We start from the raw sequence: 115343 nt of genomic DNA on the forward strand, positions 1-115343 counted from the left end.
AAAGTATCACTTTTTACATATGAAGCATTTAATTTATCATTAATATCTTTAGCTGGTATTTGAAGGATAGATGCAATTTTATTTACCGCATCTTCTTTATTTGTAATTTTACCTGGTACAAGCCCAATATCTGCAGCTTTACCATCCATTGCAAGAGAAGCTCCATTTCTATCTAATATACTTCCTCTTTTTCCTTTACTTGTAGTTGGTATCACCTTATAATCATCTTGGAGCTCTGGGAAAATAGCTTTTGAATTCCAAACTATCTTAAAATCTTTTCCATTATCCTTTTTTAATTCTAAAGAATTTGAAAAATTAATTTCTCCAGCTATTGAGTTTAAGGTAGAATCATAATTAATTGTTGCTTCACTAATTGTTTTTTTAGTATCACTTATAGTGACATTTATATCACTAGCCCCAATTCCTTCATATATATTCTTGTTCCTTTTAACAAAATCTTCTTTAGATATATTGCTATCAGAAGAAATTAAGCTATACATCCCTTCATAATCTTTATCATTTAAAAGACTTACATACTTGTTCAAAACATCACTTGGCTTGCTAGAATTATTTAAAACATAATATATTCCCCCACCAATTAGTGACACAGTTAATAAACCACCACATATTATAGCTATTTTTAAACTTTTTTTCATTAATCCACCTACTTCTTAATCGTTATATAGTTAATTTGCATTACATTCCAATTATACTATTTCCTAAATAAAATTACATCATAATATTTTCAAAAAACCTTAATTTCTTCTTAAATTCAAAAAATATGAAAATCATTTTTGTTAAACCAAATTACAAATTAATGCAAAAATTTAATGGAAGTAAAAATTCACTTCCATTAACATTTATAAAGATTCAATAACTAATGTTGACCAATCAGAATCATCATTTTCAATCCATTTAAATTTCACTTCTATTTTATTTAACCAAGCATTTAATCCAGTACTTTCTTTAGATGCATTAGGAAGTTGTCTACCATAAATCTCTTTAATCTCTTCTAATAGCTTTTTTTGTTCTTCCTTCTCTAGATTTTTACCTATAAGTTCTGACACAAGATTTTTTACCTCAATATTACTTTTTGCATCTTCAAAATACAGTTCATCAGCAAGAGCTTGCCTTTCTCTATTTAAAAATTCCCTTACCTCTTCTATTTCAGCATGATTTGATAAATACTTCTTTGCAATTTTAAGGGCCTCTATTTCTCTATCTAGCTTTTTCACTGATTTTTCTAATTGTAAGTTTCTCATTTTATCTCCTACTTTACTTATCTTATTTGCCTTTATTCAAGGTACTGTTTATTATATCATAAGACACACATCTATACATAAGAGAAATTAAGAATCTATAGAAAATTAAAATAATTTATATCCAATTATTTGAATCTTTCAATACAATCTCTATAAATTTACTCATAGATTTTGATATACTTTTATTCTTATGGTATACAAGTTGAGTTTTAAATTTTCCAAATGGTTCTGATACTTCTATCATCTTAAGACTTCCTTCATCAATTTCATTTTTAACTATATAAAGAGGTAAAAATGAAATTCCCAGTCCATTTATCACATACTTTTTAATAGCTTCTATACTTGAAAACTCAATAGGATTTACATATTTTATTTTTTTCTCTCTTAAGTATTTTTCAAAAGCTATCCTAACACTACATCCTACTTCGCTGAATATGATACTTTCATTAGCTTGAACATTTTCAACTCCATCTATCAAAAATTCTAAGTTTGCATCTGGTGAGGAAACTATTCCTACAGTTTCTTCCTTTAAATTTTTGACAACTAAATCTGTATCACTTATTTCAGGCTCAATAGTAAATATAAGATCTACCTCTCCCTTATGTAACTTATTCCTTAAATCACTACAAATTGAATTTCTTAAAATTATATTTACTTTAGGAAACTTCTCTTTATATTCTTTTAGGATTTTTCCTAATCTATATATGGATAGTGATTCTCCTGCTCCAATAATTAAATCACCATATACCTCATCTTGCTGTGATGTTAAATTTTTAATTTCTTTATAGGATTTAAGGATTTGTTTAGCATGTGGAACTAATGATTTACCAACACTTGTCAAAACAACTTTTTTACCTAACCTATCAAATAATGCTTCTCCTAATTCATTCTCTAAAATTTGAATATGAGATGTTATTGTAGACTGTGCATATCCTAAGTTATTTGCTGCTTTTGTAAATCCTCCAAGTTCAACTATTGTTATAAAAGTTAGTAAGTGTCTAATTTCCATCCTCATCATCCCTTAATATCTATAATCTGTAACTCAATCATATCATATTCTTCGATTATTTACTTCATTTATTTCAATTTTACTGATAGTGTAAATGGAATTATAATTAAGAAAAGTAATTCTTAGAAATTTACTCATTATAAGGAGATGTTATATATGAAAAAAGTATTATTACTTCTTTCTAATGGCTTTGAAGCTGTAGAAGCAAGCGTGTTTACAGATGTTTTTGGTTGGAATGAAACTGATGGTGATGGAACTACAAGATTAATTACAGTAGGATTAAGAGAAAAATTAAAATGTACATTTAATTTCACTGTAATTCCTGAAATAATTTTAAAAGATGTTAATGTTCAAGATTTTCATGCCCTTGCTATACCAGGAGGATTTGAAGAATCAGGGTTTTATGAAGATGCATATAGTGAAGATTTCTTGAATATAATCAGAGAATTTCATAAAGCCGGAAAACTCATTGCTTCTATTTGTGTTGGTGCATTACCTATTGGAAAAAGTGGAATACTAGTTGGAAGAAATGCCACAACATATAATTTGGGAATAAGACAAAAGCAATTATCTCAATTTGGTGCTAATGTTATTTCAAAGCAACCTATTGTTGTTGATAAAAATATAATTACATCTTATAATCCTTCAACAGCATTTGATGTGGCATTTATCCTTTTGGAAAAACTAACTTCAAAAGAAAATTCAGATAAAATTAAAACTTTAATGGGGTTCAAATAAAAGGGCTATTATAATTGTTTTACTAAATCATGTATTCCTTTTGTAGCATCCAATAATGGAGATATAGATTTATCATAATTAAGATTATCTATTATCTTAGCAATAAACTCTGATAAATCTACTTCATGAAACCATTCTGCATTTTTGATTTTCTCAGGGATATAATTTAAATTAGTGGAATAAACTTTTTTAATTATTCCATCATCATAGAACTTTTGAAATTTATCTATACCTTCTGTAAAGAAAGCAAAGGTTGTTGCAACATATATACTTTTTGCTTTTCTTTTTTTAAGTTCTAAAGCTATATCAAACACTGATTCTCCAGATGCTATCATATCATCTACTATCAATACATTTTTCCCTTCAATATTTCTACCAATATATTCATGTTGAATTATAGGATTTTTCCCTTTTACAATTATGGAATGATCTCTTCTTTTATAAAACAAACCTACATCAAGGCCTAATACACTTGAATAATATATAGCTCTATCCATTGCTCCTGTATCAGGACTAATAACTAACATTTCAGATTTATTTATTAATAGATCTTTCTCTTGTTTAATAAGAGCTTTAACAATTGCATATGTAGGGTAAAGATTTTCAAAAGATATTAATGGAATTGCATTTTGAATAGTTGGATCATGAACATCAAAGGATAAAATTGCCTTTACCCCCAATCTTTCTAATTCTTGAAGTGCAATAGCACAATCTAAAGATTCTCTTCCTTTACGTTTATGTTGTCTCGCTTCATAAAGTAAAGGCATAATTACAGTAATTCGATTAGCTTTTCCACCAATAGCAGATAAGACTCTTTTTATATCTTGAAAATGTTCATCAGGCCCCTTATGAGTTGTAATTCCAAACATTTCATAAGTACAACTATAGTTACTAACATCACATAATATATATATATCTTTTCCCCTTACTGTCTCTTCAATTTTAACCTTACCTTCTCCATTATTAAAACGAACTTCATTTATAGGCACAATATAAGAATCTGGTATATCATGACTTTTTTCAACCGCTTCTTCTATTCTTTTATTTCTTTTAGTAACTATATGTTTATTAATCTTCTCCCCTATATCTTTACAACTTTCTAGAGTTATAATTCCAAGAGGGCAATATGGCTTTAAATCTGATGAATGAAAATTCATTTATCTTTCCTCCTCACTTATGGAACCTTTAATTATTTTTTAGTATATTTCAATTTTCTAATACTTATTCTAAGCAAAATAAATACTTTCATAAACATTATATCACCTTTTCCATTCTAAACCATTTATATTTTTTCTTATATCTTCATCTAAATAGAGATTATTTTTAATTTATATCAAATAAAAACCTCTAGTTAATATAAAGTCTTTTGACCATAACCTAAACTAGAAGTTTTATTGTAATCATAAGAATAAATCTTAGACTTGTCTCCTTAATATTTAACCTTTAAGGCCCTTTGCTTGACGTTCCATATTTTCTATAACAACATCATGAATATCTCCTAATGAAGCACAATATTCAAGTACTTTCCATGGAGTATTTGTATGAAAATGTATTTTTATTAATTCCTCATCTCCAACTGCAAGTAATGAATCACCTTCTATGTTTTCAGTAATATACTTATTGATTTCATCTTCTGAAAGCTTCTCTCCCTCAATCAATAACTGTGTATCAAATTTATATTCAAGCATAACTAGACCTCCTCCTCTGATATAAAAATGTCTTTGAGTTTATTATATCACAACTGATATTGTTTCTCATATAAGTTAATAAAATAGATTTATTATTTTGCAAGAACTATTAATTCATCAATTGTTTTAAATCCATTTTTTAGATAAAACTTTTCTGAAGGATATCCTTTTTCTGTATTTAATATAATTCCATTCAATCCTTGTTTTTTGATATCTTCTTCTATCTCTTTTAAAAAGTCACTTCCAATGCCCTGCCCTTGTAATTCATAGCAAACACAAAATTGATCAATGTAATATTCAATTCCTTTGATCCAAGGTTTTTTCATGCCAATACTTAAAGCAACAATTTTTTTATTTACAATAGCAACATATCCTAAAAAGTTATTATTCTTAAGAAAGTTATTTAAAAATTCCACTACTTGATCTCTTGATTCATAAACATCATTCCATGGTTCTTTAGTAAATGTCTCAATAAATAAATCAACACATTCAGCAATAATCTGTTCTTCAATTTCTAATAATTTCATATTTTCCATAATACACCTACTCACTTTAAAAATATTACGAGTTATACCCATAACTTACATTGTAATGAAAATACACTTTTCATTTCTATTATTTTTCAAGTACATACAAATATCCATTTTTCATTTTCTTAGGTACCTTTCCTTTAAAACCTAGAAGTTTAAGTTCATTAATAAAAGTATTTAAAAAAAATCCATGGGATATTATTAATATATTTTTTTCACTATTTAAATCTAGCTGGTTTAAAAATTCTTTTGCCCTTTTTCGTGTATTATAATATGTTTCTAACTGGGACTTATGATTTATCTTCCATGCGATTCTTGAAGAAATACTCCAAAAGAAATTAGGCATTTTTAATGATATTTTTTTCACTGGATACATTTTAACTTCTCTTAATAGCTCTGTTACCTCTAATTCTTTATCATAAACACTTTTAGCTGTTATTATAGCTCTTTCTAAATCACTGCAGTAACATTTTTCCCATTGATTATTTTTCAAATCAATTTCATTTTCTATAACTGATGCATTATCATAGTTATTTACATAATCCTCAAATTCATCTGAATTCATCATTTTCTTAGCTTCTAAATCAACTTTAAAATGTCTTACTATACCTACCCTCATTTTATTCTCCTAAATTTATAATTTCCATTTTTTATTTTACTCTATTAATATTCTCTTCACTATTTTCAATTCTAACTATTCTCATGTTTTCATCATATTTAATACCTAATTCTTTTGTTATTGATTCATTTAATTCTGTAATTCTTCCATGATATTTTCTATACTCCAAACTTAATATCTTCATATTAGGAATAAAAATATCATAATATCCACTACTACAAAAAAACTTATTAAGCTGCTTTTTAAATTTATAAAATGGATTCATTAACTTTATAAATGACTCATCATTTTGTTTATCTATATTCTCTAATAACTTTTTCTTATACATTTCCAATTCTGTCTTTTTAGCATTTAGCATTTTATTTATCTCATTACTTGTATTCTCAAAGATTTTTTTATGCATTTCATCACTTATATTTTTATATCCTACTTCAACGATTCTAGGTATTTTTATCTCTGGAATACTATCTAAAAAATGAACTATTTCAATCCATGCCTTATATTTTTCTTCTGTATCTAATGGTTCATTAAGATATGGTGCAAAATGATATGATAGATATTTTCCTAGACCACTTGGAAAAACTCTAATTAATTCTCTTCTAATAAAATCACCATTGTTTTTTTCTGTTTCAATAATTTCTTCATTCAATTTCTTTATAGCTTTGTCATCAAGATCAATATTTATCATTTTCTCTAAGTATGTTTCTTGCATCTTTATTTCTATTTCTTTCTTACGCTTCCCTTCCATAATTTTACTAAGCATTATTTTTTTATCTTTGCTATTAATTATTCTCTTAATATCTTTGATTGATATATCTAGCTTCCTATATAATGAAATCTCATTTAATGTTGCAATATCTTGCTCTAAATATTCTCTATATCCATTACTACCTTTTTGAGATTTTATCAGACCTTGTTTTTCATAATAAGAAATAGCTTTCTTTGTTAATCCTGTTAAACTGCAAGCTTCATTTATTAACATACCATCACCTCACCTATATATTAATCTAGTCCCTTGGGGGTTAGTCAATATACTACTTATAACTTTTTAAATTATTTATCTTAATGTGAATGTATAACTTATGCCCTTTTCCTAACTTCTCTAAAAATCCATATATATATTTTCCATTATATCTTTTAAAATGTAAAGCTAAAGAGCATCTAAAAAAAGTGATATAAAATTCAATATTAAAAATAATGAATTTCACACCACTTTAGCTCTTTGTATCCTTTTAGGTTGAGTATTGTTTGAACAATGATATATCTTATTGCTAACTATAATTAAAAAATTTTGCTATTATTCTATTTTGCATTTTTAAGTAATTCTCTCAATTTACTATAAACTATGTTCAATTTCTATGCTATTTGTTCTTTATTGTGTCCAAAATTCTCTTCATATTTTGGGCACCCATATCGTTTGGCAATCCATCGTACAATAAATGGACAAAAAATAGCTGATAAGATAGCTGCACATGATATCTGTATTGTTGCTATCTTTACATAAGGATAAAACTCTGGCACCATTTGTCCAATAATTGCAGGTACTGCAATTGTATTACCTGCAACAGAAACAGTTGCAATCCCTCCATAGCCTGGTCGTTTTAATAACAGCCTGTCTACAATCAATGCAATAGGACCTGTAACAACCATTACAATAACAAAAAGAAAAACACCACTAAATCCCCCTTCTAAAACTTTAGAAAGGTCAATGTTAGCACCTAAAACAAACCCCATTACTGGTAAAATTATAGCATTTCCTTTTTTGCTTGCTTCCCTTATTTCTTCATCAATTGTTGATAGTAAAATACCTATACATAATGGTAACAAAATAGTTATGTACTCTTGATATTGAATACTACTAGCTCCTGAAACACCTATAGTAACCAAAGATAACATAGGACCAGAATTCAAATTAAACATCGACCTTGCAACAAGGTCAGCATGGTCTCCATAACTCTCCATTAATCCCATGTATAAACTTCCATTGTTATTAGTCAATGCACATAGAATAGCTAAACTACATACACCAAGCATTCCATTATAACCAAAATAATGGAATATGCAAATATAAACAGCTGCTCCTGCTAAATATTTAAATAAGACATGGCTTCCACCACGTTTTAAAGCCTCTGGTATATCACTTACTCTCATCTGAGTTCCTGTAAATAATAAAGTTAAAAGCATCATTACTTTTAATCCATCATCAGAAATTAAAGCTTGGCTATAACTACCTATCCTTAAAATCCAAGGACAAAATGTATTTAAAATAGCAGCTACAAATAATGGCACTATCATTGTTCCTGCAGGAACTTTATTTATATGTCTTAGTAATTTCGTTTTACTCCCCTCCTACAGCATAAATCATTTATGGATTTAGTATAGCATATATGAAAATAATATTCTAATTTACATAAACATCTTTTTTAGAACATTTTAGCAATGTAGAAAAGAAAACTGCTATTCTTCATCAGATTTTTCAATCAAACAGTCTTTTTCACTTTTCTTTTTCTGGGTCATTAACAACGGTTATTTCATTATTTAAAATTAAAGTTGAACGATTTATACTATCATAAGTTGGCCATTTAATATCTTCTAGTTCTGGTTTTCCTGTTTTAACAAAAGAAATCCAAAGCTTTTGCATTTTACCAGCTAAAATTTTATTTTTTTCTGATTCTAAATTAAAACTTTTCAAATTATTAAATACAAATGGAATTTCTAAAGCATGTATTGATTTTGAAAACATTGGATGATTTGATATTGTATAGTCAAAACGATACATATAAACCGGCACAAATTTACTTTGACTTTCTGCTAAATGCACAGAACCTTTCCAAAAGATAGTGTCAGTAATAAATTCTGCTTTTTCTTTTTCTTTACTAAAAAGCCATCCTTCATCATGATTTGTACCTATCAAAATTGGAATTTCTCTAGCTACACCTTGTTTGGCTGCTTTTAATGGTTCAAGAAAAAGCTTCTCATCTAAAAATGGCTGAAAAATATGTTCTCCTACTCTTCCTGTAAATTCTTTTTCTAATTCATCTGCAGCTTTCATAATTTCTGCAATAGGCACTCTTTCTAAATTTTCAATATTACTTTCATCTATGTTTAACTTTTTGATAAAATTCAAACCTATATTTGTAGCTGTTCCTTCACTTAGTACTCCATTCAAATTTCCACTTTGAAGTATTGCTTTTGAAAACAATTTATTTACTTTAGGACTGGCAAGTAAGCAATTTACACTTTTTGCTCCAGCTGATTCACCCATTATAGTAATGTTATCTTGATCTCCACCAAAAGCTTCAATATTTTCTTTTACCCATTTTAGAGCTGCTATCTGATCCAATAAGCCTAAGTTATCTTCATATCCATTTCCGAACTGAGATAACTTTAAAAATCCAAATGGTCCAAGACGATAGTTAATTGTAACAACGACTATATCACCATTTTTTACAAAGTTAGTTCCATCATAAATTGGCATACTACCTGAACCATTTAAGAAAGCTCCACCATGTATCCAAAAGATTACTGGTTTTTTATCTTTTTTATCATCTGGGGACATAACATTTAAATAAAGACAATCTTCACTTTCAGGTAGGTCTTTAAATATAATTGGTGATGGGCCTCTTTGAAATGATATAGGTCCAAATTCTAATGCATCATGGATTTTTTCAAATTTGGGCACTTCTACAGGAGATTTATATCTTAATTTACCAATTGGAGGAAGAGCATATGGTATTCCTCTCCATATATTTATCCCACCTTTCTTAAAACCTCTTATTTTGCCTTTTTTTGTATTAGCTATAACATAGTCCATTTACTAGTCCTCCTTTTATCATTAATTTAGAATTAAACTGTTTCATTTATTTGCAAATTTTATTAATAATTTTTCAAAATACTTTTCTATACTCTTAAGAAATATAACAATTAAATATCCAATTATACCAGTAAAAATACATGATACAATTATTTGATATAAATTGAATTTTAATAATATTGTAGCTTTGAATAAGAGATATATAGTTAAAGGTAAAAATAAAATTGAAGTTACAACTCCTGGAACATAATGTTTAAATCTATAACACAAATTGAAATGAGCTACAATAAAGTGGGCTGTAAAAGTAAACAAAAATCCATACCATACATAGTAATTGTTAAAAATAACTGTAAATACTGTTATAATGAGAAAAATAACAAATATTATTTCAACTCCAATAGAAAATTCAGCTGTACTTTGAAAATCTTGATAAGGTTTTTTTCGCATTTTACAAGTATCTAAATAATTTTTATATCTTTTTCTCCATGCTTTAATCATGATAATTTCTTCAAAATCATGAAGTATAAACAAAATAGGTAATAACCAAACAATAACATTTATCTCATTCATCTTAATCTATCTCCTAACATTTATTTTAATATTCTGTGTATGGAAAAATCAAGAAATTTATATATTTCTATCTTTTAAGAAATTTTTTAATTTCATCAAAAGCTAAATCCATTCTTCCTCCTTGACAGTGTTGTTCTCCTCCTGTTTTTTTAGTAAAAATTTTCTTTGTTATAGATTTTGCATTCACTAAATTATTTTCTAATAAAGACATTGCTTCTATTGGAACATACTGATCCTCCTCTCCAGCTAAAAGTAATAAATCTTGATCTATCATTTGCTCTATACCTGCTAGTGTATGAAGCTGAATAGCTTTAAGAAAATCATATGGTGTTTCTGTGCCAGTATTGTCCATTCCTTTAGAGAATTTCCAATTAAAATCAATATCTTCTTCCATCTTTACAGAAATAAATTCATTTATTTTATCTTTTTCATTTTTATCAAGTAAACTTTCCAATTCAAATTTCATTGATTTATTAGACATGGCTATAGCATCCATACCACAATAAAAAATATCAAAACAAATCACTTCCTTTATTCTCTTTTCAAATGCTATAACATCATAACCTAGATCTTTAAAGTGAGTTAAATGTGGGATTAATTCTTCTAAATATGAATCATATCCACCATGAATTAATAAAGTTTTATATGAATTTTCAAACTTCACACGTACTGCTGGTAAAAATGAATTTTCATATGGAATTTTGAAATGCTCTAGAGATAAATCATTATAAGATTTATAGAAATTTTCTTTGAATTTATTATACATATATATTTGGTTTTCATTATCTTCCCTAAGATAAAAGCCACCAGCTTGAAAGCAAGCTGTTGCCAGTTCAAATTCTCCTTCTGACTCACTTTTCTCAGCTAACTTTCTCAATGATTCATACCAAATATCTGTATCTATTAACTTAGGCAAAATAGAATCAATCTCTCTCTTAATCTTAGGATCAGTATAGAATTTTCCTAAAAAACGATTGATTTGAAAATTGAATTGTTTATTTTCTACAAATTGATAAAACATTATTAATCACTCCTTCTTACCATGAATGTACTTTATGATATTAGTATAGATGATAAGAGTTATCATTTGAACAGTTAATCTATTTATCCTTTGCAAGATATCCTACACAATTTATTAAAAATGTAAGTTATCTTACGTTTTTTTACTAGATTGGGTCCTGTTGGGTTTTGCGTGGTAAATAAATATAGTAAAATAGTACTATAACTTTCAATAGGACTCTGGAGGATTTTTTTATGAAAAACAAAACAGACTTAAGAATATTAAAGACATGTGAAAATATAAAAAGAACTTTTTCCCAATTATTACTTGAAAAAAGTTTTAAAGAAATTACAGTTCAAAATATTTGTGATAAAGCTCTAATTGGTCGTTCAACTTTTTATGATCATTATTATGATAAATATGATCTTCTTACTAAAATGGTTGAAGAAATTTTAATGGAATTGAAGCCATACATCCAAAATAGATTTAATTTTGAAAATTCTCAAGAATTTGTTTCTATAGGCTCTAGTATGCTTAACTACTTCAAAAATAAGAAGATAACTATACAAGCATTGCTAAGTGTACATACTGAGACTACTGATTTCTCTGCAAATATAAAGAATATTTTAGTTGAAGAGTGTTCTTCTTATTTGGAACATACTGGATTTAAAAGTAAATTTAATATTTCAAATGATTATATATGTTATCATTATGCATCCTATGTATTAACATCATTTCAATTATGGTTTCAGTTTGGAGAAAACTTGAGTAGTTTAGATTTAGCCTATGAAATACAGGATGTTTTATTTGCTTCAAAATAATTAATATTACATTGAGTCACTATTATATTTATAATAGCCAGTATTTAATAAAGATTTTATCATATTAACCCATTCTTCAGGATGTCTGAATAATAATTCTTCATGGTTAAGTCCAGATAATCCAATAATTTTTGCTGTTGGGAGATATGTTTTATATCTATTAATTAATTTATTAGAATCTTCTTCCGTTCCGAATACACAATATATTTTAGTTTTTTCTAATAAGATATTCTCCCTAATTGGCATTATTAAATCAGTATAGTACTCTTTGTATAATGTTTCATATGTTATATCTTTATAAATTACTTTATCTAAAATCTTTAAGTATTTTTTCTTTTCTTCAGATGTGACAAATAACTTAAACACTCCTTTAATTTCTCCGCTTATAAAGTTATTATAAAGAATACGAGTTATTGCCTTGGATAAAATAATTGCTTTTAATCCTGTACTAAAATCAAAGTCTGTGCTTCCAGTAATAGCATTATATATATCTATATTCCCTCTTTCAAGTAATTTAGCAACTATTGACCCACCTAAAGATGAACCATAAATAGCATATATAGAACTAGCATATATTTTTTGTATATGACTTTCTATTTTTTCTACCTCATTCATAATAGATATCATTTCAGTATTATCTCTTTCATCATGTCCATCTAATGCTACACAAACAACATGATATTCATCAGATAATCCATTAATAACTTGACCAAAACTCAATTTCCAATGACTAGCTGTTCCATGAATTAGAAATATTGTTGGATTATTTTTATCTCCAAACCCATAAAAATTCATCCTAAACGCCTTCTTTCCATTTAGTACTTCCTGCATCTAAGTAGTATAAATCAAAAGCTTCAGCCTTAAATTTATCCCCCACATATATACTAAAAGACTGATTACAATTATTCTTTAATTAAAACTTATCAAAATATAATCTATAAAATGTATTACAATGCTTTGATGAAATCATTCATAATTTTTTTATTATACCATATTATTCCATGAAGTTTTTTGGGATTTTTACAAATAAAAAAACATCATAATTAGAAAATGATGTTTTTTGTATGAAACTATATTTATATTATTCCTTTTATAATAAAGAAAATAATAGGAATTAATAATGCTGGCAATAAATTTAACACTTTTATTTTCTTTATTTCTAATATATTTATTCCTGAACTTAATATCAACATACCTCCTACTATTGAAATTTCATTCAATAAGTCAGTTGTTATATATCCTGATACAACATGGGCAGATACATAGATTAATCCCTGCCACAAAAATAATATAACAGATGAAATAATTATTCCAAAACCAAAATTAGAAGCTAAAACAATTGAAGTAATTCCATCCAATATAGCATTCGTATATAGCAATGTATTATCTCCTTTTAAAGCACTTTCAAGAGGTCCTAAAATTGATAAAGTTCCTGCACAAAATAACAGTATAGCTGTTGATAACCCTTCAACTAAATTATTTTTAGAAAACTTTGATGCAATATTATTAACTTTCTTCTCTAAATTAATTTTTTGTCCAATAAGTCCCCCAACTGCAACACTTATAATAAATAAAACATGATAATTACTTTTAGAAATGCTATTAACAGCTGAACTAATTCCAATAACACATGCTGACAGCCCCATTGCTTGAAGCATTATTTCTTTATATTCTTCTTTTATTCCCTTTTTAAAAGCTGCTCCTAAAATACTACCACTAATAATAGAAATACAATTCACCATTGTTCCTATCATTTTATCACCTCCAGTTATCTATGTTAGAAATTATAAAGTGTCTAGTAACTGGAGTGTCAACATTAATTTACAAGCAATTGAATTTCTGTTATAAACTCTGACTTTTCAGTAGTTAGACCAAAATCAATAAGCGTTATTTCTATTGAATCATCCTTAATTTTATAGCCTTTTTCTTCAATATATTTTAAAATCTTATGATAATATATTTGTGAATTTTCATGAGTTCCATTAAAACGAATAGTTATATAAATACCTCTTGGTAATACCTTTATTATTTTTTTATTATACTTTTCTCCTTCTGTAAATAAAAAAACATAATCATATTCATGAAGAAGTCCATCTTCTAATTTTTGTTTTTCTATAGCTACACCAACTTTTCCATTGAAAATAGAAGCTTTTTTATTTGACTTATTTTCAAGATTTCTAATAGATAATTCTAAATCTTTATCTGACTTTATTTTTTTCTTTAATAATACAATAGTTCTTTCATCAAATTCCTTTTCTTCGATTAAGTCTAATTTATTATATTGTCTTGCATAATTAATTTGATTTAATCTATTTTCAATCTTTTTATTTATATCTTGGAGTTCTTTTATCTTTTTCTTAGTGATTTCTTTCTGATTATTTAATAAATCAGTGATATTATCAATACTTCGCTCTTTTAAATGAAACTCTATTGTATTTAATGACATTCCTAAGGCCCTCAAATATATTATTGTATTTAATTGTTCAAACTGTTCTGTTGAATAATATCTATAATTATTTGTTTTATTTATAAATATAGGCTTAAACAAGTTAATTTCATCATAATATCGAAGTGTCTTTATATTTATATTAAACAGTCTTGACATTTCCCCTATTGTAAATAAATCTTTCATATACTCTCCTAATTGTTTATTATTTTCTTTTCTTAAAAAGTATACACAAAGCTTACCATAAATCCAATACTATGAAAGAACTTTGCCCTAAAAATAGAGTCCAAGGATTTTTAATCCCTAGACCATACTTTTTCATATTAATTTACATAATTAAATTTCCATATAACTTGTTGTCATTCTTTTCACTCATATGCCTTATCTTAATTGAATCAGCCAATATATTTGAATATAAATCTATCTTATAATCACACACTCCATCTTTTCTTTGAAATGGATTTTGGCTCTTTTCAATTGATTGTACACTGCTTTGTCTAATAAATATTGTTGATTTTGTAAAAGATCCTTTACTTATTAGAATTAATTTTTCTGTAACCCCTAATGAAGTATTCCTATAATTTAAATAACCTAATAAAATGTTAATTAATAATGTAAGTACTATAACAATTAATTTATATATTATTGGAATAACACTTATTATGAAATATGAAGGAATTAATATTAGTAATGAAATTACTATTCTCTTAACCCAAAATCTTTTCAAACTTCTTTTAGGAGGTTTTTTCACTTCTCCTGAAAAAATCATACTTGGAAGTACTTTAATTAAAAATTCTTCATTAAACTTCTTATTAGCTAGAGGATAAAGAATAGCTTTTTCACCTTTTTCATCTCCATATCCAATAGTTGTAACTTCTAGTGTGTATATTTTTAATAATTGTTGCAATATACTTTGCTTATATTTTAATGCATGTATTTTATCTATTGGTATTGAATATTGTTTTTTACTCAACATTCCATAACTTATATTAAAACTATTTGTGCTTACTTTGACACTGAAATCATAAAATTTAATCATCTCATAACCTATAGAAAATATAGTAACTATAATATAAATAAATAACATCATTCCTATTATAATTGCAATAAGTCTGGCTCTGTTTTCTATAAGTAGTTCATTAATACTGATAGAGTTCAGTATATCTTTTACCCTAGTTGTTTTTGTAAAATTCTCTACATCATCTGCAAAATTCATTACTGCAAAGTATGCTCCCAAGGCCCAGCCTAATTTTCCTTTTGTTAATGCATATATTATAATTTCTTTTACTGTTATTCTTTTTTCAAACAAGAAATCTTCTCTACTAACCTCTTCAATTGTTTCATGGCTTTCATGTTTCTTTTTATTTGTTAATATATATTCTCTAAGTCTTTCAGCTAAATCATAATCTACTTTTATCTTGAATTCTGTACCTTTTCCTACATTTCCGCTATCTATTTTCACTGTACAAACTTCAAAAATTCTATCAAGTAGACTTTGTCCAATATCTATGGTGCTTATATTTTCAAAAGGAATCTCTTGTTTAGAATGCTCAAATACTCCAGATTTATAAAGCAACTCATTATCTTTAATGTAAAATTCAGTATTAAGCCATTCTTTTACTGCTACTAATATTACACCTATAAAAACAATTATAGATATAAAAATTACAGTTTTGGTATGATTTGATAAAACTAAAAGTATAAAAAACCATAATTCTTTTAGTGATTTGAAAATATTTTGAATTATTACAATCCAGTGATTTCTAATAGGACTATTTATCATTCTCTATCACCTTTTCCTTAACTTTATCTTTTAAAAAATCACTAATTTCTTCTGCTTTTCCCATTTCTATGTTAGGAATTGTATAACTTCCACCAGCAGTATATATTTGAATATCAGCAAGCTTAAATTTTCTATTTATAGGTCCCTGTTTTATTTTAATATGTTGAATTCTTACTATAGGTATTACTATAGTTTTTATCCAATATATACCCTCTGAAAATTCTATTTTATCTTTGGTTATTAGATAACGCCATTGTTTATACTCAAATGATGGATATACTATAGTGTTTAATAGCATAAAAAATATTATTACTGCTATACCTATTTTCAAATAGAAGTTCACTGTTTCATTAAATGCATTTAATTTTATTGCAAAATAATAATATCCACCAATCAATATGCCTGAAATTATAATAGTTGATATGGCTCTTGATATAACCCATGATTTTATTGAATTAATATTTAGTTTGTTAAATTCCATAACTCCTCCTCAAAATATCTTTTAACAATAATTCCAATTATAACATGAATGTCCATAAGAATTAACTCCTAGAATGTAAAAATTCAAATACTTTTTATCATTTCTCCCACTCAAGCAACATAGTAATAGTTAGTGAAATTTTATACATAAAAAAGCTAACAAATATTTTCATAACAATAATTAATTATGTACATAAAGAAAAAAGAGGTGTGTTATGAAAAAAATATTCAAAAAAGTCATAGTTTTGGTTGTCCTTATTTCTATTTTCTTATTTGCAAATCTAGGTACTAAAGCACGTACTTTATCTTATAAAAATGTTATTGATTCTTTTAATGTTATAACAAATTTAAATTATCAACCACAAAGTACTGAAACATATTGCAATATATTTGCTCAAGATGTAATGAAAAAATTAGCTACTCCACTTCCAAGTGGGACATGTGCTACTATCTTAGATAAACTAAGTAAAGGTATTTCTCATTGGCATGTTGTAACAGCTTCATATGCACAAGCTCGTGCAAATGCTGGCTTTAGTGCAATAGCAATTACAAATGACCATATTGTAGTGATTTATCCTCATGGAAACACTGCCAAAACTGCTGGTGACTTGTGGATGTCCATGGCAGGATATAAATGCTTTAATAATACAAGTATAAAGTATGCTTGGAAAAGTTCTGATCTATCAAAATTAAAATTCTATTCTTGGTTTAACTAGTTTTTCAAAATTTGAATATTTAACTTTATAAGTTATGCTATAATTTGTAAGTAGCACAATTTATAAAGTTATAATTTAACCAATTGAAATGAGGCTAATTAAAATGAGTGAAAAGAATATAATAGAGACTACAAATAGACCAAATACTCTTAGTACTTTATATGATGATTTATTACAAATCGGTATAAAGGATGATGATATATTATTAGTTCATTCTTCTCTATCAAGTTTAGGATGGGTTTGTGGTGGAGCACAAACAGTAGTAACTGCACTATTAAAATCAGTTGGTGTAAATGGAACACTTGTTATGCCAGCTCATAGTGGAGATTGGAGTGATCCAGCAGGATGGGGGAATCCCCCTGTTCCAAAAGAATGGATAGAAATCATTTATAATAATATGCCACCATTTAATCCAAAAACTTCACCAACTAGAGGTATGGGGAGAATTGCAGAATTGTTTAGAACTTTTCCAAACACAATACGTTCAAATCATCCCCTTGTATCATTTAGCGCAAACGGAAAAGAAGCTATTTACATTACTGAAAATCATTATTTAACTCCGCAACTTGGAATGGATTCTCCTATTGGAAAAATGTATGATTTGAATACAAAAGTTCTTTTGTTAGGAGTAACATATAATTCTTGTACATGCTTTCATTTAGCTGAAACATTTATAAAAAATATGCCTAAAGAACAAGTTGGAACTGCATTACTTGAAAATGATAAACCTTGTTGGAAATGGTTTAATGATTTTGAATATAATACTGAAGACTTTGAATTACTAGGTAGAGCTTTTGAAGAAAAACATAATGTAAGAAAGACTATAATTGGGAATGCTGAATGTAGATTATTCAACATGAAGGAAGCTGTTGATTTTGCAAAGAAATGGTTAAATCAACATAGACAATATAAATGCTAATTATCATATTAAAAAGTGAAGTCAAAATGACTTCACTTAACTATTTATATCGTTATAAAATTTGACATTATGTTAAAGCATATCTGAAAAGCAACTTATTTTTATATTTAATTCCACCCTTTAAAGAACTTATCATTTAAATCTTTTAAACTCTTATTCTTTTTCTTGTTTTTCTCTGCCATACTTCCCAATATTAATAATACAATACCGACTACCAAGAGATATGTCCACCAAGGTATTAGTTGCCAAAAATCTAGTGATCCTTTAATAAGTGGCAATATTATCATACTTATTGAAGTTATAAAATAAATTTTAATTTTTTTAGTGTAAGAGATAACAAGTACTACTATTCCAATTGTTATAACTACCATTGCACTTACAGTATCAAAATTCATTATATTTGCTATTAGTTTCAATACTAATAAGAGTAAAGATAATCTTTCAATAGTATATCCAATATTACTGTTTTTAAAAATATAATATCTTGAAGTTGCTGCAAACACAAGTAAAGGAATTATTAATATACCATCACCCATCTTAACATCTGATAATGTAACCACTTGAATATATGAACTTATAAGCTTTAAAATAATAAACAATTTAAGCAATTTTGAACCACTTAACTTTTTATAATTAACTCCTACAACTCCTAATGCAGCTATTGTTGTAATTAATATATCTATATATTTATTAGATGTTATAAAAGTCAATATAACAATAATTGCAATAGCAGCTAAAGAAAGACTATCATAACTCTTTTCCTCTTTTATTTGTTTATAACACTTAGCTCCAAGTATTGATAATACCAATGCATACAAACTTTCTATAAATATTTTTATTGTATCATCCACAATTGGATTTCTTAACTCCATCATAATTCCATATGCTATAGTTAAACATAGTATAAATAATCCTTTGTCTGCTTCTTCTTTTAAGCTCAAAGCTCCTAATAAAATAGAAATTATAATTATGGGTATATAAAAGAAAGTTTCATGACCTAAACCTACTGTTATTGCCATAAATATAGAACTACAAAGAAGCAAGTATTTCTTATGCTCTTTATTCTTATAAGCAATTACTATCATAGTTGCTATAACACCAATTACTGCTCCTAAGGGTAGGAAATTCGAATCATATTTTAACATAAATACAAAAATATTAACACCTACAAATATATTTATAAAATAAGCTACTAAATTAAATCTCTTAGATAATCCAAACATCTCAAATAAAGCCAAGGCAATAAGTATTGATATAGATATATACACATTTGATATTGAATTTACTCCATTTGCCATAAGTATTAATATTGATACATTACTATAGGCTAGTTTTATATCCTTATACTTAGGATTAATAATATATTGAAATAAACAAAGTAATATCGCTGATACACTTAAAGCACTTGTTTTCTCAATATATGTCATATTGTCATACAAAACAAATGGAAGTCTAGCCATAAAAACATAAGTATATATAGATATTACAATGCATAGATATTTATTTAAGTTTAAAACTTTAATCTCAGGTATCTTTATTGTTTTATATGTAATTAAAGCAGTTACAATAATTCCTAATGATCCCATCAAATAAAAAAGTGTATCTGAAAATAATATAAGATTAAATAATATAAATGAAATAATTATAGAAATATAACCTACTAAATGGTGAAGTTTCTCTTTAAAGCTTAGGTATTGAATTCCAATTATTAAAGAGGCAGGTATTGCAAAAAAGGCTATATCTAAGTCTAATGTTTGAATATAGTCTAATGTTTTTAGTGGCAAGAAAAGAATTAAAGTTATTCCTATAAATTTATCTTTAAGTATATAGGAAGTATATATCAAAAGTGTAACCAAAGATATTAATGCTAATATATAAGGAACTTTTAATAACTCGCCTGAACCAAATATTAATAAGACTATTGTTGTAATTTGATTTAATATCATAAGATATTGTCTTGTATATTTCTTATACTCTTCATTTTTTAATTTCATATATGTATATAAAATCACAAACGAATAAGCTACAGTAACAAGAGTAATATACCCATTGCCAAGTTTTAATGAACTAACAAAAAATAGCACAGATAATTCAGCTGTAATATATGAAGCCCATATATAATATTTAGTGTTATACTTCCTAAAGCTTAGTATATTTACTACTGTTGAAATGGCAGCTATAAATCCAAGAGCAACTAAACTCTGAGGACTATCTATATCTACTCCATCACTCCACATAAGAGAATACATAAAAGTAATCCCAACTATTGGGATATAAAGTGTAGTTAATATCCATAATGCTCTACTTGTCTTTTCTAGTCTTAATTTTTTTTCAGCTACAAAGGATCCTAAATAAAGTATACTTCCCATAAAAGCAACTGAAAATATTTTTCCTACTAATCCTAAGTTAGACCAATTAGTAGTAGCAAATATTAATCCAGATAAAAATAGAAATACTACACCTAAATTTAATAGTACTGAAGCTTTTCTCTCTGCTATTTGTTGTTCTGTAAGTACTTTTTTGTTTATGGAAGGAATTTTTTTCTCCTCTTGATTTATATAATTAGTATTATATAATCCTCTACTCTTTAACTGTTGGAATTTTTTATTGTAAAATTCATTGCTTGCTCTATATATGGAGTTGTAAGTTTCTCCATCTATAAATCCATCATCTTTCATCTCAAGAAGATCATTTTGAAAAATCCTCTTTTTATCTTCTAGTAACATATTGTTTTCTCCTCTTTTTTAATTGTAACAAGTTTATACATTAAAGTATTCCCTTTTATACTAATGTAATATCCTAATTATTTCTATTGAAATTACCTCCCCTAAATATCTCTTGTCACATTATACTATAGAAATTGATTCACTTGAATATTCTATTAAAAAACAAAGTGAAATACCCTGTAAATTATAAGATATTTCACTTTTATTTAATGTTTAATGTATTATCACCTTTTCATAGTTTTCGTCAGCATGAGAACGAAGAGTTTCCTCAATTTCTTCAAGAGAACGATTACGCGTCTCAAAGACTTTATAATGCACAAACCAAATTGACGCAAAACAAATTACTCCATATCCAATAAATAAATTCCCTGTGCCAAAGTAATTTAATAATACAGGAAATGTTAATGATACTAACATGTTAGCAGTCCAATTTATAACACTACTAAATGAATTTCCTAATCCACGAATGTTTAGAGGGAAAACTTCCCCAATCATAACCCACATTACAGGTCCCCAAGTTGCTGAAAAGAATGCAATATAAATAGTTAAAGCTATAACACAGATAATTGAAGCTGCTGATGAACCACTAGAAAATTTCATTGAAAAGCTCATAACTATTAATGAAACACCCATTCCAATAGCACCATATATCAACATCTTTTTACGATCGATTTTATCCATAATCACTACAGCTATGGCAGTTATAATTACATTAAAAATTCCAATTCCTATATGTGCAATCAAAGCTGCTTGAACACCAAAACCAGCTTCTGTAAATATAGTAGGTGCATAATATAAAACTGTATTGCATCCCATAATCTGCTGAAAAATAGCTAGCCCAAAGCCAATGATTAATGATGGTCGTACAAATCTACCAAATAATTCTTTAAGTCCAGCACTTTTAATTTTAGCTTGCTTATTAATCTCAATAAGTTCAGCATTAACAATGCTCTTATTATTCTTATTCATTTGCTCTAATACTTCCCTAGCTTCATTAAATCTTCCATCCTTAACTAAATATCTTGGACTTTCAGGCAATACAAGAGAGCCTAAGAAAAGGATTACAGCAGGTACAGCAGCAAGACCAAGCATCAATCGCCAACCTATATATAAACCAGAAAAACTGTAATTAGTGATATAAGCCAATAAAATTCCAGTCATAACCATTAACTGAAATAAACTTGACATAGATCCTCTTTTTTCAGCTGGTGATAATTCTGCTAAGTATGTTGGAATTAATGCTGAAGAAGCACCAACTGCAAGTCCCAGTATAATTCTTGATATTATTAATTCCCAAAATTGTGGTGAAAAAGCTGAGCCAATTGCACCAATAAAGAAAATTACAGCTGATAACAAAACTAGCTTCCTACGACCATACTTATCTGACATAGGTCCAATAATAGCAGAACCTAGAATAGCTCCCAATAATACAGAGCTAACAACCCAGCCTTGCTGCCAGGAATCAAGATTCATTTGATCTTGAATGAATAAGATGGCTCCTGAAATAACTCCAGTATCATAACCAAATAAAAGACCACTTAGTGCAGCGAAAGCAAATATTACTGAACTACTAATTTTTATCTTCACTAAAACATCCCCTTTTTTAATTTATTTTAAAATAACTTTTAAAATGTTTTTTAATAAGTCTATTATAAGTTGTCTTTCTTCATTTGTAAATATATACCATTAAAATTCTATAATTATTTTTAGATGATCTATTAACAAATATTTTAACTGAATATAACAATAAGAAAGTCCAGCAGTTTATTAAACTAGTGGACTTTCTTATTAATAATTACCCATGAAAATAACCTGTTCTAGATGATACTACAACATAAGGAACTTCTGAACATTTTTTTTAATATAGGCTTGATTTTAATAATTTACCGTTTATGTTTGCATTTCTTAATTATATATATATTAGTCACTATTACATCTAATATAATTACAATTACAAATATCCAAACAAAAGGAATTACACTATTTTCAGTAAGATTGCTTGTTTCTAATTGGTAAATATTAAAAGTAAGAATTCCTAACATTATTGAAACAACTAATGTACATATCCCCATAGCTTTACATAATTTTGTTTCATTATATTTTCTTTTTTCTTCTTCTGTGGCTGTATTATAGCCAGCAATTAAAAAACTTCCTTTTCCTCTTAATAAAGTAATAGATATAATTACAAATATTATATCTAAAGAGATCATTAAAATTATTCCACCCATGATTTTTCCTCCATTCAATATCTCTTCCTGATAAATATCATTTTATCACAATTACATTTATTAATAATAACAATAAATTCAAAAAATTTCTTTTTTCAATATCTATTGTACTCTTTCAAGTGTAAATTGTTGCCATGAGTTTCCAGTGCTTGGATACTGTTCTAGAGGTACATCATTAGCTGTTTGTCCTCCTGGAATATCAAAAGATTGTCCATCATGTGCAAAGTAGAATTTGAATTTACCATTAGTTAATGGTTCAATTCTTACTTTCTGATCACCTATATTGTTAGGATTATAATCCCATAAGTGTGTAATATGTGATATTTCTGATGATCCACCTTCTACACACAACACTTTACCCAAAGCATTTAAGCTTGATACCTTGTTTAAACCATCTCCAATATTTTCAAATCTCCATTTAAACCAAGGATTAGCTTCAAATTGATATTGGATAATTTTACTTCCATTGCTATTGCCTTTTCCTTGAACACAGACATATTTACCTGAGTCAGCCTTTATAAAATAATCTCCCCAAAGCTGTAAACGCCATTTTTGATTATCTGATCCATTATAAGTATTTTGTTGAATTTTCCCATCATTAGCAGTACTATAATTAGCAACTTCAAGAGCTTTTCCACTCTTAACATTTTTAAGTTGATACCAACCATTTCCTACATTAACTAAATCCCATTGTTGATCTAATCCTCCATCATTATATGTCCAATCATGTGCTTGCTCACCATCTGCTGTTGATCCATTTACAATGCTTAAAGCCTTTCCTGATACAGCTGAGATTACTTTGAAATGACCATTAGTTGCAGGTTCTAGTGACCATCTTTGATTAGCACTATTATAGTCATAACCCCATTGATTAATTCTTGCTCCATCAGCTGTATTTCCACCAATTAAATCAGCAGCCTTACCACTTGCTTTGTTAACTAACATGAAATATGGTTTACCTGGATTAGGATTCGCTACTGGAGTTCTTGATGAACCTGCACTATAAACACGAACATAATCAACAAGCATTTTTGCTGGGAAAGGAGTAGTAGAATCTGGATTTCCGGGCCAATTTCCACCTACTGCAAGGTTAAATAGTAAGAAAAATGGTTTTTGAAATTCTTCTGTATTACCAGTATTGTTTTCTATATAAAATTCATTATATTTAACTCCATCTACAAACCATCTAATATACTGTTTATTCCATTCAATTGAGTAAGTATGAAATTGTGAAAAGTCAAGATTTCCACTTGTTTTTCCATAATCGGCATGTCCATTAGCATCCCAGTGAACAGTTCCATTTACATATGGATTATTATTTACACGCTCCATAATGTCAATTTCACCACATTTAGGCCATCCAACAGAATTCATATTTTGTCCAAGCATCCAAAACGCTGGCCATATTCCTTGTCCTGAAGGCAATTTCATTCTTGCTTCAACTTTTCCATAAGTGAATGACTTTAAATCCTGAGACTTAATACGTGCAGAAGTGTAATTCATTCCATTATAGTTTTCTTTTAATGCTGTTATTTCAAGATTACCATTTGCAACCTGTATGTTTTGTGGACGATTTGTATAATATTGTTGTTCCTTATTTCCCCATCCATCACTACCATTTCCTATTTCATAAGACCAGTTTGAACTACTTAAAGGTTGATTAAATTCATCTTGCCATACAAGATTCCAGTTGGTATCTGCTTTTGCTTTATAGCTTGGAATAGCTACCCCAAAAAGAGCCACCATTGCTATTGTAATAATTTTTCCTTTTTTAAACATAGATTACCCCCATATTACTTTAATTCTATTTCTTTTTGAATATTTATTTTAACCTCTCTATAAAACCACCCCCATTTGGTTTATTTATAGAAATTAATAATTTTTTCTTGTAATTAATTCATTACTTTAATTAAATAGCAGAATATTCATATATTAGCTAATTTAGTCACATTATATATCATAATTGCATTTTTTGTCAACTAACGAAATAGTCAGATCAATAAAAAACATAAGAAAAATGCCTTATGGAATTTAGCTCCACAAAGGCATTTTTATCTATAAATATTATAAATATATAAGTTTTTCTCTAATTGAACTCTTGCTATTATTTCCAAATCTTTTCTGAGATTTCTTTAACTAATCTTAATTTTGCCCATTGCTCTTCTTCTGTAAGTTTATTTCCTTCTTCTGTGGATGCAAATCCACACTGAGGACTTAAACATAAACGTTCTAATGGTATATATTTCTGAGCTTCATAAATACGATTTGTAATATATTCTTTATCTTCTAGTTTAGGTGATTTTGTTGTAATTAAACCTAATACAACTTGCTTGTCCTCACTTACATATTGAAGTGGTTTGAAATCGCCAGAACGTTCATCATCAAATTCAAGATAGAAAGCATCTACATTTTCTGTTGAAAAAAGTTCTTCTGCAACAACATCATAACTACCTTGGCAAGCCCAGGTTGAATGAAAGTTTCCACGACAAATATGAGTATTTATAATTAAATCTTCTGGCCTATCTTTTATTACAAGATTATTAATTCTAATTAATTTTTTAATAATCTCTTTTATTCCTTCTTCATCTGTTCCAAAAATAAACTGAGCATTTGGATCAACACACACACCCCATGTACAATCATCAAACTGAATATTTTTACAACCTGCTTTGTATAAATCCTTTATTACTTTTTTATACCCCTTTGCAATATCTTGAATTAGTTCTTCCTCATCTTCATAAATAGCTTCTGATCTTTCCAAATTTTCTGGTATAATCATTTGAAATAAAAATTGTGCTGGTGCAGGTATTGTCTGACGTGCTACTCTATTCTCATCTTCAAACTGTTTTATAAACTTGAAATGTTCAATAAATGGATGTTCATCTACTGACACTTTTCCTATAAGGAATGTATCATCAATCAAAGCAGCTTCCCCATTAAAAGGTATTCCGTCCTTCGTCTTTTCATGTCCAACACCATTGAATGCCCACATAAAATCAAGATGCCATGAACTTCTTCTAAATTCTCCATCTGTTATAACTTGAAGTCCAACTTCCTTTTGTTTTTGAATAAGTTCTGTAATTGCTTTGTCTTCAACTACTTTAAGCTCCTCCCTTGTTATTTTTCCTTCTCCATATTCACTTCTAGCTTGTTTTAAATATCCAGGTCTTAAAAAACTACCAACAATATCATATTTAAAAGATGTATTATTTTTCATACTAACAATCTCCAATCTCACATAAATTTTCTGAAGCTTCTATTGTAAATTTAGTATAAATCAATTTTAGTTTGTTGGAAAATACAAAAAAATATGTGTTTGCTATAGCTTTAAACTATATCAATCACATATTTGCTTCACATAATCTACTACATGAATTTTTAGAGCTTCCACATAGGCTTTTCCATACCTACTAAGTTGCATGTCCTTTTGCATTATTATTCCTATACGCATATATTCATCTACCACAAGTTGCCTAGCTACTATATTTTCTCCATTTAATTCTCTACTAATTACACCTGAACTAACAGTATATCCATTTAAACCGATTGCGAGATTAAAAAGAGTTGCCCTATCCCTTACCTTAATATTCTTATTTCGATCTAGAGTACTAAGTATCTCCTCAGAGAAATAGAAAGAATTATTATCTCCTTGCTCAAAAGAAAGATATGGATACTCTTCTAAATCATCTAAAGTAATTACCTCTCTTTCTGATAGCGGATGTCTTCAACTAATAAATACATGTGGTTTTGCCATAAAAAGTTCTTCAAATTCAAGACCATTTTTCTTAACAAGTTTCATAATTACTTCCTCATTTTTAGATGAAGTATACAAAATTCCCACTTCAATTTTTAACTTTCTTACATCTTCAATAATCTCATAGGTCTGAGTTTCTCTTAGAGTAAAATCATATTGATTTCCACCAAATTTTCTAATTACATCTACAAATGCATTTACTGCAAATGAATAATGTTGAGTAGATACAGAAAATCTTGGACTTTGTTTTTTTACATTTAAAAATTTTTCTTCTAAAAGATTCACTTGTTCAAGAACTTGTCTTGCATAGGCAAGAAATTCCTCACCTTCGTTTGATACTACAATTCCCTTATTAGTTCTATTAAAGATAGTTATTTGCATTTCATTTTCTAATTCTTTAATTGCATTTGTAAGGCTTGGTTGAGAAATAAATAATTCTTTAGCTGCTTCACTGATTGTTCCTTTGTCTGCAACCATAACTATATATTTTAATTGCTGTAACGTCATTATTCTTCAACTCCTTGTGTGACAATTTGTACACTAATTGCATTTTATTATTTTATCATAAGCTTAACTATAATTGTATAAAATTACAAAAGCAATACAATTTCACTTTAATCTTCACTATATTTTGTGTTATTATTTATTTATGTTATTTCTATAATTGGAATTTTTTTAATAGTATCACATTTAATATTGGAGGTTACAAATGAAAATAATATTGAACAACATTTTTTTACAATACTTATTTTTCTGCTCTATTTTTATTATAATTTTTAAACTTTTAGAAAGTAAGTTCTTTATATTCTCTAAAATAACAAAAACTATAAGAAATAAATTCAACACTACAATCACTGGACTTATTTATGTAGTCACTTTAGCTATATTAAGTACTTTTATAGATTCTTATTTTTATTTAACTCAAATACAATCACATATACTTTTTGCTTTTGGTCTTTCTCTAGTGTGTTTATTAATTGATATGAATATAAAAAAATCTAAATAAACTAGTTTTCAACAATAAATCCTCTCCCCTAATTTCACTTGCAAAGTAAATTATAAATGGAAGTTCTTACAATTTTATTACATAAAGTAAAAAAGAACATTAATAGATTTACTCTTTTATCTATTCATGCCCTTCTTTAAATATATTTTTTTATCTACAATATTATTAATATCCATTCATTTAGCATTAGTTTATTCTTCGAGAATATTATCATATAAGAATATATTGAAAGCCTAAGACAATTAAATATTTATTATGTTCAATATTTATCCCTATATGAATATATACTCCCTAAAAAGATAGTAATACATAATATACTTGTGGCTGAAATAACTATTGCAACAATCTTTGCAGGTATCGAAATAGGAATTATATCCCCAAATCCTATTGTAGTAAATGTAACTATAGTGTAATAAAACAAATCAAAATATCCAGTGTTATTTGAATATGCTCCTTCTAAGGAATTAGCTAAACATACTCCAAGAAATAAATTAATTATTATCATAACTACAACTATTAATATTATTAAAGACACCTTAGTAAAACTGCTTCTATCAGTTGTGGTAATCTTTATCTTACCAGGATTTTTCATTATATTTAAAAGTATTTTTAAATTTAAAACATAACATATAATAACTCCAATTATTCCACTAATTATATACTTATTTACTTGATTTGGAAACGCTAAAGCTACAGCTAAAAATGTACTTGTTATAAAGTAACTTAATATAAAATCAGATTTCATACTATTATCATTATGATTTTGAAAATACATATTTATATTACCACTTATAAGTAGGATATATCCTGCAAGATAATATACTAAAGCACAGCAGTTTAATAATATTAATCCTTTTATAATTGGACTCAATTCTATATTAATATATCCAATGAGAATAATATATATTGCAACAAAACTAAATAATTCAGAAAGAGCAATCATTATACATTGACTTACTCTTATAAAAATATCTTTTTCAAATAATAGTTTTCTATAATTTATATTTATCATTTTTATTGTTAAAAAGAATGAATTTATACCTTTACGTATGTTTTTTCCATTGCTCAAAATTAATATAATAATAGCTATAACTGTAATCAATCTTATTATGAATTCCCCTTTAACATAATTATTTACACATCTAATACTATGTATTAAAACTTAATTTAATAACTTATTTGCATTTGATTTTACAAATCATAATTTGTGTAAAACTCAAATATAAAAAAATTGGCTATCTTAAATGTAAGATAGCCAATTTTTTTAATATTTATTATAGCTCATAATTTCATTTATGTCTTTTCTAACCTTTTTTCTTGGTTCTTTATTTTCATGATATCCTAAAGATAATACAAGATGAATTTTTTTATTTTGTGGAATATTTAAAAGTTCTTTTATTCCCTTTTCCTTAAACCATCCCATCATACATGTCCCAAGCCCTAATTCTGCAGCAGCTAAAGAAACATTTTCACAAGCTATTCCTATATCTATGGAAGTAAAATCCTGTTTTTTAATTATTTCTCCCATCTTAGAGGTTATATTTCTCTTTTCACCTACAACAACTATAAATGCAGGAGATGTAGTTGCAAATTTATTTATGCCACTTACTAAAGGATCATATAATTTTTTAGACACTTCTTTTACAAGATCTTTATCATCAACTACTACAAACTTCCAAGGTTGAGCATTACATGCAGATGGTGAAACTCTACCTGCCTCTATTATCTTTTCTATCTTCTCTCTTTCAACTGGTTCATCAATATATCCTCTAACACTTTCTCTTTTATATATTAACTCAAAAAAATCCATCATTATCCTCCAACTAATTCATAATATTTCTTAAATTATATCACAATTAATGAACTTTTTTATTTATGTAAATATATTCCTAATAAGAATTTCTTATTAATTGCATATTTTTTTCTATTTAAATAATACTATAATTATTAAGTATAAAGGAGAGAGAAAGATGAATCAAAATAAAATGGGTCCAGACAATAAATGTCATTGCAACTCTTCAGTTGCAGGTTTTATTAATGTTAAAGAAAGTGCTAACTTTAAATTTGATTCAGATGCATCATGGGATCAAGCCATATGCATATATAAGGAATCAAACGGGAAATTCAGTAAAAAAATCGAAGAAAAAGGCACTTCTGGTGGAAGAAATTTATCTGATTGGCAAGCTTCAGAAGGTAATTACATGATAACTGGTTGGCATAAAGAGGAAGCTGATAATAGAAATTCTCAATGGGTACAAAGTGATGTAAAGATAACACTTAACGAAAATAGAGATGTCACTTTTGGTTTTGAAGATGGTTTTGATTCTAACTTTACAGATATTACAGCGACCTGTGATTTACATTAATAAAAGAGTTGATTTCTGAATTTAACAGAAATCAACTCTTTTTATCCCTTAATTAGCTTTTTTTATTTTACCCCAAAGCTTTATCATTTCATACCACATTACTGAAATAATAGATATTCCTATTACCAATAGTAATTTATCAACACTTAACGCTGCTAGATTTAAAAATTTTGAAACTGGTGTATATAGTATTATAGCTATACCTAAAAGTATACTCCCATTAACTAACAAAAAAACTTTATCTTTACTTAATTTAATTAGAGATTTATATGCAAATTGTTTGCTTGAACTATTTACTTGTACAAGTAATATATTAGAGAACATAATTATAACCAATCCCATTGAACGTGCAATGGTTTCATCTCCTTGATTATACCTTAGATAAAAATAGTAAGTTCCAAATGAAGCAATGAAAATAACTAAACCTTGAATTAAACTTTTTATTAAAATATTAAAGCTTAATATATTTTCATTAGAATTACGTGGTTTACGTTCCATTATATCTTCTTCAGCTGGTTGTCTTTCAAGGACTATTGAACAAGTTGGATCAATTATTAGCTCTAGGAGAACAATGTGAATTGGTAATAACAAAAGAGAAGAGGTGCTAATTTTAAGAAGTGGAGCAAATAATGAAGCTAGAATTATTGGTATGTGTATCGCAAATACATATCCTACTGCTTTTCTAATATTATCATAAATCCTTCTACCATCTTTTACAGTATCAACTATTGTTGAAAAGTTATCATCTAAAAGTACTAAATCAGCAGCTTCTCTTGATACCTCAGAGCCTCTTTTTCCCATTGCTATTCCTATATCTGCATATTTTAAAGCTGCTGCATCATTTACACCATCCCCAGTCATAGCAACAACTTCCCCATTCTCTTTAAAAGCTTTAACTATACGCATTTTATGCTCTGGTATTACTCTTGAAAATATACAGACATCTTTTACTTTTTCTCTTAATTCACTATCACTCATCTTATTAATCTCATCCCCTGTAATCGTTCTATGACAGCAGGGAATACCTATTTTTTTTGCTATTGAACTAGCAGTTATACCATTATCACCAGTAATCATTACTACTCTTATCCCAGCTCTTACACAAGATTTTATATCCTTATTTATAGATTCTCTTGGAGGATCTATAAGTCCTACCAATCCCAATAAATCAAGTTCACATTTTTCTAATTCTTTAGGTATGTCTTTATCATTAATTATATATTTTCTACCTATTGCAATAACTCTAAGGCCTTTAGAAGACATTTCATATATTTTTTTATTTACTTTATCCTTATCTTTATCTGATAATTTGCAAATACTAATTATCTTTTCTGGAGAACCTTTAGCACATATTATTACCTCTTTTTCTCTTTTCCAAATATGTCCCATCATTTTTCTTTCATTAGTAAAAGAATATTCTCCTAATAGCTCACCACTAAATAAATACTCTTTAGTTATCCTATTATCTTCGCAATATTTAATCATAGCTTTTTCCATAGGATCATAAGCATCAGTTTCACATGCCATTCCCATAGCTTTAGTTATACTTTCTTTATCATTGTTAATAGACCATAACTCATCTACACTCATTAAATTCTTAGTAATAGTTCCTGTTTTATCTACACAAAGAATTGAAACAGCCCCCAAAGTTTCTACTGATGGGAGTTTACGGATTAGAGATTGCTTTTTAGCTAATCTCCATGCTCCCATGGATAAAAAAACTGTTAAAATAACTGGAAATTCTTCAGGAATTATTGCCATAGCAAGGGTTATTCCTGAAAGTATACTTTCAATTATTCTATCTTTTATGGTATGGTCTAAAAGATTAAAATATGTTATAGTAGCTACTAGAATACATAAAATTATGGCTATTACAGAACATATTTTTACAAGCTTTCGTGTTTGCTTTTCCATAGGAGTTGGAAAATTTTCAGCTTCTGAAACATCCATCCCTATTTTCCCATATTCTGTTTCATATCCAATCTTCTCAACTAGTACTATTCCACAACCTTGAATAACCAATGTACCTGCATAACAATAATTTTTTCTCCAATAATCCTTACTATCATTGTAATCCACCATCTTCCATACACCTTCTGCTTCACCAGTTAAAGAAGACTCATCTATACTAAGATCATTACATTCAATTATCTTCCCATCAGCAGGAACTTTTGTCCCCTCAGATATTATCATTATATCTCCTGGTACTAACTCCTCGCTATTTATAAAAACTTTCTTCCCATTTCTAATAACTTTTGTATAAGGGGATGATAAATTTTTTAAAGCTTTCAATGTTTTATCTGTCTTCCATTCTTGAATTACATCTATAGTTATCATTGTGGCCACAAATATTAGCATTACTGTTCCATCTCCAGGCTCTCCTAGAAGAAAATAGATAACTGCTGAAATAATTAAAAGCAGAAACATAGGTTCTTTTAAAACATCAATAAGTTTTAGAAAGAAATTTTCTTTTTTCTCAGGAACAAGTTGATTTCTTCCATATTTATTTTGTGCCTTTTCAACTTCTGCCTCTGTAAGACCTTTCATCTTAATTATCTTTTCTTGTTCTGTCATAATAAGTTACCTCCCTTTAATTCACAGATATTTCCTATGAATAATTTTGTTTGATAGCTCTATGGCATTGCATTTTATCCGTATTTTTCAGCTAATGTTCTAAAAGAAAAAAACACCTGTAGAACATTAAACTGTCCCACAGGTGTTTTTTAATCCTGTTGCCATGTCTTGGCCCGGCTCCTAAATTGCTATAATTTATGGCCTGATCAGTTTGTACTGTAGATTTGTATGCAGTGCAAAGAGATTTTTATATATTATATTTAAGAACCATTAATTAGGTTACTTTATATGAACAAACAAATTAAGTTTTATTAAAAATTAATGAGCATATTCCAGAGAATATGCTCATTATACCTATTTAAGAGATAAAATTTTTAACGATAAATTCCAATGTCTTTTCTGCAGTAGCTATCTTTAAATTTTACAAATTCAACATTTCTATAAGCTACTTCTCTAGCTTCCTCTAATGTTTTACCAGAACCAACAACAGAAAGAACTCTCCCACCATTAGTTTTAATCTTTCCATCTTCTAGTTTAGCACCTGCTAAAAACACGTTATCCTTAACACTTTCATCTATAGTTATTTCATAACCTTTTTCAAAACTTCCTGGATACCCCTTTGAAGCAAGAACAACATTTATACAAACCTCATTCTTCCACTTAACAACAGTTTCACTTAGTTTTTCATTCATTGCTGCTTCAATTACTTCAAATAAATCACTTTCCATTAAACTTAATACAGATTGTGTTTCTGGATCGCCCATTCTTACATTGTATTCAAGTAAATATGTTCCCTTATTTGTAATCATAAGACCAAAGAATATAATTCCTTTAAAATCAAACTTTTCAGCTTGAATTCCTTCTAAAGTTTTAGCCATTATATTCTCTTCAAATTCTTTCATAACTTCATTGGTTACATATGGATTTGGTGCTAAAACTCCCATTCCACCAGTATTAGGTCCCTTACCACCATCAAAGATTTGCTTATGGTCCTTAGCTGATATAAATGGTATTATTGCTTTTCCATCTGTAATAGAAAGAATTGAAGCTTCAACTCCATCTAGAAATTCTTCTATAACAACCTTTTGTCCAGCACCATTAAATATATCATCTATCATATAAGAATTAAGTGCTTCCTTTGCATCATCTTTTGTTTCACAAATTGCAACACCTTTTCCAGCTGCTAATCCATCAGCCTTAATAACTACAGGATAAGAGCAATTTTCTATATATGATAAAGCAGGTTCTATTTCTGTAAATACTTCATATTCAGCAGTTTTAACTCCATATTTTTTCATAAATTCCTTAGAAAAACTTTTACTTCCTTCAAGTTGTGCTCCAGCTTTATCAGGTCCAAATATTCTAAGACCTTCTGACTTGAATTTATCTGTAATTCCCTTAGTTAATGGGTCTTCTGGACCTACTATTGTAAGGTAAATATCATTCTCTTTAACAAACTTAACCAATTCATCAAAATCTGTTATATTAATATTTTCACATTTATTTTCTACAGCAGAACCACCATTCCCTGGTGCTACATAAATTTTATCAACCTTTGAGCTCTTTGAAAGTTTCCAAGCAATTGCATGTTCCCTTCCACCAGAACCTATTAAAAGTAGTTTCATAAAATATCCTCCAAAATTCTAGTGTTTAAAGTGTCTAAGACCAGTAAATACCATAGCAATACCATGTTCATTACACGCATCTATAGACTCTTGATCTCTCATAGATCCACCTGGTTGAATAATTGCTTTGATTCCAGCCTTTGCAGCCTGGTCTACTACATCTCTAAATGGGAAAAACGCATCAGAAGCTAATATAGTAGCTCCAACCCCTCTTTTTAAAGCATCTTCTGTTGGCCATATTCTATTAACTTGACCTCCACCAATTCCAAGGGCTACAGAATCCTTAGCAACAACTATTGCATTAGATTTAACATATTTAACAACCTTCATTCCAAATAATAAATCATTCATTTCTTCTTCAGTTGGTTGCTTTTCAGTTACAACTTTTATTTGATCTAAAAGCTTTTTATCTTCCTCTTGTACTAAGATACCACCATCAACAGTAACCATATACTTGTCATCTTGAGGAGCCTTCTTTACTTTTAATACTCTTAAATTCTTTTTAGTCTTTAATACTTCAAGTGCATCTTCATCATATTCTGGAGCTGCAATTACTTCTAAGAATATCTTAACCATTTCCTCTGCAGTTCTCTTATCAACCTTTCTATTAAAGGCAACTATTCCACCAAATATTGAAGTTGGATCTACATTGTAAGCTTTCATATAAGCTTCATATGCATCCTCCCCAATAGCAACCCCACATGGAGTATTATGTTTTAAAGCACAACATGATGGTTCTTCAAACTCATTTGCACATTTCCATGCTATGTCCATATCTTTAAAGTTGTTGTAAGATAATTCCTTACCATTTAATACATCAAAAGTATTCATAGCTCCATCAACTGTAGTTGATTCATAAAAAGCAGCACTTTGATGTGAATTTTCCCCATACCTTAAGCCTTGTTTCTTTTTTAATGAAACTGAAAGATATTCAGGATATTCTTCTTCTCCTTCTAACATAAAGTTAGAAATAGCAGCATCATATGCACTCATAAGATTAAATACTTTTCCTGCTAATCTTTTCTTAGTCTTAAAAGAAACTTCTCCAGATTTCATTTCTTCTATAACAACAGCATAATCCTTTTTGTCTGATATAACTACTACATCTTGAAAATTCTTAGCTGCTGCTCTTAGCATTGTTGGGCCACCGATATCAATAAATTCAACCTTTTCTTCAAAGCTTAAATCTTCCTTTACCTTTTCAAAAAATGGATAAAGGTTAACTACAACATAATCTATTGTGTGTATTTCTCTAGATTTTAAAGTATCCATATGCTCATTATTATCTCTTATAGCTAAGATTCCAGCATGTACAAGTGGATGTAAAGTTTTAACTCTTCCATCTAGCATTTCTGGGAAATTTGTAACTTCATTAACTTCTATTACATCTAATCCATTTTCCTTTAAATGCTTATATGTTCCGCCAGTTGATATTATTTCAATATCTTGTGACACTAAAAATTTTGCAAAGTCTAATACTCCATCTTTATCAAATACACTAATTAAAGCTCTTTTTTTCAAAATAAAGGCCTCCTTTTATTCTTCTATCTTCACTCTTTTATTAATAATTTTAACTCTATTTTCTGAAATTAATTTAATTGCTTCAGGTAATAATAAATGTTCTTTTTCTAAAATTCTCTTTTGAAGTGTTTCAGCTGTATCTTCAAAATAAACTGGTACTGCCTCTTGTAAAATAATTGCTCCCCCATCTACTTCATTATTTACAAAGTGGACTGTACATCCTGAATATTTAACACCTTTATCAATTGCTGCCTCATGTACTTTCAATCCATACATGCCAGGTCCACAAAATGATGGAATTAGAGATGGATGAATATTTATCATCTTATTGCTAAATTTATTTAAAAGCTCTCCATTTAAAATAGATAAATATCCAGCCAATACTATTAAATCAACATTTCCATCTGTTAATTCTAAAATTTTATCTGATTGATGTTCCCCAAACTCTTTTCTGCTTATAACATGATATTCTATACCATGCTTCTTAGCTCTCTCTATAGCAAAAGCCCCTTCTTTACTACTTATTACCATTTTTATCTCACAGTTTAATTTTTCACTCTCAATTGCATCAATAATAGATTGAAGGTCTGTTCCTCCCCCGGAAACAAGAACTGCTATTTTAAACAAACACCTTCACCTCCAGATGTTACATGACCTATTTCGTAAGCTTTTTCACCCATTTCAAGTAAAGCTTTTTTAATAGGCTCAACATCTTTTTCATTAACACAAAGTACAAAGCCAATACCCATGTTAAATGTATTATACATATGATCTTTATTTACCCCAAGTTCTATCATCTTTTCAAAAATAGATGGAACTGGATAACTTTCTTTTCTAATAACTGCAGTTAATTCTCTTCCGTTAAACATTCTAGGAACATTTTCGATAAAACCGCCTCCAGTTATATGTGACATTCCTTTAATTTCATATTTCTTTAAGAGTTCAAGAACTGGCTTTACATAAATTTTAGTTGGGGTAATTAATTTTTTCCAAATTTCCTTACCTTCAAATTCCATATCTAAATCTGTAAATATCTTTCTTACTAGTGAAAATCCATTTGAATGAACTCCTGAAGAAGCAATTCCAATAAGTTTATCTCCTTCTTTAATTTTAGTTCCATCAATTATATCATCTTTATCAGCAATACCTACTGCAAAACCTGCTATATCATAATCTCCTTCTTTGTAAAACCCTGGCATCTCTGCTGTTTCTCCACCAACAAGAGCACAATCTGATTGAACACAACCTTCTGAAACACCTTTAACCAAGTCTGCAGCAACTTCTGCCTCAAGCTTTCCACAAGCTATATAATCTAAGAAAAATAACGGTTTAGCTCCATGACAAAGTATGTCATTTACACACATAGCAACACAGTCAATACCAACTGTATCATACTTCTTTTTCTTACATGCTATATCAAGCTTTGTACCAACTCCATCAGTTCCTGATACTAAAACTGGTTTTTTATATCCTTCTGGAAGCTCAACCATACCTGCAAAGCTACCAAGTCCATTAAGAACATATTTACTCATAGTTCTAGCAGCATAATCTTTAATAAGTTTTACTGACTTATAACCTTCTTCTATATTAACTCCTGATTCCTTATAAGTTATCATTTAATTATCCTACCTTTCAAGATGATCTTTTGATGTTTCAATTGGAGTTGCTACTGGATACTTTCCACTAAAGCAACCTACACAGAACCCTTCTTTTCCTTCAAAGCACTTATACATGCCTTCCATAGTTAAATATCCTAAAGAATCTGCCCCAATCATATTTCCTATTTCAGAAACAGTGTAATTTGCTCCAACAAGCTCACTTCTATATGGTGTATCTATTCCAAAATAGCATGGATATTTAACTACTGGAGAAGCTACTAGAAAATGTACTTCTTTTGCACCAGCTCTTCTTAAGGATTCTACTAGATGCTTAGATGTTGTTCCCCTAACTATAGAATCATCAATAAGTATTACTCTCTTACCATTTACATTAACCTTCAATGGATTCAATTTTACAGCAACAGCCTTTTCTCTTATCTCTTGAGAAGGTGATATAAATGTTCTACCAACATATCTATTTTTAACAAATCCAATATCATATGGAACACCAGATGCTTTGGAATATCCTATTGCTGCAGGAATTCCTGAATCTGGAACTGCTACTACTAAATCTGCATCTATATTATGCTCTTTATATAATTGTTCTCCTGACTTAATTCTTGTATTATAAACATCAAGTCCATCAATCATAGAGTCTGGTCTCGCAAAATATATATATTCAAAAGCACATGTTTGACACCCTGCATCTTCGGAGTACTGGAATGATTCTATTCCTGATTCATTTATTATTATCATTTCACCAGGTTTAACATCTCTAACATACTCAGCACCTACAGCATCAAGAGCACAGCTTTCAGAGGCTAAAACATAAGCATTATCAACTTTTCCTATACAAAGAGGCCTTATTCCATGTGGATCTCTTGCTCCAATAAGTTTATCTTTTGTAGCAATTACCATAGCAAAACTTCCTCTAATCGCTTGCATTGCATCAGTTACTGCTCTTTCTATACCCTTTTTAGCTCCTCTAGCGATTAAAGTAGCTATAACTTCTGAATCTATTGAAGTATGGAATATATGACCACCTTCTTCAAGTAATTCTCTTATTACATCAGCATTAACTAAGTTTCCATTATGAGCTAAAGCTATTGAACCAAGTTTTGAATTAGCTAAAAGTGGTTGAGAATTTTCTACTGTATTAGCACCTGTTGTAGAATATCTTACATGCCCTATAGCAACATGACCTTTTAATTTTTCTAAATCTTTTGGACTAAATGCTTCTGTTATTAATCCTAACCCTTTATGCATCTCAATCTTTTCTCCATCACCAACGGCTATCCCAGCACTTTCTTGACCTCTATGTTGAAGTGCATATAATCCGTAGTATGTCATTCCTGCTACATCTAAAGGTGTACTTGAGAAAACCCCAAATACACCACATTCATCTTTAAATTTATCCAGACTAGGATCTAATATTAAATTAAAATCTGAATTTGTCATTAATTATTCTCCTTTAATTCTGTTTAATATTTCTATGTATGCACCTTCTACATTACCCATATCTCTTCTAAATCTATCTTTATCAAGCTTTTCACCAGTTGTTGCATCCCAGAATCTACATGTATCTGGAGATATTTCATCAGCTAAAACTATTTCTCCATTAGGTAATTTACCAAATTCTATTTTAAAGTCAATTAAGTTTATATTTAATTTTGAGAAGAATTCTTTTAATAAATCATTTATTTTTGTTGTCATATCAAGGATTATCTTTATTTCTTCAAAAGTAGCTGCTCCAATTGCAACTGCATGATAAGAATTTATTAATGGGTCTCCTAGTTCATCATCTTTGTAAGAGAATTCAAATACAGTTGTCTTTAACTTGTATCCTTCTTCAAGACCTAATCTCTTAGCCATTGAACCTGCTGCAACATTTCTAACTATAACTTCTAATGGTACTATTTCTACCTTTTTGCAAAGTTGTTCTCTATCATTTAATTTCTCAATAAAATGAGTCTTTATACCATTTTTATTTAACATTTCAAAAATCATTGTTGTAATAGCATTATTTAAAACGCCTTTATTATCTATTTGAGCTTTTTTCTCTCCATTAAAAGCTGTTGCATCATCTTTATAATAAACGATAACTTCATCTTCCTTTTCAGTTCTATATATTTTCTTTGCTTTTCCTTCATACATCATTTCTAATTTTTCCATTACAGTTCTACTCCCTCTCCATTTTCAATTATAAATTTTTCTTTCATTTTTAATCTAGCTTCTATTAGCTTTTCTTTTATATCTGGATATTTTAATGATAAAATTTGTACTGCTAATAATCCTGCATTGTAACTATTATTTATTCCAACTGTAGCTACAGGAATTGATTTTGGCATTTGTACTATAGATAGCAAAGAATCCATTCCTTCAAGTGCAGCTTTTACTGGTATTCCTATAACAGGTAATGTAGTTTTTGAAGCTATTACTCCTGGCAAATGAGCTGCAAGACCAGCTCCTGCTATTATAACTTCACAACCTTCTTTTTCTATTTTTTCAATAGTTTCAACTAACTTTTCTGGTACTCTGTGAGCAGATAATATGAATGCCTTATACTCAACACCATATTCTTTTAAAGCGTTAGCTGCACCTTTCATAACATCTGTATCTGATTTACTTCCAAAAAATATTGCAACTTTCATAAAATATCCTCCTGTTTATTTAAAATAATTAACTCCTGCTTTAAATAGCTTTTGATCAAATTCACCTGGTATATTTCTATATAAATCTGTACCAATTCTCTCAGAGTGTCCCATCTTACCAAATATTCTTCCATCTGGACTAGTTATCCCTTCAATTCCAAGCATAGATCCATTTGGGTTATATGGCATATCTAAAGAAACTTCTCCATCAAAATCAACATATTGTGTTGCAATTTGGCCATTAACTTCTAATTCTTTAAGTAAGCTTTCTGGTGCTACAAATCTTCCTTCACCATGTGATATAGCTATTGTATGAATATCTTCTAAGTTTACCTCACTAAGCCATGGAGATTTAATTGAAGTAATTTTTGTTCTTACATGAGATGACATATGTCTATTTATATTGTTATAAGTTAATGTAGCCATGTCTTCTTCTATATCTTTAATTTCACCATAAGGTAGTAATCCTAGTTTTATTAAAGCTTGGAAGCCATTACAGATTCCTAGTATTAACCCATCCCTATTATTTAGTAAATCCATTACTGCATTTTTAATTTTTTCATTTCTAAATACAGTAGCTATAAACTTACCTGAACCATCTGGCTCATCTCCAGCTGAGAAACCACCTGGAATCATTATTATTTGAGCTGTTTTAATTTCCTCAGCTAACTTTTCAATTGATTCTGTTAAAATTTCTTTATTTAAATTTCTTAAAATAACTTGCTTAACTTCTGCACCTTCTCTTAAAAATGATTTTGCACAGTCATCTTCACAATTGTTCCCTGGGAAAACTGGAATCACAACTTTTGGTTTTGCAATTTTTACTTTTGGAGAAATTGTATTTCTCTTATTAAAACTTGCCACATTTACTTTTTCATTTGTTTCTTCTGTTTTTATTGTAAATACTGGACTTAATTTTTCTTCTAAGGCTTTATCAAGTTCTGTGATCTCAATGTTAAATCCATAATCATTAACTCTAATTACTTCTTCTTCTAAAGTTTTACCTATTACTTTATATAAACACTCTTTAAATTCTTCTTGAATATTTACATTTGCAGATACTTCTAATAAAATGCTTCCATAATTTAAGCCAAATAACTCTTCTTTAGAAAGATTATCAACCTCTGCACCAATTCTATTTCCTAAAGACATTTTAGTAATAGATTCAGCTGCACCACCAAATTTGATAGTTGAAGCTGAAATTACCTTTTTAGCCCCTATAAGTTCATATAATACCTCTAAGTTCTTTTTAAACTTATCCATATTAATTGTTCCATCCTCTAGCTTTTCTGCCTGAAGTAAAATTAATGTGCTATTAGTTTCCTTAAACTCTGGACTAATAATTCTATTAGCTTTTTCATAACCTACTGCAAATGATACTAAACTTGGTGGAACATCTATATCTTCAAAGCTTCCAGACATAGAATCTTTCCCGCCTATTGCAGGTATTCCTAAATCTTCTTGTGCTTTATATGCACCAAGCAATGCTGCAAAAGGTTTACCCCATCTCTCTGATTTCTTTCCTAATCTTTCAAAATACTCTTGAAATGTAAGTCTTGCTCTTTTATAATCTCCACCCATGGCAGCAAGCTTTGCCACTGATTCTATTACAGAATAGAAAGCCATATGGTAGGGACTCCACGTTCCAAGATCTGGATTAAACCCAAAAGTCATTAAAGATGCATCTTTACTTTCACCATAAAATACTGGAATTTTTGCTGCCATACCTTCTGCTGGTGTTTTTGCATATTTACCCCCAAATGGTGCAAGTACTGTTCCAGCTCCTATAGTTGAATCAAACATTTCAACTAATCCTTTTTGAGAAGCAACATTTAATTCATGTAAGTTTTCTATCCATGTTGATTTAACATCTACATCTTTTACTTCATAAGGGTATTCTTTTGGTGCAACTACCTTAACATTAGTTTTTTGAGTAGCTCCATTTGTATCTAAGAAACTTCTCTTTATATCAACTATGTTATCTCCTCTCCAAAAAAGTCTTAATCTTTCTGTGTCAGTAACCTTTGCTACAACTACAGCTTCTAAATTTTCTTCTGAAGAAAGTTCTATAAATCTATTTGCTAAGCTGTTATCAACAACAACAGCCATTCTCTCTTGTGATTCTGAAACTGCTAGTTCTGTTCCATCTAACCCTTCATACTTTTTAGGAACCTTATCTAAATCTATATCTAGACCTCTACAAAGTTCTCCAATAGCTACTGATACTCCACCAGCACCAAAGTCATTACATCTCTTTATCATCTTTGCTACTTCTGGATTTCTAAATAATCTTTGAATCTTTCTTTCTGTAGGAGGATTACCCTTTTGTACTTCTGCTCCACAATCATTTATAGAATCTTCTGTATGTTCCTTTGATGAACCAGTAGCACCACCTACACCATCTCTTCCTGTTCTTCCTCCAAGAAGGATTATAACGTCCCCTACCTTTGGTTCTTCTCTAACTACATTTTCCTTTGGTGCTGCTGCTATAACTGCACCAACTTCCATTCTCTTTGCAACATAGTTTGGATGATAAACTTCTGCTACTTGCCCTGTAGCAAGACCAATTTGGTTACCATATGAACTATATCCATGAGCTGCTTTTAAAGTAATTGTTCTTTGAGGTAACTTTCCTTTCATTGTATCTTCAACAGGTACTGTAGGATCTGCTGCTCCTGTAACTCTCATAGCTTGGTATACAAAAGTTCTTCCTGAAAGTGGATCACGAATTGCTCCACCAAGACATGTAGCAGCACCACCAAAAGGTTCAATTTCTGTTGGATGATTATGAGTTTCGTTTTTAAACATTAAAAGGTATTTTTCTATTCCTTTATTTGTTTCTACATTAACATTTATAGAACAAGCATTTATTTCATCAGAAACATCTAAATCCTCTAGCATTCCTTTTTTTCTCATTTCCTTCATTGAAATAACTGCTAAATCCATTAGTGTTATATCTCTATCTGTTTTTCCATAAACATAATCTCTTGAGTTTATGTAAGCTTCATAACTCTTTTTTATTGGAATAGTGAATTTATTTTCTTCGATTTCAACTTCTTCTATTTTAGTTGAGAAAGTAGTATGTCTACAATGATCTGACCAATAAGTATCTATTACTTTAATTTCAGTTATAGTTGGTTGTCTCATTTCTTCTTTAAAGTAATCTCTTATCATAATAAGATCATCTATACTCATTGCAAGACCTAATTCTTTATGTAAATCTTCTAAATCTTTTAAATCACTTTCAATAAATCCATTTAAGATTTGTACATCTTTAGGTATGTTAGTTGGAGACTCAAGTTCTTTTGAATCTATCTCCACTTCTCTTGAATCAACTGGATTAATGTGATAATTTTTAATTTTATCCACATCATCATCTGATAAGTTACCATTTAATATAATGATCTTTGATGATTTTACTTGAATTCTATCTTCTTCAGTTAATATCTGAAAACACTCTGATGCTGAATCAGCTCTTTGATCATACTGCCCCGGTAGGTATTCAACTCCAAATGCTATATCTCCATCTTTAAGTGGTAAATTTTCTTCATATACTATATCCACTGTAAGTTCTGAAAAAATTGTACACAAAGCTTTCTTATAATAATCTTCTGAAACATCTCCTAAAGTATATTTATTAATAACTCTAACATTTTCTAAGTTTTCAAGTCTTAAATTACTCTTAAAGTCATTTAGCAAACTCTTAGCTTCAACATCGAATCCTTTTTTCTTTTCGACGAATATGCATCTGATATTAGACATTTAAATACCTCCAAACATTAATTGTCATTTACGAATATTCTCTTATAAAATAATTTTATTTTTCGCATTTCTATATTTAGCTTAACATTCCAATTTATAAAAGTCAATAATCTAGTCGTTTTTTTCAGCATCATTCGTATATTACCGAATTATATAGCTTTAATTAAGTTTGATAATTCGTTTTTGCCGTTTTTTTTTATTTTCGTAGACGCTATAAGTATATTGACAATTTCAACTCTTAAATATAAAAAAAGCCAACAGCCTAAGCCGTCGGCAAGGAACCCTACGCGACCTTTATGGTCAATAATATTATTCACATGAAATTTAAGTTTTATTCCTCTCCAACTAATTCAAATCAATATAACGATTGTTTCTCAATTTTATTGAATAATTATTAGTAAAGTACAAAATATTATAAAGTAATATAATATTTCCTCATATTATATGTATATAAAATATTGACTTTTTATTTATGTAATGTATACTTTATATCGAGAAGTTTAATATATGGCAACTTATGGTTTACCATTAGTAAACTTTTTTTGATTTTTATATAAAATAATCTAATAAATTAGGAGGTATAGATATGGAATTATGGTATACAGAAAATCAAACAGATAATGTAAAATTTTCTATGAGAGTAAAGGAAACACTTTTTTCAAAAAAAAGCCCTTTCCAACAAATCGATGTAATAGATACATATGATTTTGGTAAAGTTTTAGTTATAGATGGCTGGACAATGATAACTGAGAAAGATGAATTTATATATCATGAAATGATTACTCACATTCCAATGACTGTTAATCCAAGCATAAAAAATGTTTTAGTAATAGGTGCTGGTGATGGAGGAACTGTTAGAGAACTTACAAGATTTCCATCTATTGAACACATAGATATGGTTGAACTAGATGAAGAAGTTGTAAATGCAGCTATTGAATGCTTACCTTTTACTTCTTGTAAATTAAAGGACGAAAAAGTTAGTCTTTATTTTGAAGATGGAATAAAATTTGTTGAAGGATTAGAAAATAAATATGATCTTATAATAGTAGATTCAACTGATCCAATAGGTCCTGGAGAAGGATTATTTACAGTGGATTTTTATAAAAACTGTTATAAAGCTTTAACTGAAAATGGAATTCTAGTAAATCAAGGTGAAAGTCCTTATTATGATATGAACCGAAGAGAAATGAAAAGATCTAATAAAAAACTTAAAGAGATTTTTCCAATTTGCGAAGTATATCAATATACTATTCCAACTTATCCTTCTGGATATTGGTTCTTTGGTTTTGCTTCAAAGAAGCTTCATCCTATTAAAGACTATGATGAAGATTATTACAAAAGTCTTAATCTTAAAGATAGATACTATAATAGCGAAGTTCATAAGGCAGCTTTTGCTTTACCAAACTATGTGAAAGAATTATTAGAAGATTAACCTTTGTTAGAGGTGCTATATCAAAAAAATATAGATGTAGCACCTTTTTAATTGTGTAAAATTTACTATATCTAAAACAAAATCTCCTCTATTTTTACAGAAACAATCTTGATTCAATCCTTTTATCATAATTGCTCCATTCATTTTCTGAAATTCCTTCTGATATAATTTGTATCTTATTCATAGTTGCATCAACATAATCAGCATAATGAACTACATATGCTTCTTCTGTTCTTGGAGGTATTGGGGAACCAAATTCTAATTTTCCATGATGCTGTACAATTATTGCCTTAATTCTTTCCATAAAGGTTTCAGAAAAAATTTCTTGATACTCCTTAAAAGCTCTTTCTACCATATTTACTCCCATTACTATATGACCTTCAAGGCTTCCCTTTAATGTATACTTAAAAGGTCCATTATACTCCATTTCATAAACTTTACCTATATCATGAATCTTAGCTCCAAGGATAGCAATTTCTTTATATCTACAATCATATCTATATGCTAGTGTTTTAGTCAAATACATAACATTTAATGTGTGTTCAGCCAGACCACCTAAATAGTTATGATGATTATATACTCCACCAATGGCATCTCTAAATTTCTCTATAAAATGTTCATTTTTAAAAAAATAATCATTTAAAGTTTTAGCTTCTTTTGATTTAAATTCCTCACAAGATATGTTTTCTATCTCATTCATTATATCTTCTATTGGTCTCTTCACAACTGGAAGAAAATCTTTAATTTCATACTTTTCTACAAATTCAAAGCTATCTGGCTTAAAAGGTTCAGAATATTGACCTTTTGCTAAAATTACATCTCCTTCTTTAATTTTTACTTTTTCACAGTTTATAACACACTTTATTTCCTTTGTATTATCTCCAGCATAAACCCATATAAGAGGATTTTTTAAATCAAGTATTTTATTTATCATCAAATACATTGAAACCTTTTCGCCCCACACATATTCACTAACTTTTTTGATTTTCATAACTCACACCTTCCTTACTTATTTAGTATGCCTAAAAAAAACTAAAAAATTATTTGTGAATAATAAAAAAAGCAGTAACTTTAGATTTCTCCATTTACTGCTTTTACATCTACTAATATTAAATGTTGCTTTTAATATCAATATTTTTATATCTTAATAACCTTACTTTTCTTTCTATATCCATTTCTTTATATATAGCCACTCTTAAATCTTTAGCTGCTTTACAATTTCTATCAACTAATAATATTTCATCAATTAATTTTAAAGCTTCACTATACTCTTTTAAATCTGTATGGCATAAAACTCTAAGCAAATATGCATCAATATTATTAGGTTTCGATTCTGTTACATCTTTATATATTTTACAAGCTTCTCTATAATATTGGTTTTCTTTTTCATTACTTAACATTCTATAACTTAGTGCTCTATAATAGTAAGCTGACATTAAATTTGAATTTTTCGAATCTTTTTCGCTTATTAAAACCTCTGAATTTTCAATAAGTTTATCATATTGTTTTGCCTTAAGATATTGATTCATAATACAGTATCTTGCTTCACGATCAACTTGTTCATCCTCATAAGAAATTGCTTCTTCTAAATATTTTATAGTATTTTGAGTATCCTTCTCTTCAGCATAAGATTTAGCTTTTTCAAAACTTAAATTTCTTAATTCTTCATTGTTTATTTTTTCTTCAACCTTAGCTAATGTATTTTCATATTCATTTAATAACTCATCAATTTTGACCTTATCCTGCTTTAACTTATCACTTTCTGGAAATAACATAATAGCATAATCTATTACTTTTTTAGCTTCTAAATATTTTTTCTTTATGAAATGTACTTTATACTTAATATGATATCCTTCGTCTACTAATGGATATTTACTAATAAATTTATCTAAATCTTCAATAGCTTTATCATAATTTTCATATTTTATTGAACCACATATATTATTTAATGCATACTCTACATTTAAATTTTCTCTCTCAATTTCCCTCATCATTTGCTTCTCTCTCCTTCTTAAGAATCTTATTTATAGTTAACTTTTTTTGTTTTAAGATCTTAATTTCCTCTGTTTAAATTCCTTAAATTCATTATATATTAAGCAAATACAAATTTCCTTCAAATATCCAATTTTGTGACTAAAGTCCTTTAATGTTAAGACAAAGGTCCTAAATCTCATAGGACTTTAGGGTATAAAAAAGCTGTATTAATGGATTAATATCCATCAGTACAGCTTTTTTATATGCTTCAATTTAAAAATTATAGCCTTTTATACTATGTTTTCTTAAAGTAAGAACTTCAAATTTCTCTCTAAAAGTACTCCTTCCTTAGTTTCATAATTATATTTAGAACTGTCATCTATACATTTACTTACAAAATTATGAGCAAATAATGCAGACTCATAAAGATTAGAACCTCTCAAAATTTTTCCTATTAATACAGATGTAAAAATATCTCCAGTTCCTGGATAAGATTTTCCTAACTTTTCTCTAAAAATAATTTTCAACTTTTCTCCATCATAAATTCCAACCCCTAAAAGTTTATCATTTTTTGAAGGAACACTAGTTATCACTATTTTTTTTGTACCAAAAGCTATTAATCCTTCACATATTCTTTTAAGTTTGGATTCTGTACAATCTTCAAAATAATCTTCTCCTGTTAAATAACACGCTTCTGTATAATTAGGTGTTATTATATCACTAAATGAAATTATTTTTTTTATGCTGTTTACATAGTCTAAATCAAAATTAGAATAGTACTTTCCCTGATCTCCAAAAATAGGGTCTAAAAAGACATTAGAACATTTATTTTCTTTTATAAATTTAATTGATGATTCAATTTCTTCTTTCCCACCCAAGTAACCTATAAATATAGAATTAAATTCAATTCCATTTTTCTTATAATGAGTATTACATCGTTCTATAAAACCTGAGAGCTTTACAACTTCAGGAGTTCCAAATCCACCAGTGTGTGTAGATAAAATCATAGTTGGTATTGGACATGCCTCTATCCCCATTATACTTAATATAGGTAAAACATTTGTTAATGCAGCTTTGCCTATTCCACTTAAATCATGTATGACTGCTACCCTCTTTACTGGTTTCATATAAAATACGCCTTCTTCCTTATTATGGTCAATTTCAAAATATATACTATATGTATTTAGCAATTAAGTCAATTCCCTTTTATAAAAAAACAAAAGATAGATTAAACCATTTTTAAGGTTCCATCTATCTTATCAATTAGTTCCTATTTTATTCATATCCGCAAAGGTTTTAATTTTGTTCATTTTTAGCAAAGAAACTTTATATTGATTAAACAATTGAATATAATACTTTTTCATCTCTTGTATTAAACCATCCTTGAAATTCTTCATATGCTTTATCAAAGCTTTCTTGTGAAGCATATGCAATTCCTAAATTAATATATGAATCCATATTTCTAGGATCTATTTCCTTTGCTTTTTCAAAACATTTAATAGCTTCTTCGTAATTTCCATTATCTATAAGTTTTAGACCTTCTTCATTTAATTCTGCAGCTCTTAAAGATTTTAATAACTCCATCTTAACAACCCTCTCTTTATTGTCATTATTCTTCATTTTTCTATTTTTTTAAAGTTGCCGAAACTTTTTTTAAGTTCTTTTTCTATAAATTTATTATATAATAAAAAAAATCTAAAATCTCGAGAATTACTGCTTTTATGACCATAGTCCTATTATTTAGCGACTATGGTCCTATTTTTATATAGAACTATAGTCCTATATATGAAATGAAGAAATATTCAAAATATATTTTTTTTATTTTTCTAAAAACCATTCTTGAAATACTTCATATGCTTTATCAAAATTATCTTGTGATGCATATGCAATTCCTAAATTTACATATGCATCAATAGCTTTGGGATCAATTTCTCTTGCTTTTTCAAAACATTTAATAGCTTCTTCATAATTTTCAGCTTCCATATAGATAGAGCCTTGCTCATTTAATTTAACCGCTTCTGAAAGCTTTATTACTTCCATTTTCTCTTCCATATTTTCTCCCCCTAAATCATCTAATCTTTAGTATAAGTTGAATTTACATTTTAGATTGTTAAAATTTTTGTTTATATTATGAATTGTGAATGAAAGTTGTAAGTTTAATATTCTTTTATAGCATAATTATATAATAAAAATATTAAATTTTCCCTAAAAATGCAAAAAATGTGACCATAGTCCTATAAATTAAAGACTATGGTCCTGCATTTCGTTCAAAATCGACATTTGATGTTTAACATAGATAATTCAAAAAACTATTTTCATTAACTTTATAATATTGTTTTGATTAGAATAAAGGACATATTCTCTGAATATGCCTTTTCATAAATATTTCTTTTCTAAGACTTACTTTTAAGTTAACATATAAGCAAGTTTGTTGAAATGAACATTCCTAGCTAAAAATTGTAAGTTAACTTTATCTTCTTCAAATTCCTCAATATATTCTGTTATGTTACATCTATTTAGGATTTCATCTTTGATAAGATAGTTTTCTTTATTTTCTATATATTTATTACATATAAATATATATTTACTTTCATCTGAACAATCCACATTAAAAAATAATGAATTTAATTTTAATCTATCTTCTCTACGTTGACCTGTAACTATCATAACTTTGTCAGAATAATTCATAAGCATAGACTTTTCTGCTGTAAGCTCAGTAGAAGAATCTACAATTATATAATCATATATTCTTGTTTCTTTAATCTTATCTATTAAAAATTTATAATCTGTAAGATTCACATTTAATGATGATAATGATTGTCTAAATGGCAATAGATAGTCAAAGCTATTGTTATCAACAACATCACTTAATGTATCTAAAATTCTATCATCCCTAGAAATCATAAGTCTATCAAACCCAGCTTTACAGTATTTTTCTTCTTGTGCAAAATAGAAACTTTGCAAACTGTCTGTAGATATGTAAAGTACTTTCTTATTCATAGCCATAAGTGCTGCTGCAATTCCAGTTCCTACTGTAGTTTTTCCACTTCCTCCACATGGAGAATAAAGCATAAGTACTCTTGTTTCTTCATTATTACTTACCGATTTTATAGATTTTGAAGCCCCTTTACTCATTACCTCAAGATATAACTTTTTAACACTTGTATGTTTATAGATTTTATGTATATTTGATCCTCCATAAACATCTTCAACTTCTTCTTCTGTTAAAATAAATGTATTCCCTATATCATGCTTTAAAAATTCATCTGAATATAAATCTTCACTAATTAATAAAACATCAATCTTTTTTGGAGAACTAAAATATTGTCCCAAATAATCTTCATCTGAAATAACCATTATATCTATTTCATCTTCTAATTCTTCAATAAACTTTAATTCTATTGGCATTAAATATTTTTCATCTAAATCAACTAACATTACTGATAACTTACTCATAATCCATCTCCTAATATTTTAAATTTCTATTTCCTTTACTAAGAAATCACAATTAGCGATACTTATTTTATCTCCAACGTTTATCTTAGTCATAACATTTTTTTGTAATTTTATTGAATTTACAAAAGTTCCATTCTTACTATCTACATCTTGAATATAATATTCATCATTTTTAACAGTTACTATACAATGAAGCCTGCTTACCGCTTTATTATCTATAATCCCATCAACCATGTATTTATTTGAACCTATTGCATATTCTTTTTTACTTATTACAAAACTTAACGGAACAGAAGTATTTATTCTTTTTAATACTAAAGCTTTTGAACCATCACCTTGGATTGATTCGCTTTTGTATTCTGGCATTTTAGGTTTAGCATTACTAATTATACTTGAATTTCTATTATCCACTGATTTTAAAAATGATTGCATCGAATCATTGGATATAGATAATGCTTTCATAAATGTTGTTGTTGTTTCATCCGCATTACTAACTGAACTTATTGAACTTATTGAACTTAAACTTTTCTTTTCCTCATCTGGTTTGGAAATAATTTTACTATTTGAAGCAATTCTACTATTTGAAAGTATTTTGCTATTAGCTCTCATTTCTTCTACTATAGAATTTTCTAAATCACCATAGTAATTTTCTACAACATCCATCTGAGCATGACTTTCAAGTGCTTTATTTAAAAATTTATCAAGGGAACCTAATAATGATTTGCCCTTTTTCTTATTTCTTTCTTCTATTTGAGAATCTGTATCCATAGAACCTACTATATCATCTTCAACTTCATCTGATACGATTTTTTTAGACATCTCTGCAACATTTACCACCTTTTTAGGATTTACCTTAGAAGTCATTTCCATACTTCTAATAAAATCTGTTGGTAATTCATTTGTAAATTCTACATTTTTGCCTTCAATTTTTTTAGATTCTACTTTTTTAGTTTCTACTTTCTTTGGTTCTACTCGTTTAGATTCTATTGGTTTAGATTCTACTTGCTTAGGTTTTACTTGTTTAGACTCTATATTTTGAGGTTCTACTTGCTTAGGCGTTATGTTTGAGATTGCTATATTTTCAGGAACTATATTTACAGGAGCTTTTTGAACTTTTTCTGCTTTTTCTTTATTATTTAATTCCTTTAATATATCATTTAATGATTTATCACTTATTAAATTATTTCTCAATATAGTTGCAGACTCTCCTCGAAAATTTCTATTAAGACTGATAGCCTGTATCATATTGTTTTTAAATTCTCTTATAAATATATCTTCCGAATCATTACCTTCATATTGTAATGGCAAATAAATCATATAAACATTTAAGTTAGTTGTATCTACATAAATATTGTTTATACTAGGATTTATGTTTTTGTATTGCATTAATCCTTTTTCACCAACGTTTATCACAATAGTTAACAATTTTGATACTACTGTTAAGAAACTATTCAAAGACATTTCCCTGGTTAAAGAAAGCAGATCTCTATATGATGAAATATCATATACTAATTTTAATTTTCCATTATGAGATATTTTCACACATTTAATAAAGCCATCTGTTTCTGCATTTCTTAAAACCTTATATTCTACATTTGAAAAAATTTCTTTATCTTCTAATGTATAATTAATACTATTTTGGTCACGACTTTCACTAATTAAAACTTTCATTTATTTTTCCCTCCTATATTTAAGCTCCATATATATATATTAGAATTATAACTTTTTTTATAATATTTTTCTTTAAATCTGAAGAAAATGTGACCTTAGTCCTATGATTTAAAGACCAAAGTCCTAAAAAATATCTCGAAACCTTTACATTTAATTACTTTATTGTTATAATACTGATTATATCCTTGGAATAACATGCCAAAATATACCTGGATTTAGTTTTAACTTTTAATTTAGATTTCTAAATTTTAAATTTATTATTCTCCTATCAAATAATATGAATTCATTTTTTCCTAAAATAAAAAACCGTCCCTTAATAAAAGAGACGGAAAATAACTAAGTCACCACTTTAATGCTACCAAACCTTAAAAAGTAAGTGCATATAAAACAATATATTTTTTACAATCAGGAAAATTTATTTAATGTTTATATTAACTTATTAAAATGTTTAGATTTACATAAATATGTTTTCTCCATTAATAACTTGCCATTCACCATCATGTCCACAAGAAAATGCACCTAATTGAAAATGTGCCATAGCTATTCCTAAATCAACATATTCATAGCCATGATTCTCCTTTATCACAAAAGCTTTCAATTTCCCATCAACAAATGAAAAAGCAATTGGCTGTTTATTCATAGCTGAAGGGGCCAAAATACTTGCGTCAATACCTGCTTTTATCCATGGAAGAACTTCACCATCACAACTAACTAATGTTTCATCAAAACTTTTATTTTTTCTATTTAATCTTGACACTAGTTTTTCTTTAAACGATTTCTCATCATTAACATCACCAACAGCTATTATACATACAACTTCTTCATTATCTGAAAGATTAACACTATTCTTGCAAGCTTTCTTATTATATGTTCCACCAATCCAACATGTCCCAAGTCCCAATCTAGTACATTCAAGTACAAGAAGCTCCCCATAGTAACCTATGTATTTTTTTAAATCTTGCATATACGAATCTCCAATTAACGCAATTAAAGAAGTTGCTCCACTTATCATTCCATAAGAAGCAGCAAATCCATTTAGTATATCAGATGCATTTTCAACAAATTTAATTCTAAGTCCGCTCTCTTCATTAATTGATTCAATCATAGCTTCTATATTATCTATTTTACTTCTTTCAATATCTCCTGATTCATATTTTCTTCTAGATGTTCTAATATTTATAGAATCCATCCACGCTTTATCTAACTTCATACTTTCCTCCTAAATTTATATATATACTACTCATTGTAAACTATTCTCTTGCAAAACACAAAACTTTTGTATTTTCTGAATTTTGCATCATTTATATAAATGAAAAAATTCCAAGAAAAATCTTAGAATTTTTTTTACTTATACATAACTCTATGAATATTTTATTTCTAACTTTTCCAATATATTAATATATTTTTCTCTATCCCCTGAATTTTCTTCTTCAAAAATTTCACACTGATTATTTATTTGTAATAAAGTTTCTGAAGATAATTGTTTTTCAGCAAATTTATATACAACTCCATCTTCCTTATCTATATGTCTTGTAAGTAAATTTGTATATGATATTGCACTACCAATTATATCAATCTTAGCCTCATCATTACCTGTTTTTAAAGATTCTAAAGCAGTACATAACTCACTGATATAAAGTCTTCCTAAATCATGTTCAACTAGCATCCCATGCTTAACAAGCTTTTCAGCAGTTAACCCAATTTCATCAACCATTCTATTAAAAAGAAGTTGTTCTTCTTTTCCATGGTGATGTTTATCTGCAAAATTTCTTATAAAATCTATTATAGAATAAAAATCTTCATAATTAACATCTTCACCTTCAACTATCTTATAACATACTTTTCTAACCACTAATAACATTCTTTTAATATATTTATGTTCATCAATCATTAGTTCTAGAGCATTCATAGTAATTGCCTCCTAAATTAATATATTATTTTCTTCTTATAGTCATAGATTCATTTTCTTCTAAATATTCAAATTCTTCATTTACGTTGGTTACAAAAGCTTTAACCCATAAACTTCTTAAATGATAGAAAAAGTCAACATCTCCTGATTCCTTCTCCCAAATATCTTTATGAACACATAAAGTTCTTACCCAAGTAACTTTATTTTCATCAGAATCAACAACTTCATTTACTCTATCACATGGCATCCCATCTAATATATAGTCATTTATTGCATTAAATAAATCTGGAGCTGTTTGAGCTTCTCCTCCATTTTCTTTTAATTCTTCAGCTGCCTTTATTCCTTGCTTTTCATATAAATCTTTTAATTTGTTCTTAGCTTCATCACCTTTTTTTAAAAATTCAGTAGTCCAAGCAGCCATTCTTCCTTCTGCTGAATGTATTTTTCCTTGAAGCCATCCATGTATGTTACTAGTATCAATCATATCTTCAAGTGGAAGATTCGGTGTTCTTTCACCATATTTTCCTTCTATAACTTTTCTTAAAGATTCTGTATCTAACCCTTCAACTTTAGCTAACTCTATGATTTCACTTTCTAAATTTTCAAACCATACAATTTTATTAAATAACCAATAATGTATCTTTCCTAAAAATAAACTCATTTCTTTTCCTCCTAATCTTAATGGTAATTATCCTTAATAATAGTATAGTACAAATATCTTATTTAATTCGGTAACATTTGTTACATCTAATTCCTTTATTCTATACTTTATGTGTTTAATAAATAAAAACAGCCACTTCATCCTAGCAGAGGATAAAATGACTGTTTATTATATAATTAATCCTTTATTTAGATGTAAAACCACAATATCCTATTTCATCACATCTCCTTTTCATATCTTCCCAAGTAGCCTTATCTTTTATAGATTCAATTGCTGTAGGATATAAAATATAATTTTCTTTAAATATGTGATCTCTTAAATTAAATATAATATATTTTGCTGTTTCATTTACATTTTTCTTAAATTCATTAAAATCCATTTCAGAAACACCATAAGATAAATCTCTTAGAATTTTTTTCTTTCCTCTTAAATCATCATGTTCCATTCTCATAATTCTAGTTGGCCCTGTTATTTTTCTATTCTCCATCTCTATGAACAATACATTTTCTTCACGTTCATGATGCTTTTCTGCATCTAGTATATTCTCTGAAACATTTTTCAACTCTTCAAAGATCTTTAAGTTTTCATCATATTTTTCTATTTTTTGAATTCTAGAATTTATTTCTTCAAGTTCTGTTAAAAATCCAAGAATTTTTTCATGCTCATCAATAAAAGTATAAACAACATGACCAGAATCTATATTGGTTTTAATTTTATTTAACTCATCTTTTAAGACTTCCATATGAATATCACAAAGGTGTCTTAAGTCCTGTGGATTCATACCTTTTTCTATTAAATTTTGTTCTGCTATTGAAAGTTCAACAGGACTTATATTTGAAACGATATCTAAAGCTTCTTTTCTTACTTCTTCTGTTATGCCTTCTTTATTTAATTTCTCCAAAACTTTAGTTAAATTATCTATTTTATTTTTATCCATATTTAGTTTCTCCTTATATTTAAATTTATAATTGTTATACTTAAATTCTAATAAAATTTAACTTATATGAATGTGATTTAAATCAAATATAGGCATATTTTTTTAACTGTTAAGTGAAAGATTCAAACTCTTTCACTTAACAATTTATTTTTTAGTAATTTCTATTCTCCAAACTTCTGGTCCCTGTTCTAAATAATTCCATTCAAATTGATTTGGAATCTCTACATTAAAATGATCATGTAGTGGACGAGGATCATGGTCATTTATAAGTTCCATTTTTTCTCCTGGAGCTAGACTTTCAAAAGTTCTAAATATTGTAGGACGTTTATCCTTTGGTTCATATTTTCTCACATCTACTGTTGCAGCAAAATTTGCCATACTTAATTCCTCCTCATTATGTTTTCAAAATATAGTATTTCTTTCATTTCTTATTTTAATGTAATTTATTATTATTTTCAGAGATAAAAAAGGCTATAAAAGATTTAATTATCCACCTTTCATAGCCCTAATAGTTTATTTTTTTGTAATGGCCACCCTCCATACTTCAGGACCTTCTTCTATATACTGCCACTCAAATTTATCTGCAAGTTCTATTAAAAATTGATAATGTACAACTCGTAAGTCATTGTCATTTATAATTTCAATTGTTTCCCCTGTTGTCAATCCAGTAAAATTTTCAGAAATTGTAGTATATTTATCTTTTACATCATAAAGCCTTACATCTATAGTTTTAATGAAATCAGACATACCTAACTTCTCCTAAATCTTTATATATATTATAAATATTATTTAAAATTTTTAATATGCATTTATATTAAAAATCTAAATATGTTTTTTAAATCCTTAAAAAAGTAAATTTAAATATACTAAAAATTATAAATTTGATTCTACTAGAATAAGTATTTGTATTCCTTATATGATATATAAAACATTAGAATAATAAATTTTATTTAGATTATAAAAAACAAATCCTAACTACTATTATGTAATTAGAATTTGTTTTTTTATATTAATTTTGGTGACTAATTGTGGGTTTTTTTAATTATATTTTATGCTTCCATAAACATTTTCATATCATCTTCAACATTTGTTATTCCACCAATACCAAAGTTTTCAACTAAAACTTTAGCTACATTTGGTGAAAGGAATGCTGGTAGTGTTGGTCCTAAATGAATATTTTTTACACCAAGGTATAATAATGACAATAACACTATTACAGCTTTTTGTTCATACCATGCTATATTGTATGATATAGGTAGCTTATTAACATCATCTAATCCAAATACTTCTTGAAGTTTTAGAGCTATTACAACTAATGAATACGAATCATTACATTGTCCTGCATCTAATACTCTTGGAATTCCTCCAATATCACCTAGATTTAACTTGTTGTACTTGTATTTAGCACAACCAGCAGTTAATATAACTGTATCCATAGGTAATTTTTCTGCAAATTCTGTATAGTAATTTCTTGATTTTGCTCTTCCATCACAACCTGCCATTACAAAGAATCTCTTTATAGCACCAGATTTAACTGCATCAACAACCTTATCAGCTAAAGCTAGAACTTGGTTATGTGCAAATCCTCCAACTATTTGTCCATTTTCTATCTCTTTTGGAGCATCACATTTCTTTGCTAATTCAATAACTTGTGAAAAATCTTTTTTTCCTTCCTTATCAGCATCAATATGAGCACATCCTGGCATTCCAGTAGCCCCTGTTGTAAATAATCTATCTTTATATGAATCCTTTGGTATAACAACACAATTAGTTGTCATAAGGATTGGTCCATTAAAGCTTTCAAATTCTTCTTTTTGTTTCCACCAAGCATTACCATAGTTCCCAGCAAAGTGAGTATATTTCTTAAACTTTGGATAATATTGTCCTGCAAGCATTTCTCCATGAGTATATACATCTACTCCTGTTCCTTCTGTTTGTTCAAGCAACATTTCTAAATCTCTTAAATCATGTCCTGAAATTAATATTCCTGGATTTTTTCTAACTCCAATATCCACTGTTGTTATTTCTGGATTTCCATAAGTCTCAGTATTAGCTTTATCTAAAAGCGCCATTCCATCTACCCCAAATTTACCAGCTTCTAAAGCTAAAGCTACTAAATCATCTGCTGATAGACTATCATCTAATGTTGCTGCAAGTGCTCTTGCCATAAATCCATGAACTTCTTCATTATTATATTTTAAATTCATAGCATGCTTCATATAAGCTGATAATCCTTTTAATCCATAAGTTATAAGTTCTCTTAAACTTCTTACGTCTTCATTTTCAGTTGCTAATACTCCTACAGTTTCAGCTTTTTTATCAAATTCATCTATATTTCCAGTTGTCCATGTTACAGCATCTATTTGAGCAACTTGTCCTCCTACTTCAATAATTCTATTCTTTAGTTCATCTCTTAAATTTATTGTTTCTTTTACTCTTTCTAATATAGAATCTCTATCAAAGTTAGCATTTGTAATTGTAGTGAATAAGCTTTCAGTTATATACTTATCTACTTTATTATCTATAACTCCAACTTTTCTTCCTTCAGTACTAACTAAAGCTAATCCCTTAGTAGCATATACTAATAAATCTTGAGCCTTTGCTACACTTTCATCTTTTCCACAAACACCCTTTATAGTACATCCACTACACCCAGCAGTTTCTTGACATTGATAACAAAACATTGACATATTTATTCCTCCTACTTTATCTTAAAAAAATTATTATTTCCTTGCTACAAGATAAAGTATACTCAAATACTCTGATTTATTCTGTAACACATGTTACACTTTATAAATTTTTTTCATTTTTTATTAGTAACACAAATATAAAAACTCTTCCTATAGCTTTAAATTGAAAGTTTTTGAAATATTCTTTTTATATTGAAGTAAATATAATTCTTGCTTATCACTTCAAACATAAAAATATAAATTCAAAACATATAAAAACAGTAAAAAAGATGATTTTTAATTATATAAAAATCATCTTTTTTACTGTTTTTATTAAGTTCATTATTTTAACTCTCATCAAATGCTATATCTAAAATACCCTACCTGGCAATACAGCATCCATGATTCCTATAACTATAGCTGCTAATATAGCTCCTATTATGGACACACTCATATTTGGCACTAAATATTGTGCTAAATATATTATAATAGCAGAAATAACGAATCCTTTTATTCCCTTACCTATAGGAGATGCATCTACACCCATAAATGATTCTGCAAAATAATCTAGTATTGTTATTACAACTGCTGCAATTAAAAATGACCATAACCCTGTAATACTGAAACCTGGAGTTAAAAATGATGTTATTCCTAAAACAATCGCAACTAATATTAACCTTCCTATCCAACTAAAGAAACTACTTTTTTGATGCTCTCTACTATGCTCCTTATGTACCATTGTCATTCCTCCCTTAAAGTGATATTGTATGGTCTTCGAATATAGTATGTGTAATTTACACATTATTATAATTGATTAATTGATTATTTTTTTTGTAAACAATGAAAAAATTACATGAATATTTAAAACTTAATTGCTTCATTATATAATTTTTGCAATATATACAATTAAATATGATGAAGGTATAAAAAATAATACTGCTGCAAATGTACCTATTACTTTACTTCCAACCATAGCCATAATACATGTGCGAAAATCTTGCTCTGTACATTTCTTTTCTATTACATCATCAGTCATAACTGATAACTCAGGATCTATAAATATAGACATAAGAATTGTAGCAGTTCCATTAATAATTGAAGATAATGTTATGCAAGTTGCTCTTAAATCAGGTGCTATTATACCTGCATAAATTGGAGCTAAACTTCCTGTAGTTATGCAAGAAACTGCAATTAAATTATAAATGGTTATTCTTTTTGGAATTTTTTTGTAATTAATTTTTGTAATATTCTCTTTTACTGGTATAGCTATAGAATCTTTTATGTAGTTTATACCCGCCTTTGAAAAACTATGCATAACAAGTCTACAAATTGATTTATCAACCGAAAAACTTAACACACCTTTATAAAATATCCTCTGAAATGTTGGAAGAAAAAAAGCTGCAACAATTGTAGCTATTCCTGATATAACAATTATTAAATTAAATGTACCTATTAAACTACTATTATTTGAATTATTCTCGACCAATTTAGTAAGTAACGGGGATTGAAAAGTTACTGCTATTCTTGACACTAAAGTCAATATGTTAAACACAGATAAAGTAATAGCAATTTTTCCTGTTCTAACACCAACTAACCTAATAGAATAAGCTAATGTTCCTATTACTGAAATTATAAAATTTAATATCAAAATAATTATTATTTGTAAACTCATAGAATTCTATATTCCTCTCTTCTTTTTAAACAAATATTTTACTAATCATATTTGTAAATCTCATTGTTTAATATATTTCCTTGTTATGGTAATATATGAAGTGTAAATGCTCAATAAATTTATATAAATTAAAAATAAAGTTGAAAATTTAATTATAAGCACTTGAATTCTATTCAACTTTTTGGAGGTAATAGATGACTAATAATCCCATTAATTTAAACGAAATAAAGTTATTAAAAAATAACATATATAAAGAAGTCTCTTTAAACTTTGTATATAATTTAAAGAAAATAATACAATTAGAAGGCACACAAAAAAATTTATCTAAAAAAATTGGTATATCTGAGGACTTACTTTCTAAATATAAGGCTGGAGTAGCTTTTCCTTCCATAGAAACATTAATATATATATGTAAAGTATATAATATAAATTTAAATGATTTATTACATAAAACTTTATCATATAGCCAATTAGAATCTAATGTAAATTCTATTGAACCTATTGGAAACATATTTAGAAATAAATACTATGTGTATTTTTTTGTAACAAATACTACTAAGGAAGGTTCTATTCAAGAAGGTATTATTGATTTTAAGGAAAATGAAGTATCATTTCAAATACTTCATAATAACTCTGTAATTAAATGCTTTAATGGAAATTTCAAAACTTCTGATAAATTAGTTTTCTTTGAGTTTTCAAGCGAAAAAGACGGAATGTGTTACATTAATATGATAAAACCAAATGTAAATATGAAAAAATATATAGGTGGAATTGCTATACTGTTACTTCCATCACACGCTAACAGTAAACCTTGTTGTCAAAAGATTTTATTCTCAAAAGATAAAATTGATAGAGAAGCTTTTTATAAAGAAATGAGTGACATATTAAATTTTAATTCACATAATAATAGATTTGGAAATGTTAAAGTATCAACATATGACGATGAAAAAGCTTTTGATTTCATCTGTTCTATAGTTTTGTGATTAAATTATCAAATTATACAAAAACTTCAACAAATAATACATATTCATTGAAGTTTACTCTAAGCACTATTTCAAATATTTATACATTATAAACACTACAGCTAAAAACTGCAGTACATACTCTCCCATTCCCCCAGTTTTTAGCATCTTAATCCCAAACTTCTTTTTTATAGGAAAAAAGAGAGGTACGCCCATTATTGTAATAGCATCTACTAGTATATGCGTAATATAACTTATTCCCCATGTTAATGCTATTGATTTATTAAAATTATTAATTGCTGCTGTCGTTATTACAAGAGCCAATATTGAGTGAGTTATTTCTCTATGTTTCATTCCTAAAGGTTTGTCCCAATCTGGAGCAACAGATCCAATAACACCAAGAACACTTATAGGATCTTGTACAACTATTGAAATTGTTACTGCTACCCCCACTGCTATATGTGTCTGTTTCATCATTATATTTTTTCTCCTTGAGTTGCTGCTTTGTTTATCTTCAAATGTACATTATAGCACATAGCCCACATTTTTCTAACACTTTTAAAATATTCTATATGAAAATGCACACTCTTTAACGCATATTTTAAAATTAAAAGAAAGAATTAGCTAACTTAAGTTTTTCAATAATCAGAATCTATTTCTACCTCACTATCTTTTATATAATATTAAATATAATTTCTTGCATTAAAATAATATTAAACTATTTTCATCACCCAAATAGTCCCATTACAGCAATAATATAGCAAGGTAGTAGACTACTTTCTATTCATTTTTTAAAATTTTCTAGACAAATAACATTAATTTGAAATATGGCCATCTTTTACAGGAACTATAAACGTTTCATCTAATCCATATTTTCTAAGAATTTTAAGAATTGTTAAATCCTCTTTCATATCATCAATTGCTTTATTTAGTTCTTTTAGAAAATTTACATCACTTTTCCTAACTGCTGCTGCAATTCTTCCTGGTGTTTCTGGTGTATATTCTTTTACAGATGATATTTTTAAATATAGCTTAGGATCTTGTGATATGAAATATGATGCAACAATGGAATCTGTTATAGCAGCATCTATTTTCCCAGTATTTACAGCATTCAATAGATCTTTTTGATTATTAAATGTTATTACATTTTTCACTGAGCCATCTTTTTCCCACTTCTTAGCTAAATCTGAGTAAACTGTCCCTTTCAAAGCTCCAATCCCTACCTTTGCATTTTTTAAATCTTCTTTAAAAATAATTTTCGAAACTTTTGGGGTTATAATAGCCTCAGATTCCTTGTACAATATATTTGTAAATGAAGCTAATTTTTTTCGTTCCTCAGTAACATACATTCCATCTGCTATTATATCTATATCTTCATCAACATTTAATTGGTTTAATAACTGATCAAATGGAACTTCTTTCATTTTTACTTTATTAATTCCTAAACGCCTTGCTGCTTCCTTCATAATATCTGCATCAATTCCAGTAAATTCACTAGTTTTAGGATTTATATATGCAAATGGTACATCATTTGAGGATGCAACAGTTAATTCCCCTTTCTCTTTTATTTTTTGTAATCTATCTACTTCTTGCATTGGTATGTTATTTTCATTTGGTAGTTGTATTAAAGTGTATCCAACACTAGTTGTAAGATTTATTATAACAACTAAAGAAACTAAAAACTTAAAAAAGTTCTTCAATTTGGCTCCTCCTTAGCTTTATTAATTTTTTAAATATTCATTTACCAATATAATAAATAAATTATTATGGAATATAATGATCTCTTATTCCATACTTAGTAAGTATCTGGTACAAAGTTCCATCATTCTTCATCTCTTGTAATTTCTCATTAATTGCATTTAATAATGTAGTGTCCTCTTTTTTTAAAGGATATCCTACAGTAGCAACCTTTTCAGATTTATATTGGGTTGGAGATAATATTTTAAAGTTTGATTTAGGATTTTTTTGAACAATATTTTGTTCTATTGTGATTGCAGCAAGTATAGCATCTATAGTTTTATTCTGCAATCCTATTCTTAAAGAATCCCTATTATCAAAAATCAAATAATTTTTGATAAATCCTTGTTCTTTCCAATTTTTAACTATATCTTCATACACTTCACCTTTATTTACACCAATAATTAAATTTTTTAAATCATCCTTACTATTTATGTTTGTATCTTTTCTAGTTAATATTCCATCTCTAGCATCATAAATGGGTATGGTAAAATCCACTAATCGTTTTCTCTCATCTGTTATGGTTATTCCATCTACTATCATATCAATGTCAGAACTCTTGACTAAATCTTCAAATAAATTAGAAAACAAAGTATATCTTGCCTCCACTTTGTTAACTCCTAAACGTTTAGCTACCTCTCGTATAATATCTGCATCTATGCCACTAAATTCACCAGTTCTAGGATTTTTATAAGAGTATGGTTCATTATTAGATGATAGTATTGTCAATACTCCCTTTTCTTTTATTTTCTGCAATCTATCTACATTCTGTGTTGATATCTTATTCTCATCTGGTAGCTGTACTATTGAATTTCCTATATTAGTATTTAGGCTAAGTATAACAGTCAAAGGAATCAGAAACTTAAACCAGTTCTTCAATTAGACCCCTCCTTAATTTTATTATAAAAAAATACTATTTAGATAGTTCTTTAACAATATAATAACTAAATCACATATTTCTATATTTCCTCTTGACTTGTGTAATTATTCTTTTTGTAATTCATTTTCCTTATTTACACGAAAATTAAGATAATAAACAAAATTTCATCAAAAAACTCACAAACCTTAATACTATTTAAGATTTGTGAGTTAAGAATGATTCGTAGAATAATTAAAATATAATATAACTAAAATTGGAACCATAGTGCATGTTACACTAATTTTAAAGTAAGGCTTTATAATTAGATATATACAAAACAAAAACCCACAAACCTTAACATTATCTAAGGTTGTGAGTTATATAATGATCCATAGGGGAATCGAACCCCTGATTCCACCGTGAGAGGGTGGCGTCTTGACCGCTTGACCAATAGACCAGAACATGAATTAGTATATCACATATTTTCCATGAATGGAATTACTAATATGCTCCATATTTATCTAAATATCAGCATTATTAACAAACTGATGTATTATGCTTTCATATTCTTCTTTTTTCTCTTTATATGATGTTAAATGTACAGCGTTAGGTATAATTAGCAACATATCATCTTCTTTAGCCCTCTTTTTATACATATCAATCGCCATACTAGCTGGAACCTTTTTATCTTCATCCCCATGTATAAATAATATTGGAGTATCACAATCAGTTATCTCATTTATTGGAGAAACATCTTCAAATTTAAAGCCACATCTTTTATTAACTTTTAAATTTAGAAGCCAATATACTAAAGTAAAAGGGACATATTTTACTTTAGAGAATTCATATCGAATTATTTCTTTAGCTGAAGAATATCCACAATCTTCAATTATAAAGTTAACCTTATCATTCCTTGCTCCACACATAAGTACCGTTGCAGCGCCCATAGATTGTCCATGTAATCCTAAAAACAACTTTTCTCCTTTTTTATTTTCAATAAAATCAATCCATAAATTTAAATCATCTTTTTCATTATATCCATATGTTGCATATTTCCCTTCACTATTTCCATGAGCTCTTTCTTCAACTAATAATATATTAAATTTCTCTTTTAAAAACATTGGAATGAAAGGTGTATGAAGATAATAATTTGCACTATATCCATGAACCAAAATTATATATCTATTATTATCTTTAAATCTCTCAATTAAATGTCCAGTTAATTTTAACCCATCTTTTGATACAATTGAAACATCTTCCATTTCTAAATTTTCAAAATATTCTTTATCCCAGAGACCCCATCCTTCAATTCTTTTAATTGAATCTTCTTTAGTCTTTCTACTTGCAAGAAAAGCTTTCTTAAATGCATACTCTGATGTAAAATGTAAATAAATCAAAAAAATTACAACTAATATTACAACAATTATCAAATTTATCTCCCTACCTTTCATAAGTAATAATAACATTTTTTATAAAAATAAAAAAGAGTAGCTTTACACACATAAGCCACTCTTTTTTACAATCCAATAGACAAATACATTTCTATTCCTTTCTAATTAACTTTGTAATTTTTGAGCTAATTCCTTTAACTCTTCAAAAGTTAATTCAGCTAAGTAAGACCTGTTAAGCTCTGATTCAGCTAGCCCACGATCTTTGCCTAAAGTTAATATCGTAGTGATGTACATTTCTCTATAATCTCTTACTGCCATAACTCCACCTCCTTTAATAATATTATTTATTATACTCTTTATACTATGCAAGTCAAGAAATTTTGACTACAAATATTTGAGCAATTTTGATTTTTTCTTTTTTACAATAGTTATTATACTATATTATTTTAAATTTTCAAAATATTTTATCTCCTTTTTGATTTTTTATTCATTTTTAACTTAAATAGCCTTTTTTTCTTTAATTAATAAACCTAATTTGACTATTTTCACGTTTTCTAAAAGCTACTTTTCTATTTTACTTTATTTTATTTTGCAAGAAAAGTATTTCTCATTGTCAATTTTCACATTTTATCACAATAAAGGTTAGATCTAATTTTGTTGTATTCATACAACATGATTTAATGATTTTAACACAAATAAAAAAAGAAAAAAGCCTTTACAAACATTGTAGTTTGTAAAGACTCTATATTATTTTAAACTATCCAAATAAGCTACAGCACTTAATGATGCTATATTACCTTCTCCAGCTGCTTTTATGTATTGATATGGCTTTCCTATACAATCACCACAAGCAAAAAGACCTTTAAGATTACTAGCCATTAACCTATCAACTTTAACATGCCCATCTTCTTCTTGTAAACCAGGTACTAATTGTGATGGCGAAATAGCATCTTTTAATAAGAATAACCCATCAGTTTCTATTTCTCTATTTTTTAAAATAAGTTTATTTACTTTACTTTCACCCTTAACTTCAATAGGTCTATCTTCTACAAGTTCTATATTTTCATTTAACTTGTAATTCCCCTTGTATAAAGGAACGTAATAAACTTTAGACGCTAATTCACCAACATAATTTGCTTCTTGTTCACCTTCTTGGTTTGAAGAAACTATACAAACAACTTTTTCTCTATAAAGTGGTGCATCACATGTAGCACAATACCCTACCCCTTTTCCAAGGTATTCAAGTTCACCTTTTAAAGGTTTAGAAAATTCAACACCAGAAGCCAATATCACCGATTTTGCTTCATACATTTTTTCATTAACCATAAGAGCAAAATAATCACCCATTGAATAAATATTATTTATTCTCTCTTCTGTGATTTGTATATTCATATCTTTTATATGATCTAAAAATGCTTTTGCTAACTTTTCTCCAGAAGAACCTGGAAATCCTAGATAGTTATTAATTTTGGGTGCTTTTTGAATCTTAGAACTTAATATTTTGCTACCAAATAAAATGAAAGATTTATTTCTAATCTTAGCATTAATAGCAGCTGATAAGCCAGCTGGCCCAGACCCTACTATAGCAATATCATATCTTTCAGACATATATTATAAAACCTCTTCTAGTGCTTCCTTTAATACTTCTTTTGGCATAAATCCAACTTTTGTTTCCACATCTGCACCATCTTTAAATATCTTAATTGTTGGAATACTTTGTACTCCATACTTATTAGCAATTTCTCCACTTTCATCTACATCTAACTTAACTATTTTAACTTTTTCTCCCATTTCTGTTTGTAATTCTTCTAATATTGGTGAAAGCATCTTACAAGGAGCACACCAAGTAGCAAAAAAATCTACAACTACTATTCCTTTGCTATTTAATACTTCTTCTGTAAAACTATCAGTATTTATATGATTTAACATTTAATCTCCTCCTTATACCCCTTGGGGGTATGTTCCTTTTTCTTAATTTTACTCCTGTAAGCAAAACTTGTCAATTGAATTTCAAGGCCAATAAAGTATTGATAATCTTATTTTAAGATATAATTAATTAAATTATACCCACTACATAAACATCTTCACTAAGATTTTCTCTATATTTCGTGCTAGTATGTTATATATAAATATAAGTCCCATGCAGTATATTGTATTTAATACTACTGGCTTTATACTATTATTTTCTTTAAATTTCTTAAAATTTTTACTTATTAAAAATATTGCTATAACCCATGGAATTAATCCCTCTACTGAGATTATAGGCATAACAAAACATATTCCACATAAAATATACAATAATATATTTTTCTTAGTCATTAAAATCAGCCTCATCTCTATAATAATTTCCTCTAATCATCTTATCACTAATAGTAATCATACTCTTTATCTTTTCTTGCTCTTCTGTAGAAAGTCCATCTTGCATTAATTCATAATTTGAAAGTAACGCATAACTTTTATCTGTATTTAGCAAGTTTCTTCCAATGGTTAGTATACTTGAATAACTTTCTTTTGGTGCTCCAAATAAATAAGCTATGGTTGGAAGTGTATCTATTTGTCCACCTTTTACTGATAATGTCTTTCCTTGTATATCTTTGTTATAAATAATAAGAGGAACCTTTTTATCATTCTTTTCCATCCAAGGTTCTAAGTTTTTTGTAGCTTTAACTTCATCATCATAGAACTTATGAACACCTTCATGATCCCCATACATAACAACTACTGTATTATCAAGCGCACCACTTTCCTCAAGATCAGTAAGCAATTTTCCAATATATCTATCTGTATAATTTATTGATTGAAAATATCCCCCAAGTCTTGTTCCTTCTAAATTTTCAGGGAGCTTTAAATATCTGTCATTTTCAGGCATATCAAAAGGGCTATGACTAGTTAATGTGATTGTATATGCCATATATGGTGATTTTTGAGTTTTAAGCACTTCATTAAATTGCTTTAAATAACTTTCATCAGAAACTCCTAGATTTATTACATCTGTAGTATCATAATCTGCTGAATCTAATAATTTTTCGTATCCCATTGATTTAAGACTAGTCATCCAGTTCCAATATGATCCTTTATCTGGATGGGATGCTAAAGTACTATACCCCATATTTTTAAAAATGTTAGGCAAAGAATACTTGTAAGTATTTGTGGGATATCTAAAAAACGTTGCACCTTCTCGTACTGGAAAAACAGAGGTATTTGTCATTAATTCAGCATCTGAGCTTGTCCCACCATAAGTCTGTTCATAAAAATTATCAAAATATAAAGAATTGGAAAGCAACTTATTTACATTAGGAGTTATTTCCTTTCCTTCTATCTTCTGATTTATAACACAATTCTCAAGAGATTCCCACTGAATTACCAATAAATTTTTGCCTTTAAGCATTCCAGCATATTCATTATCTTGTTTATTTTCTTTAAGGCTAGATAATGTATTCTTAACCTCTTCTTTTTCATTAGAATTAAATTTATAAGGTTTTGACTGCTCATAAAAATCATAAGCATCATAAACATGGTATCCAATAGGAGTTAGATTACCCATAGTTTGATTTGGACTCCAGCATGTTCTAAATAGATATTGTCCTGTAAACCCACCTTCTTTTTTATCTATTTTTACATGCAAATATGCTAAAAATGTAAATGCTAACAACAAAATACTTAATGCGCCTATAGTATTTCTAGGATTTTTAGTATATGTCTTTCTATTTTTTATATTTATAACAGCCATAACAACTAAATCAATTAGAAATATCCCATCAACTAATCTTACCATTGATATAATAGAACTTCCTAAATTGTCTAAATTACTTGTCATACTAAACATATGATAATTTAAGAAAACTGAATTTGACCTATAATACCACATGTCACCTATAACCAATATAGTGAATAAAAGATTCAATCCCCAAAAACTCCATTTTTGTGCCCTTCCTTTAAAAAACAATCCTAAAGATACAAAAGCTGCATTGATAGCTATCCAACCACCAAATGGAGGTAGTGCAATAAACACACTTTTTAAATGTATTCCATTTGCTTTATCATCAGATAATAATGCTATAAACAATAATGTTTTAACCAATATAATAATTAAATTAATTTTGAAATTTTTATTATTAATGCCTTCTATAAATTTCATTTTAATCTTTGCAGGCATACTTAATTTTACTACTTCATCTTTATAATTTAACATTGATTATGTCCTCCTTATATATAAATATGTATATAGATATAGTATCATAAACTATTAATATAGGATATTGATTGTTGGAGTAAATTTTCGAATGATTTTAGTGTAAATATCCATTATATCCAGGGTTAATTATACATAATAACATTATTTTCGAGTTTCTATGAGAATAAAATTTATATAATAAGACAAATACCATTAAACATTTTAATTATAATAATAAAATATAGGTTTAAATAAAAAAAAGAAAGACATCTTATCTTGTTATAATTAAACTACTATTTAAAAAGAAACAAAATTTAATATTAAAATAAGATTTTTTTCAGATATGTAATAGAGAAATATTTAATGCCAGAGTAGTATTGTATACCTTTAATAATTTACCCACAGTGATAGATATATTTTTAACTTAAAACTCTACTCTATCTAAATTTTTATTATATATAAACATATATATAGAAGCTCCAAATATAATTCCATATCCAATAAAGCTCCAAATATCTGGTAATACTCCAAATAACATAAAACTGAATATAGCTGCAAAAGCTATATTACTATAATCAAAAATTGATATTTCTTTAGCTGGTGAATATTTATACGCAAATGTAATTCCAAACTGTCCAACACTTGCACTTATTCCTGCTAATATAAGATATAAAAATTGTATAATTGTCATATGTTCATATGTGATTATTGTAAATGGTGCAATAATCAAACTAGATATTAATGAAAAATAAAACACTATAGTCTTTGGTTTTTCTTTACCACTTAATGCTCTAACACAAGTATATGCTCCTGCTGCTGTAACTCCTCCTAAAATCCCTGCCAATGCTGGAATTATCTCAAAATTCAACCTAGGTCTAATTACAAACAAAACACCAATAAAGGCAATTGTTAATCCAGTTACTTGTTTTGAATTAATCTTTTCATTTAAAAACAACATTGAAAATATAATTACAAAAAATGGACTAAGCTTGTTTAACATATTAGCATCTGATAAAACCAAATGATCTATTGAATAAAAATTTAATACTATTCCTAATGTTCCAAGTATAGACCTCATTAAAAGAAGTTTTTGGTTTTCTTTTTTCCCTAAAAGACTATCTTTACTTTTTAAAATTAAAAAGAATGCTACTACTAATGAAACAAGATTCCTAAAAAATGTTTTTTCAAAGGATGGCAAATCTCCAGCCAGTTTAACAAAGGCAGACATAGCAGCAAAGCCACAAGCTGATAATGTTATACATAATATTCCTTTTGTTCTATTACTAAAACTCACCCATTTCACCTCTTTCTGTGTTAGTATATCATACTTTAATTAAAATTTAGATAAAATAACTTTGTTCTAAATTCTTATTTAAATATATCAATCTAGATTCTCATAAAATTCTAATAAATCCTTAACAACTTAAAAATTATACCTAACAAATCTTGTGACAATTTGTCAAATCTAAATCCATATAAATCCAATATCATTAATAATTAATTAATAATATTTCAAATATATTAATATTATAACCTTTAAGTTAACATGCCAAAAAAGGTATTTCTTTTTTCTGAAAATTTGTTATTATGATAATATAATTTTTATAAAAAATAGCTATCAAAGGAGATAGTGATTTTGTCTAAACAAGACATCATCACTGTCTCTATTTTTTTTACGAAAGGATTGATAATTATGACAAATCTAGGAGATAGTGCTTTTATCTTAGTAAGCACAGCATTGGTATTTCTTATGACACCAGGACTTGCATTTTTCTATGGAGGAATGGTAAGACGAAAAAACGTTTTAAACACAATTCTTTCATCGTTTTTTGTATGTGGACTAGCTTCTGTATTGTGGATAGTTATTGGATACTCATTATCTTTTGGTGATGATATTAAAGGAATTATTGGGGGATTTAATCATTTATTTTTTATTGGTGTTAGTATGGATCCTAATGATGTTTATGCTGCTACCATTCCTGAAACATTGTTTGCAGCATTTCAAATGATGTTTTCAATTATAACTCCAGCACTTATTACCGGATCTTTAGTTGGCAGAATGAAATTTAAAGCTCTATTTATATTTATAGCTGCATGGTTGGTTTTAGTTTACTATCCTCTTGCACATATGGTATGGGGAGATGGTGGGATTTTAAGAACTTTAGGTGCTGTTGATTTTGCTGGTGGTAATGTTGTTCATATAAGTTCAGGTGTTAGTGGACTCGTAGCTTGTCTTATATTAGGTAAAAGACGTGGGTATGGTATGATTTCTCACAAACCACATAATATTCCCTTTGTATTTTTGGGGGCTGCTTTACTTTGGTTTGGATGGTTTGGTTTTAATGCTGGAAGTGCTTTAGGTTCAGGCGAACTTGCTGTGCATGCATTTTTAACAACTAACACTTCTGCAGCAGCAGCATTATTATCATGGATGTTGATTGAAAAAATCAAATTCGGTAAACCTACTCTACTTGGTGCTTCAACTGGTGCAGTTATTGGACTTGTTGCAATAACTCCAGGCGCAGGATTCGTTCCAATATGGTCATCTTTAATCATAGGGGCATTAGTAAGTCCAATTTGTTTCTTTGGAATATCAATTATCAAATCAAAATTAGGTATTGATGATGCTCTGGATGCATTTGGATGTCATGGAATTGGTGGTATTTGGGGAGGAATCGCTACAGGATTATTTACCCAAACTTCTATTAATTCATCAGCTCAATGGAATGGACTTTTCTTTGGAGATGCTCATTTATTTATAGTTCAAATTATAAGTATAATAGCAACTATTGCACTTGCTGCAACTATGACATTTATTATTCTTAAATTAATATCATTATTTATGGAGATTAGAGTATCTGAATCTGACGAAGCTAATGGATTAGATATGTCAGAACATAGCGAAACAGCTTACCCATCATTTATGGGACTTGATTAAGGAGGTATTTTTATATGAAAAAAATTGAAGCGATTATTAGACCTGCAAAACTTGAAGAACTTAAAGATGAATTGCATAAAGCTAAAATAACAGGCCTTACTATATCTCAAGTACTTGGTTGTGGTCAACAATTAGGTTGGAAAGAACATTATAGAAGTAGTGAAGTTTCAATAAATATTTTGCCTAAAATAGAAGTAAAACTTATAGTTGATGATATTGAAGTAGAGAAAATAATTGATCTTATAATAAAAATTGCTAGAACCGGAGAAGTTGGTGATGGTAAAATATTTGTTTCAAACATTGAGGATTGTGTCAGAATCAGAACAGGCGAAAGAGGTAAAAATGCCCTATAAAAAGGTATAATATTATTTATATTCATATTAATATTATGCTCAAAAAAGAGAATTCAATTTTAATGTTGAATTCTCTTTTTTATCAACTAGTATCAAACTTGGTTTGATACAGCCTCTTTTGTTATTCTAATTTTGCTATTAATTTTCCAAAATCTTTACATTTTTCTTCATCATCACCTTCTGCAGATTCTTGAACTGTTAAACCTTCACTTATTAATGTAGCGCCATATGATTCCATTCTCTTTTCCCATTCTCTCATCCATTCACCATTGCCCCATCCCCATGAACCAAAAAGAGCAACTTTCTTTCCTTGTACATTTCCTTCTAATGAATTAACAAAAGGTTCCATTTCACTTTCTTCTAATTCTTCTGATCCATAAGCTGAACACCCTAAAATAAGTATTTTTTCATTTTTAACATCATGAAGTGTTGTATTTGACACTTCTACTAATTCAGCTTTCTTTCCTTCAGATTCTATTCCTTCAAGAATTAAGTTTGCCATTTTTTCTGTATTTCCTGTTTGACTAAAATATATTATTTTCATATTAAACCTCCTAAAATTGTACTATTTACTCCTTAAATTGTTTTTTTATTTAACTTATGACATTATTATAACTTTATTTGTTTTTAGAAAATGTGATTGAAATCAAATCTCAATAAAACATTTCATTCTTCTACTAATATTAATTATGTATTGATAGATTTATTATAGTGGCCTTAGGTCTAGACATAGATTCAATTGAGTATTTTATACCTTGAGTTCCTATCCCAGATGCTTTCACCCCAAGGAATGGAAAATTATCTGGACCTCTTTCTGTTTTATTATTTACTTGAACTGTTCCCACTTCTAACTTATCAGCCACATAAAAAGCATCATCTATGTTTTTTGTAAATACAGCGCTTTGAAGCCCATATTCTGATTTATTAGCAATTTCTATAGCCTCATTTTTATCCTTAACTCTTATAATTGGAAGTACAGGCCCAAATGGTTCTTCCCATGCAAGTCTCATATCTGTTGTTACATTATCAAAAAGTGTTGGATAAATTAAATTTCCCACTCTATTTCCACCTACAATTAAGTCAGCACCTTTCCTTTTTGCATCTTCTATTAATTCAACAACAAAATCTGCTGCTTTAGAACTTATAAGAGGCACAATATCTACATCTTTCTCTAAAGGATTTCCTACAGTAAGCTTTTCCATCTTCTCTTTGATTTTTTCTAATAATTTATCCGCCACTTTATCTACTACTAAAATTCTCTTTACCGCTGTGCATCTTTGCCCCGAATATGAATATCCACCTGCAACAATGTTGCTTGCAGTTAATTCTAAGTCAGCATCTTCTAAAACTATGGCAGCATCCTTACCACCTAGTTCCATTAAAAGAGGTACCATACTAGTCATCTTAGAAATTCTAGTTCCTACTTCTGTACTACCTGTAAAGTTGATGAAATTTATTCCTTTATGATTAGTAATATAATCTCCAATTTCACTTCCCTTACCTGTAACTGTATTTAGTACTCCAGCTGGAACACCTGCTTTCTCAAATATTCTTGCTAAATATAGTCCACATAAGCTTCCTTGAGTTGCTGGTTTTAATACAACAGAATTTCCCGCCATTAAACCAGGTGCTATTTTAGAAGCTGCTAAATTTATTGGATAATTAAAAGGAGAAATTGCAAGTACAACTCCTAATGGTTCCCTTTTTACAACTGAAATTTTATTATTCTTAAAACCTGGAAAGCTATCTCCTGGAATACTTTCACCAGATAAATTCTTAGCTGTATCTGCTGTAAACCTTATAAAATCTGCTGTCCTAGAAACTTCTGATCTACAACTTTTTCTATCCTTAGCAATCTCCCTCATCATTAGTTCTGATAATTCATCTATATTTTTTATTAAAATGTCTGATGCTTTATACAATATTTCTGCTCTTGCATTTATTGTTGTATTATTCCACTTTCTTTGAGCTTCTTTAGCTGTTACTACTGCAGTATCTACCCCTTCCTTTGTCATAGCCGGTACTCTACCTAATAATGAATTATCTATTGGTGACTTAATTTCTACAAAGTTTCCACTTATACTACCAACCCATTTTCCATTTATTAAATTTTTAAAAATATTGTTTTCATCTTTTATATCATTAAACATAATTTATTCCTCCTCATTTCTTACTCTTTTGTTATATCTACTCCTACTTTAAACATTTCAAAGTTTATATTTTCTTTTTCAATACCCATTGATATTAAATTATGATAAACAGTTTTCATAAATGGTACTGGCCCACAAAAATAGAAATCTCCATTCTTTGGTAAATTATCCATCATCCATTCCTTTGATATCCTGCCTTTTATATCAAAATTTTCTCCTAATTTCTCATTTTCAACAGGACGTGTGTAGAATACAATACTTTTGAAGTTATTATTATTATTTAGTTTTGCTATTTCTTCTCTAAAACTATGATGCGTTGCATTAGGTATACTATAAATGAAATATATTTTCCTATTACTATTTATTGCATCATAAGCCATTGTAAGCATTGGTGTTATTCCAATTCCTCCCCCTATTAAAACTAATGGTTTTTCACTATCCTTTAATACGAAATTTCCAAGTGGTGTAGTTATTTGAAGAGTATCCCCTTCCTTTATTTCATCACATAGTTTTCTGCTTAAGTAACCATTCTCTTCTCTCTTTACACTTATTCTATAAAATTCTTCATTAGAATTCATGGACAACGTATATTGTCTAGGATTAGAAAAAGTATTATCTTCATTTTTGATTCTTACAGTTATAAACTGTCCTGCTATAAATTCAGGAAGTTTACTTCCATCTAATGATTTTAAATAGAATGATATAACTGCCTCATCTTCTTTAACTGTTTTATATACAAGAAAATCTTTAAATCCCTTCCATTTACTATTGGATTTTATCTTATTAGTATCTATCATTGAAATCCTCCTATTTTTCTTCAGCTCTTTGTTTTAATGTTTGTTTTTTTCTTAAGCTTGTTTCATTTAGCTGATGGGCTTATTATATCTTTGCAAAAATAAAAACAATATGATTTCAATCAAATTTTAAAGAAATGCAAATCATAAAATTACAATGATATAAGATATTAAACTCAATCCATACATTGCAATTCTATATAATTTAAATTTTTAGTCATTTGATTTAAATCATATTTTTATAACTTAAATGAGTATAAAATAAAGCCATAAAAAACAAAAAAAATACAAAGCAAATTAAAATATTGGAGGAATATATTATGGAAAAAAATATTATGTTAAATGAAAATACTTTTTGGGTTGGTAAAATTGATGATAGGGAAGTTCCTTTTCATAGATTGACTTTAACTAAAGGAACTACTTATAATAGTTATCTATTAAATACTGAAAAACCTACAATAATTGATACTGTTGATATAAGCTTTGGAAGAAATTATATAGAAAATTTAAAAAGTATAATTGAACTTGATAAAATCAAGTATATCATAATTAATCATACTGAACCTGATCACTCCGGTTCGCTTAGAAGCTTAGCTTCTAAAGCGCTAAATGCTGTAATTGTGTGCACACAACCAGCTGTAAATGAACTTAAGGAAATGTATAAACTTCATAATAGAGAATTTTTAGTCGTTAGAGATGGTGATACTCTAAATATTGGAGGCAAGACTCTTAGATTCATAGAAACACCATATCTTCATACTGAAGAAACTATGATAACTTATTGTGAAGAAGATAAAATTTTATTTCCTTGCGATATTTTTAGTACCCATGTAGCTAACTATGAATATTTTAATGATGCAGCAAAAGAAGATATAATGGAGGATTTTATTGGCTACTATAAATTAATAATGCATCCTCACAGAAGATATGTTCAAAATATGATTGATAAAATTAAAGATTTAGACATAAAAATGATAGCACCATCTCATGGATATATTATTAAAGATAATGTCCAAAGATTCATAGATACTTATGCTAATATGAGCAAAAACACAGATTTAGATAAAAAAGCACTTATTCTATACTCTACTATGACAGGTAACACAAAAAAGATTGCTGCTATTCTAAAAGAAAAATTTGAAGAGCAAAACATAATTTCTGAAGCAATTGATGTAAATAAAACTCCTAGAGAAGACATAATAAACACTATTAATGAATCAAACGTAGTTTTCTTTGGCAGTTCCACTAGGTATGGAGATATGATTGGAAATACTATGGAAGATATTCTAAAAGATTTAAAATCTTTGAACTTAGAATCTAAATTAGGTGCAGCATTTGGATCTTACGGATGGAGTGGAGAAGCCATAGAAGTTGTACAAGACTATTTAAATCAAACTAATTTAAAAGTATTAAATACTTCTGATGTAATTAAGTCTACTGGTATGATTGATGTAGAATTTCCATTAAGAATAAGATTTTCACTTAATGAAGATAGCTTAAAGAAAATTGAAGGATTAGTGGCATATACTTCTGATTTATTACTTAGTAATGTTTAAGAATACTTAAAAAAGTTAATTAACAGATATCCCCCATGTGCCTTATGAGATTTAATTAATCTCACTGTTATGCAAAGAAGATGTCTCAGATATTAATCCAAGGCATCTTTTTTAAAATATTTATTTCTTTGTAATTGCAACTCTCCATATCTCATAAAATTTATTTTTATATGTAATCTTTTAATCCTTCTTCATCTAAAATTATAATGTTCCTTGTTCCAACTATCTTTATCAATTGTTCATCCTCAAATTTTTTTAATTTTCGACTTATAGTTTCTCGTGTTACCCCAATAAAATTTGCCATATCCTCTCTTGATAATGGTAATTCTATAGATATATTATTTTCACCAATTTCCCCGTAATTTTCCATCAAATCCGTTAATAAATAAGCTATTCTTGAATCCACATCATTAGTTGCAAGATTTTGTACAAGACTTTCTACCTTTGATAATCTTTCTCCTACAGCTTCCAACACCTTTATTCCAATCTCAGGATTCCCCATAATTATATCTTTCATTTCATCTTTGGTAAGAGTACATATCTTAGAATCTACTATTGCCTTAGCATTAAATCCATACGTAGAAGGTTTTATAAGCTCTAATTCTCCAAAAAAATCTCCCTCAGAAAGTATATGCAATATCTGTTCCTTACCATCTTTAGTGTACTTATATAATTTAATTTTTCCTTCGTTCACGAAATAAAGTGTATTTGCTATATTACCTTCACTAAAGATTATATCGCCTTTAATACATTCTTTATGATTTATCATTTTTACAATTTCTAATAATTCTTCATTATTTAAATTTTCAAATATTGGAACCTTGCTTGCACAAAGGTTTCCTCTACAATTATTACAACAGTTACCGCAATTATTATTCATTCTATCATCCTCCTTATATAATTGATACTAAAGTTTAAAATAAATCCTAGCTACAATTTTGCAACTAGGATTCTATATTGTAAATAATATTGTAGATTATAGATAGGGTACATATTTATTGTATATTATTTAATAATACTATTTTTTAAGCTTCCATAAACATCTTCATATCATCTTCAACATTTGTGATTCCACCAATTCCAAAGTTATCAACTAATACTTTAGCAACATTTGGTGAAAGAAATGCTGGAAGTGTTGGTCCTAAGTGAATATTTTTAACTCCTAAGTGTAGTAATGATAATAATACTATTACAGCTTTTTGTTCATACCAAGCTATGTTGTATGAAATAGGTAACTCATTTACACTCTTTAATCCAAATACTTCTTGAAGTTTAAGTGCTATTACAACTAATGAATACGAATCATTACATTGTCCTGCATCTAATACTCTTGGAATTCCTCCAATATCTCCTAAGTTTAATTTATTATATTTATATTTTGCACAACCTGCAGTTAATATAACTGTATCTTGTGGTAACTTTTGTGCAAATTCTGCATAGTAATTTCTTGATTTTGCTCTACCATCACAACCTGCCATTACAAAGAATCTCTTTATAGCACCAGATTTAACTGCATCTACAACTTTATCAGCTAAAGCTAAAACTTGGTTATGAGCAAATCCACCAATTATTTGTCCTTTTTCTATTTCAGTAGGAACCTTACACTTTTTAGCCATTTCTATAACTTTTGAGAAATCTTTTGTTCCATCAGCCTTAGCTTCTATATGAGCACATCCTGGCATTCCTGTAGCACCTGTTGTAAATAATCTATTCTTGTAAGAATCCTTCGGTATAACTATACAGTTTGTAGTCATGAGGATTGGCCCATTGAATTTTTCAAATTCTTCTTTTTGTTTCCACCATGCATTTCCATAGTTTCCTGCAAAGTGCGCATATTTCTTGAACTTTGGATAATATTGTCCAGCTAGCATTTCTCCGTGAGTATAAACATCTACTCCTGTTCCTTCTGTTTGCTCAAGCAACATTTCTAAATCTCTTAAGTCATGTCCTGAAATTAATATTCCTGGGTTAATTCTAACTCCAATATCAACTGTTGTTATTTCTGGATGTCCATAGCTTTCAGTATTAGCTTTATCAAGCAACGCCATACCATCTACACCAAATTTACCAGCCTCTAATGCAAGTCCAACTAAATCATCAACACTTAAAGTATCATCAATTGTAGCTGCTAATGCTTTTGCCATAAATGCATGAACTTCTTCATTATTATATTTTAAGTTCATTGCATGCTTCATGTAAGCTGACAATCCCTTTAATCCATAAGTGATAAGTTCTCTTAAACTTCTTATATCTTGATTTTCTGTTGCAAGTACTCCAATCTTTTCTGCCTTGGCATCAAATTCAATTATATTATCAGCAGTCCAAGTAGCTGCTTCTGGTATAATTATTTCTGTAGTTTGCATTCCTAATACCTTTTTGAAGAAACCACCATTTACTTTTACTTCTCCAACAGTTCCACCAGCTCTAACAACTTTAGTCTTTAATTCTTCTCTCAATTTTAAAGTTTCTCTTACTCTATCTAAAATAGAATTTCTATCAAAATTTGCATTTGTAATTGTTGTAAATAAATTTTCTGTTATATATTTATCAACAGTACTATCTATAACTCCAACTTTTCTTCCTTCATCACTTACTATAGCTAGTCCTTTCGTTACATATATTAATAAATCTTGAGCTTTTGCTACATTTTCATCTTTACCACAAACCCCCACTTTAGTACATCCAGTACAACCTGCTGTTTCTTGACATTGATAACAAAACATTGACATATCGTGTCCTCCTATTTCTCTATATAAAATATTAATAATTTCTTTTCCAAATCTCCTAACTTTGACAATTTAGAGTTTACTATATTCACATCATATCTTCCGTAACATACGTTACAACTTTAAAATTTATAAATTTCTTTTTATTTCTGTATGTGAAAAAATTAAAAATATACTTGATTCCTAGTATTCTGAATCAAATATCTCTTTCATCAAAGTTCAACCTTCTTTTATTAAACTCTCTGTAGTACTTCCTCATTTAATTTTTGTAAAACTTCAGTTAATTTCTCTATCTTTTTATTATCCATCTTAACTTTACTTTATTAATTATTTTTTATTTTCCAATTCGTAAAGTCTTGGAAATAGTATATTGCTTTCTAAATGTATATGTTGAAATATATCCGATTCCATTTCTTGTAGTTTAGAATAAGTTAATCTATAAGTAGTACACGCATTACTTGGAAGATCATAATCATTAGTTATTTCCCTTAATTCTTTAAGTATATTTCCAGCACCGATGTGTTCATCTTGCAATTGATTAATAATATTTATTGCTTTATGTAAATCAGCTTCATTATTACTTTTTAAATATACATTAATTGCTGGATATTGAATAGTCTCTTCTTCTATTAAATGAGCTTCTAGTTCCATCTTAACAGTATGAAATAATTTATGAACTCTTGAAAGCTCTGGATGCTTTTCTCCATGAACCCTTAATATTTTAGTTGTTAACTCACTTATTTTAGGAAGGTTTTCATAAAGATAAGCATGATGTACATTTACTATCTGATCAACTAATTCATCAAGGGGTGCTTCCACCCAATTTCTATCTTTTGAGTAAAGATTATTTTTTAATTCCTCATAGGAATCATTTATTCTTTCTAATAGTTCTGTTTCATTAATTCCTTGTTCTTTTATAGCTGTAATTAATGGCCTGTCTCCACCACAACAAAAATCAATTTTATATTCTTTAAATATATCTGCTGCCTTTGGAAACTTTGTTACTATATCACCTATTTTTTGATTACTATTAAATTTATTCATTTATTTATTCCTCCTAAATTGTATATTTAAAACAATCCTTTATTAATTTCATCATTTACTTTTTCTTTAACTTATGACTTTATTATAGCTTTATTGATCTTATTAATATGTGATTTAAATCAAATTCAAACTAGTGAACTGTACAATAAAGTTGTTTTCAAAATCCCACTTTTCCCTTACTCCCTTTCATCCTATTTTTCTACATTTTCTCTATCTTTAGCTTTATTATTCCTTTCTATCCTAACCTCTATTCATAAGATTAATTGGCATGAAAAAACAGAGAGATCCGAGCTTGGATTAGCCCTTTTCTCTCTGTTTTTTGAACAACTATATTAAACTTTCAACAAGTTTTTTTTAATTTTGAATGACTTTATTCCATAGCCACATTAATCTAACTTTTAACTATAACAATTATTCTACAGTAACTGATTTAGCTAAGTTTCTTGGTTTATCTATATCAAAGTTTTTCTCTTTAGCTGTATAATAAGCTAATAATTGTAATGAAACTGCAGCAACTACTGGTGCAACCATATTTAATATTCTTGGTATTCTAACAATTTTATTAAATACAGATTCATCTATTTCATCACCCTCATAAGCAATTCCTATAGTTACAGCTCCTCTAGCTTTAACTTCTACAATATTACTTACCATTTTTTCTCTAAGCTTAGTTTGAGTAAGCAATGCTATAACTTTTGTACCCTCTTCAATTAATGCTATTGGTCCATGTTTTAATTCCCCACCAGCATATGCTTCTGAATGAATATAAGTTATTTCTTTAAGTTTTAATGACCCTTCTAAAGCTAAGGCATAATCAACACCTCTTCCTAAGAAAAATACATCTTGTTCTTTAGCTAAAATCTTAGCTACCTCTTCTAAATCCGCTTTCTTATCTAACACTTCCTCAATTTTCTCTGGAAGTAATGTTAAAGCTTCTTCTAATTCTTTTGCCACATCACTAGCTAAGTTTCCTTTTAATTGCCCAAAATACATTCCAATTAAATTCATTACAACAACCTGGGTTGTATAAGCCTTAGTTGAAGCAACTGCTATTTCAGGGCCTGCCATTGTATATATAACATTGTCAGCTTCCCTTGATATTGTACTTCCTACAACATTTGTTATAGCTAAAGTTTTAGCTCCAATCTTCTTACAATCTCTTAAAACTGCTAATGTGTCAGCTGTTTCTCCTGATTGGCTTACAGTTATTAATAATGTTTTATTAGTAACTAATGGTTCTCTATATCTAAATTCTGAAGCTATATCAACTTCTACTGGAATCTTAGCAAATTTTTCTATTGCTACTTTTCCCATAAGACCTGCATGATATGCAGTTCCACAAGCTACTATATATACTCTATCTATTCCATCAAGATCTTCCTTTGTTAAGTTAAATCCTTCGAAGTGTACTCCATTAGCCGAAATTTTTCCAGTCAAAGTATCCCTTATAGCCTTTGGTTGTTCATGTATTTCCTTCATCATGAATGAATCATATCCACCTTTTTCAGCTGCATCTGCACTCCATGTTACTTTGTACACTTCTTTATCTATCTTTGAACCGTCACTATTTAGAACTTCTGCTCCATCTCTAGTAACTAATACAAATTCATTATCATCTAAAAGATATACTTCTCTTGTATAACTTATTACTGCTGGAATATCTGAAGCAATAAATGTTTCATCTTCTCCTAGTCCTACTATTAATGGACTATCTTTTCTAACAGCAACCACTTTGTCTGGATCATCTCCTGAAATTACACCTAATGCATAACTACCTTCAAGTCTTTCAGTTGCTTTTACAACAGCTTTGAATAAGTCCCCTTCATAATAATAGTGAACTAAGTTTGGTACTACTTCTGTATCTGTTTGAGATTTAAATTCATATCCTTGCTCTTTAAGCCACTTTCTAAGTTCTAGATAATTTTCTATAATTCCATTATGAACTACAGTTATATCTCCTTTCGAACTTTTATGTGGATGTGAATTAACATCTGAAGGTTCTCCATGAGTAGCCCATCTAGTATGTCCTATTCCTACAGTTCCTTCTAAAACATTATTACTTAAATCATCACTAAGATTAGAAAGACGGCCTTTATGCTTTACAACAGAAACTTTTCCATCGTTCTCTACAGCCACCCCAGCAGAGTCATACCCCCTGTATTCTAACTTTGATAATCCATCAACTAAAAAGTCTGTTGCTCTATTCTTTCCAACATATCCAACTATTCCGCACATATTAATTCTTCCTCTCTTTTTTTATATAATATTCAATTTTAATCCTCTTTTAATTTCATTCTAGCTAAAAATAAAAAGGCATAATAATCCCAGAAATTAAAACTAAAAAAAGGTTTTAACACCAGACTGAATTTGTGCTATAAATCACTTTATAGTTTTACCAGTCGTTTACGGTAGTGCGATACCGTGGGGCACCCGCCGAAGTTTCGATACTCCCCAACCTCGTCAACATAACTTAAAACTTTTAATATTTCAAGTTAGTTCTGGCGCTTTTTTGTTTAAAAATATATTCTCTCTATAATGTTCTCCTCCTTCTTGATTTATTTTATACCTTACGATTTACTTAACCATACTATCATATTTATTTTCTTTTGTCTATATATATTATACATTCAGCTCTACTTTTTGCTACATAAATCGATTATTTTTGTTGTGTATAGATATATTTTATTGTTTTTTATTAATTAACGGCATTTATTTTTGTTTATAAATTAATTTTATTTAACATATTTTAAAACACGCACATTAAGAATCTCTAAAATTTCTTACTATATTTATAAAATATAACTATATTAAGGTGGATAATAATCCACCTTAATATAGTTACATACATAAACCTAATAGTTTGCATCTCCTTCTTGAATAATTTGAATTATTTCTTCTGAAGTTTTTGCACTTTTCATCTTTTCAATATTTTCTTCATACTGAACAGTTAAAGCAATTTTTGATAACATCTCCATATGTTCATCGCCTTTTCCAGCTACTCCAATTACTATATAAGCAATATTACCTTCTCCAAAATCTACTCCATTTGGATATTGAGCAATCACTATGCCTGTTTCAAGTATGTCCTTCTTGTACTCATTCATACTGTGAGGAATAGCTACACCATTTCCTATATAAGTTGTTACCTCATTTTCTCTAACTTTCATTCCCTCTATATAATTATCTTTTACATATCCTCCATCAATTAAAAGCTTTCCAACTCTTTCTATAGCCTCATTCTTAGTTTCTGATTTTACATCCAACAGTATTCCTTTCTTTACCAAAATTCCTTTTTTCATTTATTGTTCCTCCTCATTACTTATAATTAGTATTGTCTTTTAATATTTCTCCTAACCGTTCAATCTTTTTATATTCTTCTAGAGAATATATATTGTCTTTATATTTCTTTTATGAACCTAATTCTATTTATACACACTTACTATTTAATACATTTTCTTTATTTCATTTTCTAGCATTTCTCCTTTAAAAATACTAATTTTATTCCCACCTCTATTTTTACTATGATACATTGCAATATCAGCATATTTTAATAAGGTCGTAATATTATCAGTATCTTTATCAAATACACTTACCCCTATACTTGCCTTAATATTATATGTATAAGCCCTATGACAAAAACTAAAATTTAACGAATCTAAAACAGCTTGTCCAATACATTCAATATTATCTATTGAGATACTATCTTCCAATATAATTATAAATTCATCTCCTCCTAATCTTCCTATTTCTATTGAACTACTCTTGTGCTTTTTTAAATTTAATGCTACCTTATGGAGAACTTCATCTCCTAAATCATGTCCAAAGTTATCATTAAATATTTTAAAATTATCTAAATCTATAAATAGAATTGCAAATTTCATTTGTTTTCTTTTCAAATCTGATAAATAGTTGTAAATACTATATCTATTTTTAAGCTCTGTTAAAGCATCATAATTTGCAAGGTAGTTCATTTCCTCTATATATTTTTTTCTGGCACTAACATCTGTAATAATTAAAGCAAAAGCATCTTTTTTTATTTTATGTACAGAAAATAGAATCCACTTTTCTTTACTTGTATTTATATATTCCGATATTTTAAATTGACCATCATTTTGAACCTTATCTATTATTTCAATGGATTTGTATTTCTTGTTTATATATTTTTCTACAAATGTATTAAAAGCACATTCAAGCATGCATTCTTCATCTATTCCCAAGATATTTAATATGGATTGATTAACTTCAATAGCTTTAGCATTTACTCCATTTCCAAATTCATCTTTTATAACCTTATAATAAGCATATCCAACATCTATACAATCTAATAATCTCTCACATCTATTTCCAAAATTATCATTGTAATTTTGAAAATATTTTTCTATAGTTTTATCATATATACTACTATGATTTTTTTTTATTAACAACATAAGTATTAAACCACAACTAAAAAGTTCTATAGCTAATAATTTACCAAACTGAATCCAAGAAAAATTGTTATAATATATTGCAATTTTGAAATATGAATAGTTAAAAGTAATAATAACTAAGATAATATATAATAATGCTTTCTTAAATTTTTTCATTTCCTCCCCCTCTGTTGTCAAAATTTAATATTATTACCTATTATTATACAACTTTTACATTAAAAAGCAATAAAAGATACCTATAAGCTATATCTTTTGTAGCTTTTAGGTATCTTCATATTTATTTTAAACTTAGATTTTCAAATGTATCTACTATTATATATTTATTATCTTTAACACTTATATATTTTATTGACACCTTGTCTCCAACTTTACTTAAAGCAACTTCCCTTGAAGTATCAGTAGAAACAGTAAATACTTTATTATTATCCTTTAGTTTTATATCATAAATACTAATTCCATCTTTTATAACTACTCCAATTCGTTCTATTTCCCCTTCCATACTTTCAGATTTATTCGAACCATCTAAAGAAACATTTGTATTAGCTAGTACATCTAAATATTTATTCAAGGTTCCTTGAACCGTATCTGAAACACCTACTGTGTTATAATTTTTAACATCTATCATAGCATACTGTTTAACTAACCCATTTGAATCTTTAAGTGTTGTAAAATAAGTAGCTTCTCCTTGTATATTTATTAGATATGGTAAAGTTGCTTTATATCCATATTGTTGAACTTTACCTTCTGCTGACTTCATAGCAGCATTCTCTGTTGCCCCAGCAGTTTTATACATAGTAGTTTTTCCTGTTTTAGTGTTTGTTAACATGAATCCAACTAAACCTTCATCATTCCCAACTGAGGTTATTCCTGTGTAGTAAAAGCATTCATTTTTATTAAAAATTACATTCATATCATCTGTTGATTTAAGTTTATCCTTATCTCCAAAGTTGAATATACCATGAACCAATTCTCCCCACTTATTTGCATAATTTAGAATATAACTTTCTGGTTGTATCCTGTCAACCCATGATGGCAAATTATTTATATCATATTTTTCTGATTCTCCAGTTTGTGCATCAATTATCAAAGCCCCAATAGCCTTCTTTTCTGTAAATCCTATTGCATTATCATATCTTGTAACAATCCAATAGGGCTTGCCTTCATCATTTAACTCAAATGTAAAATCTGTATGTCCAGCTTTCATATCCCTTAAATATGCTGCTCTATGCAAGTCACTAAACAAATATGATGAAGCTAAATATTTTATTTTTAAAGATTCACCATTAAGATCTGTAACTAACTGCACATCATTTTCATTTGTTGCACTAACTTTAATATATCCACTTGTCCCAGAACTATTTGTAAGCCATTTTATAAATGAAGAATGTTCTAGTGGTGCTACATAATAAAGTTCTCCATTTAAACTTTGTAATGTCAATTCTCCAATAGTTACTTGACTTCCTAATGAAGGGATTTCCCCCAATTTCTTATCTGCTAATTTTCCTGCAAGTTCTTTATCAATAGTTGGAAGTTGTTTTAGATCTATGTGATCTATTTCATTAGAAAATTCTACTTCATCAACTTGACCAATTAAATCCCTATGACTCTTATAACTAATAATTGGACTAAAATATATGGCTGATACAACAAAAGCTATTCCCACAAATAAACCAATAAAACTAAGTCTTTTAATAGAATGAACTATTCCATATAATATTGAAATTAAAACAAATGGAGCTACTATTACAAATGCATTTAAACTAATATCCAAAATTAAATTAGAATTAAAAAGCATCCCTATCCCAATAACTAAATATATTATTATAAGCCACTTAACAAATCCTTTTAAAGATCCTTTCCTTATGTTTCTAACATTTCGTTTCTCAAATCTGTTAAAAAAATCTGAAAATATATTTCTTAACTTATCTTCAGAAAAATTTCCAAAATTACCATTATTCATTTATTTCCCACCTTCGTATATATTATTTAATAAAGTGTTTTTATTTTAACATAAAAAGTTATTTAAAACCATATAGCTTTTGATTTTTCTTGATTTTTTATATAAAATATAACTTGTACCATTTCCATTATCCAATAAGTATTTATTAATATAATATACTTATTAATACATTTTGTATTAATAAGCTAAAGTATAAAAAAAGTACACAAAAAAACTATATATTTTAGTATTTTGTGTGTACTTTTTTTTAATTATTTTATTCAAAATCTTCTATTCTTATTAAGTTTTCAATGCCTTCAACTGTATTTAATCTATTTAATTCTTCTAGGGCTTTTCTTATACTTGCTTCCTTTGTCATATGAGTTACTAAAACTAAAGTAACTTTACCTTTATTATTTACATCACCTTTTTGGATTACTGAATGTAAACTCACTTCTTGTTTTCCAAATACTGCACTTATTTCACCTAGAACTCCTGGTTTATCTGCTACAGTTGCTCTAATATAATATTTACTCACAATATTATCCACCTCGGAAATTTCTTTATTCCATAAATTATTCTTAACTACCGAAACTGGATTTTCAAAATCTATATTTGTTCGTACTATAGAAATTATATCTGCAACTACAGCACTTCCTGTAGGTAAATCTCCTGCTCCTCTTCCATAAAACATTAAATCTCCTACAGCATTTCCCTTTATAAACACCGCATTAAATGAATCATACACATTTGCTAGAGGATGAGTTTCTGGAATCATAGTTGGATGTACTCTAAGTTCAAGTTTTCCTTCAACATCTTTAACTATAGCAAGTAATTTTATTACCATACCAAAACTTTTTGCATATTCCATATCTACATCTGTTATTTTTGTTATGCCTTCTCTATATACCTTAGCCACATCAACTTTTGTTCCAAAAGCTAAAGATGCTAATATAGCTAATTTATATTGCGCATCAAAACCTTCTATATCAGATGTTGGATCAGCTTCTGCATAGCCTTTCTCTTGAGCTAATTTTAGTACATCATTAAAATTACTACCTTCAAGTTCCATTTTACTTAAAATGAAATTAGTAGTTCCATTAACTATTCCATATAATTCTTCAATTCTATTTCCAGTTAAACTTTCATTTATAGCTTGAATTATTGGGATTCCACCAGCTACACTAGCTTCATAATTAAACATTACCCCTTCTTCATCAGCTTTTTTATAAAGTTCATCTCCATTAGTTGCAAGTAACATCTTATTAGCTGTTACTATTTGCTTTTTCTTATTCATGCACTTTATCATGTATTCTCTAGCAGGTTCTATCCCACCCATAACCTCAACAACTATTTTAATAGAATCATCATTTAAAATTTCATTAAAATCTGTTGTAACTAATCCTTCTGGAACTTCTACTCCCCTAGGTTTATTCAAATCTCTTACAAGAATTTTAGCTATTTCAACTTTGCATCCTGAACGCTTCATTATCTCTTCTTCATTTTCTTTTAAAATGTTCCAAACTCCACGACCAACATTACCTAGACCTAATAACGCAATTTTTACTTTTTTCATTTTACACTTCCCCCTTCTTATTTTTCCCCAACTTTTCATATACTTTTCTATTATATTACTTTTTTTATTATTTTTCTAGGGTCTAAATATCATTTTGGTAATTGATAGCTCCATATAAAATAAATGCACCTAGAAAATAAAATGTTCCAATAAATCCAACTGGTGTAAATGCTAAGAATAATGCAATAATAATTATTAATGGATGAACCCCTAAAAATGATGATACAAGCTTTTGCTCTAAGAATTGTCTAATTGCAACAGCTCCAATATATCCAACAGCCATTATTATGGCTCCTCTAACATCTCCCATAGAAAGTCTTATTATAGCAATAACACTATAAACCATTCCTGCTCCAATTAGAGGAAGAGCATCCAACACTGCTGTTAAAATACCAATTACAAAAGCATATTTTATTCCTACCAATATGTAAATAAGAGAGCTATAAATTCCTATAACTGTTAGTATTATAGAATAAGCTTTTATATAACCTCCAAATATTTGATTTTTCTTTTTTCTAAGTCTTCTAAGTAAATTTAAACCTTTTTCAGAAAAAGCACCTTTCATACCTTCCAGAATTTTATCAATATCTTTAGTAACAAAGAAGGTTGATACTATTGTAATAATAGTTATAATTATACCACTTGGTATAGACACTACAATATTTATTATATTTTCAACTAGTTTAGCTATAATAGATGTTCCTAATGAAATAATTTTTGATACTCCTTCATTAATATTTTGTGCTATATCTGGATTTATATTATCTATATTATTTAAAATATTTTGTACTTTTCTACTAACTAAATTCAATATGTTATTTGTTGTTTCTTTATCTGTAATATATGTATAGTAATTTTTAAATTGATCAATTATTTGATATCCTATAACAAATAATATTATTCCCAAAAAACATATTAATAGAAGTGTCAATATTAAAGAAATTAAACCATCTGTTAGTTTAAATCTTTTTAATTTATTATTTATTGATAATATTCTATTTTTTAATGGTCTTAAAATCAATGCTATTATAATAGCTATAACTAAAGGGATTGCATATCTAATTCCCATCAACAACAATAGAAATCCTATTGTGTAAACAAGCAAAAATTTCAAAACTTTTCTTAATGAAACTATTAATCCTGGGGAAAGATATTCTCCAATACTTGTAATAAAACCTTTCATGTTATTTATCTTCTCCTTTCCCACTTTTTGTTATTATGCATTATAAAATATTTATCACAAATACACAAGTTAATTTTTCATAACTTTTATAATAGTTACTAAAAAGGTTATTTTTAATATTTTATTAAATAAATATATTATTAGTGATTAATTTATAGGAGTTTATAATGTTTGACTTACGTTCAATAATACCAATTTTCCTTTCATTACTAGCTGGCTTGGCTACTGTCTTAGGGGCTTTTATTGTTTTTTTTTCCAAGTCTGGTAGTAAAAGATTAATAACTTTTGCTTTAAGTTTTTCTGCTGGAGTTATGATAACAATCTCTTTCACAGATCTCTTTCCTGCAGCTGAAGAAACTTTATCCAAAAATTTTGGTAAGTTTAATGGAGTATTATTATCTCTTTTATTTTTAATTATTGGTGTTATAATAGCACTTTTAATAGATCATTTCATTCCTTCTCAAGAAAACACTCTATTAACTAATAAAAATAATAACAACTTATATAGAGTTGGTTTTGTATCTATGATTGCATTAATGCTACATAACTTCCCAGAAGGAATTGCAACATATGTATCAGGTTATCAAAGTACTACTTTAGGGATTTCTATCGCTTTAGCTATTTCTCTCCACAATATTCCTGAAGGAGTATCTATTGCAATGCCAATTTACTATTCAACTAAAAGCAAAACTAAAGCTTTCAAATACACTTTTCTTTCAGGAATGGCTGAACCTTTTGGAGCAATACTTGCATTTTTATTTTTAAAACCTTATATAAATGATGTAATTTTAAGTATAGTTTTTGGTGTTGTGGCTGGAATAATGATTTATATTTCCTTTGAAGAGCTAATTCCTGAATCTAGAGTATATGGATTTAACTTTTTGTATATTTTTTCTTTAGTTTTAGGTATTTGTATTATTCCAATTAGTCATATTTTTCTATGATATATAAGTTTTTTCATAGCATAATGAAAATAAATTAGAGGTAAAATAAAATTGTTTCTAAGATTAAAGGAGGTAGTTTTATGACTGAAAAAGAACTTTTATATTTAGAAGATTTACTAGGTGCTGAAGAGTTAGCTCAAAAGAGTTGCTTAAACAACAGTAATAACACTCAAGATTCTGATCTAAAAATTCATTTTACAAATTTAGCAAACTATCACAAACAAAACATAACAACATTATATCAACTATTAAGATAGAAGGATGGTGAATATTATGCTTGGAGATAAAGAAATGACAAACGAAATACTCACACTTGAAAAAAATTTAGCATCACTTTACCAACTTGGCGTGCAAGAATCTTCCACAGACCCTCTTCGTTACGATTTTAATAAACTGTTAAATCAAACTCTTGATAGACAGAATGAAACATTTAAACTAATGCAACAAAAAGGTTGGTACAAACTAGAACAAGTACCTCAAACTTCTATAGATAAGGTTAAAAATAAATTTGCACAAGTAGCTAATCCCTTATAATAGGGTACCTTTATAAAAGAGATAATTCACTAGTTGAATTACCTCTTTTGCTTAGTACTATAATTTTATTAATATTTCATTTATTTGCTCACTTACATTAATTCTTTCGTCATAAATCCATTCTACATCAAATTTAAGATTAAATAGTTTACAAAATGAATAGTAAATATTTATTTTTTGATAATATATTTCTAATTCATCTAATGTTCCACTAAGTACAACTGGTCTTGATATTTCTTTAAGTTTTGCAACAAATAGTTCATCTACATAAAACAAAAATTGTTCCATAAGATCATCATTGGTCACATCAAAAGGTACTTTTAATAAATTCCATTGAATTTCTTCTTTAAGCTTATATCTTTTTATTCTATCTAAAATTATTATATAATCTGATATATCCATCTTTCTGTAATATTCAAGCTTTTCTTCTCTAGTGCTCCAAAGAGCTAACTTTTCTATTAATGGAAGAGTTTTAATTCTAAGTATAGCTTCAGAAGGCCCAATGACAGCTTTAGTTATTTCTCTATCCTTTTCTTTAATTTTTTCTTTTAAAAATTCACTATTATTTCCGGTTGAAGCCACATATCCAACATCATATATTCCTTTTCTTCCTGCTCTTCCTGCTATTTGCTTTACTTCTTGTGATGTTAAGAATCTTACTTCTTCTCCATCAAATTTCTTAGTAGATAAGAATATTATCCTCCTAATAGGAAGATTTACTCCCATACCTATTGCATCAGTAGTTATTAAAATTTTTGTTTCTTTATTTATAAATTGCTCGTATTGCTTTCTTCTAACTTCTGGTGGAAGATCTCCATAAATTATACTTGCCCTCTCTCCCTTTTCAGAATATTCTTGAACCAAGTTTAATACTCTCTTTTTAGAAAATAAAACTATAGCATCACCATCTTCAATATCTTTATGACTAAATTCTTTTTCTTGAATTTCTAAAGGAATACTTCTCTTATATTCCTTTATTTCATATGGGTCTTTACAATCATCTAATATTTTCTTTATAATCTCTTTAGCATTTAATGCACCACATACATGTATTTCTCTTGCTCTTATTCCCAGCAGTGCTCTACTCCACGCAGCTCCTCTTTGTGAATCATCTATCATTTGAATTTCATCTATTACTGCAACCTCATATTGTTTCTTTAAATTTAGTTTTTCTATTGTGCAAGATACATGAGTTGATCCCTCATGAAGGATTTCTTCTTCTCCAGTTTGAAGATCACAAACAATTCCCTCTTTATTTAATCTCTCATAATTTTCTAGAGCTAGAATTCTAAGGGGTGAAAGATATACTCCATTTTTACATTCTTTTAGTTTTTCAATGGCATTATAAGTTTTACCTGTATTAGTATCTCCTAAATGAATAACAAATTTTCTATTTATTCCTCTTGCTTCTCTATATTCATCCTTAGGATTTTCAGGAAAGTTTTTTTCGAATTCTTCTGAAATCATCTTAGGTATATGTTGTTTTGTAAGAACAGTCATTATACCTGAATTTAAAAGAGAATTATAATTTCCTCTAGCAACTTCATAATAATCAAACTCGCTATTATTCTTTTTATTATAATCCTCCAAAATTCTTTTTCCTATACTTTCCAAAATATCATTATATCTATCTAAAACATCTCCATATTCTTTAAACCCTTCCTTCTCCATTTCCATTAAGAGAAGTATCTTCTTTCTTACAGCTGATTCATGCTCATGAAGCGCACCACCTTTGGAATGATGTGCAATTTCTTCTATTTGATTTATTTGACTCTTTAACTTCTTAAATTCTCTTTGCGCTGCATTTTTCTTCATAAATTTCCTCCAGTAGAATATATTCAATCTATATTTTTTTCCAATTATATATTTTTATTATACTACAAATTATTATTCCAATTAGTCTAAGTCTCAATTTATATAGTTAGTACTAATTTTCTATTTAGCATAAAAACCACTTTAAATATTTCAAATAATCTCTTTGGAAACATTTAATTTAACTCTATCTTTAAAATAACTAAAAATTTCTTTATTATAATAACAACTTTATGATTATTACATAGATTATTGTTAGAGAGTTTTAAAAGGAGGTGACATTATGTCTACCTTTAGAATTATCTCTTTTGATGGAGGTGGGGTTAAAGGGGCTTTATCTGCTGGAATATTAAAAAGGTTATGTGATAATAATAAAGCTCTTTTAGATAAAACTGATCTTTTTGCTGGAACTTCATCTGGAGGATTAATATCATTAGGCCTAGCTGCTGGTATTAATGGTGACGAGGCTGATAATTTTTTTTCTTTTGAAAATGTTAAAGAAGTATTTTCCCATAGAAGATTTAATCTTTTTCATCCACGTTATAAAAATGAAAACTTAAAAAAATTAGTTTCTTCTATAAGTAAAAATAAAACAACCATTGGTGACTTAGATAAATATATATTTATACCAGCATTTAGTCTCAGTGGAATAACAAGTAACCATTGGCAGGGTGTATTTTTCAATAATATTTCACACAAATACTATAACTCTGAAAAAATTTTAGATGTCGCCCTTGCAACTTCAGCAGCTCCTACTTACTTTCCTTCTCATAATAATTTTATAGATGGAGGAATTTTAACAAATTCACCTGCAATAGCAGCAGTTATAACAGTAATGCATAAATTTCCAGAATATGATATAAATGATTTTAAAGTTTTATCAATTGGAACCGGAAGTGTGCCTAAGGCAATTTCAGATAACACTAAAAATTGGGGAGTTATTGACTGGACCTTTAGACCATTTTCGTCAGTAAAATTACCTTTAGTTTCAGTTTTATTAAATGATACAGCTCCACTAGAAAATCTCTACTGCAAAACATTACTTCATGATAATTACTTTAGAATTAATCCTAAACTTCCTATAGATATAGAGCTTGATGATTATAAAAAAGTTACTATTCTAAAGAATATAGCTCAGAAATATGATTTAACTAAAGCTAACTATTTTATTCAAAATGTATTTCTTAAATAGGAGGATCTTATGTGTTTGGCTATATAACTCTAGTTAAAGATGAGTTAAAAGTAAAGGATTTAGAAACTTTTAGACATTATTACTGTGGCTTATGTATGTGTATAAAGAAAAAATTTGGCAATCCCCCAAGAATGGGATTGAATTATGATGTAACATTTTTTGCTGTTCTTCTTGACTCATTGTATAATGAAACAACAAAAACTTATCCTATTTCATGTATAAGACATCCAATTAATAAAAGAGTTTGTATTTCTGAAAATCCACCTTTGATATATTCAGCTAACTTAAATATTGCATTGATTTACTACAATGCTTTAGATGATGTTATAGACGACAATAATTTAGCTAGCAAAACTCTATCACTATCATTACAGCTCTATAAAAGAAAACTAGCTTATAAAAATATTGATAATATAATCAAAAATAATCTTGAAGAACTTCACTTGATTGAAATTTCGAATTGTTCTTACCAATTAGATGAAATTGCACATCCTTTTGGCCACATTATAGGAGAAATTTTAAAAGAAGCTCCTTTTACTTTAAATATAGATACAGCAAAAACGCGAAATAGCCTTTATAGTTTTGGGTACGCATTTGGAAAATGGATTTATCTTATAGATGCTTTAGATGATTTAAAAGAAGATATGGAAAATGGAAAATTTAATCCTATTGAAAAGGCATATAATAAATATAATCTGCCTTATGAAGATTTTATAAAAAAAATAAAAGAGAACTTAGATTTTTTACTAATGGGGCTTGCTATGCATTGTAGTGATCTTATAAAAGAACTACCTATTTCTAAAAACGAAGGAATCATTGACAATGTTATAAATCGGGGGCTAATTGAAAAATATATGAATATTTCTTATAAATTATAATATATTTACTATATATCAATATAAATATGAGGAGTATATATTAATGGATCCTTATAAAATTTTAGGGGTATTACCCCATTCTTCTGAAAAGGAAATTAAAGATGCATATAAAAATATTTTAGAATCTTACAATTTAGATACTCTTGAAAATGACTCCTTTAAATCCTTTAATGAAGAAAAAATTAATGAAGCAAATGAAGCTTATAGAATTATTACAAGTACAATGGCTTGTGAGGAGGTAAGAGATCTTATAGAAAGAGATGAATTTGTTGCAGCTGAAGCAAAGCTTAATGTTTTCTCTGATGCTTCTTCTGCTGAATGGAATTACTTAAAGGGAATCCTTTTAATAAAAAAGGGTTGGATAGATTCTGGAGTTAATCACATAAAGAAGGCAGCCACTTTAAACCCATATAATGATGAGTATACAGCAACTATAAATAAGTTAAATGAAAAAATAGGAAATTTGAAAAACAATCATAATGGTTCTCAGGGTGGAAATGCTCTTTCTGGACTTTGTGGAAACAATGGAAATAATAATAATAATAATAATAACAAAAATGGATTGTGTTAAAGATTGCAAATTAAAAATCAAGAACTTTAGCAAGAATTTTTTGCTAGATTTCTTAGATAAGAAAAGACTGGGATCCCCCAGTCTTTTTAAAGTTAATTCATTCCTGATTTTCTTCCTTCTATTACTCTTTGCATTTTTTCTCCAAATGTTGCTCCTGCAATAGAAATTGTTAAGAATACAACCAATACTATTGCTAGTATTATATAATCTTTACAAAGTACACCATAATTAATTACGGAAGCTGAGCATATTTCTCTTAATGCATCTACTGAATACGTAAATGGCATAAATGGATTTATTACCACAAAGAATCTTGGTACTAATTCTAATGGGAATGTACCTGCACAAGCTGTTAATTGTAATATCAATAATACTATACTAAGTAATCTTCCTGCATCACCAAACAATGAAATTAAACATTGAACTATAGCTATATATACTAGTGAGAAGAAGATTAATGAAGCAAAGTATAATGGCATATTTGCAGGTGATAATCCTAATGTTAATACCACTATACCAACAAGCACTGCTTGTAGAATTCCAACAAATCCAAAGGATAAGAATTTACCAAAGGCTTTATCGAATTTAGTTGCCCCTTCGTATTGTTCAGTTTTTGCTGAAATTACGAAGAACATCATTATTGCTCCAATCCATAATGATAGGTTTATAAAGTATGGTGAAAAACCTGAGCCATAGTTAGGAACTGGATTTATTGGTGCAACTTCAAGGTTTACTGGAGTTGCCACAAATGTTCCCATATCTTGCGATGTATTAACTAGTCCATCATTTAATTCATTTGAACCATCTTTTAATTTGGTAGCTAATTCATTTGAACCATCATGAAGCTTTGTAACTCCATCTTTTAACTCTGGTACTTTTCCATTTAAGGTAGTAATACCATCCTTAAGATCTCCTTGTCCTGAAACTAGTTTTTTCGATCCCGCTAATGCATCATTTGATCCTGAATACAGTTTTTTAATTCCATCAACTGCTTCATTTGAACCTGAATATAATTGCGGAACTCCTGTTTGTAAAGCTGGAACTTCTTTATATAATTCATTTATTCCTTCTCTCTCTCTAGCTGAGCCTAAGTATAGTGCATATGATCCTTTAAATATAACTCTAGATCCTTTAAATAGTTCATATGATCCTTTTGTTAAATTATTTGACCCTAGGTATAGTTTAGATATTCCTTGAGTTAAAGCTGGCATTTGATCATTTAAAACTGTAAATTTATTGTTTAAATTTTCAGCTCCACCGTTTATATCTTCAAGCCCTGGCCCAAATGTTGTATTTAAACCTGCTTTAAGCTTCCCAGAGCCATCACTTAACTTACTAACACCATTAGAAATACCACTAACATTACTAACTAATGTATTAGCTCCAGTAGCTAATTTGTTGACACCAGTTATATATTGTGAAACTTTGGCATTATATTGATCTATACCAGTAGCCAAATCAGAAGCACCTTGCTTTAATTTAGCAATATCATTTGCTGATTTAGAATTTGCCGCATTAATTCCTTCAACTATTTTAAGAGCTTCTTCAGTTTTTCCTGCCTTTAAAAGTTGCTCTACAGTATCCATACTTTTTGCTGAATTTGTAGATGCAACGATAAGTTTATTCACGCCTTCATTTACTTGAGTATAACTATTCTTTATAGCTAAAAAACCATTTGTTACTTGAGTGCCAGCTTCTTGAATATCTTTAGAAGCTTTACTTAAATTATCTAAATTTGAAGAACCTTTAACTAGGCCTGCTTGCATTTGTTTAAGCCCATCATCAATAGCACTAACACCAGGATAAATTTGAGTTGTATATCCATTATATAACTGATTAATAGCAGATTGTAATGTGCTAGTTCCATTATTTAGTTTTCCAACGCCTTGAACAAGTGTTGGACTATTATCATTCAATGATTTTAATCCATTATTAAGTACACTTTGTCCATTAACCAATGTTCCAAGCCCAGTACTAAGAGTTCCATTTCCATATGCGACTTCTCCTAATCTATTATTAATTTCAATTATTCCATCATTTAGTTCACTTACTCTTCCAAACTTAGGAACTTTACTATTTAATAATGCTAACCCTTCATTAAGTGGTCCTATTTTATTATTTAATGTTCCAAGTCCACCATTTAATTGTGAAATACCGCTATTTAGGTCAACCTGTCCATTATATAGTTGATTTGAACCATCATTTAACTTATTAGTTCCATCTGCAAGTTCTGGCACTTTGCCATTTAATGTTGTAAGTCCATCATTAATTTGTCCACTACCATCAGCAGCTTGGCCCATACCATCCTTTACTTTATAAAGATTATCAAAGGCACCCGTTACATAAGTATCAGTAACACTTTTTGTAATTTCTTCTTTTAATGCACTTTCAACCTTTGAATTAACTTGAGATGCTAAGAAATTTTTCTTTTCATTACACACAAATTTTAAGCTTGCCTGCTTAGGAGCCCCCTCCTTTGCACTTGCTACATCCTTTGAAAAGTCTTCTGTAATTACTAATTTTGCATAATACTTGTTACCTTCAAGACCTTCATTCGCATCTTCTTCTGAAACGAATTTCCAACCAACTCTGTCATCATCTTTTAGTTTGTCAACAAACTCTTGCCCATAACTTTGATAGTTACCATCTACATTTGCTCCATGGTCTAAATTAACAACTGCTACAGGCATATCTTTGAGTCTTCCATATGGATCCCAAAAGGCATCTAAATATAATAGAGAATATAATAGAGGTACTATTATGATTGCTATTACACTTACTCTTATAAACCTATTTTTGAAAATACCTTTTATATCTGATCCTGCTATTTTTATAAAATTCATCTCTTTACCTCCTTTCTACCTAATAGTTTCCATTGAACAATATTAAATTTACACCCAAAATGACCATTAGTCAAGTTTAATTTTGTATAAATTTTCTATTCAATCTAAATTTATTCTTTTATACTCATTTATACTACTTTTTTAACAAATAGTAATAATTTCATTTTTATCTATCTTTAAAACAGTAAAAAGTCAGATATCAAAAACATATTAATTTTTGATATCTGACTTTCTTTGACTTCACCTTATTAATTTTCTTCAGCATTAATTTAATTTTAACCCATATAGATTTTTAATTTAAATTTTATCTAAGGGTTCCCTATTTATTTTTGACTTATCCTTAAGTAAATTACTGAGTCTTGGATTCTTTGCTATTTCCTCTTGCACAATTGTACCTAAGTGACTATTTTCATAAATTAAATTGGTTAAACTTGAATCAATAATAACTTCATTAACATCCTCTTTATGCTCTGGTTTTTCATATATGTCTTTTTGTGCATTAACCAAGGCTTTCTTAAAATTCTTTTTGGTTTGCTCATTTTTTTTCTTATAGTTATTACTAACGGCTGAAATCACAGCAGGCTTTTTCACCTGACTATTTTCTACTTTACTAGCTTTTTCATATAAAATACGAATGATATCAATAGCCATATTAGTTCCCCCTTTCTAATTGATCGTTATTATATTATCGTATACATTTACAAAAGCTTGACATTTATTTGTTAAATTTTTCTAATATTTTCTATAAAAAAAGAATGGCTTTATATGTTTTTTAAAACCATTCTTTTACTTTTAATTAATTTTTGATATTTTGTCATCAGTTACTCTTCCATCTGAAGTATTCACTGGAATTTCTTCTCCTAAATAAGTTGATTTTGGTTTTATAAAAGCAGTAAAGAAATCTTTTAATTGAGCTAACTTTTCTCTACCTTTATATATATCAATCCCAACATAATTTCTAATATCTGATTTAACTCCATAAGCCTCAATGCCTAATTTATTTGCAATATATAATGCTCTTGGAAGATGATATTCATTAGTTATTATAATTGCCTTTTTAACTTTAAAAATCTCTTTTGCCCTATACATACTTTCGTAAGTTGAAAAACCAGCATGATCCAAGAAAATTTTTGACTCATCTACATTACAATTTTCTTGTATAAATTTTTTCATTGTTCCCACTTCATTATAATTTTGCTTACCATGATCTCCTGATAAAAGAAACTTACTATTATTATCTTTTTTATATACTTCAATTGAAGTTTTCAACCTATCTACAAGCATATCACATGGAGAACCATCAGACTTTACTCCTGCCCCCAAAACTATTATAGCATCAACATCTTTAGGGATATCTTCCACTGATACTATTTTACTTTCTCCATTTTTTTGAACTGTTGATATTAATACTAGTCCAACTATAACCCCTATACTTAACAAAACTAACATAGCAATAACTATTTTTAATACTACTCTTAAAACTTTATTTTTTTTCATTATCTTACCCTCATCAAGTTATTTATCTAAATTATACATTAAAAACATATAACATTGATTAAATATATATTAATTTTATTGCAACAAAAAAGTTCTGATAAAGTATATTAAAACTAAATCAGAACTTTTTTAATAACTTATTGTTCTATTTTTTCTTCTTTCTTAACATCAATCTTAATTCCAAGTTCAGAAAGTTGTTTTTCATCAGCTATGTTTGGAGCTTCACTTAAATAGCAGTACGCATTTTGATTTTTAGGGAATGCTATAACATCCTTAATGTTATCTGTTCCAGCTAAGAACATTATCATTCTATCAAGACCAAATGCTAATCCTCCATGTGGTGGTGGTCCAAATTTAAATGCTTCTAATAAGAATCCAAATCTTTCCCAAGCCTCTTCTTCTGTAAAGCCTAATGCTTTGAACATTCTTTCTTGAAGATCCATATTATGAATTCTTATAGATCCTCCACCTAATTCTTCCCCATTTAAAACTAAATCATAAGCTTTTGATCTTACTTTGCCTGGATCTGTTTCTATCATACCTAAGTCTTCATCCATTGGTGCTGTAAATGGGTGATGGCAAGCTGTATATCTTTCTTCTTCTTCACTATATTCAAACAATGGGAATTCTGTAACCCAAGTAAACTTAAATTCACTCTTATCTTTTATTAGCTCATATTTCTTAGCAAGTTCAAGTCTTAATGCCCCTAAACTTTGGAATACTACTGAATTCTTATCTGCAACTATAAGGATTAAATCTCCAGTTTCTGCTCCCATCTTAGTTATAATATTATTCATATCATCATCATTTAAGAATTTAGCTATAGGTGACTTTATTCCATCTTCTTTTAATTGAATATATGCTAATCCTTTAGCCTTATATCCTTTAACAAATTCGCCCAATCTATCTATGTCTTTTCTTCCCATAGAAGCCCCACCTTTTAAGCAAAGAGCTCTAATTGAGCCATTAACTTCTAAGGCTGATTTAAATACCATAAAATCAATATCTTTAACTATCTCAGTTAAATCAGTTATTTCCATACCAAATCTTATATCCGGTTTATCTGAACCGTACTTTTCCATAGCTTCCTTAAATGTCATTCTAGGAATAGGAAGTGTAACTTCATGCCCTAAAACTTCTTTAAATACATGGGCTACTAGTTTTTCATTAATTCCTATTACATCTTCTTCTTCAACAAAGCTCATTTCTAAATCGATTTGAGTAAATTCAGGTTGTCTATTTGCTCTTAAATCCTCATCTCTAAAGCATTTTGCTATTTGATAATATTTATCAAAACCTGATACCATTAATAATTGTTTAAATATTTGTGGTGATTGAGGTAGTGCATAAAACATTCCTGGATAATTTCTTGAAGGTACTAAATAATCTCTTGCTCCTTCTGGTGTAGATTTAGTAAGAGTTGGTGTTTCTACTTCTAAGAATCCGTTATTATCTAAGAAATCTCTTACTGCCTTTGATGTTCTATTTCTTATCATAAAGATTTTTTGCATATCTGGCCTTCTTAAATCAAGATATCTATGCTTTAATCTTATTTGCTCTGATGCATCTAATCCTTCCTTTATATATATTGGAGGAGTTTCTGATTCTGAAAGAATTTTAACACTTTCACATTTTAATTCAACCATACCAGTTAGCATACTTTCATTTGGCGATTCACGTTTTACAACTTCTCCTGTTACAGCAATGCAGTATTCCGGTTTAACCGTTTTAGCTTTTTCAAAAGCTTCTGCATTTATCTCTTCACCAAATACTACTTGCATTATTCCTTCTCTATCTCTAAGGTCTATAAAATTAAGACCTCCTAATTTTCTATTTCTTTGAACCCATCCCATAAGAGTAATTTTACTTCCTATATGGCTTTCTCTAGGTTCTCCACAGTACATACTTCTCTTTAAGCCACCTAAAGCTTCTCCCATTTTAGTCATTCCTTTCTTAATTAAGTATATAAAGTATCAAGTAATTCTTTTTTACCATCTACCATTTCTTTGATTCTGTTAACATATTCCCTAACATCTTTGACATTTCCAAAACGCTCTATCCTATTATCTTTTAAGAATACAGCCTTTGTTACAGCATCTGCACCCAGTGCGATTATAGTCTGCTTATCTTCTATCATTTGGATATTATAAATACATTCCTTACCTTCTTTAGCATACCCTAAATTCTCCATATTTCCAACCATATTTTTTTGTCTATACATATAATATGGTTTTAATTTTAGACTTTCAGCTAAATGCTTACTTTCAGAATACATCTTCATTACTTCATCTTGACTCTTTAATCCTAAGCCTTTTTTTAAGATAAAATTTTCATACATAATAGACCCTCTTTTTAAAGAAAGTCCATGTACAGTCAAACTATCTGGTGAAAGTTTTCTAATTTCCTCTGCAGTATGTTTAGCTTCTTCAAGCCCTTCTCCTGGAAGCCCTATTATCATATCCATATTAATATCTTCAAATCCTAAGGATTTTGCCATATTAAACTTCTCTATTACATCACTTGAAGTATGATTTCTTCCAATTAGACTTAAAGTCTTATCATTCATAGTTTGAGGATTTATACTTATTCTAGAAACATCATACTTTTTCATAGTTTCTAACTTTTTCATAGTTATAGAATCAGGTCTGCCACATTCTACAGTAAATTCCTTTATCTCTCTTTTGTCTACAAAGGAATTATATATCTTATTCATAATATTTTCAAATTCTTCTTCATCTATTGACGTTGGTGTTCCTCCACCAAAGTAAACAGTCTCAACTTTTAAGGATTTTTCATCTATATACTTATGTATTTCTTCTATCTCATAGTTGAGAGCTTCTAAATAAGGTGAAACTAATTTCCTATTCCCACCTATAGGATTTGATGCAAATGAGCAATAAAGACATCTAGTAGGACAAAAAGCCATTCCTATATAAATAGATATAGTTTTCTCATCTTTATTTACAAATCTATCTTCTGAATTTGCTACATCAATACAAAGCTTTACTTTATCTCCATAAGTAAAATGTTTCTCATAAAAAAATTCTTTGATCTCTTCCTCTGATTTTCCTTCTCTTAAAAGCTTTAATGCTATTTTTGAAGGTCTAATACCAACTAAAGTTCCCCAAGGATAAGTTTCTTTTGTAATCTTACCTAAAGATTCAAATATAACTTTTTTTATAGTTTCTTTTATATGTTCATCTTCTTTTACAGAAACTTCATTATGGCATTCTTTATAATCAAAAGTAATTTTATTTAAATCTATATTAACATAATAATCTCCCTCTAGATCTGAAAACTTAATTTCATCTAGAGGGAAATAAATATTAAACATCTGATATACATCATATCTATATTTAAAGTCATTTAACTTTATATTTATCTCCATTTTTACTCCTTAACTTAAAAAAAGATTTCTCTCTTTTTCATATCCTATAGTAGATTTTCCACCATGCCCTGGATAAACTTCAATATTATCACCAAGTGGTAATAATTTATTTTTTATGCCACTTACTAACAATTCAAAACTTCCTCCTGGAAAATCAGATCTACCTACTGACCCTTGGAATAATGTATCTCCTGAAAACAGTTTATCTTCAATTAAGAAACAAACTCCTCCCTCTGTATGACCTGGGGTTGTTATTACCTTAATAGATTTGTTTGCAAAATTTAATACATCTCCATCATTTAAATTACCATCTGCTTTTCTTAGTGGTCCAAATACTGAACTATCCCTTTTTATCCATTCTTCATCATTTTCATTTATATAAAAAGGAACATTGTATTTATCTGCTAAGTACTCAACAGCTCCTACATGATCAAAGTGTCCATGAGTTAATAAAATATATTTAAGCTTTGCACCTAAATTTTCAATAGCATTTTCTATTGCAGCCCCTTCTGCCCCTGGATCTACTACAACTGCCTCTTTACTTTCTTCATCTACTATAAGGTAGCAATTTTCTTCAATTGCTCCAACTACTATTGTCTTAATAATCATGTTAAGCACCTCACTTTAAAATTCTTTTTTACTATCCAACATAATAGTTACAGGACCATCATTTATAATGTCTACTACCATATGAGCCCCAAACTCTCCAAATTCAACTTTAAGTCCTGATTCTTTAAGTTTTTCTATAACCTCTTCATAAAGTTTATTAGCTTCTTCTCCACCCATAGCATTCATAAAATTAGGCCTTCTACCTTTTCTACAGTCTCCATATAAAGTGAACTGTGAAATTACTAGTAACTCACCTTCAACATCTTGTATAGAAAGATTCAGCTTGTCATTTTCATCTTCAAAAACCCTAAGTCCTAAAATTTTGTCACATATATATTTTGTATCTTCTTTTGTATCTTCTTTAGAAATTCCAAGAAGAACATTAAATCCCCTTTTTATTTCTCCTATAATCTTATCCTCAACTTTTACACTTGAGGAATTAACTCTTTGTACTATAGCCCTCATCCATACACATCCTTTAATTGTTCATTCTAAATACATCAGTAACACCTTCAAGTCTTCTTATCTTTTTCATAAGCTCTTTAAGTTGTTCTATCGAGTCTATCTTCACTTTTATGCTTATTAATGCCTCCTTGCCTTTAGAGGAATTTGCATTTAATGAATTTAAATACAGATTAGAATCTGTTATAACCATTGTAATATCAGAAAGTATTCCTTTTCTATCCTCTGCTTTAACTCTAATTTCTGCAATATAGGAGGCTCCCTTTTGAGTTCCCCAATTAACTTCTAATACTTTATTAGGGTCATAGTCAATTAATGATTGTAAATTGCTACAGTCTGTTCTGTGTACAGACACCCCTCTTCCTTTTGTAATATAACCCATTATATCATCTCCTGGAACTGGGTTACAACATCTTGCAAATCTAACCATGAGATTACTCTCACCTTTAACAGTAATTCCATAATCCTTTGAACTCTTTGCATTTCTTTCTGCCTTTGCAATTTGTTCTTCTATATATTTATTTTCTGCTTCTGGAGAAGATTTTTCCTTTTCTGCATTAGTTTCTTCTTTTAATCTTGTAATTAAATTAGAAGCATTAATGTTCCCAAGTCCTATACTTGAATATAAATCTTCTATGTTATGTATATTATATCTTTTTTGAATCTTTTCATATATTTCCCCTTTAGCAATACTAGAAAAATTTATAGATTGTTTCTTAAGTTCTTTTTCTAAAAGTTCCTTACCTCTATTAATATTTTCATCTTTTTTCGCCTTTTTAAACCAAGCTCTGATTTTACTCTTTGCTTGATTGCTCTTAGCAATACTAAGCCAGTTCATACTTGGTCCTTTTGATGATGAAGATGTTATTATTTCAACTATTTCACCAGTTTTTAACTTATAATCAAGTGGCACTATTTTTCCATTAACTTTAGCTCCAGTACACTTATTTCCTACATCTGTATGTATTCTATACGCAAAATCTATTGGTGTTGACCCACTTCCTAAATTAATAACCACTCCTTTTGGGGTAAATACAAATACTTCATCAGAAAATAAATCTATCTTGAAACCTTCCATAAATTCTTCTGCATCTGAAGTTTCTTTCTGCCACTCAAGCATATCTCTTAGCCAAACAAGCTTTTGCTCAAAATTTTGTTCCTTATCTTCACCAGAATCATTACCTTCTTTGTACTTCCAGTGAGCTGCTATACCATACTCAGCAGTTTTATGCATATCAAAAGTTCTTATTTGTATTTCAAATGTTTTGCCTTGAGAGCCAATAACTGTAGTATGTAATGATTGGTACATATTTGGTTTTGGCATAGCTATGTAATCCTTAAACCTTCCAGGAATAGGTTTGTAAATAGTATGTACAATTCCTAAAACTCCATAACAATCTTTAACAGAGTTTACTAGTATTCTTATAGCTGTTAAATCAAATATCTGTTCAAGACTCTTATTTTTATTAACCATTTTTTTATATATACTGTAAAAATGTTTTGGTCTTCCATCTATTTCAGAATAGATACCAGAGTCTTCTAAATTCTTTGTGATTTCCTCCATTATATTTTGTATATAACTTTCTCTTTCAACTCTTTTTTCTGCTATATCATGAACTAATTCATAATATTCTTCCTCATGTAAATATCTAAATGATAAATCTTCAAGCTCCCATTTAATTTTAGACATACCTAGTCTATGAGCAAGTGGAGCATATATGTCCAATGTTTCTTTAGCTTTTAACTTTTGTTTTTCTTTAGGCATGAACTTTAAAGTTCTTAAATTATGAAGTCTATCAGCTAATTTAATTATTATTACTCTGATATCTTTTGCCATTGCTAAAAGCATTTTTCTTACATTATCGGCTTGTTGTTCTTCTTTAGTCTTATATTTTATTTTGCCAAGTTTAGTTACACCATCCACTAAGCTAGCAACTTCTGGATTAAAAATCTCACTCATTTCTTTATAACTACATGAAGTATCCTCTAAAACATCATGTAGAAGTCCAGCTATTATGGTATTAGTATCCATACCAAGCTCAGCTAATATTTCAGCAACATCTATAGGATGTATTATATACGGTTCACCTGATTCCCTAAGTTGTTCCTTATGTGCATCTTCTGCAAACTTATAAGCTTTTTTTACCATTTCAACATCAACATTAATACAATTATCTTCTATTTTTTTTAGCAAGGTATCTATCATAAGGATAATCTCTCCTAAACATTATTTTCTAAAATCAAAGGCTGGTCTTTAAACCAGCCACCTATAAAAAATATTATATAATATTATTTTTCTATTTTCAACAATCTTTCTTTGGATTTACATCTATTAGTTCTTATAGCAATAATTTTACTACATTCTTTAAACTTTATCATGCTTTCATTTCACAAACTAATGTTGAAAAAATTCAAAAAAAGAAACCCTTTGTATAGAGTTTCTCTTAAACATCTTTACTATACTTCATAATCAACCAATGAAAGTATATCATATCCTTCTAACTTGTCTCTTCCTTTTAATTCAGTTAATTCAATAGCAAAGTCAAGAGATACAACTTCTCCGCCAACACTTTCTACAAGTTTTGCAACTGCTTCTATTGTTCCACCTGTAGCTAATAGATCATCTACTATAGCAACTTTTTGTCCTTTTTTAATTGCATCTTTGTGAATTTCTAGAGTATCTGTTCCATATTCTAAGCCATAATTAACTGAAACTGTTTCACTTGGTAGTTTACCTTTTTTTCTTACTGGTACAAACCCTACCCCTAATGCATATGCAACAGGAACTCCAAAAATAAATCCTCTTGCTTCTGGTCCAACTATCAAATCTACTTCTTTATCCTTTAAGTGTTCAACAATTTTATCAATTGAAGCTTTAAGTGCTTCTCCATCACCTATTAGTGTAGTTATGTCTTTAAAACTAATTCCTTCCTTCGGAAAGTCCTCAATCACTCTGATTTTATCTTTTAAATTCATACTTACTCCTCCAAAATAATTATTATATATGTATGTATTTATTTATGTATTGCACCAATTATACTGGCACTTTTAATTTGTTTAAGTATTTTGCTATCTGTTTAGCCCTATACTCATCTCCAGTAGTTAATAGTTCAAGAACTATTCTAGCATTGCTAACTACTCCTACTGTATTAACAGTTGGAGTGATAAGTTCTATAATATTAACAATATCTTCATCATTCAATTCTTTAATCTGATCTAAATTAATTATTGCCCTTAATCCATGATTATTTGTATTAACTAAAAACTTTTTGCCTTCTCTGTATATTACTCCATTTTCGCCTCTTAAACTAACCTTTGCACATTGTCCACCTATAAGTATTAAATCTAAATATTTATTTATATTCTTCATGTTATAGGATATTGCAATAGCTTGCATTACTTTAAAAGTCAACGCACTTAAAGACAGGTTTTTGTACCTATATTCACAGCCCTTCTGCTTAGGATTAATATAGACATAATTTCTTTCCCTCACTGTTTTTTTATTTTCTACAACAATTAAATCTATATTTAAATCTCGCAAAAGTCTTTCTTCCTTTTGTGATTTTAAATCTACTCCTAATGTTATTAGTAGGTCAGCTCCTAGGAAATCAATACCTTCTCGAATATCATTACAATCTATTGAATTACGTATCTCCCCTCCCTCATGTATAAGATATTCAACATCTGCATTTAAATATCTTAAAATCAGGCTCAATGATGCTACTGAACATATAGCATCTACTGAAGAGTTTCCATAAACCACTATTTTTTTTCTATTGTTTATTGCGTAGACAAGTTTCTCAATAGCTCCATTCATATGTCTAAGTAGAAAGGGATTATATCCAGTTATGTAATTAGGACAATAAATACTCTCCCAAAATTTACGCATTACTTACTCCTCCATAAATAAGAAAACATTTATATTATAGTGTATATTGCCTATAATAGCAAACGATTTTCATGGTTTTTATAAACAATTTTCAATACATACTATGTATTGTGTCATTTAACTTTTACTACCTATATATAGTATTGCTTTATATACAACAGTCATACACTTTTATAGAAAAAATTTCATTTTTTAGTTATTTTTCTTACTTATTTTCCATCTTTGAATGAAAAAAGAGTAGAATTTAAATCTACCCTTAATTCACAATAAACTATTCAGTCACAGTTTTAGTATTTTTATTCATCTTTTTCTTTAAGATAACCCAAATTGGTGATGCTATGAAAATTGATGAATATGCTCCTGCTACTATACCAATTACTAGTGGCATAGCAAAATCTCTTACTGAAGGTACTAATACATTTAAAGCTATAATTGTAAGTAATGTAGCTAAAGTTGTATTAATTGACCTTTCAATAGTTTGTGTTAAACTTGTATCTGCAATCTCTACAACATCTTTTCTTCTATTTTTCTTAGAAAGTTCTCTAATCCTATCAAATACAACTATTGTATCATTCATTGAGTAACCAACTATAGTAAGCATTGCAGCTATAAATGGTGTATTAATCGGAATGTTAAACACCGCATAAACACTTAATGTTATTAATACATCATGTGCTAATGCTACAACTGAAGCTATACCAAACTTAAATTCAAATCTAATAGCTATGTAAATAAGCATTGCTATTAATGCTATCCCTAATGAAACTATAGAATTCTTCTTTAAATCATTCCCTACAGAAGCTCCAATTTCACTTTGTGATAATAGAGCATTATCTTCAAGTTGATACTTTTCTTTAAGATCATTTACTAAATCACTAACATGTTGACTGTTTAAATCACTTGATTTAACTTCATATTTGTTTCCATCTATAACATTAGTAACTGCATCTGCTGCATATTTTTTAGTAATTCCATCTACTTCATCTTTATTAAAATCATCTTTTAATTGGATTTGTATTACAGTACCACCTTTAAAGTCTATACCAAAATTCAATCCTTTAAAAACCATAAACCCTATCCCTATTAATATTATAATAGCGGATATAGTAAACCAAATTTTTCTTTTTTCTACTATTCTAAGCATAAACTCTACCCCCTCTTCACTCTAAAATGAGATAGTTTGCTTAATAAGCCTGCTTCCACAGCTTTATTCAGCATAAATCTTGTGACAACTAAAGCTGTAAATAAACTTACTACAACACCTATCATCAAGGTTACAGCAAATCCTTTTACTGAACCAGTTCCAAAGAAATAAAGTACTAATGATGCAATAATAGTTGTAAGATTTGAATCAACTATAGATGATAAAGCTTCATCAAAACCTTTCTTTACAGCAGCTTTAGAAGAAATTCCTTTTTTAAGTTCCTCTCTTATTCTTTCAAACATAAGTACATTGGCATCAACCGCTACACCAATTGTAAGTAAGAATGCTGCTATACCAGGCAATGTAAGTGCCGCTCCTACTTCACCAAATATAAGTAAAGTTAAAGATGTATAGAAAGTCATTGTAATTGCTGATATTATTCCAAGTCTTCTATAGAATGCAATCATAAATAAATAAACTAACCCTATACCAATAGCTCCAGCTTTTAAAGCATTTGGAAAAGCCGTAGCACCTAGTTCAGCACCAACTGTTTCAACTTGAACAGCTTTAACTGTAACAGGAAGTGCTCCTGCATTAATTAACCCAGCTAATTTTTTAGCTTCATCTAATGAAGATTGACCAGTTATTGAAGCTTTCCCTTCATTGATTACTGTATCAACTCTTGGATTACTTAATTGTTGATCATCCATGTTAATTGAAATTTGCTTTCCAAGATATTTTTGAGTTGCCTCCGCAAACTTTGGTTGCCCTTCAGAAGTTAACTCCAAAGATACTTGTGGCTTACCTGTAGTTGGATCTGATGTTACTGAAGCCTTTTCTACATCTTGTCCTGTCAAAAGAACGTCTCCTTCTGGTGATTTAAATGTTAATTCTCCAGTTTTGCTTAAGTCATCAACAATTCCAGCCGAATCATATTTACCAGGAATTTCTATTCTTATTCTTTTATCACCTTCAGTTGAAACAGCTGTTTCTGACACTCCTATTTTGTTAACTCTAAGTTCTAATGATTGCTTAGTTTTTTCTAAATCTTCCTTAGATACTTCATCTTCTTGAATTTCCATAGTAACAGAAACTCCACCTTGAAGGTCTAATCCTTTTGTAATCATTTCATTAAATGATTTAACTTTCCAGCCAGCTACCTCTAAACCATTAAATCCTAGAATGGTAAATGCGATAATAGCAACTGTGCATAGTATAAATAATACCGAACTCTTCCCTTTTGTCTTCATTTTTCTCCTCCTCAGTATTAGAGTCTTTATTTTCGCAATGTATTAATTATAGCATATGGTTATTTTAGAATAAAGATTTTTTAGATATTAACTCCTAAAATTCCGGAAATTGCGCCAATTATTGCATAAATCAATAACTTATATAATTCTCCACTCCCCATAATGCTGTCTTCTTTGAATATTGATGAAAACACTAACATCAATATAAAAAATAAAATTCCAACTAATGCTCCCGATAACCATCCCTTTCTTTCATTCACCTTAGCAGTAATAATACCTCCTACCGCCAAAGATGTTAACGTTATAACATAATAGATTACAATATATATACTTTTGGCAAAATCTACTTTAATCATAACAAGAGATAGAAAAAAAATCAATATAATACATAATACGGTAGATAATAAAGATCCTTTAATAACATTTTTTATATATCTTTTCATACAAACAAAACACCCCCTAATACTAAATCTTATGTAGTATTAGGGGGGACTATTCTAATCTTGTTTATATATTTTATTTGCTATTGCACTTTTTGAAAATTTAAGTCTTACTTTATCTGGTCCTGATTCTAAAACAACAGTGTCATCTTTAAAAGAGAGTACCTTTCCTATTACTCCTCCTCTTGTCATAATTTCATCATTAACCTTAAGACCATCAAGCATAGTATCATATTGTTTTTTTCTCTTTTTTTCAGGAATTATAAAAAACAAATAGAATACTACTATTATTATTAAATACGGTGCGAATGAAATAATTTGTTCCATATTTTAAACTTCCTCCCTTAAACATATAATATGTAGAGTAGTTTACATTTTTTTCTACTAATTGTCAATACTATCCTTTTCCATTCCATTCTTTAAGTTTTTGCTCTTTAAACTCTTTAAAATAGTCTCCATCTATAGCTTCTCTTATATCTTTCATAAGTTTATTATAAAAGTATAAATTATGGAGTACACATAATCTCATAGCTAACATTTCTTTTGCTTTAAATAAATGCCTAATATACGATCTAGTATAATTTTTACATGCAGGGCACTGACAACCTTCATCTATTGGATTCTTATCTAATTCAAATTTTGAATTCATTAAATTTATCTTTCCGTCTTTAGTAAAAACTTGCCCATGTCTGCCATTTCTAGCTGGAAGTACACAGTCAAAGAAGTCTACACCTCTTTCAACTGCTTCAAGTATATTAGTAGGTGTACCAACCCCCATTAAATATATAGGTTTATCTTCTGGAAGATGTGGAACTACAGCATCTATAACTCTATACATATCTTCATGGCTTTCTCCAACTGCAAGACCACCTATGGCATATCCATCTAAATCCATTTTAGTTATTTCTTTAGCATGTTCTATTCTTATATCTTCATATGTTCCACCTTGATTGATTCCAAATAGCATTTGTTCTTTATTTATAGTATCAGGTAGTGAATTTAATCTGTCCATTTCTACCCTACATCTTTCAAGCCATCTAGTTGTTCTAGCTACTGAATCTAAAACATATTCCCTTGTTGATGGGTTAGGAATACATTCATCAAAAGCCATAGCAATTGTTGAAGCTAAATTACTTTGTATTTGCATTGATTCTTCGGGACCCATAAATATTCTTCTTCCATCTATATGTGAATTAAAATAAACTCCCTCTTCTTTAATCTTTCTAATCCCTGCAAGGGAGAACACTTGAAATCCACCTGAATCTGTAAGTATTGGCCTATCCCAATTCATAAATTCATGTAAACCACCCATTTTAGCTACCACCTTGTCAGATGGTCTTAAATGAAGATGATATGTATTTGACAATTCAACTTGACATCCTATTTCTTTTAAATCCATTGATGAAACCGCACCTTTAATAGCTGCTAATGTTCCAACATTCATAAAAACTGGTGTTTCAATAGTTCCATGAGGTGTTACAAATCTACCTCTTCTTGCCTTTCTGTCTTTCTTTAATAATGTATATCTCTTAGACAATTAAAATTCACTCCTTAATTACTTTATAAACATAGCATCTCCAAAAGAGAAGAATCTATATTTTTCTTTAACTGCTTCTTCATAAGCTTTCATTACATGTCCTCTTCCTGCAAGTGTTGATACTAGCATAATAAGAGTCGATTCTGGTAGATGAAAATTTGTAATAAGATTATCTACAATCTTAAATTTATATCCAGGATAAATAAATATATTTGTCCATCCACTTTGCTCTTTTACAAATCCATTTTCATCTCCAATAGTTTCTAAAGTTCTAGTAGATGTTGTTCCAACTGAAATTACTCTATTTCCTCGCTTCTTTGTTTCATTTATTATTTCTGCAGTTTCCTTGGATAATGTGTAGAACTCTGAGTGCATATCATGGTTTTCTATAGTTTCAACTTTAACAGGTCTAAAGGTTCCAAGACCTACATGCAAAGTTATATATGCTATATTTACACCTTTATCTTCTATTTTCTTTAGTAATTCTTTTGTAAAGTGTAAACCAGCTGTTGGCGCTGCAGCTGAACCTTCTTCTTTTGAATAGACAGTTTGATATCTTTCTTTATCTTCTAATCTCTCATGAATGTATGGTGGAAGTGGCATTTCCCCAAGAGAATCTAATACTTCTTCAAAAATCCCTTCATAATAAAACTCAATGATTCTATTACCATTTTCTAAAACTTCTATAACTTCTGCCTTAAGTTTTCCTTCTCCAAAGATAAATCTTCTACCTACCCTTGCACTTTTCCCTGGTTTTGCTAGTGACTCCCATTTGTCACCCTCTATCCTTTTTAATAGAAGGAATTCAATTTTTCCACCAGTATTTTCTTTTTCTCCAATTAATCTGGCTGGCATAACTCTAGTATTATTTAAAACAAGAGTATCCCCTTTTTCAAGATAATCTATAACATCATAAAATTTCTTATGTTCTATCTCTCCTGTTTTCTTATCTAACACCATCAATCTAGATTGATCTCTCTTCTCTAAGGGATGTTGTGCTATAAGCTCCTCTGGAAGATAAAAATCAAAATCTGTTACTTTCATTATTTTTTCACGTCTCCTAACTATTGAAGAAACTTCCTTGTTCTCCATTTTTGCTTTTTTTATTCATGCTTCTTCCTAAATGTTTATAAGCTTTCTCAGAAGCTACTCTTCCCCTTGGAGTTCTAATTATATACCCTCCTTGAAGAAGATATGGTTCATATACATCTTCTAATGTTCCAAGTTCCTCACCTATAAAGTACGAAAGTGTTTCTATCCCAACAGGGCCTCCATTAAAATTATCTATTATAGCTTCTAATATTTTATTATCAACTCTATCAAAACCCATATCATCAACTTCAAGAAGTTCTAAAGCTGCTCTAGCTTCCTTTAGACTAATTAAACTATCCGAATATACCTCTGAGTAATCTCTAACTCTTTTTAAAAGCCTGTTAGCTATTCTTGGAGTTCCTCTTGATCTTCTTGCAATCTCAATAGCACCTTCCTCTGTTATATCACACCCAAGAACTATTGCACTTCTTATAACTATCTCTTTTAGCTGTTCTACTGTATAATATTCCATTGCACACATAACTCCAAATCTATCTCTAAGAGGGGCTGTTAGCATTCCTATCCTAGTAGTAGCCCCTATTAAAGTAAAGGGTGGCAAATCTAACCTTATTGATTTTGCTGCTGCTCCTTTACCTATAACTATATCTAGTGCATAGTCTTCCATTGCTGGATATAGTATTTCTTCTACACTTCTATTAAGCCTATGTATTTCATCTATAAATAAAACATCATTATCCTTAAGAGAAGTTAAGATAGCAGCTAAATCTCCAGCTCTTTCTATTGCTGGACCAGATGTAACCTTTAAATCTCCACCCATTTCTTTAGCTATAATATTAGCCAAGGTAGTTTTTCCAAGTCCTGGAGGCCCATAAAAAAGTGTATGATCTAAGGCTTCTCCTCTTTT

105 protein-coding genes, 1 tRNA gene, 1 pseudogene and 1 riboswitch (2 of these 108 cut by a window edge) are annotated in these 115343 nt (G+C 28.4%); of the genes and pseudogenes, 16 read left to right on the forward strand and 91 right to left on the reverse strand.

Translation table 11 applies throughout. The features are described 5' to 3' along the window. The 3 genes from NNC19_RS01455 to NNC19_RS01465 form a co-directional block, all read right to left on the reverse strand. Nucleotides 1–656 carry the 5' portion of a penicillin-binding transpeptidase domain-containing protein gene (locus NNC19_RS01455; RefSeq protein WP_310936817.1) on the reverse strand. 1360 nt of this gene lie to the left of the window's left edge, so only the first 656 of its 2016 coding nucleotides appear in the window; the start codon lies at nucleotides 654–656; its stop codon lies beyond the left edge, outside the window. A 204-nt stretch (nucleotides 657–860) separates the two neighbouring features. Next, entirely contained in the window at nucleotides 861–1262 is a 402-nt protein-coding gene (locus NNC19_RS01460) for a hypothetical protein (RefSeq protein WP_310936818.1), read from the reverse strand. Nucleotides 1263–1377: 115 nt separating this feature from the next. Beyond that, nucleotides 1378–2271: a LysR family transcriptional regulator gene (locus tag NNC19_RS01465; RefSeq protein WP_310936820.1), complete on the reverse strand. Its 894-nt coding sequence runs from the start codon at nucleotides 2269–2271 to the stop codon at nucleotides 1378–1380. A gap of 156 nt (nucleotides 2272–2427) precedes the next feature. Here NNC19_RS01465 and NNC19_RS01470 point away from each other — a divergent pair, with 156 nt between their 5' ends. Beyond that, a complete protein-coding gene (locus NNC19_RS01470; RefSeq protein WP_310936821.1) occupies nucleotides 2428–3009 on the forward strand; it encodes a DJ-1/PfpI family protein in 582 nt (193 codons plus the stop codon). Nucleotides 3010–3017: 8 nt separating this feature from the next. Here NNC19_RS01470 and NNC19_RS01475 read toward each other — a convergent pair whose 3' ends face one another. From NNC19_RS01475 to NNC19_RS01515, 9 genes are all read right to left on the reverse strand, one after another. Then, nucleotides 3018–4166: a ribose-phosphate pyrophosphokinase gene (locus NNC19_RS01475; protein WP_310936822.1), complete on the reverse strand. Its 1149-nt coding sequence runs from the start codon at nucleotides 4164–4166 to the stop codon at nucleotides 3018–3020. Between the two features lie 279 nt (nucleotides 4167–4445). Then, complete coding sequence (locus NNC19_RS01480) at nucleotides 4446–4697, reverse strand: kinase to dihydroxyacetone kinase (protein ID WP_310936823.1); 252 nt, start codon at nucleotides 4695–4697, stop codon at nucleotides 4446–4448. Nucleotides 4698–4789: 92 nt separating this feature from the next. Next, nucleotides 4790–5233, reverse strand: coding sequence for a GNAT family N-acetyltransferase (locus NNC19_RS01485; protein WP_310936824.1), 444 nt, complete (start codon nucleotides 5231–5233; stop codon nucleotides 4790–4792). A 79-nt stretch (nucleotides 5234–5312) separates the two neighbouring features. Beyond that, complete coding sequence (locus tag NNC19_RS01490) at nucleotides 5313–5846, reverse strand: histidine phosphatase family protein (protein WP_310936825.1); 534 nt, start codon at nucleotides 5844–5846, stop codon at nucleotides 5313–5315. 31 nt (nucleotides 5847–5877) lie between these two features. Then, nucleotides 5878–6828, reverse strand: a complete 951-nt coding sequence (locus NNC19_RS01495; protein ID WP_310936826.1) for a MerR family transcriptional regulator — start codon at nucleotides 6826–6828, stop codon at nucleotides 5878–5880. Nucleotides 6829–7202: 374 nt separating this feature from the next. Further along, complete coding sequence (locus NNC19_RS01500) at nucleotides 7203–8165, reverse strand: 2-keto-3-deoxygluconate permease (RefSeq protein WP_310936999.1); 963 nt, start codon at nucleotides 8163–8165, stop codon at nucleotides 7203–7205. A 175-nt stretch (nucleotides 8166–8340) separates the two neighbouring features. Continuing rightward, nucleotides 8341–9660, reverse strand: a complete 1320-nt coding sequence (locus NNC19_RS01505; protein ID WP_310936827.1) for a carboxylesterase/lipase family protein — start codon at nucleotides 9658–9660, stop codon at nucleotides 8341–8343. Between the two features lie 42 nt (nucleotides 9661–9702). Continuing rightward, nucleotides 9703–10230: an HXXEE domain-containing protein gene (locus tag NNC19_RS01510; RefSeq protein ID WP_310936828.1), complete on the reverse strand. Its 528-nt coding sequence runs from the start codon at nucleotides 10228–10230 to the stop codon at nucleotides 9703–9705. 67 nt (nucleotides 10231–10297) lie between these two features. Beyond that, nucleotides 10298–11251 carry an alpha/beta hydrolase gene (locus NNC19_RS01515; RefSeq protein ID WP_310936829.1) on the reverse strand — a complete coding sequence of 318 codons (954 nt, stop codon included), beginning with the start codon at nucleotides 11249–11251 and terminating at the stop codon, nucleotides 10298–10300. 233 nt (nucleotides 11252–11484) lie between these two features. On the opposite strand from NNC19_RS01515, the gene NNC19_RS01520 reads away from it, so the two are divergent. Then, complete coding sequence (locus tag NNC19_RS01520; RefSeq protein ID WP_310936830.1) at nucleotides 11485–12051, forward strand: TetR/AcrR family transcriptional regulator; 567 nt, start codon at nucleotides 11485–11487, stop codon at nucleotides 12049–12051. A 6-nt stretch (nucleotides 12052–12057) separates the two neighbouring features. Here NNC19_RS01520 and NNC19_RS01525 read toward each other — a convergent pair whose 3' ends face one another. The 5 genes from NNC19_RS01525 to NNC19_RS01545 form a co-directional block, all read right to left on the reverse strand. After that, the gene (locus NNC19_RS01525; RefSeq protein WP_310936831.1) at nucleotides 12058–12882 is read right to left on the reverse strand and encodes an alpha/beta hydrolase; all 825 of its coding nucleotides are present in this window, start codon (nucleotides 12880–12882) and stop codon (nucleotides 12058–12060) included. 245 nt (nucleotides 12883–13127) lie between these two features. Further along, nucleotides 13128–13805 (reverse strand): DUF554 domain-containing protein, encoded by a 678-nt coding sequence (locus NNC19_RS01530; RefSeq protein ID WP_310936832.1) that lies wholly within the window; start codon nucleotides 13803–13805, stop codon nucleotides 13128–13130. Nucleotides 13806–13867: 62 nt separating this feature from the next. Beyond that, nucleotides 13868–14683: a MerR family transcriptional regulator gene (locus tag NNC19_RS01535; RefSeq protein ID WP_310936833.1), complete on the reverse strand. Its 816-nt coding sequence runs from the start codon at nucleotides 14681–14683 to the stop codon at nucleotides 13868–13870. 142 nt (nucleotides 14684–14825) lie between these two features. Next, nucleotides 14826–16280 (reverse strand): PH domain-containing protein, encoded by a 1455-nt coding sequence (locus tag NNC19_RS01540; RefSeq protein WP_310936834.1) that lies wholly within the window; start codon nucleotides 16278–16280, stop codon nucleotides 14826–14828. Then, nucleotides 16270–16761 (reverse strand): PH domain-containing protein, encoded by a 492-nt coding sequence (locus tag NNC19_RS01545; protein ID WP_310936835.1) that lies wholly within the window; start codon nucleotides 16759–16761, stop codon nucleotides 16270–16272. The genes NNC19_RS01540 and NNC19_RS01545 overlap by 11 nt, the downstream gene beginning before the upstream one ends. Nucleotides 16762–16975: 214 nt before the next feature. On the opposite strand from NNC19_RS01545, the gene NNC19_RS01550 reads away from it, so the two are divergent. Both NNC19_RS01550 and NNC19_RS01555 read left to right on the forward strand, forming a co-directional pair. Next, the gene (locus NNC19_RS01550; protein ID WP_310936836.1) at nucleotides 16976–17476 is read left to right on the forward strand and encodes a hypothetical protein; all 501 of its coding nucleotides are present in this window, start codon (nucleotides 16976–16978) and stop codon (nucleotides 17474–17476) included. Nucleotides 17477–17579: 103 nt separating this feature from the next. Next, on the forward strand, nucleotides 17580–18395 hold the full coding sequence (locus NNC19_RS01555; protein WP_310936837.1) for an AAC(3) family N-acetyltransferase: 816 nt from the start codon (nucleotides 17580–17582) through the stop codon (nucleotides 18393–18395). Between the two features lie 107 nt (nucleotides 18396–18502). Here the strand turns inward: NNC19_RS01555 and NNC19_RS01560 are convergent, their stop codons facing one another. From NNC19_RS01560 to NNC19_RS01595, 8 genes and pseudogenes are all read right to left on the reverse strand, one after another. Then, complete coding sequence (locus NNC19_RS01560) at nucleotides 18503–21121, reverse strand: hypothetical protein (RefSeq protein WP_310936838.1); 2619 nt, start codon at nucleotides 21119–21121, stop codon at nucleotides 18503–18505. Nucleotides 21122–21334: 213 nt separating this feature from the next. Beyond that, a complete protein-coding gene (locus NNC19_RS01565; RefSeq protein ID WP_310936839.1) occupies nucleotides 21335–22708 on the reverse strand; it encodes a sugar porter family MFS transporter in 1374 nt (457 codons plus the stop codon). A gap of 296 nt (nucleotides 22709–23004) precedes the next feature. Continuing rightward, the gene (locus NNC19_RS01570) at nucleotides 23005–23349 is read right to left on the reverse strand and encodes a DUF3784 domain-containing protein (RefSeq protein ID WP_310936840.1); all 345 of its coding nucleotides are present in this window, start codon (nucleotides 23347–23349) and stop codon (nucleotides 23005–23007) included. 102 nt (nucleotides 23350–23451) lie between these two features. Continuing rightward, nucleotides 23452–25128, reverse strand: coding sequence for an RICIN domain-containing protein (locus NNC19_RS01575; RefSeq protein ID WP_310936841.1), 1677 nt, complete (start codon nucleotides 25126–25128; stop codon nucleotides 23452–23454). A gap of 325 nt (nucleotides 25129–25453) precedes the next feature. After that, complete coding sequence (locus NNC19_RS01580; RefSeq protein ID WP_310936842.1) at nucleotides 25454–26566, reverse strand: 5-methyltetrahydropteroyltriglutamate--homocysteine S-methyltransferase; 1113 nt, start codon at nucleotides 26564–26566, stop codon at nucleotides 25454–25456. Nucleotides 26567–26686: 120 nt separating this feature from the next. Then, a pseudogene (locus NNC19_RS01585) lies at nucleotides 26687–27610 on the reverse strand (LysR family transcriptional regulator). A gap of 758 nt (nucleotides 27611–28368) precedes the next feature. Beyond that, nucleotides 28369–29211: a potassium channel family protein gene (locus tag NNC19_RS01590; protein ID WP_310936843.1), complete on the reverse strand. Its 843-nt coding sequence runs from the start codon at nucleotides 29209–29211 to the stop codon at nucleotides 28369–28371. A 162-nt stretch (nucleotides 29212–29373) separates the two neighbouring features. Further along, nucleotides 29374–29919 (reverse strand): nitroreductase family protein, encoded by a 546-nt coding sequence (locus tag NNC19_RS01595; protein WP_310936844.1) that lies wholly within the window; start codon nucleotides 29917–29919, stop codon nucleotides 29374–29376. 160 nt (nucleotides 29920–30079) lie between these two features. On the opposite strand from NNC19_RS01595, the gene NNC19_RS01600 reads away from it, so the two are divergent. After that, nucleotides 30080–30475, forward strand: coding sequence for a hypothetical protein (locus NNC19_RS01600; protein WP_310936845.1), 396 nt, complete (start codon nucleotides 30080–30082; stop codon nucleotides 30473–30475). Between the two features lie 48 nt (nucleotides 30476–30523). Here NNC19_RS01600 and NNC19_RS01605 read toward each other — a convergent pair whose 3' ends face one another. From NNC19_RS01605 to NNC19_RS01645, 9 genes are all read right to left on the reverse strand, one after another. Next, nucleotides 30524–33049, reverse strand: coding sequence for a cation-translocating P-type ATPase (locus NNC19_RS01605; protein ID WP_310936846.1), 2526 nt, complete (start codon nucleotides 33047–33049; stop codon nucleotides 30524–30526). 129 nt (nucleotides 33050–33178) lie between these two features. Further along, nucleotides 33179–33269: riboswitch (NiCo riboswitch) on the reverse strand. Nucleotides 33270–33423: 154 nt separating this feature from the next. Continuing rightward, nucleotides 33424–34674 carry a phosphoribosylamine--glycine ligase gene (gene purD, locus NNC19_RS01610; protein ID WP_310936847.1) on the reverse strand — a complete coding sequence of 417 codons (1251 nt, stop codon included), beginning with the start codon at nucleotides 34672–34674 and terminating at the stop codon, nucleotides 33424–33426. A gap of 18 nt (nucleotides 34675–34692) precedes the next feature. Beyond that, nucleotides 34693–36195, reverse strand: coding sequence for a bifunctional phosphoribosylaminoimidazolecarboxamide formyltransferase/IMP cyclohydrolase (purH, locus tag NNC19_RS01615; RefSeq protein WP_310936848.1), 1503 nt, complete (start codon nucleotides 36193–36195; stop codon nucleotides 34693–34695). Nucleotides 36196–36210: 15 nt separating this feature from the next. Continuing rightward, nucleotides 36211–36822: a phosphoribosylglycinamide formyltransferase gene (gene purN / locus NNC19_RS01620; RefSeq protein WP_310936849.1), complete on the reverse strand. Its 612-nt coding sequence runs from the start codon at nucleotides 36820–36822 to the stop codon at nucleotides 36211–36213. Further along, complete coding sequence (purM, locus tag NNC19_RS01625; protein ID WP_310936850.1) at nucleotides 36810–37811, reverse strand: phosphoribosylformylglycinamidine cyclo-ligase; 1002 nt, start codon at nucleotides 37809–37811, stop codon at nucleotides 36810–36812. The genes purN and purM overlap by 13 nt, the downstream gene beginning before the upstream one ends. Nucleotides 37812–37820: 9 nt before the next feature. Further along, complete coding sequence (purF, locus tag NNC19_RS01630; protein ID WP_310936851.1) at nucleotides 37821–39251, reverse strand: amidophosphoribosyltransferase; 1431 nt, start codon at nucleotides 39249–39251, stop codon at nucleotides 37821–37823. A 3-nt stretch (nucleotides 39252–39254) separates the two neighbouring features. Beyond that, nucleotides 39255–39965 (reverse strand): phosphoribosylaminoimidazolesuccinocarboxamide synthase, encoded by a 711-nt coding sequence (gene purC, locus NNC19_RS01635; protein WP_310936852.1) that lies wholly within the window; start codon nucleotides 39963–39965, stop codon nucleotides 39255–39257. After that, entirely contained in the window at nucleotides 39965–40444 is a 480-nt protein-coding gene (purE, locus tag NNC19_RS01640) for a 5-(carboxyamino)imidazole ribonucleotide mutase (protein ID WP_310936853.1), read from the reverse strand. The genes purC and purE overlap by 1 nt, the downstream gene beginning before the upstream one ends. Before the next feature lie 15 nt (nucleotides 40445–40459). Next, nucleotides 40460–44206, reverse strand: coding sequence for a phosphoribosylformylglycinamidine synthase (locus tag NNC19_RS01645; protein ID WP_310936854.1), 3747 nt, complete (start codon nucleotides 44204–44206; stop codon nucleotides 40460–40462). 586 nt (nucleotides 44207–44792) lie between these two features. Between NNC19_RS01645 and speE the strand changes: the two genes are divergently transcribed. Next, nucleotides 44793–45638, forward strand: a complete 846-nt coding sequence (gene speE / locus NNC19_RS01650; RefSeq protein WP_310936855.1) for a polyamine aminopropyltransferase — start codon at nucleotides 44793–44795, stop codon at nucleotides 45636–45638. A gap of 94 nt (nucleotides 45639–45732) precedes the next feature. On the opposite strand, the gene NNC19_RS01655 is transcribed toward speE, so the two are convergent. From NNC19_RS01655 to NNC19_RS01730, 16 genes are all read right to left on the reverse strand, one after another. Beyond that, nucleotides 45733–46629: an HD domain-containing protein gene (locus NNC19_RS01655; protein ID WP_310936856.1), complete on the reverse strand. Its 897-nt coding sequence runs from the start codon at nucleotides 46627–46629 to the stop codon at nucleotides 45733–45735. Between the two features lie 118 nt (nucleotides 46630–46747). Next, nucleotides 46748–47632 carry a tetratricopeptide repeat protein gene (locus tag NNC19_RS01660; protein WP_310936857.1) on the reverse strand — a complete coding sequence of 295 codons (885 nt, stop codon included), beginning with the start codon at nucleotides 47630–47632 and terminating at the stop codon, nucleotides 46748–46750. Between the two features lie 285 nt (nucleotides 47633–47917). After that, the gene (locus NNC19_RS01665) at nucleotides 47918–48739 is read right to left on the reverse strand and encodes a pyridoxamine kinase (RefSeq protein ID WP_310936858.1); all 822 of its coding nucleotides are present in this window, start codon (nucleotides 48737–48739) and stop codon (nucleotides 47918–47920) included. 208 nt (nucleotides 48740–48947) lie between these two features. Continuing rightward, nucleotides 48948–49196: a tetratricopeptide repeat protein gene (locus tag NNC19_RS01670; protein ID WP_310936859.1), complete on the reverse strand. Its 249-nt coding sequence runs from the start codon at nucleotides 49194–49196 to the stop codon at nucleotides 48948–48950. A 234-nt stretch (nucleotides 49197–49430) separates the two neighbouring features. Continuing rightward, on the reverse strand, nucleotides 49431–49664 hold the full coding sequence (locus NNC19_RS01675) for a tetratricopeptide repeat protein (protein ID WP_310936860.1): 234 nt from the start codon (nucleotides 49662–49664) through the stop codon (nucleotides 49431–49433). Between the two features lie 354 nt (nucleotides 49665–50018). Beyond that, a complete protein-coding gene (locus tag NNC19_RS01680) occupies nucleotides 50019–51068 on the reverse strand; it encodes an AAA family ATPase (RefSeq protein ID WP_310936861.1) in 1050 nt (349 codons plus the stop codon). 18 nt (nucleotides 51069–51086) lie between these two features. Beyond that, complete coding sequence (locus NNC19_RS01685; protein WP_310936862.1) at nucleotides 51087–52739, reverse strand: FHA domain-containing protein; 1653 nt, start codon at nucleotides 52737–52739, stop codon at nucleotides 51087–51089. A 454-nt stretch (nucleotides 52740–53193) separates the two neighbouring features. Beyond that, nucleotides 53194–53949 (reverse strand): nitroreductase family protein, encoded by a 756-nt coding sequence (locus tag NNC19_RS01690; RefSeq protein ID WP_310936863.1) that lies wholly within the window; start codon nucleotides 53947–53949, stop codon nucleotides 53194–53196. A gap of 150 nt (nucleotides 53950–54099) precedes the next feature. Next, nucleotides 54100–54648: a hemerythrin domain-containing protein gene (locus NNC19_RS01695; RefSeq protein WP_310936864.1), complete on the reverse strand. Its 549-nt coding sequence runs from the start codon at nucleotides 54646–54648 to the stop codon at nucleotides 54100–54102. A 25-nt stretch (nucleotides 54649–54673) separates the two neighbouring features. Continuing rightward, entirely contained in the window at nucleotides 54674–55309 is a 636-nt protein-coding gene (locus tag NNC19_RS01700) for a hypothetical protein (protein WP_310936865.1), read from the reverse strand. Nucleotides 55310–55493: 184 nt separating this feature from the next. Continuing rightward, nucleotides 55494–56246 carry a DUF438 domain-containing protein gene (locus NNC19_RS01705; RefSeq protein ID WP_310936866.1) on the reverse strand — a complete coding sequence of 251 codons (753 nt, stop codon included), beginning with the start codon at nucleotides 56244–56246 and terminating at the stop codon, nucleotides 55494–55496. Between the two features lie 144 nt (nucleotides 56247–56390). Beyond that, nucleotides 56391–56624: a DUF2249 domain-containing protein gene (locus NNC19_RS01710; protein ID WP_310936867.1), complete on the reverse strand. Its 234-nt coding sequence runs from the start codon at nucleotides 56622–56624 to the stop codon at nucleotides 56391–56393. A gap of 135 nt (nucleotides 56625–56759) precedes the next feature. Beyond that, nucleotides 56760–56993, reverse strand: coding sequence for a DUF2249 domain-containing protein (locus NNC19_RS01715; RefSeq protein ID WP_310936868.1), 234 nt, complete (start codon nucleotides 56991–56993; stop codon nucleotides 56760–56762). Between the two features lie 302 nt (nucleotides 56994–57295). Beyond that, the gene (hcp, locus tag NNC19_RS01720; RefSeq protein ID WP_310936869.1) at nucleotides 57296–58936 is read right to left on the reverse strand and encodes a hydroxylamine reductase; all 1641 of its coding nucleotides are present in this window, start codon (nucleotides 58934–58936) and stop codon (nucleotides 57296–57298) included. Nucleotides 58937–59285: 349 nt separating this feature from the next. Next, on the reverse strand, nucleotides 59286–59654 hold the full coding sequence (locus NNC19_RS01725; RefSeq protein ID WP_310936870.1) for a phage holin family protein: 369 nt from the start codon (nucleotides 59652–59654) through the stop codon (nucleotides 59286–59288). Between the two features lie 141 nt (nucleotides 59655–59795). Then, the gene (locus NNC19_RS01730; RefSeq protein WP_310936871.1) at nucleotides 59796–60587 is read right to left on the reverse strand and encodes a lipid II flippase Amj family protein; all 792 of its coding nucleotides are present in this window, start codon (nucleotides 60585–60587) and stop codon (nucleotides 59796–59798) included. A gap of 194 nt (nucleotides 60588–60781) precedes the next feature. Here NNC19_RS01730 and NNC19_RS01735 point away from each other — a divergent pair, with 194 nt between their 5' ends. After that, nucleotides 60782–61570, forward strand: a complete 789-nt coding sequence (locus tag NNC19_RS01735; protein ID WP_310936872.1) for a helix-turn-helix transcriptional regulator — start codon at nucleotides 60782–60784, stop codon at nucleotides 61568–61570. A gap of 66 nt (nucleotides 61571–61636) precedes the next feature. Here the strand turns inward: NNC19_RS01735 and NNC19_RS01740 are convergent, their stop codons facing one another. From NNC19_RS01740 to NNC19_RS01790, 11 genes are all read right to left on the reverse strand, one after another. Next, a complete protein-coding gene (locus NNC19_RS01740) occupies nucleotides 61637–62026 on the reverse strand; it encodes a metal-dependent hydrolase (protein ID WP_310936873.1) in 390 nt (129 codons plus the stop codon). Between the two features lie 338 nt (nucleotides 62027–62364). Beyond that, on the reverse strand, nucleotides 62365–63249 hold the full coding sequence (locus NNC19_RS01745; RefSeq protein ID WP_310936874.1) for an ABC transporter substrate-binding protein: 885 nt from the start codon (nucleotides 63247–63249) through the stop codon (nucleotides 62365–62367). Between the two features lie 64 nt (nucleotides 63250–63313). Further along, entirely contained in the window at nucleotides 63314–64165 is an 852-nt protein-coding gene (locus tag NNC19_RS01750) for a transporter substrate-binding domain-containing protein (protein WP_310936875.1), read from the reverse strand. Between the two features lie 365 nt (nucleotides 64166–64530). Continuing rightward, a tRNA-Glu gene (locus NNC19_RS01755) sits at nucleotides 64531–64602 on the reverse strand. A 64-nt stretch (nucleotides 64603–64666) separates the two neighbouring features. Continuing rightward, complete coding sequence (locus tag NNC19_RS01760) at nucleotides 64667–65575, reverse strand: alpha/beta hydrolase (protein ID WP_310936876.1); 909 nt, start codon at nucleotides 65573–65575, stop codon at nucleotides 64667–64669. 126 nt (nucleotides 65576–65701) lie between these two features. Next, nucleotides 65702–65854, reverse strand: coding sequence for a hypothetical protein (locus tag NNC19_RS01765; protein WP_310936877.1), 153 nt, complete (start codon nucleotides 65852–65854; stop codon nucleotides 65702–65704). A 429-nt stretch (nucleotides 65855–66283) separates the two neighbouring features. After that, nucleotides 66284–67144, reverse strand: a complete 861-nt coding sequence (locus NNC19_RS01770; protein WP_310936878.1) for an NAD(P)/FAD-dependent oxidoreductase — start codon at nucleotides 67142–67144, stop codon at nucleotides 66284–66286. Nucleotides 67145–67147: 3 nt separating this feature from the next. After that, nucleotides 67148–67465: a thioredoxin gene (trxA, locus tag NNC19_RS01775; protein WP_310936879.1), complete on the reverse strand. Its 318-nt coding sequence runs from the start codon at nucleotides 67463–67465 to the stop codon at nucleotides 67148–67150. A gap of 141 nt (nucleotides 67466–67606) precedes the next feature. Continuing rightward, nucleotides 67607–67855, reverse strand: a complete 249-nt coding sequence (locus NNC19_RS01780; protein WP_310936880.1) for a hypothetical protein — start codon at nucleotides 67853–67855, stop codon at nucleotides 67607–67609. Then, entirely contained in the window at nucleotides 67848–69728 is a 1881-nt protein-coding gene (locus tag NNC19_RS01785; protein WP_310936881.1) for an LTA synthase family protein, read from the reverse strand. Before NNC19_RS01785 ends, NNC19_RS01780 begins: the two co-directional genes overlap by 8 nt. Nucleotides 69729–70134: 406 nt before the next feature. Then, nucleotides 70135–71013, reverse strand: a complete 879-nt coding sequence (locus tag NNC19_RS01790; RefSeq protein WP_310936882.1) for a DMT family transporter — start codon at nucleotides 71011–71013, stop codon at nucleotides 70135–70137. A 387-nt stretch (nucleotides 71014–71400) separates the two neighbouring features. Between NNC19_RS01790 and NNC19_RS01795 the strand changes: the two genes are divergently transcribed. Both NNC19_RS01795 and NNC19_RS01800 read left to right on the forward strand, forming a co-directional pair. After that, nucleotides 71401–72648 (forward strand): ammonium transporter, encoded by a 1248-nt coding sequence (locus tag NNC19_RS01795; protein ID WP_310937000.1) that lies wholly within the window; start codon nucleotides 71401–71403, stop codon nucleotides 72646–72648. Nucleotides 72649–72662: 14 nt separating this feature from the next. Next, complete coding sequence (locus NNC19_RS01800) at nucleotides 72663–73001, forward strand: P-II family nitrogen regulator (RefSeq protein ID WP_310936883.1); 339 nt, start codon at nucleotides 72663–72665, stop codon at nucleotides 72999–73001. A 121-nt stretch (nucleotides 73002–73122) separates the two neighbouring features. On the opposite strand, the gene NNC19_RS01805 is transcribed toward NNC19_RS01800, so the two are convergent. From NNC19_RS01805 to NNC19_RS01815, 3 genes are all read right to left on the reverse strand, one after another. Continuing rightward, on the reverse strand, nucleotides 73123–73545 hold the full coding sequence (locus tag NNC19_RS01805) for a flavodoxin (protein WP_310936884.1): 423 nt from the start codon (nucleotides 73543–73545) through the stop codon (nucleotides 73123–73125). Nucleotides 73546–73684: 139 nt separating this feature from the next. After that, nucleotides 73685–75151 carry an NADP-dependent glyceraldehyde-3-phosphate dehydrogenase gene (locus tag NNC19_RS01810; RefSeq protein WP_310936885.1) on the reverse strand — a complete coding sequence of 489 codons (1467 nt, stop codon included), beginning with the start codon at nucleotides 75149–75151 and terminating at the stop codon, nucleotides 73685–73687. Nucleotides 75152–75171: 20 nt separating this feature from the next. Beyond that, nucleotides 75172–75948, reverse strand: coding sequence for an FAD-binding oxidoreductase (locus NNC19_RS01815; RefSeq protein ID WP_310936886.1), 777 nt, complete (start codon nucleotides 75946–75948; stop codon nucleotides 75172–75174). Nucleotides 75949–76265: 317 nt separating this feature from the next. Here NNC19_RS01815 and NNC19_RS01820 point away from each other — a divergent pair, with 317 nt between their 5' ends. Beyond that, the gene (locus NNC19_RS01820) at nucleotides 76266–77501 is read left to right on the forward strand and encodes an FprA family A-type flavoprotein (protein WP_310936887.1); all 1236 of its coding nucleotides are present in this window, start codon (nucleotides 76266–76268) and stop codon (nucleotides 77499–77501) included. 166 nt (nucleotides 77502–77667) lie between these two features. Here the strand turns inward: NNC19_RS01820 and NNC19_RS01825 are convergent, their stop codons facing one another. The 9 genes from NNC19_RS01825 to NNC19_RS01865 form a co-directional block, all read right to left on the reverse strand. After that, a complete protein-coding gene (locus NNC19_RS01825) occupies nucleotides 77668–78381 on the reverse strand; it encodes a Crp/Fnr family transcriptional regulator (RefSeq protein ID WP_310936888.1) in 714 nt (237 codons plus the stop codon). 145 nt (nucleotides 78382–78526) lie between these two features. Next, nucleotides 78527–80230, reverse strand: a complete 1704-nt coding sequence (hcp, locus tag NNC19_RS01830; protein ID WP_310936889.1) for a hydroxylamine reductase — start codon at nucleotides 80228–80230, stop codon at nucleotides 78527–78529. A gap of 324 nt (nucleotides 80231–80554) precedes the next feature. After that, entirely contained in the window at nucleotides 80555–81271 is a 717-nt protein-coding gene (ric, locus tag NNC19_RS01835) for an iron-sulfur cluster repair di-iron protein (protein ID WP_310936890.1), read from the reverse strand. Between the two features lie 411 nt (nucleotides 81272–81682). After that, nucleotides 81683–83506, reverse strand: coding sequence for a glutamine--fructose-6-phosphate transaminase (isomerizing) (gene glmS / locus NNC19_RS01840; RefSeq protein ID WP_310936891.1), 1824 nt, complete (start codon nucleotides 83504–83506; stop codon nucleotides 81683–81685). Between the two features lie 617 nt (nucleotides 83507–84123). Continuing rightward, the gene (locus tag NNC19_RS01845) at nucleotides 84124–84570 is read right to left on the reverse strand and encodes a PTS sugar transporter subunit IIA (RefSeq protein WP_310936892.1); all 447 of its coding nucleotides are present in this window, start codon (nucleotides 84568–84570) and stop codon (nucleotides 84124–84126) included. Nucleotides 84571–84714: 144 nt separating this feature from the next. Next, complete coding sequence (locus NNC19_RS01850) at nucleotides 84715–85854, reverse strand: GGDEF domain-containing protein (RefSeq protein WP_310936893.1); 1140 nt, start codon at nucleotides 85852–85854, stop codon at nucleotides 84715–84717. Between the two features lie 121 nt (nucleotides 85855–85975). Further along, nucleotides 85976–87658 (reverse strand): cell shape-determining protein, encoded by a 1683-nt coding sequence (locus NNC19_RS01855; RefSeq protein ID WP_310936894.1) that lies wholly within the window; start codon nucleotides 87656–87658, stop codon nucleotides 85976–85978. A gap of 256 nt (nucleotides 87659–87914) precedes the next feature. Further along, nucleotides 87915–89213 (reverse strand): homoserine dehydrogenase, encoded by a 1299-nt coding sequence (locus tag NNC19_RS01860; RefSeq protein WP_310936895.1) that lies wholly within the window; start codon nucleotides 89211–89213, stop codon nucleotides 87915–87917. Nucleotides 89214–89295: 82 nt separating this feature from the next. Further along, nucleotides 89296–90396, reverse strand: coding sequence for an AI-2E family transporter (locus NNC19_RS01865; RefSeq protein ID WP_310936896.1), 1101 nt, complete (start codon nucleotides 90394–90396; stop codon nucleotides 89296–89298). A gap of 167 nt (nucleotides 90397–90563) precedes the next feature. Between NNC19_RS01865 and zupT the strand changes: the two genes are divergently transcribed. From zupT to NNC19_RS01880, 3 genes are all read left to right on the forward strand, one after another. Beyond that, nucleotides 90564–91340, forward strand: coding sequence for a zinc transporter ZupT (gene zupT / locus NNC19_RS01870; protein WP_310936897.1), 777 nt, complete (start codon nucleotides 90564–90566; stop codon nucleotides 91338–91340). A gap of 80 nt (nucleotides 91341–91420) precedes the next feature. Next, entirely contained in the window at nucleotides 91421–91597 is a 177-nt protein-coding gene (locus NNC19_RS01875; RefSeq protein ID WP_310936898.1) for a hypothetical protein, read from the forward strand. A gap of 16 nt (nucleotides 91598–91613) precedes the next feature. Further along, on the forward strand, nucleotides 91614–91874 hold the full coding sequence (locus NNC19_RS01880; protein ID WP_310936899.1) for a spore coat protein: 261 nt from the start codon (nucleotides 91614–91616) through the stop codon (nucleotides 91872–91874). Between the two features lie 57 nt (nucleotides 91875–91931). Here NNC19_RS01880 and NNC19_RS01885 read toward each other — a convergent pair whose 3' ends face one another. Continuing rightward, entirely contained in the window at nucleotides 91932–93689 is a 1758-nt protein-coding gene (locus NNC19_RS01885) for a DEAD/DEAH box helicase (protein ID WP_310936900.1), read from the reverse strand. 280 nt (nucleotides 93690–93969) lie between these two features. On the opposite strand from NNC19_RS01885, the gene NNC19_RS01890 reads away from it, so the two are divergent. From NNC19_RS01890 to NNC19_RS01900, 3 genes are read left to right on the forward strand one after another with little or no spacing between them, the layout of a single operon-like run. After that, nucleotides 93970–94878 (forward strand): patatin-like phospholipase family protein, encoded by a 909-nt coding sequence (locus NNC19_RS01890; RefSeq protein ID WP_310936901.1) that lies wholly within the window; start codon nucleotides 93970–93972, stop codon nucleotides 94876–94878. Nucleotides 94879–94889: 11 nt separating this feature from the next. Then, nucleotides 94890–95756 (forward strand): DUF5685 family protein, encoded by an 867-nt coding sequence (locus NNC19_RS01895; protein WP_310936902.1) that lies wholly within the window; start codon nucleotides 94890–94892, stop codon nucleotides 95754–95756. Between the two features lie 43 nt (nucleotides 95757–95799). Further along, a complete protein-coding gene (locus NNC19_RS01900; RefSeq protein WP_310936903.1) occupies nucleotides 95800–96327 on the forward strand; it encodes a J domain-containing protein in 528 nt (175 codons plus the stop codon). A gap of 92 nt (nucleotides 96328–96419) precedes the next feature. Here the strand turns inward: NNC19_RS01900 and NNC19_RS01905 are convergent, their stop codons facing one another. The 17 genes from NNC19_RS01905 to ruvB form a co-directional block, all read right to left on the reverse strand. Then, on the reverse strand, nucleotides 96420–99170 hold the full coding sequence (locus NNC19_RS01905) for a YhgE/Pip domain-containing protein (protein ID WP_310936904.1): 2751 nt from the start codon (nucleotides 99168–99170) through the stop codon (nucleotides 96420–96422). Nucleotides 99171–99467: 297 nt separating this feature from the next. Next, on the reverse strand, nucleotides 99468–99821 hold the full coding sequence (locus NNC19_RS01910; RefSeq protein ID WP_310936905.1) for a hypothetical protein: 354 nt from the start codon (nucleotides 99819–99821) through the stop codon (nucleotides 99468–99470). A 141-nt stretch (nucleotides 99822–99962) separates the two neighbouring features. Then, nucleotides 99963–100667, reverse strand: coding sequence for an ElyC/SanA/YdcF family protein (locus NNC19_RS01915; protein ID WP_310936906.1), 705 nt, complete (start codon nucleotides 100665–100667; stop codon nucleotides 99963–99965). Between the two features lie 137 nt (nucleotides 100668–100804). After that, nucleotides 100805–102604, reverse strand: a complete 1800-nt coding sequence (gene aspS / locus NNC19_RS01920) for an aspartate--tRNA ligase (protein ID WP_310937001.1) — start codon at nucleotides 102602–102604, stop codon at nucleotides 100805–100807. 20 nt (nucleotides 102605–102624) lie between these two features. Beyond that, nucleotides 102625–104055, reverse strand: a complete 1431-nt coding sequence (locus NNC19_RS01925) for a coproporphyrinogen III oxidase (RefSeq protein ID WP_310936907.1) — start codon at nucleotides 104053–104055, stop codon at nucleotides 102625–102627. Between the two features lie 9 nt (nucleotides 104056–104064). Beyond that, nucleotides 104065–104664 carry an MBL fold metallo-hydrolase gene (locus NNC19_RS01930; protein ID WP_310936908.1) on the reverse strand — a complete coding sequence of 200 codons (600 nt, stop codon included), beginning with the start codon at nucleotides 104662–104664 and terminating at the stop codon, nucleotides 104065–104067. Nucleotides 104665–104679: 15 nt separating this feature from the next. Then, a complete protein-coding gene (gene dtd, locus NNC19_RS01935; RefSeq protein WP_310936909.1) occupies nucleotides 104680–105129 on the reverse strand; it encodes a D-aminoacyl-tRNA deacylase in 450 nt (149 codons plus the stop codon). 13 nt (nucleotides 105130–105142) lie between these two features. Next, complete coding sequence (locus NNC19_RS01940; RefSeq protein ID WP_310936910.1) at nucleotides 105143–107332, reverse strand: bifunctional (p)ppGpp synthetase/guanosine-3',5'-bis(diphosphate) 3'-pyrophosphohydrolase; 2190 nt, start codon at nucleotides 107330–107332, stop codon at nucleotides 105143–105145. A 251-nt stretch (nucleotides 107333–107583) separates the two neighbouring features. After that, nucleotides 107584–108102 (reverse strand): adenine phosphoribosyltransferase, encoded by a 519-nt coding sequence (locus NNC19_RS01945; protein ID WP_310936911.1) that lies wholly within the window; start codon nucleotides 108100–108102, stop codon nucleotides 107584–107586. A 58-nt stretch (nucleotides 108103–108160) separates the two neighbouring features. Further along, nucleotides 108161–109015 carry a DHH family phosphoesterase gene (locus NNC19_RS01950; RefSeq protein ID WP_310936912.1) on the reverse strand — a complete coding sequence of 285 codons (855 nt, stop codon included), beginning with the start codon at nucleotides 109013–109015 and terminating at the stop codon, nucleotides 108161–108163. 271 nt (nucleotides 109016–109286) lie between these two features. After that, complete coding sequence (secF, locus tag NNC19_RS01955) at nucleotides 109287–110159, reverse strand: protein translocase subunit SecF (protein WP_310936913.1); 873 nt, start codon at nucleotides 110157–110159, stop codon at nucleotides 109287–109289. A gap of 5 nt (nucleotides 110160–110164) precedes the next feature. Beyond that, nucleotides 110165–111409, reverse strand: a complete 1245-nt coding sequence (gene secD / locus NNC19_RS01960) for a protein translocase subunit SecD (RefSeq protein WP_310936914.1) — start codon at nucleotides 111407–111409, stop codon at nucleotides 110165–110167. An 80-nt stretch (nucleotides 111410–111489) separates the two neighbouring features. After that, entirely contained in the window at nucleotides 111490–111852 is a 363-nt protein-coding gene (locus tag NNC19_RS01965) for a TIGR04086 family membrane protein (protein WP_310936915.1), read from the reverse strand. 54 nt (nucleotides 111853–111906) lie between these two features. Then, nucleotides 111907–112176: a preprotein translocase subunit YajC gene (yajC, locus tag NNC19_RS01970; RefSeq protein ID WP_310936916.1), complete on the reverse strand. Its 270-nt coding sequence runs from the start codon at nucleotides 112174–112176 to the stop codon at nucleotides 111907–111909. A gap of 70 nt (nucleotides 112177–112246) precedes the next feature. Continuing rightward, nucleotides 112247–113386, reverse strand: coding sequence for a tRNA guanosine(34) transglycosylase Tgt (gene tgt, locus NNC19_RS01975; RefSeq protein WP_310936917.1), 1140 nt, complete (start codon nucleotides 113384–113386; stop codon nucleotides 112247–112249). Between the two features lie 18 nt (nucleotides 113387–113404). Further along, on the reverse strand, nucleotides 113405–114430 hold the full coding sequence (queA, locus tag NNC19_RS01980; RefSeq protein WP_310937002.1) for a tRNA preQ1(34) S-adenosylmethionine ribosyltransferase-isomerase QueA: 1026 nt from the start codon (nucleotides 114428–114430) through the stop codon (nucleotides 113405–113407). A 16-nt stretch (nucleotides 114431–114446) separates the two neighbouring features. Beyond that, nucleotides 114447–115343, reverse strand: the 3' portion of a protein-coding gene (ruvB, locus tag NNC19_RS01985; RefSeq protein ID WP_310936918.1) for a Holliday junction branch migration DNA helicase RuvB. 138 nt of this gene lie beyond the right edge of the window; 897 of the gene's 1035 nt are visible here — the last part of the coding sequence; its start codon lies off the right edge, out of view; it ends in the stop codon at nucleotides 114447–114449.

It is taken from the genome of Clostridium sp. SHJSY1 (genome assembly GCF_031626875.1).
GTDB lineage: Bacteria > Bacillota > Clostridia > Clostridiales > Clostridiaceae > Clostridium.

Bases quoted from the DNA above. Each gene is read 5' to 3' on its own strand.
- NNC19_RS01460 (WP_310936818.1), bottom strand. From the start codon at position 1,262: ATGAGAAACTTACAATTAGAAAAATCAGTGAAAAAGCTAGATAGAGAA.
- NNC19_RS01465 (WP_310936820.1), bottom strand. From the start codon at position 2,271: ATGGAAATTAGACACTTACTAACTTTTATAACAATAGTTGAACTTGGA.
- NNC19_RS01470 (WP_310936821.1), top strand. From the start codon at position 2,428: ATGAAAAAAGTATTATTACTTCTTTCTAATGGCTTTGAAGCTGTAGAA.
- NNC19_RS01475 (WP_310936822.1), bottom strand. From the start codon at position 4,166: ATGAATTTTCATTCATCAGATTTAAAGCCATATTGCCCTCTTGGAATT.
- NNC19_RS01480 (WP_310936823.1), bottom strand. From the start codon at position 4,697: ATGCTTGAATATAAATTTGATACACAGTTATTGATTGAGGGAGAGAAG.
- NNC19_RS01485 (WP_310936824.1), bottom strand. From the start codon at position 5,233: ATGGAAAATATGAAATTATTAGAAATTGAAGAACAGATTATTGCTGAA.
- NNC19_RS01490 (WP_310936825.1), bottom strand. From the start codon at position 5,846: ATGAGGGTAGGTATAGTAAGACATTTTAAAGTTGATTTAGAAGCTAAG.
- NNC19_RS01495 (WP_310936826.1), bottom strand. From the start codon at position 6,828: ATGTTAATAAATGAAGCTTGCAGTTTAACAGGATTAACAAAGAAAGCT.
- NNC19_RS01505 (WP_310936827.1), bottom strand. From the start codon at position 9,660: ATGGACTATGTTATAGCTAATACAAAAAAAGGCAAAATAAGAGGTTTT.
- NNC19_RS01510 (WP_310936828.1), bottom strand. From the start codon at position 10,230: ATGAATGAGATAAATGTTATTGTTTGGTTATTACCTATTTTGTTTATA.
- NNC19_RS01515 (WP_310936829.1), bottom strand. From the start codon at position 11,251: ATGTTTTATCAATTTGTAGAAAATAAACAATTCAATTTTCAAATCAAT.
- NNC19_RS01520 (WP_310936830.1), top strand. From the start codon at position 11,485: ATGAAAAACAAAACAGACTTAAGAATATTAAAGACATGTGAAAATATA.
- NNC19_RS01525 (WP_310936831.1), bottom strand. From the start codon at position 12,882: ATGCAGGAAGTACTAAATGGAAAGAAGGCGTTTAGGATGAATTTTTAT.
- NNC19_RS01530 (WP_310936832.1), bottom strand. From the start codon at position 13,805: ATGATAGGAACAATGGTGAATTGTATTTCTATTATTAGTGGTAGTATT.
- NNC19_RS01535 (WP_310936833.1), bottom strand. From the start codon at position 14,683: ATGAAAGATTTATTTACAATAGGGGAAATGTCAAGACTGTTTAATATA.
- NNC19_RS01540 (WP_310936834.1), bottom strand. From the start codon at position 16,280: ATGATAAATAGTCCTATTAGAAATCACTGGATTGTAATAATTCAAAAT.
- NNC19_RS01545 (WP_310936835.1), bottom strand. From the start codon at position 16,761: ATGGAATTTAACAAACTAAATATTAATTCAATAAAATCATGGGTTATA.
- NNC19_RS01550 (WP_310936836.1), top strand. From the start codon at position 16,976: ATGAAAAAAATATTCAAAAAAGTCATAGTTTTGGTTGTCCTTATTTCT.
- NNC19_RS01555 (WP_310936837.1), top strand. From the start codon at position 17,580: ATGAGTGAAAAGAATATAATAGAGACTACAAATAGACCAAATACTCTT.
- NNC19_RS01560 (WP_310936838.1), bottom strand. From the start codon at position 21,121: ATGTTACTAGAAGATAAAAAGAGGATTTTTCAAAATGATCTTCTTGAG.
- NNC19_RS01570 (WP_310936840.1), bottom strand. From the start codon at position 23,349: ATGGGTGGAATAATTTTAATGATCTCTTTAGATATAATATTTGTAATT.
- NNC19_RS01575 (WP_310936841.1), bottom strand. From the start codon at position 25,128: ATGTTTAAAAAAGGAAAAATTATTACAATAGCAATGGTGGCTCTTTTT.
- NNC19_RS01580 (WP_310936842.1), bottom strand. From the start codon at position 26,566: ATGAAAAATAATACATCTTTTAAATATGATATTGTTGGTAGTTTTTTA.
- NNC19_RS01595 (WP_310936844.1), bottom strand. From the start codon at position 29,919: ATGGATTTTTTTGAGTTAATATATAAAAGAGAAAGTGTTAGAGGATAT.
- NNC19_RS01600 (WP_310936845.1), top strand. From the start codon at position 30,080: ATGAATCAAAATAAAATGGGTCCAGACAATAAATGTCATTGCAACTCT.
- NNC19_RS01605 (WP_310936846.1), bottom strand. From the start codon at position 33,049: ATGACAGAACAAGAAAAGATAATTAAGATGAAAGGTCTTACAGAGGCA.
- purD (WP_310936847.1), bottom strand. From the start codon at position 34,674: ATGAAACTACTTTTAATAGGTTCTGGTGGAAGGGAACATGCAATTGCT.
- purM (WP_310936850.1), bottom strand. From the start codon at position 37,811: ATGATAACTTATAAGGAATCAGGAGTTAATATAGAAGAAGGTTATAAG.
- purF (WP_310936851.1), bottom strand. From the start codon at position 39,251: ATGACAAATTCAGATTTTAATTTAATATTAGATCCTAGTCTGGATAAA.
- purC (WP_310936852.1), bottom strand. From the start codon at position 39,965: ATGGAAAAATTAGAAATGATGTATGAAGGAAAAGCAAAGAAAATATAT.
- purE (WP_310936853.1), bottom strand. From the start codon at position 40,444: ATGAAAGTTGCAATATTTTTTGGAAGTAAATCAGATACAGATGTTATG.
- NNC19_RS01645 (WP_310936854.1), bottom strand. From the start codon at position 44,206: ATGTCTAATATCAGATGCATATTCGTCGAAAAGAAAAAAGGATTCGAT.
- speE (WP_310936855.1), top strand. From the start codon at position 44,793: ATGGAATTATGGTATACAGAAAATCAAACAGATAATGTAAAATTTTCT.
- NNC19_RS01655 (WP_310936856.1), bottom strand. From the start codon at position 46,629: ATGAAAATCAAAAAAGTTAGTGAATATGTGTGGGGCGAAAAGGTTTCA.
- NNC19_RS01660 (WP_310936857.1), bottom strand. From the start codon at position 47,632: ATGATGAGGGAAATTGAGAGAGAAAATTTAAATGTAGAGTATGCATTA.
- NNC19_RS01665 (WP_310936858.1), bottom strand. From the start codon at position 48,739: ATGAAACCAGTAAAGAGGGTAGCAGTCATACATGATTTAAGTGGAATA.
- NNC19_RS01670 (WP_310936859.1), bottom strand. From the start codon at position 49,196: ATGGAGTTATTAAAATCTTTAAGAGCTGCAGAATTAAATGAAGAAGGT.
- NNC19_RS01675 (WP_310936860.1), bottom strand. From the start codon at position 49,664: ATGGAAGAGAAAATGGAAGTAATAAAGCTTTCAGAAGCGGTTAAATTA.
- NNC19_RS01680 (WP_310936861.1), bottom strand. From the start codon at position 51,068: ATGAGTAAGTTATCAGTAATGTTAGTTGATTTAGATGAAAAATATTTA.
- NNC19_RS01685 (WP_310936862.1), bottom strand. From the start codon at position 52,739: ATGAAAGTTTTAATTAGTGAAAGTCGTGACCAAAATAGTATTAATTAT.
- NNC19_RS01690 (WP_310936863.1), bottom strand. From the start codon at position 53,949: ATGAAGTTAGATAAAGCGTGGATGGATTCTATAAATATTAGAACATCT.
- NNC19_RS01695 (WP_310936864.1), bottom strand. From the start codon at position 54,648: ATGAATGCTCTAGAACTAATGATTGATGAACATAAATATATTAAAAGA.
- NNC19_RS01700 (WP_310936865.1), bottom strand. From the start codon at position 55,309: ATGAGTTTATTTTTAGGAAAGATACATTATTGGTTATTTAATAAAATT.
- NNC19_RS01705 (WP_310936866.1), bottom strand. From the start codon at position 56,246: ATGGATAAAAATAAAATAGATAATTTAACTAAAGTTTTGGAGAAATTA.
- NNC19_RS01710 (WP_310936867.1), bottom strand. From the start codon at position 56,624: ATGGCAAATTTTGCTGCAACAGTAGATGTGAGAAAATATGAACCAAAG.
- NNC19_RS01715 (WP_310936868.1), bottom strand. From the start codon at position 56,993: ATGTCTGATTTCATTAAAACTATAGATGTAAGGCTTTATGATGTAAAA.
- hcp (WP_310936869.1), bottom strand. From the start codon at position 58,936: ATGTCAATGTTTTGTTATCAATGTCAAGAAACTGCTGGGTGTAGTGGA.
- NNC19_RS01725 (WP_310936870.1), bottom strand. From the start codon at position 59,654: ATGGTACATAAGGAGCATAGTAGAGAGCATCAAAAAAGTAGTTTCTTT.
- NNC19_RS01730 (WP_310936871.1), bottom strand. From the start codon at position 60,587: ATGAGTTTACAAATAATAATTATTTTGATATTAAATTTTATAATTTCA.
- NNC19_RS01735 (WP_310936872.1), top strand. From the start codon at position 60,782: ATGACTAATAATCCCATTAATTTAAACGAAATAAAGTTATTAAAAAAT.
- NNC19_RS01740 (WP_310936873.1), bottom strand. From the start codon at position 62,026: ATGATGAAACAGACACATATAGCAGTGGGGGTAGCAGTAACAATTTCA.
- NNC19_RS01765 (WP_310936877.1), bottom strand. From the start codon at position 65,854: ATGGCAGTAAGAGATTATAGAGAAATGTACATCACTACGATATTAACT.
- NNC19_RS01770 (WP_310936878.1), bottom strand. From the start codon at position 67,144: ATGTCTGAAAGATATGATATTGCTATAGTAGGGTCTGGGCCAGCTGGC.
- trxA (WP_310936879.1), bottom strand. From the start codon at position 67,465: ATGTTAAATCATATAAATACTGATAGTTTTACAGAAGAAGTATTAAAT.
- NNC19_RS01780 (WP_310936880.1), bottom strand. From the start codon at position 67,855: ATGACTAAGAAAAATATATTATTGTATATTTTATGTGGAATATGTTTT.
- NNC19_RS01785 (WP_310936881.1), bottom strand. From the start codon at position 69,728: ATGTTAAATTATAAAGATGAAGTAGTAAAATTAAGTATGCCTGCAAAG.
- NNC19_RS01800 (WP_310936883.1), top strand. From the start codon at position 72,663: ATGAAAAAAATTGAAGCGATTATTAGACCTGCAAAACTTGAAGAACTT.
- NNC19_RS01805 (WP_310936884.1), bottom strand. From the start codon at position 73,545: ATGAAAATAATATATTTTAGTCAAACAGGAAATACAGAAAAAATGGCA.
- NNC19_RS01810 (WP_310936885.1), bottom strand. From the start codon at position 75,151: ATGTTTAATGATATAAAAGATGAAAACAATATTTTTAAAAATTTAATA.
- NNC19_RS01815 (WP_310936886.1), bottom strand. From the start codon at position 75,948: ATGATAGATACTAATAAGATAAAATCCAATAGTAAATGGAAGGGATTT.
- NNC19_RS01820 (WP_310936887.1), top strand. From the start codon at position 76,266: ATGGAAAAAAATATTATGTTAAATGAAAATACTTTTTGGGTTGGTAAA.
- NNC19_RS01825 (WP_310936888.1), bottom strand. From the start codon at position 78,381: ATGAATAATAATTGCGGTAACTGTTGTAATAATTGTAGAGGAAACCTT.
- hcp (WP_310936889.1), bottom strand. From the start codon at position 80,230: ATGTCAATGTTTTGTTATCAATGTCAAGAAACAGCAGGTTGTACTGGA.
- ric (WP_310936890.1), bottom strand. From the start codon at position 81,271: ATGAATAAATTTAATAGTAATCAAAAAATAGGTGATATAGTAACAAAG.
- glmS (WP_310936891.1), bottom strand. From the start codon at position 83,506: ATGTGCGGAATAGTTGGATATGTTGGAAAGAATAGAGCAACAGACTTT.
- NNC19_RS01845 (WP_310936892.1), bottom strand. From the start codon at position 84,570: ATGAAAAAAGGAATTTTGGTAAAGAAAGGAATACTGTTGGATGTAAAA.
- NNC19_RS01850 (WP_310936893.1), bottom strand. From the start codon at position 85,854: ATGAAAAAATTTAAGAAAGCATTATTATATATTATCTTAGTTATTATT.
- NNC19_RS01855 (WP_310936894.1), bottom strand. From the start codon at position 87,658: ATGAATAATGGTAATTTTGGAAATTTTTCTGAAGATAAGTTAAGAAAT.
- NNC19_RS01860 (WP_310936895.1), bottom strand. From the start codon at position 89,213: ATGAAAAAAGTAAAAATTGCGTTATTAGGTCTAGGTAATGTTGGTCGT.
- NNC19_RS01865 (WP_310936896.1), bottom strand. From the start codon at position 90,396: ATGAAAGGTTTTATTACAAGTATTGGAGAATATCTTTCCCCAGGATTA.
- zupT (WP_310936897.1), top strand. From the start codon at position 90,564: ATGTTTGACTTACGTTCAATAATACCAATTTTCCTTTCATTACTAGCT.
- NNC19_RS01875 (WP_310936898.1), top strand. From the start codon at position 91,421: ATGACTGAAAAAGAACTTTTATATTTAGAAGATTTACTAGGTGCTGAA.
- NNC19_RS01880 (WP_310936899.1), top strand. From the start codon at position 91,614: ATGCTTGGAGATAAAGAAATGACAAACGAAATACTCACACTTGAAAAA.
- NNC19_RS01885 (WP_310936900.1), bottom strand. From the start codon at position 93,689: ATGAAGAAAAATGCAGCGCAAAGAGAATTTAAGAAGTTAAAGAGTCAA.
- NNC19_RS01890 (WP_310936901.1), top strand. From the start codon at position 93,970: ATGTCTACCTTTAGAATTATCTCTTTTGATGGAGGTGGGGTTAAAGGG.
- NNC19_RS01900 (WP_310936903.1), top strand. From the start codon at position 95,800: ATGGATCCTTATAAAATTTTAGGGGTATTACCCCATTCTTCTGAAAAG.
- NNC19_RS01905 (WP_310936904.1), bottom strand. From the start codon at position 99,170: ATGAATTTTATAAAAATAGCAGGATCAGATATAAAAGGTATTTTCAAA.
- NNC19_RS01910 (WP_310936905.1), bottom strand. From the start codon at position 99,821: ATGGCTATTGATATCATTCGTATTTTATATGAAAAAGCTAGTAAAGTA.
- NNC19_RS01915 (WP_310936906.1), bottom strand. From the start codon at position 100,667: ATGAAAAAAAATAAAGTTTTAAGAGTAGTATTAAAAATAGTTATTGCT.
- aspS (WP_310937001.1), bottom strand. From the start codon at position 102,604: ATGGGAGAAGCTTTAGGTGGCTTAAAGAGAAGTATGTACTGTGGAGAA.
- NNC19_RS01925 (WP_310936907.1), bottom strand. From the start codon at position 104,055: ATGGAGATAAATATAAAGTTAAATGACTTTAAATATAGATATGATGTA.
- NNC19_RS01930 (WP_310936908.1), bottom strand. From the start codon at position 104,664: ATGATTATTAAGACAATAGTAGTTGGAGCAATTGAAGAAAATTGCTAC.
- dtd (WP_310936909.1), bottom strand. From the start codon at position 105,129: ATGAGGGCTATAGTACAAAGAGTTAATTCCTCAAGTGTAAAAGTTGAG.
- NNC19_RS01940 (WP_310936910.1), bottom strand. From the start codon at position 107,332: ATGATAGATACCTTGCTAAAAAAAATAGAAGATAATTGTATTAATGTT.
- NNC19_RS01945 (WP_310936911.1), bottom strand. From the start codon at position 108,102: ATGAATTTAAAAGATAAAATCAGAGTGATTGAGGACTTTCCGAAGGAA.
- NNC19_RS01950 (WP_310936912.1), bottom strand. From the start codon at position 109,015: ATGCGTAAATTTTGGGAGAGTATTTATTGTCCTAATTACATAACTGGA.
- secF (WP_310936913.1), bottom strand. From the start codon at position 110,159: ATGCTTAGAATAGTAGAAAAAAGAAAAATTTGGTTTACTATATCCGCT.
- secD (WP_310936914.1), bottom strand. From the start codon at position 111,409: ATGAAGACAAAAGGGAAGAGTTCGGTATTATTTATACTATGCACAGTT.
- NNC19_RS01965 (WP_310936915.1), bottom strand. From the start codon at position 111,852: ATGAAAAGATATATAAAAAATGTTATTAAAGGATCTTTATTATCTACC.
- yajC (WP_310936916.1), bottom strand. From the start codon at position 112,176: ATGGAACAAATTATTTCATTCGCACCGTATTTAATAATAATAGTAGTA.
- queA (WP_310937002.1), bottom strand. From the start codon at position 114,430: ATGAAAGTAACAGATTTTGATTTTTATCTTCCAGAGGAGCTTATAGCA.